The sequence below is a fragment of the Rhizobium sp. BK538 genome, from assembly GCF_014197575.1.
Taxonomy (GTDB): domain Bacteria; phylum Pseudomonadota; class Alphaproteobacteria; order Rhizobiales; family Rhizobiaceae; genus Rhizobium.
In genome coordinates this window covers 56,414-171,756 of record NZ_JACIFT010000015.1, presented here as the reverse complement: position 1 = coordinate 171,756, position 115,343 = coordinate 56,414, and the positions used below count along the sequence as shown (strand labels likewise).

Below are 115,343 nucleotides of genomic sequence, written 5' to 3'. Positions count from 1 at the left end.
CGTCGTCAGCCTCGACAAGTGGCATTGGGTCGTGGGAACCGGCGTTTATCTCGACGACGTCTATGCCCAAACGGCAGCCGCGAATGCAAGCATGCGCGCCAACATCAAGCGGACCTTCGTGATTGTGGCGCTGATCGCCGTGCCCGCTGTGCTGGTCGTCTTCACCACCTGCATGCTGGTGACCTTCCACGAGCGACGCATGGCGGACGGCAAACTCAAGGAACTAACGCAGCGGGTGATTAACACCCAGGAGGAAGAGCGCGCCCGACTTGCCCGCGAGTTGCATGACGGCATTTCGCAAAATCTCGTCGGCGTGCGCTATACGATGGATCTCGCGGGACGTAAGGTCAGGGCAGATGTCGATGACGCCGCACAGATTATCAATCGTGGCATCGAGGCCTTGAATGGCGCGATCAAGGAAGTCAGGCGGCTGTCGCATGATCTCCGGCCACGCGTGCTCGACGATCTCGGCCTGACGGCGGCGATCGAGGCACTCTGCTGCAATTTCGTCGAGCGGACCGGTATTCAAGCCGATATCGAAGCTTCGGGCTTCATCGAGATGCTAAAGCCGGAAGCCAGCACCGCACTTTATCGCGTCGCACAAGAGGCCTTCAACAATGTCGAACGGCATTCCGGCGCAACAAGGCTTTCCGTCAAGCTCTGGAGCGAGAAAGGCCGCGCCCGCATGATGATTTCCGACAACGGTTCGGGCTTCGGCAGCGGCGGAGACGGCCCCCCCAACCGATCCGGTCTCGGCCTGCGCAACATGCAAGAAAGGATGGCACATTTCCGCGGCCTGTTGCTGATCAATAGTGATGCAAGCGGCACAGTGTTGACCGCGATGCTGCCAAAATCGGCCAATCGTCCCGCCAACCAGCAGGCCGAAGCTGCATGACCAAGGGCGACAAAATCAAGGTCCTGTTGATCGACAACCATCCGCTCGTGCTGGATGGGTTGAAGGCCGTCCTTGAGACATTCGACCACATCGAAGTCGTTGGAACAGCCGGCCTCGCCGAGACCGGCCTCGAACTCGCCTACAAGGTCCGGCCGCATGTTTTGCTGATGGATATCAACATGCCGAAGCTCAGCGGCATCGACGCGATCGAGCTTTTCAAGAAACGGATCCCGGAAACGCGAATCGTGATGCTCTCCATGCATGATAGCCGCGAATACATATCCTCCTCGGTGATACGCGGCGCCGCAGGCTATATTCTCAAGGACGTATCGACCGACGAGATCATTTCGGCCGTCGAGACCGTTGCGGATGGCGGAAAGTATTTCTCGTCCGGTGTCTTTGACGTACTGATGGAGGGGGAAGCCAGTAATGTCGCCGATCCCCTCACGCCGCGCGAGCGTGATATCCTCAGCCTGCTCCTTGCCGGAAAGGCCAACAAGGAGATCGCCGAGGCACTCGGGATAACGCAGGCCACCGCCGAAACGCATCGCAAGAATCTCAAGAAGAAGCTCGGTATCGCGACAACGGCCGGCTTGATCCGTTATGCGCTCGATCACGGGATCCAGACCAAAACGACCTGAACTTGCGTCTACCCACTTATGGGTAGTCCCTTGCATTTCACCCCTTCCCTCCTCTTGTCGCATGCAAAGGCTTCGCCATAGGACTTGCGCACGGCTCGCCGAGCGCAGCCGTTGGGAGGACTTTCAAATGCACAACGCTCTCTTCCGCCTTCGCGGAAAACCCGTTGCGAGAAGGCGGTTCGGGCTCATTCTGTCCAGCGACTGACAAACCACATTCACCACCGACACCTGCAACTTGGCGCCGATCGCACGGCGCCCGAGAGGTATCCGTCATGGAAAAACCAAAGAACAGGGCAGCCTGCTGGCTGCTCGTCATTCCGTATATCGGGCTGCTCTGGCCACCTTTCTACAATATCCGCGAACCGGCTCTCTTCGGCTTCCCCTTTTTCTACTGGTATCAGCTTGCCTGGGTGCCGGTTACCGCTTTCCTGACCTGGATCGCTTACCGGAGCATGCGCGATGACGACTGAACTCAACACAACCGCACTTGCCGTCTTCATCTTCTTCTTCGTGCTCGTCACGGTCATGGGTTTCGTTGCATCCCGCTGGCGTAAACCCAAAACGCTTGACCATATCGACGAGTGGGGTCTCGGCGGCCGCAGCTTCGGCACCTGGATCACCTGGTTTCTGGTCGGCGGCGACTTCTATACCGCCTACACAGTCATTGCCGTCCCGGCGCTGGTCTACACCGTCGGCGCTTACGGCTTCTTTGCGCTGCCCTACACCATCGTCGTCTATCCCTTTGTCTTCATGGTCATGCCTGTGCTGTGGAAACGGGCGAGGGATTTCGGTTACGTCACCGCAGGTGATGTGGTTCACGGCCAATATGGTTCGCGCGGGCTGGAGCTTGCGGTTGCCGCAACCGGCGTGATTGCGACAATGCCCTATATCGCGTTGCAGCTCGTTGGCATGACCGCTGCGCTCAAGGCGCTCGGTCTCCACGGCGAAGTACCGCTGGCGATCGCCTTCATCGTACTGGCACTCTATACCTATTCGGCGGGCCTGCGGGCGCCGGCGCTGATCGCCTTCGTCAAGGACATCATGATCTACATCGTGGTGATCGCCGCCGTGGCGCTTATTCCCTCGAAGCTCGGCGGCTATGCCAATGTCTTTGCGGCCGCCGATGCGGCGTTCCAGGCAAAGGGCTCCGGCAGCCTGCTCCTGCAACCCAACCAGTATGTCGCCTACGCGACGTTGGCGCTTGGTTCGGCGCTTGCGGCCTTCATGTATCCGCATACGTTGACCGGCATCTTCGCCTCCAACAGCGGCAACACGATCCGCAAGAACGCTGTGCTATTGCCGGCCTATACATTGCTGCTCGGCCTTCTGGCCCTGCTCGGCTACATGGGCCACGCCGCGGGCTTGAAGCTCGAAAGCGCCAACGATGTCGTTCCGGCGCTCTTCCAGACGCTGTTCCCGAGCTGGTTTGCGGGCTTTGCCTTTGCGGCGATTGCCATCGGCGCGCTGGTGCCGGCGGCAGTGATGAGCATTGGCGCGTCCAACCTCTTCACCCGCAATTTCTGGAAGGCCTACGTCAACCCGGCGTTGACGGATGCTGGTGAGGCCAAGGTCGCGAAGGTCACGTCGCTCGTCGTCAAGGTCGGCGCGCTTCTCGTCATCGTCTTCCTGCCGACGCAGTTTGCACTCGACCTTCAGCTTCTTGGCGGTATCTGGATCCTCCAGACGTTTCCGGCGCTGGTTTTCGGTCTCTACACCAACTGGTTCCGCGCGCCGGCACTGCTCGCCGGCTGGTTCGTCGGCTTCATCGGCGGCACCTATCTCGTCTGGGATGCAGGCTGGAAACCGCTGCACATGATCAGCCTCGGTGGCGAACCGTTCACCATCTACACCGGACTGCTTGCCCTTGCCGCAAACATTCTAGTCGCGGTGGCGGCCAATGCCATCGTTCCAGCAAGAACTCCGGCGCGCGCATAAGCCTGTCAAGAGCGAGGGGCCTCGACCCCTCGCTCTTGACACTGCTGATGACGACAATATCAGCGCCCGGCGTCGCCATTAATGGTCGTTTCGAAATCCAACCCCACACGGCAATTGAAGTCGTCGTCGCGGAGCGATATCGGCACCGTGACACTTGGGCGGGCCGATCAGCCCTTGATGAAAGAACGCACGAGCCGTGCAGACGGTGGCAAAATCGACCTGAAACAGGCTCCTATCAGGCAAATTTGCGCGCCGCAGCCACACAGGCAATGACAGCGGCGGTTGCAGCAAACATCGTCCAGGTCACCGTTTCATGCAGCAGCGTGGCTGCCAGGGTCAGACCGAGGAAGGGTTGCAGCAACTGTAGCTGTCCGACGCTGGCAATGCCGCCCTGGGCAAGGCCGCGATACCAGAAGACAAAACCTATCAGCATGCTAAAGAGCGAGACGTAGGCGAGGCCCGCGAGTGCTGGCGCATCAATGTTCGAGAAGCTTGCGGGCATGAACCAGATCGACGAAAGGATCATCAGCGGGAGCGACAAGACGAGCGCCCAGGATATGACCTGCCAGCCCCCCAGCCTTCGCGAAAGTTTGGCGCCTTCGGCATAGCCGAGCCCACAGACGATGATCGCCGCCATCATCAGCGCGTCTCCGACGGGCGCGGCAGTCAGCCCCTGCGACAAGGCAAAACCGCAGACCAATGCACTTCCCGTCACGGCAAAGAGCCAGAAGACCGGCTTCGGGCGTTCTCCGCCACGGATGACGCCAAAGACAGCCGTCGCAAGGGGCAACAGCCCGACGAAGACGACCGAGTGCGCCGACGTAACGTGCTGCAGCGCAAGCGCGGTCAAGAGCGGGAAGCCCACCACCACGCCCGCGGCGACCACCATCAGCGACAAGATATCGCGTCTTGCCGGTCGCTTTTCTTTGAAAAAGAGCAGCAGCAGAAGCGCCAGCGCGCCCGCGATCCCCGCCCGCGCGACGGTCAAAAACACCGGATCAAACTGCATCACCGCCAAACGCGTGGCGGGCAGCGAGCCGCTGAAGATCACGACGCCGATCATGCCATTAAGCCATCCAGATGCTGTGCGGTCCATTTACACTGCCTTTCTCTGCTGCCGTCCTTATCGGACACAAGCCATGGCCACACCAGCGACGATCTGATACAGTTTTAAAAAACTGTTATGCTTGAGGTAGCAGTACGGATGGACCAAAATACGGAACGTGCCATCACCCGGGTGGCGATGGTCATGGCGACAGTCCGGCAGCGGATTGCCAGCCGTAATTTGACGCCAGGCGCAAAACTGCCATCGGTTCGGGCAATGGCCGCAGCAGCAGGCGTGTCCACCTCGACGGTCGTCGATGCCTATGAGCGCCTGGTTTCCGAAGGTGTGATCCTGTCTCGACCGGGCTCCGGCTTTTACGTCGCAAACCAGGTCGCTCCATTTTCGCTTGCCGACGTTGGCCCGAAACTGGATCGCGCAGTCGATCCCTTCTGGGTATCCCGTCAGTCGCTTGAGGCTGGGGAAAGTGATTTAAAGCCAGGCTGCGGCTGGCTGCCGCCATCCTGGCTTCCGGAAGACGGTATTCGACGGGCGTTGCGAACACTTTCGCGCGCCGACAATTCCGCGCTTGCCGACTACGGCTCGCCGCTTGGGTTACCGCAGCTGCGCCAGCACATCGCGCGGCGTATGGCGGAGCGAGGCGTGGAGGCCTCGCCGGACCAGATCATGCTGACGGAATCCGGCACGCAGGCGATCGATCTCGTTTGCCGCTTCCTCCTCGAACCCGACTCCGTCGTGCTGGTCGACGATCCCTGCTATTTCAATTTCCAAGCGCTGCTGCGAGCGCATCGTGCCAGGATCGTCAGTGTTCCCTATACACCGTCAGGCCCTGACATAGACCTGTTCACCCGGGTCGTTGCAGAGCACCGGCCGCGCCTCTACATCACCAACTCGGCCATCCACAATCCGACCGGTGCCACGCTTTCTCCTGTCGTCGCCCACCGGGTCTTGAAGATCGCCGACCAGTTCGACGTTACGATCGTCGAAGACGATATCTTTGCCGACTTCGAGCACACGCCGGCGCCGCGTCTTGCAGCCTTTGACGGCCTGGACAGGGTCATCCATATCGGAAGCTTTTCGAAAACCCTGTCGGCCGCCGCCCGTTGCGGCTTCATCGCTGCAAGGCGGGAATGGGTCGACGGGCTGATCGATCTCAAGATCGCGACCTCATTCGGCGGCGGGCGGCTTTCTGCCGAGCTTGTCTGCAAAATGCTCAGCGATGGCAGCTACCGCAAGCACATGGAAAGTCTTCGCAACCGGCTCTCAAAGGTAATGTTCGACGTTTCGGCTAAATTGAAAGACCTCGGCATTATCCCCTGGCTGGAACCTTCAGCGGGCATGTTCCTTTGGTGTCGATTGCCCGACGATGCGAACGCAGCTGATGTCGCGCGCGCTGCACTGCAAAGGAAGATTGTCCTGGCGCCGGGGAATGCGTTCAGCCTCTCCCAATCAGCTACGAACTTCATGCGCTTCAATGTGTCCCAGACGCTTGATCTGCGGATCTTCGATGTGCTGCGCGACACGCTGAAGCACTGAATGGCGGGAGGATGGGAACAGACCGCAGGTCAGCGGTCGAACATGATACCTGTCGAGCCGCCCTGGCGCGCCAGACGGGCTCTGCATGAGCGTGCGTCTGTCGATGATAATGACGCCTCCATGGCCGCACAGGAACGGAGCGCGATTTCCTGCGGATTGCCACGTCCATCTGAAGCTACATTGGCTCAGATGCGCGGCCAATCGATCCAGACCGCTCCAACCGCCTAAATTGAGGGTGAAGCCACACGGTAAGTCGCCGCCTAATCGGGCTATCGAAACAGCGGTCCATCATGAAAGCCAGGAGCGACAGAAAGATTATTGAACAGAGGCCAGAGAGGGGGCTTAGTTGTGACAGTTGAACCCCGCCCAGGGCCCTCGGAACGATGCCCCTCAGCCACCAGAGCACAGGGGCATGCAATGTATAAACGGCATAAGACAAGCTCCCGATGAACACGAATGCCTGACGAAGCCCCGCGCCACCTTCTGAAGCTGCTGAAACAAAACTCAAAACTGGAAAGACAACCAATACAACTATCAAGTCAAATATGACGCGATATTTGCCACTCATCGGCGCAGCAAAAATAAGAACCAACGCTACAACGCAGGTGGCGGCGCACAATCCGTTTCCGCGCCACTTCGGCAAAAATCTGACGAGCAACACCCCGGTGAAATAGGAGAAGATCACACGACCAAAGCCGCCAGAAAAATTGCTCCAATTGAAGCCTGAATTGAGGCCATCGAATTGAAAGGCTGATTGCACAACTAAGACCGCGCCAAATCCTATCACGAGAATTAGCACTCGCAACGACAGCACCGGCAACATCACTGCGTATAGCAGGTTTACTAGCAATTCAAAAAACAACGACCATGCTGGGTAAAGGAGCGGAAAAACATCGGTGTTGGCGAGGACCCAACCCGCAGGGGTCGGTAGGAACAATAACCCCAGAGCGAGCGCGGGGGCCAAGCCAACAAGAGAGCCTGTACCGTGTCCCAAATAGTGATTTGCCAAAAAAAAAGCTACACCGGCAAGAGTTCCTGCAACGTAAAGTGGATACAAGCGGATCGCGCGGGCTAGAATAAAAGATTTCAAGGACAGCCCGGCTCGCATTCGCTGCTCGTAACTATGAGAAAGCACGATACCGCTCAGCATAAAAAAAAGATCGACGGCTAGATAACTCGACGAAAGCTCGATCCCGAATAGATCGCTGGAATGGTATTGGACAACCGAAAGCGCAGCTACACCGCGAATCCCGTCCAATGTCGTGAAACGCGTTTGGCGTGCCGTCGCAACGACACACTCATCGCCTTTGAACCAAAGCCCTCGATCTGACATGTGCTTCACCCCCGTAATCAGGGAAGCACTCGGCGGTTTCAATGTATAGTCGGCAATCGGGAGAGACCTTCACCGTCTTTAGTTGCACTTACTCACCCCAGAAAACATGTGATCTCCCTTACTGTCGCCTAGCTCTGGCCCCTGAAGCGCGTTAGCCTTTCCCAATCGGCCACGAACTTTATGCGCTTCAGTATTCCCGGACGCTGGATACGCCCGGTTTCGATGTACTGCGCGACACACCGAAGCACTGAATGGGGCGCGGGGACTGTACTGCAGGTTAGCGGTCAAACATATCCTGCCATTGCCGCTCGCCGATCATGCAGTCGGTTGCCGGTTGATCCGCAATCTTGCCAACCGTGGGCGAAGCGGGAAGCCCGCTGACCTCAAGGACCAGCTTTCGGCGCACCGCCACAGCGAAGTCCTCAATTTTATAGACCGGCAAGACAAATGATCCCGGGCCGCCGATTACGCAATCGGCATAATACTTGTCGAGCCCACCCGGTGCGCCAGAGGGGCGCAACATCAGCGTCAGCCCATTGATGATGATGCCGGCCTCCACCGCCTTGTCACGCGTTGGCGCGACCGGATTGCCGGAATTGTTTGTACCGTCACCCGAGACATCGATCACCTGACGAATGCCTGAATAGGGACTGGAGACGATCATTGCAGCGCCCTGGGCAATCGCGGTGGAGATTGACGTGCGGCGCTGGGTGATGATCGGTCGCTGTTCAAGCTTGCTGGCAAAGGCAATCGCATCCTGCTCCGTCTCAATCAGATGCCAGTCGATGACGGAATCCGGCACGACATAGCCGGCCCATTCAAAATAGCTGATCGCAATGCGCCCAGTGAGCCCGCCGGCCACCGCCTCAATGAATTCCCTGTGCTTGAGCGCCTCGACATAGCCCTCGCGCTGAATGCGGACCTCTTCCTGATCCATGGACCGGGAGGTGTCGACAGCGAGGACCAATTTCACATCAACGTCGCTCGCCCCCAGTTGCGCAGCAACCGGGGTTGCACCAGAGAGGGTCAAGAGCATCGCAATCGTCGCCAACATTGGCGTTCCAAGTCCCGCCTCATTCAAGGAATGAAAAATGTAGCACAGCTTGGTAGGCAGGCGACGTCGCCTTGCACGCTACAGGTCAATTTTCAGTGATGGACATGGCGCGATATCGGCGCGGCGGAGTCAAGCCAATGCGACAGCCGGGAGCTGGACTTGATTTGAGTTGCGCGCAATCTCATCTGAATAGGACTGTTTCAATCTGTCGAACCGACAGCCTCTCGCCTCTGCAGCCGCTGCCGTTTCCAAACACGACGCTTGCGCGTCGGAAGGGTCTTTTCATGGGATTCCTAGATCGTGACATCCAGTCGTCTCAAGACGCCAGCCTGCTGGATGCCTATTCCCATTCCGTCTCGAACGCGGTCGACCTCGTTGGACCCGCCGTCAGCCGCATTGAACGCGTCGGCGGTCGCGCCGGACATGGTTCCGGATTTGCGATTTCGCCGGATGGTCTTGTCGTTACGAACAACCACGTCGTCGACGATGCCAAGGCGGTTCGCATCAAAACGCCTGATGGCACGGTGATCCAAGGCAAGGTGCTGGGCCGCGACCCGGACAGCGACCTCGCGCTCATTCGTGCGAACGACTGGTCGGGCGCCTGGGCCAAGCTTGGAGACTCCAAGACCCTGAAGCGCGGGCATATCGCAATCGCAATCGGTAATCCTCTCGGCTTCGAGTGGACGGTGACGGCCGGCATCGTATCGGCACTCGGCCGATCGATGCGCGCCGCCAGCGGACGCCTGATGGATGATATCATCCAGACCGACGCTGCGCTCAATCCCGGCAATTCCGGTGGTCCGCTCGTCTCGTCGGCAGGTGAAGTCATCGGCGTCAACACGGCCGTGATTGAGGGCGCGCAAAGCATCGCTTTTTCCGTCGCATCCAACACAGCCAAACATGTTGTGTCAGAACTTTTGCGCTTCGGTCATGTCAGGCGCGCCTATATCGGCATTGCAGCCGATACAGTGGAACTGCATCGTCGTGTGGCCCTGGAAGCCGGGCTTGCTCAGACAACAGCCGTGCGGCTGCGCCGGGTGGAAGCCGAAAGCCCGGCAGCGCGAGCCGGACTTCGGGAAGGAGACTATCTGCTGGCGATCGACGGCCATCCTACTTCCGGCATTGATGACGTGGTCAGGCTTATGGACGGGGACAAGATCGATGTGGATGTCGAGGTCTTGATCTTTACGGTTGCCGGTCGGATCGAACGCCACACGGTTCGCCCGACACATCGACCGAAATTGGCGTAGCCGACAACCCATGGCCTCCGCGGAGAGAGGTCTCTGACCGAGCCGCGGATCGTTTTCGCGAGACAGGTCGAGTTGGTGACACCGCGGATATTGCCGATTTCCTGCGCTATGCAGACGGCGCAGTCCAAGACCGCGGTTACCGCTGAGATCGATGCCATCAATGCCAGATCGCGGGTCGAAACCGAACCGCGTTGCGGTCGATGAGCAAGCGCTGGCCGTGAGGACTATCACCTGTCAGCCTTAAGCTTCTGCTTTCCCGTATTGGCCGCCGTGCCGAAGGAGAGCACCGCTACCACGATCTCGGCAACCGCCAATGTCGCAATGACGGCAGGACGTTTGTCCTTGATTGCGGTGCCACCGATCGGGCAGACGAGGCGATCGAAAAGCTCTGGCCTTCCGACTTCGCGCGAGAGCCAACTCTTGAAGGTCGCACGCTTGGTCTTCGAGCCGATCATCCCGACATAGGCAGCATCCTCCCGATGCAGTGCTTCGGTGGCAATCAAAAAGTCGAGCGCGTGGTCGTGGGTGAGGATGACGAACGCGCTTCCTGCCGGTGCATTGCGCACGATCATCTCGGGCATTGCGGTCAGGCACGTTTCGATGCCCGAAGCGCGCGACGCGGCAAGCTCGTCTTCGCGGGTATCGACCAGCACGGTGCGCAACGGCGCCAGCGACAGGGCCGCGGCCAGTGCGTCACCGACATGACCCGCGCCAAAGACGTAGACATGCGGACTCCGGGCAATTTCGGCGTCTGCTCGCGCAATCAGGTCGTCGGCCAGTTCGCGCGTTACCGCGGTGAAGGAAAGCCCAACCCGACCGCCGCAGCATTGGCCGATCTCCGGCCCAAGCGGAATGCTCATCGCTGAGGTCGGCTGGGACTGGCGCAGCGCTCGTCGCGCCTGGTCGATCGCCATATACTCCAGTTGCCCGCCGCCGATGGTTGAAAAGGAGCGGCTTTTGGAAACCAGCATCCAGGCGTCGGTATCGCGCGGCGTCGAGCCGACTGCTCCCGTCACTTCGACGAGAATGCAATCGCGCTCTTCGCGCAGAAAGTCCCGCAAACCGATGCGAGCGGCAGGCATAGCGATCAACCTTTCCTTTCAACAGCACGCATGCGTTCGATGGCCATCAGCATACGCTCCGGCGTGGCGGGCGCATCGACGCAGGGAGGAACATGATAGTCCGCAATGCTCGCCGCCGCCATCGAGATTGGCGAGCAATGCGCCCGAGACGGCTCGGCTTGCCGGATCAGCCAGCTGCGGATGTCCTGTGACGGTAAGGAAGACGAAGATCAGGCCAACCAAGCGCCTGTTGCCAGGTCAAGCCGAGAGAGCTGCAACGACAGTGAAAGCGAAGAAAGCGTTGAGACCCATTCCGGCACCATGTCGATCGGCCAGTTCGCGACAAAGGCCATGATAACCGGAGCCGAGCGCTGCCATAATACAGGTCACGACGAAGATGGCGTGCGGTTCATGCCTGTGGCCGACAGGATGTGTCGGCGTTCACGAAGTTGATGTACGACATCGTTTGTGATTCTGTTCATTGTGGCGCGCAATCGAACCTGCTTTCGAGACACCTCGTCCGTGATCGATGGTCCCCCTCTGCCAAGGGGTCGGAGCCAAACCTGCATAATCTGTACCCAGTATCGATAGTGAGGGATTTGCGTCGCAGACGCGGTAAAGTCGACGCCATGCACGGTCAGCAGGATCGATCGGCAAGGCGCTGAGATTCGCGCGCATGCCTCGCGGCTGCCGCAATGCAAGCCACTCGACTTAATCAGAATTAATCACTATGATTAACGACGATTGAAAAAAGGAGCCGTCCGATGGAAACCAAGGTGCTGACCGCGCACGTGCCGCTGCCGCTTGCGGAGAAGGTTGATCAGCTGGCGACCCGGCTTGAACGCTCGCGCGGCTGGATTGTCAAGCAAGCGCTCGCGGCCTGGATCGACCAGGAGGAGGAGCGCCGGCGCCTGACGCTGGAGGCGCTGGCCGACGTGGACAGCGGCGAGGTCATCGATCATCAATCGGTCCGGGCCTGGGCCGATAGCCTCGACAGCGACAAGCCGCTATCGCTGCCCCGCTGATGGAGCTGAAGTGGACGAGCAAGGCGGTCTCAGGCCTCGGACGCCTCTACGACTTTCTCGCTCCGGTCAATCGGCAAGCCGCGGCCCGGACCGTGCAGGCGCCGACAACCGCCGCAACACGCCTGCTCGAGCAGCCGCGTCTTGGCGAGCGGCTCGAGGAGTTCGAGCCTCGGGAGGTACGCCGTATTCTGGTTGGCCAATACGAGCTGCGCTATGAAATTCAACAGTCGACCCTCTACGCGTTGCGGCTGTGGCATACGCGTGAGGAACGCTAGGCGGATGCATGTCGTTATCGCAAGAACCTGCACATTTTTGCGCGATATGCTTTATGCATGGCCTGCACGTACCGGGATCACGTCTACGTGCGCTTTGCGCTCGCGGAGCGCTGTTTCAGGCGTTTCCAGATGACCCTGAGGAAAGTCGCTTTCACCGGGAACGAGAACGACGCGTGTTCCAAAAAGGGAAACGCTCGGGTGGGGTGCGGACCGTCGTATTGTGCTCACCTAGTTTGAAGAGCCGTTCGTCCCGAAGCCACGGCGCCTCATACTCGGCAGGACAATAGTGCGGAACGCTATCGCCAGCAGTGTATTTTCATGCCGCAGGCGAAAGACTTTTAAATTTTCAGTGAAATTCACGAAGCGAGATCCGAGAGAAATTACGCATATTCCGCAGGTTATGTCCACGCTACCCGGAGGCGACACGGCCTTCACGCCGGAACGCGTCGGGGCTTTTCGACATCCATTTGCGAAAGGCGCGAAAGAAGGCGCTGGGCTCCGAATAGCCAAGCTGGGCGGCAATATCGCCTATCGTCTTCGACGTGTTGAGCAGCATATCGACCGCAAGATCACGCCGTAGGTCGTCCTTGATGCCGGCGTAGCTTTGCCCCTCGTCGCGCAGCCGGTGACGCAAGGTCGAGGGCGGCATGCGCATCTCTGCGGCGAGATCCGAGAAGCTCTTCCATGCGGCCGGAGGCACCTTGTCCAAGCGCCGCCTGACGCTGGAAGCGAGCCCCGCGTCATAACGATAACGCACCAGGATATTGGCCGGCGCTCCCCGTAGGAACTGCTTCAGCGCCTGCTCCGTGCGCGTGACCGGCAGATCCAGCATCGCGCTGTCGAAGCCAAGGCGGCTGATCGGCTGCGCGAATCTGACCGGTGCACCGAAAAAGAGCCGATAGTCGGCCTCCTGCTTTGGTTCGGCGCAGCGGAAATCGACAAGCCGGATCGGAATGCGCCTCCCAACCAGCCAGCAGGTTATCCCATGGATGAGGATCCAGTAGGTGCGGTAGGCAAAGGCTGAGCGTGGTCGGCCGGCATCGGCCAACTCGATCTGGGCAAGCCCATCCCTGACGACAAGTCTACCGCGCGGATCGTCCAACACGACGTCGAGGAAACGCAGGGCCCGGCGCAGCGCGTGGCCGAGTGTCGGCGCATGCAACACACAATGGCAAAGCAGGGTGAAGCTGCCGCTGCGCATCGGCCGCCCGCCCATCGCGAAAAACTCGTCATCGAGCTCTTTGGCAATGGCAAGCCAGAGGGCGCCATAAGTCTCGGCCGACACCGGTTGGTCGACGACGGGCGGCAACCCTAGCGAAGAAAGCAGCGGCGCCGTCGGTCGTCCCATGCGACGTAAACTGTCCAGCGCCTCCTCGACGAATGCCGGCGCGATCATGCGCCTCTCGATGTCAGCCACCAGATCCTCCACCTATGGCAAAACTGTCCGAAACAATGCAGCACTTTAGTCATCGCTTGCAATATGACGACAGAATAGAATCGACATACTTGGGTCGTGCCGGGAGGACGGCGCGCCCAGCAGACGATCGCAAGGTGATGGGAGCAGACCGATGCTGATCCGTGGAGGAACCTTTATCGTCACCGGCGGCGGGTCAGGCCTCGGTGCAGCAACGGCGCGCATGCTGGTTGAAAATGGCGCACGCGTGATCATCGCCGACCTCAACAGTGCAGCCGGAGAGGCGATCGCCGCAGAACTCGGCGCGGATGCCCGCTACCTCAAGGCCGATGTAACAAGCGCAGAGGACGGAGCCGCGGTAGTGGCGACCGCGCTGGAGTCTTTCGGCGGCCTGAGCGGGCTCGTGAACTGCGCCGGCGTGGCGCCGGGCGAGAAGATCATCGGCCGCGACGGCCCACATGGCCTCGACAGTTTCGTGCGGACAATCGGCATCAACCTCGTCGGCACCTTCAACATGATCCGCCTTGCGGCGTCCGCCATCCTGCATCAGCAGGCGGATACCGAGGGTGAGCGTGGCGTCATCATCAATACAGCCTCGATCGCTGCCTTCGACGGACAAGTCGGACAGGCGGCATACGCCGCGTCCAAGGGTGGCATCGCCTCGATGACGCTTCCGATCGCACGCGAGCTGGCGCGTCACGGCATTCGCGTCGTGTCGATCGCCCCTGGCATTTTCGAGACGCCGATGATGGCGGGTATGCCACACGAGGTGCAGGAAGCGCTCGGCAAGAGCGTGCCCTTCCCGCCGCGCCTCGGTAGGCCGGCAGAATTTGCCGCTCTCGTGCGCCATATATGTGAAAACAACATGCTGAACGGCGAGGTCATCCGCCTCGACGGCGCGCTTCGTATGAGCGCGCGCTGAGTGTTCGGCACAGGAGGCTTGAACATGGTTATGCAGGACCCTGTCGTCATTGTCGGAATGGCGCGCACGCCGATCGGCGGCTTCCAAGGTGAGCTCAAGGAGGCAACGGCGCCCGACCTTGGAGCGGCTGCCATCCGCGCAGCGCTTCAGCGCGCGAAGGTGGCCCCTGAAGCCATCGACGAGGTCGTCTTCGGCTGCGTGCTGCCGGCTGGTCAGGGTCAAGCGCCCGCCCGGCAGGCAGCGATCGGTGCAGGTCTGCCCTTCTCCACTGGTGCAACGACCGTCAACAAGATGTGTGGTTCCGGCATGAAGGCAGTCATGTTGACCCATGACCTCCTGGCGGCTGGCAGCGCCACCGTCGGCGTCGCCGGCGGCATGGAAAGCATGACCAACGCGCCCTATCTTCTTGATCGTGCCCGTGGCGGTTACAGGCTCGGCCACGGCCGCGTCATCGATCATATGTTCCTCGACGGGCTGGAGGATGCTTATGACAAGGGACGTTTGATGGGCACCTTTGCGGAGGACTGTGCCGAAGCTTACCAGTTCACGCGCGAAGCACAGGATCGTTACGCAGTGACGTCGCTCACCCGCGCTCAAAAGGCCATCGATGCCGGCTACTTCAACGCCGAGATCACGCCGGTGACAATCACTGTGGGAAAGGCCGAACAAACGGTCAGCCGGGACGAACAGCCAGGCAAGGCGAAGATCGACAAGATCCCCCTCCTCAAGCCAGCCTTTCGTGACGGCGGGACCGTGACGGCCGCCAATTCCAGCTCGATTTCCGACGGTGCCGCCGCTCTCGTGTTGATGCGTCGTTCCGAAGCCGAACGCCGGGGATTGCGACCCCTTGCGACGATCACCGGCCACACCACCCATTCGCAGGCGCCCAGTCTTTTCGCCACCGCTCCGATCGGCGCCTTGCAGACACTCTCCGATCGCACAGGCTGGCCGCTTGATACGGTCGATCTCTTCGAGATCAACGAGGCATTTGCCGTCGTCGCCATGGCTGCGATGCGCGACCTCCAGCTGCCGGACGAAAAGGTCAATGTGCATGGCGGCGCGTGCGCGCTTGGCCACCCGATCGGCGCATCCGGCGCGCGCATTCTCGTCACACTACTTGCCGCGCTCGAACGCTACGACCTGAAACGTGGCATGGCAGCACTATGTATCGGCGGCGGTGAGGCAACCGCTGTCGCCATAGAGCGTCATTAGGAAAGGCAGGGAGGAGACAAGCATGATCCTTTCCGAACTGCAGCAGCAAATCCGCGATCTCGCCAGAGATTTCGCCTGCGAGCGGCTTGCGCCCGGAGCGGCTGCCCGCGACCGCGAGCACAGGTTTCCGCGCGAGGAACTCGCAAAGATGGGTGAACTCGGCCTGCTCGGCATGCTGGTTCCGGAACAGTATGGTGGCTCCGACACCGGCACGCTTGCCTATGCAGCCGCACTGGAAGAGATCGCGGCCGGCGACGGACCATGCTCCACCATCATGAGCGTCCACAGCTCGGTCGCCTGCGTGCCGATCCTGAAGTTCGGTACCGAAGAGCAGAAGCAACGTTTCCTGCCGAAGCTTGCCAGCGGCGAATGGATCGGCGGCTTTGCGCTGACGGAATCCCAAGCGGGTTCGGACGCGTCCAATCTACGCAGTCGCGCAAGCCGCAATGGCGATCACTACGTTCTCGACGGCGCCAAGCAGTTCATCACCTCGGGCAAGAACGGCCAGATGATCATCGTCTTTGCGGTGACAGATCCGGACGCCGGCAAGAAAGGGATCACCGCCTTCATCGTGCCAACCGATACACCTGGCTACGAAGTGATCCGCGTCGAGGAAAAACTCGGGCTGCATTCGACCGACACCTGCCAGATCGCCTTCAACGGCATGCGCATCCCCGCTGATTTGAGGTTGGGCGCGGAGGGCGAGGGATACCGGATAGCACTGGCGAACCTCGAAGGTGGGCGTATCGGCATTGGCGCACAGGCCGTTGGCATGGCGCGTGCAGCTTTTGAGGCGGCGCGCGACTATGCGCGTGAACGCACGGCCTTCGGCAAGGCGATCATGGAGCATCAGGCCGTGGCCTTCCGGCTCGCCGACATGGCGACCCAGATCGAAGCAGCGCGTCAGCTCGTCTTTCACGCAGCCGCGTTGCGCGACAATGGTCTGCCGTGCCTTTCGGAGGCATCGATGGCCAAGCTTTTCGCATCCGAGATGGCAGAGCGGGTCTGTTCGGACGCGATCCAGATTCATGGGGGCTACGGCTACATGGCCGATTATCCCGTCGAGCGGATCTATCGGGATGTCCGCATCTGTCAGATTTATGAAGGAACGAGCGATGTTCAGAGAATGGTGATCGCGCGCAATCTATAAGAACAAGAACTGCGGCATCCCGTTTCTGAGGAGAGAAGCGGACATCGCAGCTGGGAGGGAAAAACGATATGACGGACACAGCTCAACTGAGCCTCCACGTTCCGGAACCTGCCGTCCGACCGGGCGGCCAACCCGATTTCTCCAACGTGAAGATTGCCAAGGCGGGCGTGGTGCCGCGCCCCGAAATCGACGTTGCGCCAGAGGAGATCCGCGACCTCGCCTATTCGATCATCCGTGTGCTCAACCGGGAGGGAGAGGCCGTCGGCCCATGGTCGGGTATGCTTTCCGACGAAGAGCTGTTGACCGGCCTGCGCAACATGATGAAGCTTCGCGCCTTCGATGCGCGGATGCTGATGGCACAGCGTCAGGGAAAGACGTCCTTCTACATGCAGCACCTTGGCGAGGAGGCCGTCAGCTGCGCCTTCCGCAAGGCGCTCCGGAAAGGCGACATGAACTTCCCGACCTATCGGCAAGCGGGCCTCCTGATTGCCGACGACTACCCGATGGTCGAGATGATGAACCAGATCTTCTCGAACGAAAGCGATCCGCTGCACGGCCGCCAGCTGCCGATCATGTATTCGTCGAAGGAGCACGGTTTCTTCACGATCTCCGGCAACCTCGCGACGCAATATGTGCAGGCAGTCGGATGGGCAATGGCGTCGGCCATCAAGAACGACAGGAGGATCGCGGCGGGTTGGATCGGAGATGGCTCCACTGCCGAATCCGACTTCCACTCCGCACTGGTCTTTGCCTCCACGTACAAGGCACCAGTGATCCTCAATATCGTCAACAATCAGTGGGCGATTTCCACTTTCCAGGGCATTGCGCGTGGTGGCTCCGGCACGTTTGCCGCACGTGGGCTTGGCTTCGGTATTCCGGCGCTGCGGGTCGACGGCAACGATTACCTCGCCGTCTACGCCGTCGCCTGCTGGGCGGCCGAGCGTGCCAGGCGAAATCTCGGGCCGACGCTGATTGAATATGTCACCTATCGCGTCGGCGCTCATTCGACGTCGGACGATCCAAGCGCCTATCGACCGAAGACCGAGTCCGAGGCTTGGCCGCTTGGCGACCCGGTACTGCGCCTGAAGAAGCATCTGATCGTCAGGGGTGTCTGGTCGGAAGAGCGCCACGTGCAGGCCGAAGCGGAAATCGTGGACGAGGTGATCGAAGCCCAGAAGCAGGCGGAGCATCATGGCACGCTGCATGCCGGCGGCAAGCCGTCCGTGCGCGACATCTTCGAAGGCGTCTACGCGGAAATGCCGCCGCACATTCGTCGCCAACGGCAGAAGGCAGGTTTCTGACATGGCCAGAATGACGATGATTGAAGCGGTGCGCAGCGCCATGGATGTGTCGATGGCACGCGACGACAACGTGGTGGTCTTCGGCGAGGATGTCGGATACTTCGGCGGCGTGTTTCGCTGTACCCAGGGACTGCAGGCGAAATACGGCAAGACACGCTGTTTCGACACGCCGATCAGTGAATCCGGCATTGTCGGTACTGCCATCGGCATGGCCGCCTACGGGCTCAAACCCTGTGTCGAGATCCAGTTCGCCGATTACATGTATCCGGCCTACGACCAGATCACGCAGGAGGCGGCGCGCATCCGCTATCGCTCGAACGGCGACTTCACTTGCCCGATCGTCCTTCGCATGCCGACCGGTGGCGGCATCTTCGGCGGCCAGACCCACAGCCAGAGTCCGGAGGCACTCTTCACTCACGTCTGCGGCTTGAAGGTCATCGTGCCTTCCAATCCCTATGATGCAAAAGGCCTGCTTATTGCCGCTATAGAGGATCCGGATCCCGTAATGTTCCTGGAGCCGAAGCGGCTCTACAACGGCCCGTTCGACGGGCATCATGAACGACCCGTCACACCCTGGTCGAAGCACGACCTCGGTGAGGTACCGGAGGGGCACTATTCAATTCCGATCGGCAAGGCTGAGGTCCGGCGCTCGGGATCTGCCGTGACGGTAATCGCCTACGGCACGATGGTGCATGTCGCGCTTGCCGCTGCTGAAGACACGGGCATCGATGCCGAAGTGATCGACCTGCGCAGCCTGTTGCCGCTGGATCTCGATACGATCGTGCAATCCGTCAACAAAACCGGACGTTGCGTGGTCGTTCACGAAGCGACGCTGACCTCAGGGTTCGGCGCGGAGATCGTATCCCTCGTGCAGGAACATTGCTTTTACCGTCTGGAAGCCCCCGTAGTGCGCGTCGCCGGTTGGGATACGCCCTATCCGCACGCACAGGAATGGGACTACTTTCCCGGCCCCGGGCGCGTCGGGCGCGCACTTGCAGAAGTCATGGAGGCCTGACGCAATGGGCGAATTTATTATCAAGATGCCCGATGTCGGCGAAGGCGTGGCCGAGGCCGAACTTGTCGAATGGCACGTCAAGGCGGGCGACCCGGTCAAGGAGGATATGGTCATCGCCGCCGTCATGACCGACAAGGCGACGGTCGAGATCCCATCGCCAGTTACCGGAACAGTTGTCTGGCTGGGCGCTGAAATCGGCGACAAGATCGCCGTCAAGGCGCCGCTTGTCCGGATTGAGACGAATGGTGGTAAGGCGACTAACCAGGTCGAAGCGCGCCCTGCCGAAGGACCGGCGGAAGCGCCCGACAGTCGGCCCCCTGCCATTGAGCCGGACACCACGCCTGCGCCGAAGGCCACCAGTGCTCCACGACCCGAGGCTCCGGCAGAAAGGCCGCTGGCGTCACCATCTGTGCGGCTCTTTGCACGGGAAAGCGGCGTCGACCTGCGTCAACTGAAGGGATCTGGTCCGGCCGGCCGCATTCTTCGCGAAGATGTCGAACAATTCATCGCGCGTGGCGAGCTGCCTTCCCTTCAGCCGGCCATGGCGAAAAAGACCTCGGCCGAAGAGATCAAGCTCACCGGTCTCAGGCGCCGCATCGCTGAAAAAATGTCGCTCTCGACCTCCCGCATTCCTCACATCACCTATGTCGAGGAAGTCGACATGACCGCGCTTGAGGAGTTGCGGGCTACCATGAATCGCGACCGCAAGCCCGAGCAACCCAAGCTCACGGTCCTGCCGTTCCTGATGCGGGCGATCGTAAAAGCGGTCGCCGAGCAACCGAACATCAACGCGACCTTTGACGACGAGAAGGGCATCCTCACCCGTCACGGTGCCGTCCATATCGGCATTGCCGCGCAGACGCCTGCCGGGCTTGTCGTCCCGGTGGTCAAGAACGCCGAGGCGCGCGGCATCTGGGATTGCGCCACCGAGATGGGGCGCCTGGCGGAAGCTGCGCGCGCTGGTACCGCGACCCGCGACGAGCTCAGCGGTTCGACCATCACCATCAGTTCGCTTGGTGCGCTCGGCGGCATCGTCTCGACACCTGTCATCAACCATCCGGAAGTCGCGATCGTCGGTGTGAATAAGATTGCCGTGCGACCGGCCTGGGATGGGACCCAGTTCGTACCGCGCAAGATGATGAATCTGTCCTCGAGTTTCGATCATCGCATCATCGACGGATGGGATGCAGCCACCTTCGTCCAACGCGTCCGGGTTCTTCTCGAAACGCCCGCCCTCATCTTCATCGAAGGCTAGGATCCATGAAAGAGATCGTCTGCAAGCTTCTCGTCATCGGCGCCGGACCGGGGGGCTACGTCTGCGCAATCAGGGCCGGACAACTCGGCCTCGACACCGTCATCGTTGAAGCCGATAAGCCAGGCGGCACCTGCCTGAACGTCGGCTGCATTCCGTCAAAGGCCCTCATTCACGCAGCCGAGGAGTTTGGCGCCACAAAACAGATGCTCTCCGGAAACAACACGATGGGCATCCGTGTCGAGGGTGCATCGATCGACCTTGCAAAAACCATCAGCTGGAAGGACGGCATCGTTGGCCGGCTGAATGGAGGCGTCTCCGCCCTGCTGCAGAAGGCCAGGGTCAAGATCGTTCACGGCCGCGCGGCCTTCCGCGATGGCAAAACGGTGGAGGTCGAGACCGAGGTGGGCATACAGGTCATTCGTGCCGAGACAGTGGTGATCGCTACGGGTTCCGAACCTGTGGAACTCGCAGCCCTGCCCTTCCAAGGTCAAGTCATCTCGTCCACGGAGGCGCTTTCCCTGGCCGAATTGCCGAGGCGATTAGTTGTCGTGGGCGGAGGCTATATCGGCCTCGAACTCGGTACGGCATTCGCCAAGCTGGGCTCGGACGTGACAGTCGTTGAAGCCATGCAGCAGATCCTGCCGCAATATGATGGCGATCTCGTGCGGCCGGTTGCACGACGGCTTGGCGAGCTTGGCGTTCGCGTCCTGACAGGTGCAAAAGCGAAGGGCCTGTCGGACGACGGCAATGCGCTGTCCGTCGAGACCTCGGACGGCCAGCAACAGCTGCTTCCTGCCGACCGCATCCTGATTACCGTTGGTCGCCGCCCGAAAATTGCAGGATCGGGGATCGAGGAGCTCGATCTCGATCGTACCGGGCCATACCTGCGCATCGACGATCTCTGCCGCACCTCGATGCGGGGCGTCTACGCGATCGGCGATATCACCGGCGAGCCGATGCTGGCCCATCGCGCCATGGCGCAGGGGGAAATGGTCGCAGAGATTGTTGCCGGCAAGAAGCGCGCTTGGGACAAACGCTGCATCCCAGCGATCTGCTTTACCGATCCGGAAATCGTAACGGCGGGGCTTTCACCGGACGAGGCTCGTGCTCAAGGCTACGCGATCCGTGTCGGGCAATTCCCGTTCAGCGCAAATGGCCGCGCAATGACGATGCTGTCCGAGGACGGCTTCGTGCGCGTCGTCGCGCGCGCCGATACCGGCCTTGTTCTTGGCCTGCAGGCCGTCGGTGCCGGCGTGTCCGAACTCTCGGCTGGCTTTGCGCTGGCAATCGAGATGGGGACGCGGCTGGAAGACCTCGCCGGCACAATCCACGCGCATCCGACGCGCAGCGAGGCTGTCCAGGAAGCAGCGTTGAAGGCCTTGGGGCATGCGTTGCACATCTGAACGCCGTTTTGACGCAAGGTAGGCTCTTTCGCAGAACGATATCTGTTTGGACACGCCGCATTATCTGCTAGCTGGCGCACCAATCACGACCGGAGCAATTGAGAATGGCCGCCGCATTCTACCGAGACTATATCGCTGACTTGAAAGTCAGGATCGACGATCTTCACGCCAACGCGCAGCGCTATCAAACCTACGAGTTGACGATGGAATTGCTGGCACAGAAGAACCTCGTCAGCTACACTGAGAAGAAGGCGAAGGGACAGACAGAAGGGCTGTCTTACCGTCGCGACTTCACGACCGGTCAAGCTGTCCATATGCAACAGCAAAACGCCCATGCCCTGTTTAGCGGATTCTTCAATCTCGGCCAGTTTCTGGCCTTTACCGGACAGGGACGTGAGCTGGACGCGAAGCAGTTTGCAGAGCTTTTGACCGACAACTGGCAGTATCCGACATGCGCCGTGCATTTCGTTTTCCGCCAGAAGGGACAGCCAAAGACTGCGTCGATGAAGATGCATTTTGTCGGACTGAACGGCGAGGCCGATGCAGCAGCCTACGAAGACACGGCTGAGCGGGCAAAGAGGCTGGTGCAACACCGCCCCTTCTCGTCAGATCTGTTCTGGGAATGGAAGTAAGGAACGGCCGCCGACCGGCTATCGACAGGACCGATAGATTTTTGCCGTCAACCACGCATCACGGATTGGCATTCATCGAACCATGATCGTGGTGGGCGGTCGTGTCTTCGTGGTGGTGAACATGGGTTGCTTCGGGTTGGGCGCGCAGGTCCGCGATCTCAGCCGATTTCTTTGCCAGATACGATATCAGATCTGCGGTATCGGTCGCCGACATGCCCAGGTTCGGCATACGCACGCCTTTGAACTTTGCATCGAGGTCCGCCAGCGTTTGATCATTCTCGGCCCTGAGCCGCGCGGGATTCATGATCATTTGCTCCAGCCATTGCCGATTGCGCCTGACAGTAACGTCAAGAAGGTCCGGGCCGATGCGGTCGCCAACTCCAACCGTGTGACAGGGCGCACAGATCTTCTTAAACAGGATTTGTCCCGGTTCCCGCTCCAGCTTCAGGCCATGATAGTCGGTGGCCGGAGCCAATGCCGTGGCCGGGGCGTAGTGGCCCTCGCGCCAGGCCGGATCCATGTCGCGGATCGCCAGTTCGACATTTTCGATGTCGGCAAACGGCGAGTTCCTGGCCCACTCTCCGGTGCTGTCGTTGCCGAGCACGATCTCGTTTCGATGGTCGGTTGCAACGTCGCTCTTGTTTCCAAGCTTCGCGTTGATGGCGCGAATCTCATCGGGCTTGCCGGTGATAAACGTCCACCCAGGCCCCTTGTAGAAGGCGTCGGCGAAAGCTTTCAATTTCTCGGGCGTGTCGTTTTCGGGATCGACCGTGATCGATATCACGAAAATCTTCTTGCCGATCTGATCTTGGATCCTATCAACGACCTGGGCTATGCGCGCGGTCGTCAGCGGACAAAGGTCGGTGCAGCTCGTGAAAATGAAGCTGATCAGGACGATCTTGCCCTTGATCAGGTCGTCATAGAAATGCACCGTCTCGCCGTTCTGGGTGAGAACCTCGCTGTTGGGAAAGTAGTCTTTGCCCCAACGTGAACTGGCGGCTGCAACATCTGCGCACAACGCGGACAGAACGGCAGCGACAGCCAGCAGAAACACAGACCCGCGCTTCATAAATGCCCTCCGGAACGGAATCAGTGTGATTGGGCTGCACATTTTGCGCAGCCCATCATGGCGTGGGGTTGGTATTCAGCTGCGCCTGAACCTGGGATTGGGTATTCGTCCATCCCTTCGGTGCGCCTTCCGGCAGAATTTCAGGCGTGGTGAAGAACACACCGTCCGGGGTCGGATTCGGTGTTGGCGTCACTGCGGCCTGCGGCGTTCCGGCAATACCGGTCAGCAACTGAATCCGCGCCAGCATCGCAAAATCCTCATGGACCGTATTGTGGCAATGGTTGACATAGGATCCACCGAACTCGCCGAACTGGATCTGGAAGGTAACGCTGCCACTTTCTCCAAGCCGCCAGACGTCCTTTCTCACCAAGTTCTCGGTCGGCGGCGGTGCCTGGCCGTTGCGCAGCATCGTTATGCCTTCCTCGAAGTGAAGATGAATGGGATGATCCCATCCGCCACCGCCATTCTTGTAGGTCCAGTGCTCGACTTCACCAGCTTTGGGAATGAGCAGGGAAATCCTGTTGGCGTTCATCGAATGCGAGGATTCGCCGTTGATACGAATGGTCCAGGGGAAGTTGACGGTTTCGCCGCAATCCGGCGTGCATCCGTTCGGCCCGCGCGAATCTCCGGTTCCCGACCTGCCGAATTCAACCATACGCGTGCGCACCGGGGTCACGATCGGGATCTGCTCCGTCAGTGCTGCCGGCACCTGGCTCTTGTCGGGATCGGTGGCGCGGTGAATGACGCCGGGGACATCGACACTTTCGACAGCGCCAACAATACGGAACTCCAGCATCGGCCCGACGACGGGATCTTCCGACGTGCCCTTAAGCGCTTTGGCGAGGCTGAGTTCCTCCTTGGGCCGCCGCCCGTCCTCATGGCGCAAATGATTGACCACCTTGATCCGGTCGCCGATCTTGAAGCCCGAGAAATCAACGATGAAGTCGTAGCGCTCTGCAATCCCCTGGACGGGAAGAGCCGTCATCATTATCGGGGTAACGACAAGGTTACCGTCATTGGCAATGAACTTGATGGGAACAGGATTGCCCTTCGCATCTGCCAGTCCGAGCTTCAGGAAACGCGACATGCAGGCATTCAAGGCGCGGAACCGATATTTGCGCGGCAGCACCTCGAAGAAGGGCGCGAACGCAAAATTCACGAGCGGAACGTCGCCGAGCATCCCGTCGGTGTCGAAGATGTCGAAGTAGAGCTGACCGGCCGCATCGCACGCGCAATCCGAGAAGATCAGATTGACGTCGAAATCCGTGTTTCCCCAGCCGAGCAGCCTGCCGCTGGGCAGCCGAAGGTTCACGCCATCCGACAACTCTTCATTGCCGCGGTCGGGACCGCTGTAGTAGTTGATGGCGCCAATGTTGCCCTTGTAGACGTTTTCCGCCGTGAAGAAGAACCGGTGGTCGTGGGCCCACATCGATCCCTGCAACTCGCGGAAATCACCGGCGACGTTGACAAGGCCCGTGTTGTCGTCGGGACCGGAGGCGCGCCGGTCACCTGCCTGGGTGTTGATCTTGTCGCGCCGCGCCAGCGCCGTGCTCCAGCGATAGTCGTAGAAGGTGCCCGGGAAGTGGTGCACGTTCGCAGCACCGTCGCTCTCCGCACCATTGTGGGCATTGTGGAAATGCAGTTGCGTTTCGTTCCGCCCGAAGCCGTTGTTTGCTGCCCGGTCAACGGGCAGGTCGTTGTATATCCGCGTAATGATCGGTTCACCGTAGCGACCCTTGATCAAAAATGGCGGCAACGCGCACTCGCCGCCCCGTCCCGACGCATAGGTCCAGACACTATTGGGCTGCTGAAGTGGGAAACTGTCATGAAAATAGCCACCTCTGCCCGTTTGGGAAACCTGACCGAGCCGCATGATGTATCCGACCTTCGGGAAGAATTCGTCCCATCGCTGATGGGCAAAGACCTCGCCAGGCGGACGTCCCTCAATCGGTCCTCGATGTGTCAGTGGGTTTATGAATTGTTGATTCGCGGGATCGGCGGAGAAATCCGTATGATAGGAAAGTCGCTTGGCCGGCCGCTCGCCAAGGCTTGTCGGGAAGGCCGCATGCCCCTCGGCTGTCCGCGCAATCGGCAACGGCTTCAAGTGGTTCAGCCGATGCATAGGTTGGGTGAATTTCTGGATGCCGAACAGCGGCGTGCGTGGCGTCCCGGTCGGAACGGCAGCAAAGGCGCTCTTTGCAAACGGACTGAGGCCGTTCTTGCAGGCAAGATAGCCGCTCGCCGTAAAGATGCCCCATCGGAGTAATTCCCGACGGGTAACCTGCCCCTGATTCAGTGCCCTTACAATCTCTGCTCGATTTTCGCGAGCGCGTTGTGCTTCTCTTTGACGGATTCGTGACGCATCGTGAGAGATATACATTCGACCAGCCCCCAATCAAATGTAACTATTTCCATCTATATATGATGGCGATGCCATAATACGCCTTAACACTTCTAATCACAACGCTTATCGTAATAAGTCTGACAATATTCAGAAGTTCTTGAAATTAAATGCCGCAATTGTATTTTATAAATAGTAAGGCCGTTGAGATTTATCGCGGATTTTTGTATAGTTCACCTAATCTTATTTAAGACGCAATCAATCAACCCGATTCGATACTGCATATTTTTTCGACACATCAGGGGCGATTACGGCGATGCCGAACTTCAGGTACCGGGCGATCGATCTCTCGGGGCAGATGCTCGAGGGTGTTTTGCAGGCAAACTCCAGCGCGCTGATGGCCGCGGAGCTCGAGCGCCGGTCCCTGCTTCCAGTCGACATCGAAGAGGTGAAGCGAACCGGCGCTGGATTGAGCCTGTCATTCCAATCCACCCCGTCCTACGACGACGTGACGGCGTTCACCGAGGATCTCGCCGCCCTGCTTTCGGCAAGCGTCGCCCTGGATCGGGCCTTACAGATCATCCATCAATCCACAAAGCGGCATGCCCTCAGCAACATGACGCGTTCGCTTTGGGAAGTCGTTTCGAAGGGACACAGCTTCGCCGAAGCGATCGCGGCCTATCCGGCAGCGTTTCCGCAAACCTACATCAAGATGGTCGAGGTCGCAGAAGTCGCTGGCAATCTTGACGTCACGCTGCAAGTGATTGCGCAGGAGCGCCGCCGCGGACGGGAACTGAGGCAGCGTCTGACGTCAGCACTCGCCTATCCCGCATTTCTGGTACTTGCAGCGGCAGGCGTCATGTTTTTCGTCCTCACGGTTGTCATTCCCGAATTCGACAAGGCACTCGTTGGCATGGGCCAGGCAGCAAACGGACCGACATCCGTCGTCTTTGCCCTGTCGCGTGCGACCGCAGCCAATAGCACCTTGATTTCCGCCATGGGCGCGGCGGCGCTCTGCAGTATCCTCTTCATCAGCCGCAGCAAGATAGCAAAGACGATCATCGTTTCGCTCATCGGGCATCTCCCCGGCTTCGACACGCTGCTGATGCAAGAGCGCGCCGTCGTCTTCTGTTCGACATTCGCCATGCTGAACAAGAGCGGCGTCGACCTTCCGACATCCCTTCGCCTTATCCGTGGCCTGATGCGCGATGGGCACTCGGCGGAGCTCGTCGCTGACGTTCTCGCCAGGGTCAGAGACGGAAGCCAACTCACGGACGCGCTTTCACGCGTCGCTTTCCTTCCTCCCTACGGGCTGCAGATGCTGCGCGTCGGCGAAACCACAGGAGATACCGGCAAAGCCGCATTAAGGGTCGCAACATATTACGAAACGCGACTCGATCGCTCGATCGCGCGTGCCACGGCGATCATCGGCCCGCTGGTTCTATTGACTGTCAGCGCGCTCATCGCCTGGATCATCGTCTCGGTTATCACGGCGTTGCTCAGCCTGAACGAACTACTGTTGTGATCGCCATGCAAAAGCTACTGCCACGCCCCTTGCCGACCAACCGCAAATCCTCCCGCCGCAAGGACAGAGGCGACGGTGGTTTCACGCTTTTGGAGCTGCTGGTCGTGCTGGTGATCCTCAGCCTGGTTGCCAGCATTGCCGCTCCGCGCGTGCTTGGGTACCTCTCTGAGGCGCGTGTCCGGGCAGCACGGCTGCAGATCGAAGCGCTGACCTCAGCATTCGATCTTTTCTATCTCGACACGTCGCGCTACCCGACGGAACGCGAGGGCCTCACGGCCTTGGTCAGCGGCACAGCGATCAAGCGCTGGAAGGGTCCCTACATTCAGCAGGCCTCGGTGCCGTTGGATCCATGGGGCCACGAGTATCAATATCGCATTGGTGACAAGGGGCGACCCCAGATCATTTCCTTTGGTGCCGATGGCGTTGAAGGGGGGGTCGACAATGCCGCAGACATCGCGATCCAGTAGTCATTCTTCGAGCGATGGCGGTTTTGCCCTGCTGGAACTCCTGGCGGCACTTGCAATCGTGGCCTTCGTCGGGGCGATCGCTCTGCCTTACATGATCAACACCGGACAAACGATGGGGCTGAAGGTTCAGGCTGCGCAGATTGCAGCTCTCCTGCGCCAAGACCGGAATATCGCGATTGCCGAAGGCCGGACCGTAGTCTCGACGATCGACGCTCGTCGCGGCACGGTTTTATCGGGTTCTTCCGCAAGAAGGGTCATTTTGCGCGAGGGGTCTGCGATCCGGGGAGAGCGCGCGTTGCACGCCGGCGTGGTGGCCTTTCAGGCCAACGGCCTCTCATCCGGTGGGACATTTGACATCCAGGGACCGCGTGCGACCTTTCGCATATCGGTGAACCCACTGACCTCGGGCATCATGCTGTCAACGATCGAATGAGGCCCCGCATGCGTGCGAATCCCACTCACGGTGCTCCAAGGATACGCGATCGGCGCGATCAGGGTTTTACGCTGCTTGAGGTTCTGGTGGCGGTGGCGATCCTTGCCGCCCTGCTCTACGTCGTTCCGAGAAGCCTGGTCTCGGCACGCACCTTTATCGTCCAGTCCCATGCCTGGCTGGAAGCGCGGCTGGTTGCCGAAGAAGTCCTGGCCGAAGAGTTACACAGCGGAGCCATCCGCCCCGGTACCTTTGGCGGCGTAAGCCATGGGCGCAGATGGCGCGCCATTGTCACACCATCTGCAATCGCTGAAGGGCGTGGGCCAGAGGGACAGATACTGCTCGAGGCAAGGCTTTCCGTCGACGTATCGCCTTCCCGCAGGCTGGCTGTCGATCGGCTGCTGATCGGGGTGGCAGAATGAGGAAGAAGCGCGAGAGAGGAGACGGTGGCTTTGCTATGCTGGAGGCGCTGGTTGTCCTCCTGCTGAGTGCGCTCGTATTCCAGGCGCTCCTGCTGTCGGCCTATCTTGTGACCCGATCTTCTGCCGCCGCTAGCCGGGACGCGGCAAGCGTCGAGCGGCTGGCGACCGGGCTTACCGCCCTGCGACGCGACTTGTCGCAGGTCGCGGCAATCAAGACGAGCGAGAGAGCCGGCGCACCCTTGCTGTTTTACGGCAGCGAACAGGCCGTGGGGCTCGCGACCGGCTCGGGGTCGGATCAACTGGTGTGGATCTCGGTCAGGTCGGGCGACCTCGTTCGGTCGGCAATTGCGCGGCTTCCCTCGGCAACCAGCTTTGAAAAAGTACGTGTCGCGACCCCGACAGCAGTGCTGCAGGGCGGGTGGGACTATCGCTTCTCCTTTGCCCAGAACACTGAAAAGGGTGTCGTATGGAAAAGCTCCTGGGCCGATCGTCCACGGCTTCCCGATATCATTCGCCTACAGATATGGAACAGATCCGATCGCAGGCGCCAACCTTTGACGCTCGTGGTTTCGCCACATGTCGATCCGCCGCGGCTGTGCCCGGATGGAGCGACCTGCGAGGGAGGCCCGGATGCAACGTGACAGCGGATATGTCACGCTGGCGACCCTCGTCGTATGCGGCTTGCTGGCGGGAATTGTATCGACACTGGTGTTGTCAGCGCAGCCGACCCTGGTCCTTACCCGATTGGGGGTTGACGATCTCGTGACGGAGAACCTGCTCGACAGTGGCGCCACTGCGTCCGCCTATCTCCTTTTTGCCGAAGGCAAGGATGCTTCGGTGGTCGATGGTCGCATCATCACTTTGCCGACAGGCAGCGTAACACTACACGTTGCGGCCGAGGCAGGCCGGTTCGATCTCAACGCCTCGCCGCCCGAACTGCTCAAGGGCCTCTTCAAAGCAGTGGATGGCCAGTCCCTTTCACCGGACGCATTTGCGGCGCGGATCGTTGACTGGCGCGACGGAAATGACGAGCGGACGCCCGAAGGCGCCGAGCGCTCCGACTACCGCGGGGCCGGAGCAAGCGGCCTGCCAATGAACGCCAAATTCCAGTCGGTCGGCGAGTTGCGTTTCTTGAAGGGACTGAGCGAGAATGACTACATGAAACTCGAGTCGTTCCTCACGGTGCACAACCGGGGCGGCATGCTTTATCCGAAAGCCGCATCCCGGAAGGCTCTGCTAGCAATCCCTGCCATGAGCGAGGCGGACGCATCGGCCCTTGCCGAACTGCGTGGCGCCGAAGACAACGACGAGCGGCGAGCCCTTTTGAAGAAATACGAAAGCTTCCTGACGCAGGAGACGCCCACGGTTTATCGCATCACGCTTGTCGCACGCAGCAAAAGCGGCCGCACCGGAACTGCCGAGATGATTGCGGGCGATGCCAAAGACAGCCCAAAAGGCTATGTCGTCCACTCGTGGAACCTTGCCGGACCGGCGGCTCATTGATGGCGGGGAGTATCGAATGACCGGCCTTGCTACATCGATCAGACGCGGCGGTTCGGCACTGCTGGGCGAGATGGTTTCCTGGCAGGCAGCAGCCAATATCCCCCGCCGAAATCGTGGGACATTCCTCGTTGTCGAAGAGCCGGCCAAGCTGGTCTGCTACCGCGCCTCCAGGGCGGGACCGATCCACAAAGCCGAGGGACCGCGTGACGATCTCGCCTGGCTCAGCAAGGTCGTCGGAAATCAACCGGTCGAAGTGCGCCTTGGCGCCGATCGTGCGGTCGTTCGATCCCTCACGCTTCCGGCGGCCAGCAGAAATCATATCGATGCAATCATCCGTCACCAGCTCGAACAGCTTGTTCCCTGGCCTGCGGACAGGATGACGTTCGACTACGACCTGCAGGACGACGAGGCGGCAAGCCCTTCTGATCAGCTCCACCTGCGGGTCGTTGCTGTGTCCCTGTCCGCGATGCGGTCGGCAATCGACCCCTTCAGTGCCGCCGGCGTCAAGCCCGTTGTCGTCGGCCTGGCGGCCGATCCGCTCGGAAAAGCCAGTGCAATCAATTTACTACCGGGCGCGAAAGCGGCGCTCACGGAGCGGCGCTCGCGCATCGCGCTCCTTTCCCTTTGCGTCTTGGCAGCCATCGGGACATTCATGATCACGGCAGGCGGCTGGCGGCTCTACCAAGAGACGCAGGAAGCCAAGCGAATCGAAGCCTCGCTCGTCAGTCTTCGCAGCACAATCGATAAAGCTCGCCAGAAGGCCGAGCAGGCGGACAGCTCCAGCGTGAAGCTCGCGCGCAAATGGGATCAGGCCCCCATGGTCGTCCTGATGGATGAGCTGTCGAAAATCATTCCGGAAACCACCTATCTGACCACACTTGATGTTGCCGATCGGGATGTGCGGATTGCAGGGTTTTCAACCGATGCTGCCAGCCTGATCAGGGTCATCGAGGACTCGGATATGCTGGAAGCGGCAAATTTCTCCGCGCCGGTCGTCCGTGATGGCGACAACGGCAAGGAGCGGTTTGAAATCCTGGCCCGTCTTGTGGGAGCGAAAACACCATGAACCGCAAAAGGGGTAGCGCGAAGAACGTTAGGGCGGCCGTCATTGCGGTCCTTGCAGCTCTGCTTTTGGTTCCGGGCGCTATTGCCGCATGGAGCTTGATGGAAGCACGCCACCTGTCACAAGCAAATGCCGAACAGCAACTGTCCCTCGACGCGCTGAAAGCCAAGCTGGCAGCGCTCGAAGACAGCAGCGCAAACGATGCAGATGGAGATGGCGCCGCAATCTACCTGGCGGGCGATACTTCCGCTGTCGCTGGTGCCGAGTTGCAACGGCTGATGACTGAAATGATCAGTCAAACCGGAGCAAAGATTGCTCAGTTTGAATTCGTGGAGCCGGCGGAAGGTGCATCCGACGACGGCACCGTCGAAATGCGCGTTCTTTTTGAGACCACGACAGAGCCGTTGCAGCAAATTCTCTTTGCCACCGAAAGCAACCGGACAGCGCTCGTCTTCAAATCCATCACTATCGAGAGCGCCGAATCGAGCGTAGACAATAAAGAGCCGCCTTCTCTGCGCGTTTCGGCCTCGGTTGAGGGCTATTGGCGAAGGAGCAAGCTGTGAACGGTCGGGCAAGACTTGGTACCGCGACAGGCGTCATCGTGCTGGCAATGGTGCAAGCGGCCTTGTCGCAATCAGAGCCGGACACAGCAGCACCATGGCTGAGCGGTGTTACACTGGACAAGCTTGAGGCGACACGGCTTCATCCGCTTTTTTCACCGCTAAGGCAGCCTCCAGTCATCGACGAGCCGGTCGTCGAAACTGCCCCGGTGGTTGCGAGTATATCGGAAGCATCTGCATCGCCGCCTGAGATGAAGCTCGTTGGAATAATTTCGGCGAGCGGAAAACGCCAGGCGCTCCTTCAGGACCCCGCAAGCGGCCAGATCCATCGCTTGAAGAGCGGCGACAGGCTTCAAAACTGGGTGGTGTCCATCGTCGACAATCGCACCGTCCAGCTCGAGAAGAATGGCCAGCACCAGGACTACCGGATGTTCGCCCCGACCCAGTAGCGTCACTCAAACCGTAACGCGCAGGACCTCCTCGATCGAGGTGATGCCCTTGCGGTATTTCGCAAAGCCATCGTCGAGCATCGTGGTCATGCCGGCGCGCACAGCTGCAGCCTGGATCTTCTGCGGATCGACGTCCTCACGGATCAGCCCGCTCAACTCGGCATCAACAGGCAGAACCTCGAAAATTCCGATGCGTCCGCGATAACCGCTCTCGCCGCAATAAGGACAGCCGACCGCTCGGAAACAAGTGTCTCCGGGGCGCGACACGAAACCGCGGCGTGCAAGGGCGGCATGCTCAACGCCCGCGCCATCGGCCACAGGCGACCTGCAGCGTTCGCAGAGCCTCCGGACAAGCCGCTGGGCAATGACGCACCTAAGGGCGGACGCAAGGAGGAAGGTTTCGACGCCAAGATCCATTAGTCGTATGATCGCATCTGCCGCGCTGTTCGTGTGTAGGGTCGTCAGCACCAGGTGGCCCGTGAGGGCCGCCTGGATGCCGATCGACGCCGTCTCGCTGTCGCGCATCTCGCCAACCATCATGATATCGGGGTCCTGGCGCAGGAAAGAGCGCATCGCATTTGCAAACGTCAGGTTGATCGACGGCTTCACCTGAGTCTGGCTGACACCGGCGATCTGATACTCGATCGGGTCTTCGATCGTCATGATCTTGCGCTCGGGACTGTTGAGGCTCGACAGCGCCGCCGTCAGCGTCGTTGTCTTGCCGCAACCGGTCGGGCCGGCAACGACGATCAGGCCATGCGGTTCGGCAACCTGCGTGCTCAAAATCGAAAAATCGCGCGGCGCCATGCCGAGGCGCGAAAGATCGAGAGCCTCGGCACCCTTGACGAGAATTCTCGCAACAAGCGCCTCCCCATGCAGCGTCGGCATCGTCGCCACACGAAAATCGGCGCGCGTGGTGTTAATCGTGATCCGCGCACGCCCATCCTGCGGCAACCGGTGCTCGGCAATGTTAAGACCCGCAAGGATCTTGATGCGCGAGATGACACCTCGTGCAATGTCGTTCGAAAGCGGCTGCATCGTCCTCAGCATACCATCGACGCGCATTCGCAACCGCACGCCATCCGATTGCGGCTCGATATGGATGTCCGTTGCAGACAGGTTGAGCGCGGTCTCCAGCAACTGGTCGACGGCCCGAACGATCGGCGCGCCGCTGGCGAGATCATGAAGGCGATCAAGATCCTCGTCCGTGCTCTCCGGACGCGCGGCCGCTCGTTCGGTTGCCGCCGAGGCAGGTGTCCGATCCTTGGAAAGCAAGCGTTCGAAGAGCATCGCCATTTCTTCGAATGTCGCGACCCTCATCTCCACGCGTTGCCCGAGGGCTGCCAACGCGGCCTCGATGGCCTCCTCGCGCGTCGGGTCGGCTATGACAAGGATCTGCTGGCCTCTTTCTAGCGCTGGAAGGGCCCAAGCTGCACGAAGAAATCGCGGCGACAGGTCCTCGGTAAATTCGGGACGGAACTCGATCTGGTCAACGGCAGCACGAGCGAGCCCATGAAACTCAGCAATCGCCTTGGCGAGTTGATCCCCTGAAAGAATGCCCGTCTCCCAAAGCCCGCTGTAGCTCGAAGGCGGGTCCTTGAGCATTCGCTCAAGCGACAACCGCTCGGATGGCCCGATGAGGTCATCGTTCATTGTGAGGTATCGGACAAAGTCGATCGAAGTCATTGCGGCAGCCATTTCGAGCTCTCGCCCTGGGTCTCCTGCCCACGTTCCCTGCGGTGAGCGATGAGGACAGCTTCCGCGAAGTTCAACGGCAAGTCCATGCCAACCTTTGCGGTAACGAAGAAGGCCCTTGCACGCCGCGTACCGTAAGATGTGAATAGCCGCCATTAGACGATAGTGCCCCCTCTGAAAAATGCTAGGCTCAACCACTGAAAGCTGGAGAATCAGTCGAGGGGAGATGAAACCTAGCAATACAATTGGTCGGGCAGGATTGCTTTTCGGATGGTGTCTGCTGGCCACTGGATGCGTGCTACCCGATCACGGCTCGATGGATAGTTCCAAGTCCATCCTCGGATCTGTGACCAATGCCGACCTCTCGGCTCGCTCGCCGCGTCCCGACGGGATGGCAGCAGCGAGCAATGGAGGCAGGCCCAGCTCCGTTCAGGGTGTTACCTATGTGACCCCGGGTGATGGCGTCGTTGATCCCATGCACACGGGCCAGACGCCTGCCACCGGAAACGAAGTGAACCTGAACTTTCAGGGCGCCGACCTCAAGGACGTGGTGCAGGTGATCCTTGGAGATACCCTTGGCCAGACCTATACGATCGATCCGAAGGTATCGGGCAGCGTGACGCTCTCGACCGCCCGCCCGGTGGAAAAGGGCGAGCTGCTGTCGATCCTGGAAACCCTTTTGAACATGAACGGCGCCGATCTCGTCCGGCGCAACAACACCTACCAGATCGTCGAGGCCGGTTCGGCGGTGGCAGGTCAGGCAAGCATGAGGGGAAGCGGGCCGGGCTTTGGGCTCACGATCATTCCCGTCCGGTACATTGGCGCACAAACCTTGGCCCGACTGATCGACGGTTTCGGCGCGAGGCCGGGCGCAATTCGCGTGGAAACTACGCGGAACCTCCTCGTTATCGCCGGAAGCGGCGCTGATCGTCAGGCAGCGCTGGAAACGGCAAGCGCGTTCGACGTTGACTGGATGAAGGATCAGGCCGTCGCCATTTTGCCCCTGCAGAATGCCCGCCCGGAGGCCGTCATTCCCGAGCTCGAACGCATTTTTGCAGCCAAGGGCACGGAAACCGGCGCAATTCAGTTCATGCCAATGCCTCGGCTTCGCGCGATCCTGGCCGTGTCGCAAACCCGCACGCTTGCTGAGCGTGCACAGACCTGGGTCCGTCGGCTGGACCGGGAGAACCCTGACTTCGGCCAAAGCGTTCACGTCTACCGCGTGAAATACCGGGACGCGACGAAGATTGCCGAACTCCTGCAAAAGCTGTTTTCGAGTGGCGACGACACGGAAAACGGGGAAAAGCCGGCAGCGGGCGAAGCTTCGCCTGAGACGGCCGATGCGGCTGCTGCCCCAACAGCGGCGGCGAGCACAGCCACCGGCGCTGGAACCGACACGGCCGAGATAGATCCTGCGCGCTTCGGTGCGCCGACATCAAATGAACTGGGTGCTGACGCCGTGCGCATTCGCGCTGACCCTTCGAACAATTCGATCGTGATCTACGGCGATCTCGAAATGCGCCAGCGGGTGCTCGGAGCGCTGACTAGGATAGATGTGCCGCAGCTGCAGGTCGCAATCAGCGTGACGATGGCCGAGGTGCGCTTGACCGACGATATGCGTTTCGGCGTCCAGTACTTCGTCAAGAGTCATCACCTTGGAGCCGGAAACGACAACGGTTCGGTTGGGCTCTTCAACGTCCTGGCCGACAACATCGCGCGCGAAGTGCCCGGTTTCAACTTCGTTTTGGGCAGCGAAAGCAGCCCGGATATCATCATCAGCGCCTTGGATAAGGTCACCGACGTTCAGATTCTCTCGTCGCCATCCCTGGTCGTGCTGGAAAACGAGGTTGCGCGCTTTCAGGTCGGCGACCAGATCCCGATCATCACACGCACCGTCACACCGGTCGATTCGGCCGACGCGCCTGTCAGTAACGAGGTGCAATATCGCGATACCGGCATCATAATGAATGTGCGTCCACGAATTGCTGAGAACGGTGTCGTGGCGATGCGCATTGAACAGGAGATCTCCTCGTCTTCGTCGCCGGACAGCCTGACGCCGACAATTTCCAACCGGAGCATTTCCAGTTCCGTTTCCGTCGTCGACGGCCAGACCGTCCTACTCGGCGGCTTGATCAGCGAACAAGCACAGCGCGCAAAGGACGGTATCCCGGGCCTCAACCGGATGAAGGTCGTCGGCAACCTGTTCGGCAGCAAGAACCGCGCCAATACGCGGACCGAGCTCCTGATCTTGATCAGGCCCATGGTCATTCGCGACGGGCGAGACGCGCAGAGTGTTGCCCAGGAGCTGCAATCAAAGATGTGGGGCATGGGCGGGCGTAAGATCAAATAGTGCTGTGGCGAAGGACCATCATGACCGATCTGGCGGCAGTCGCTTTGGTAACACTGGCGGCACTTGCGATCGGATGGACGACACTGCCACTGCCCCGTGCGCTTCTCGCCGCAGCGCTTGCCGCCATGATGGCATCAGTCACGATCGAGGACTGGCGGAATTTCAGGGTCCGTGACTCTATGAATATCGCGTTGGCGGCAGTGGGAATCGCTGCCTTTCTACTCGGAATCGATCCTTTGGGCCCAGATGCTGTACGGACATTCCTCGCGGTCATCATAGATGCAGCCCTGACCGGCGGCGCGCTACTGCTTGTGCGGGAGGCATATTTCAAGCTTCGCGGCAGGGAGGGGCTGGGGCTCGGCGATGTAAAACTGGCTGCGGCGGCCGGGGTTTGGGTCGGCTGGCAGCAATTTGCCTTGATCGTCTTCCTCGCAACCCTGGCTGCATTCGTCTACGTTGCTGCCGCAACGGTGAGGGGGCCCGGCCAATGGCCAGCGTCCGCACGCATTCCCTTCGGAACATTCCTAGCACCAGCGATCTGGTTGGTATGGTATCTGGCGCAGTGGCACGTGCTGCTCGCTTAAATTTCTATCGTGTCCACCCCCTTGGATAATGGACCTTTACCGTTCTGATAGATCCTCGCGCCACAATGTCGGGTGAAGCTTGGTCATTTTTCCACTCCATTGCCCTGCAAGCATGCGGGAGCCATTCACCACGTTAACGGTCCAAGGCCGTCAAATGCCGGTCCGACCTTGCGGTTGATATTGTCGGGTTCGGATCGAAGTTGCAGGTGAGCGCCTGCTGGCGATGAGACAAAGCCAAGCCATTTTCATATCGCCGTTGGCTTGTCCTATACGAGGCGTCCTCGCGCCAGCGACCGCGTAGTACAATAAAATATCATTCAAAATGATTATACAGAAACACAAATATAAAATGGAAATAATATTACGCACATATTACAACATTACCCTATCCTAAAATCAATATAGAATTATTGAGGGAAGACTGATGGGAATATTATCATTTATACACCGGAAATTCCGTAACTTTGTGAATCCCGTGATACAGACGAGCGTGCTGCAAATGGCGTCTGTGGTGCAGCATATAGGGACGATATTTCCGCATGATGCTCAGAAGTCGACCTATACTCTACCTGCTTACGGCGCCCCCCCACAACAACCCCTCTCCTCTCCGTTTCCTGTTCCCCCCGAGGTCTTCAAAGCCAGCTACTGCACAAGCGACCAATCATATTTGCAGAGTGGTGTTGACGACATCAACATGTTGCGAACTTTATTGCATGAAAGCGGCGTAAAGGTCGGCGATTTAGGGCGTATCCTCGAACTTGGAGTGGCGGGAGGACGGCTAATCCGACATCTAGCAGAGGAGGCACAAACGCAAGAAATCTGGGGAGTAGATTGCTGGGCGAGTGCGGTTCTGTGGTGCAAAGAGCATCTTTCTCCTCCATTTCACTTTGCAACAACCACCGTCACACCACATCTGCCATTTGAGGACCGGTCATTTGGACTGGTATTTGCTGGCTCAGTGTGGACTCATATTGACGATCTAGCGGAAGCTTGGACCTTGGAGGTCCATCGCATCCTTCGCCCCGGGGCACGGTTCTATTTCACGATCAACGACCGTTCAGCGATCGCGTTTTTTGAAGGTGGCGGCACTGAGGAAAAACGCGCTCGCTTTATTGAGCGCATCCGCCCTCAAAACTGGGAAAGCTGGCTTGATCTTTTACGACATCATGAGGGTTATCAGCGTTTCGCCAAAGGAAAGGCACAAATGGTTACGATGGGTCGGTCGACAGCGTCGCACGTCATGTGGGACGCAGAGTATCTTATAAATAGATTAGGGCCGGGATGGAGAGTGTGCTCGATTACACCCGAGGCCTACGGGCATCAGACTGGCGTGTTATTGGAGCGCCTTTGAGCTTCAAGTTAGGTTTTTGGAAGCGCAACCTTTAATTGCTCTCGCCTCATCAATTTTACGTCTTCAGTTTTCCCTCTTCCCGGTCGCTTAGGTGCACCTTGTAGGACAAAACCTCGGCGGACAACAGGCTGCGGGCGGCCAAGGGAGAAAGAGATCGCGATTGAGTTGGTCGGGAATCTGGATGGACGTAACGAGTCGACCCCGCTGGCGGCCTGGAAGGATGACTACTGGCGGCACCTACCTTACTCATTGCCAGCAACACCACACAGTGAACTCGCGATGAAAATGACGCGAAGAACAGCTCCCCCAAGGTTCTCCAAAAATGAGAGAGAAACGAGTGACCTTATCTAACCGCCCCTGATCGAGCCTCGCCAGACCAATTCGGCATGAAGCCGGATCGACTGCTCACCATTTTCCGGCTGAGGATGTGAAAGCCATTCGACCGCCCTGGAAGCAATCGCCGAAATCGGCTGGGCGAAGGTTGTCAGGTCATAAGAAGACCATGCGGCCTGTTCGATATCGTCGAAGCCGGCAATGCACAGCTGGCCCGGCACCGAGATCGAGAATTGATGGCGGGCAGCATCCATGAAGCCACAAGCCAGGAGATCGGTTGCGCAGAAGACGGCATCCGGCCGCTCGGCGCGCGTCAGCATTCGCTGCGCTAGGACTTTTCCCGCCTCGTAGCCCGTCCAACCGTGGCGTTCGACGGAAACCTCCATCCCGAGCGCGGCGGCCGCTGCGACAAACCCGCGCTCTCTGGCCATCAGACTCGGTGTTCCCACTTCCGAATTGGCAAAGGCCAGCGTTCGGCATCCGGCTCTGACGAAGGCCGTAGCCACGCGTCCGCCCGCCTCGTAATCGTCAAGGTTGATCCGCAAAGGCCCGGGCTGCTCGTCGTCGCGATTGATGAGGACAAGCCGCTGTCCGTTGCGTAAGCACAGTTGCACGATGGACTTGTCAGGCATGCCCGAGAGGATGATCGAGGCATCAGCGCGATAGCGGATCGCCTGACGAAGAGCGTGGTCAACGCTGCCGTCCGAGCGGTCCGTATTGATCAGCATCGCGACCTTGCCGCTATTTTGGAGCAGCAACGTCATTTCGCGCAGCAGCGCAGAACGGTACGGCGTCGCGACATCGGAGACGATCAGACAAACGATGCCGCTCTCATTGCGCATGAGACCGCGCGCAAGCTCATTGACATGGTAGCCAAGCGCTTCGGCAGCTTCGAGAACGCGCCGTCGCGTTTGCGCTGAAACGCTGGCACCCGGCGTGAACGTCCGCGATACGGCGGATCGTGAAACCCCTGCCCTGTCTGCGACTTCCTGGGCGCTTACAAACACCTTTTCAGACACGCGGTTCAATCTCCGTTTGCAACGACTCTGCACATTGCTGCAAAAGTGTGCAAGCACCTGGCTCAGTAGGGACGCATGAAACTTTTATGAACAACTGTGTTGAGCCTATCTACGGGGCCAAGCCTGCGCCTGCACGCGATTGCAACGAGAGCCAACGTGGTTCCGTCATGGCGAGAACGAGGGAGCCCTCCGAAAAGGCGGAAGGCCAATCGATGATCCGCGTGAAAATGATGAAGCTATTGAGGACAGTTCGCGGATTGTCAAAAGAGCGATGCAGATCGCGACCATAAGCGGTCTATTTCCGACAATTGGCTGCAGACAGTAACCGGTCGGTTTTCCTCCCACACGCATGAATAAGCCTATCGGGGTATGCCCCGCCATGCAGCATACCGCAGATTACTGTCGTTCTCTCTCGCCATAAACATGACAGGATAATGCCTCTGGACACATGTCGCATTGCGATTGGGGGCGTTCCTAATGCTGAGGATTAACATCAAGAACCGCGATTATTTGAGCGCGTACGGTGGCACCTCGAGTGTTTACAGCGCAGCCGCAACGGGCAGCGCTCTTCTTGTGAACGCAACAGTAGGTTCATCAGTCGGCGGCGACCGGCCAATTGCCGATCTGGACGCTGTTGGCTCGGTGAACGTCTCACTCACGGGATCCCAGACGACGACATCTCCTTTGACGAATGATGCCACAGCGCCGCAGGTGTCGCCGGCAGCAGGTGCCGTCTCTCCTCTCGACTCGCCCAGCGGTGCCGAATTCGCTTTGGGCGACGCCGCAACGTCGACAACAAGTTCTTCCACGACGGATCCACAACCGGCAACAAAGCCACGCACCGTCCTGCCTCCCGACCCCTCCACGCTCATCGCCACGACGTCTGTGGAGCCCGATTTGTCGGATGCTCCCACTGCCACGCTCACTGTCTCAGACGTGAGTGACACATCGAGTATTCCGGTCTTGAGCTTTGCGATTACAAGTATCGGAACGGCAGAGCAGGATAGTTCATCCGCGCCGGCGACCATGGCGACAACGGCCTCGGTGGCCACAGTGACGACAGTTGTTGCTCCAGAGCAGGATAGTTCATCCGCGGTGGCCACAGTGACGACAGTGGCTCCAGTTGCTGCTCCCGTCACGCTGAACAAGACCGCTCTCGAAAACATGAAGCAGGGCAATCCGATCAGCGAATGGGGCATTGACGGTGACGGCGGCGGCACCATCCAAGGCTTTGCAACCGAAATCAGCACCAATGTCGGCCAGACCGTCGATTTCAAGATTGCCACAGATTCGACCCACTACCGCATCGACATCTATCGCTTGGGCTATTATGGCGGCGACGGTGCGCGCAAAGTTGCCTCGATCGACAAATCGCTGTCGACAGCGCAAATCCAGCCTCACCCAATCGTAGACATGTCCCTCGGTTTGATCGACTGCGGCAACTGGTCGGTTTCGGCGAGCTGGCAGATCCCGGCAGACGCTGTATCAGGTGTCTATATCGCCAAGCTGGTGCGTGAGGACGGCACGGAAGACGCAAGCATCATTCCGTTCGTCGTGCGTGACGACGCCTCAACGAGCGACATCGTCTTCCAGACCTCAGACACCACCTGGCAGGCCTATAATGCCTGGGGTGGAGCAAGCCTCTACTACGGAGAGGTTCCGACTGATCCTGCAAATATGATCGGATACCTGCCTCCGAACTGCAGCTGCGGTTTGACGGCGATCGGTCGTGCATCTGCGATCAGCTACAATCGACCGATTATTACCAACACCAGCCCGATTGGCGGCACACACGACTTCATTTTCGGCGTCGAGCATTCCGCTATCCAGTGGCTGGAGCAGAATGGCTACGACGTATCCTATGTCACGGGCGTCGATGCCGCCCGAAATGGCAGCCTGCTGCTCAACCACCAGGCCTACCTGTCGGTCGGGCACGACGAATACTGGTCTGCCGAGCAGCGCGCCAATGTCGAGGCCGCACGCGACAGCGGCGTCAACCTCGCATTCTGGAGCGGCAACGAATGCTACTGGAAGGTCCGCTGGGAAAGCAGCATTGACGGCAACGGCCAAGCTTATCGGACGATGGTCTGTTACAAGGAAACTTGGGGAACCAGCACTGATCCGAGTAACATCGGCACCGGAACCTGGCGCGATCCGCGTTATGCCGACCCAGGACAGGAGCCGGAAAACTCCCTCACCGGCACCATGTTTACCGTCGACGGCTACCGTTCGGACACAATCTCTATCCCTTATGACTATTCGAACCTGCGCTTCTGGCGAAACACCGATGTCGCCAACCTCCAGCCCGGAGAAACGTACAATCTCGTGCAGAACTTGCTGGGATACGAGTGGGATTCCGACGTTCAAAACGGGTTCCGACCGGATGGCCTGATCAATCTTTCGCTCTCCAGCGTGTCGGTCAACAGCTATTTGCGTGACTACGGGACAACAATCGGCGACGCCGTGGTTGAACACAGCCTGACGATGTACCGGGCAGAAAGCGGCGCGTTGGTCTTTGGCGCAGGCACCGTTTTCTGGTCCTGGGGCCTGAACGACCAGCATGAGGGGGTAGCAACGCCGACAGATCCGAACGTCCAGCAGGCCATGGTCAACATGTTCGCAGACATGGGAATCCAGCCGACCACCCTGGATGCCAGCCTGATTTTGGCAACGCAGTCGACTGACACGTTAAAGCCCACGTCGACGATCACCTCGCCGGTCATTGGTGCAAGCTTCGTCGAAGGACAGCGCGTTACCATCACCGGCACGGCCCAGGATTTCGGTGGCGGCATCATTGCCGGCATCGAAGTTTCCACGGACGGCGGGCAACACTGGTTCAAGGCCACCGGCCGCGAGAACTGGAGCTACAGCTGGAATGTGCAGGCAAGCGGCACGTACACCATCATGTCGCGCGCAGTCGATGACAGCGTCAACCTGGAAACCCCTTCCGTCGGCAAGCAGGTCACCGTCGTCCTGCCGGCGACATCAAGTCTGTGGACGCTTGCATCAAAGCCGACCGTGGAAACCGCGATCGATCGCGATCCCGTGGAGCTTGGCGTGCGCTTCCAGGCTACAACGGGCGGCTTTGTACAGGGTGTCCGTTTCTACAAGGGCTTTTATAACACTGGCGAACATGTCGTCAGTCTCTGGACCAGCACCGGAACGCTGATTGCGACCGGCGTCTCCGTCAACGAGTCACTCTCGGGTTGGCAGACCGTCATGTTCTCCAGCCCGATCGCCATTTCGGCTGGCACGACCTATGTCGCATCCTATCATAGCAACGGGTTCTTCTCCCTTACCGAGAACTATTTCGGTTCGACATATAGCAATGGAGCCCTGAAGGCCGTCGATGGTGGTGGTGTGTATGCTTACAGTACCAGTGCCGGCACCTTCCCGGGCAATAGCCCAGGAGGCTCCAACTATTGGGTTGACGTCATTTTTGACGCTGGTCCGAACAGCGTGCCCGTTGCCACCGATGACAGCGGCTTCTCTATTTCTCGCAACGGAACGCTGACGATTTCTATCGCTTCGCTTGTTGCCAACGACGTCGATCCAAACGGTGACGCGCTCACCATCTCGGCGGTCGGGAATGCCACGAACGGCACGGTCTCGCTCGATACACAGACAGGCAATGTCATCTTCACACCGAATGCGAACTACACCGGCCCGGCAAGCTTCAACTACACCCTTTCTGATGGGCGCGGCGGCACCGACGAAGGCAACGTCAGTCTGACCGTCGAAGAAGGACCGGTCGGCCAGACACTGTTCCAGCCCGGCGACGGCCCGAGTGGCGCCGGTATCCATGAAAATGCGCCGCTGGAACTGGGCATGAAGTTTACCGCCTCGACAAGCGGGACCCTCACCGGCATTCGCTTCTACAAGGCTGCCAGTGATACAGGCGCCCACACCGGCTCAATATGGGCTGCGGACGGCACGCTGATCGGCACAGTCACATTCACAAGTGAGTCCCTGAGCGGTTGGCAGACGGCCAAGTTCTCCTCGCCGATCCAGATTACCGCCGGAACGACCTACATTGCTTCCTACCATACGACGGGCAGTTACGTCGCAACCACCAATTACTTTTCGACTGCCCACACCAGCGGCGCGCTGACGGCCTTGGCAAGCTCTGCCAGTAGCGGCAACGGCGTTTTCTCCTATGGGACGAATACGACGTTCCCCACCTCCAGCTACCAGGCAGCGAATTACTGGGTCGACGTCGTATTCAACCAATCAACGGTCAATAGTGCGCCGGTTGCGGCCAACGACAACGGGTTCACCACCTATTCGAACACGGCCCTGTCAATCGCGGCGGCAAGTCTGCTTGCCAATGACACGGACCCTGACGGCGATGGGCTGACGATCACAGGGGCGAATGGTGCAACAAATGGCACTGTGGCATTTGATAGCCAAACCAACTCCGTCGTCTTCACACCAACGACGGATTACGTGGGCGCGGCAAGCTTCAGCTACTCGATTTCCGACGGTCGCGGCGGAACGTCGAGCGCCACCGTTTCTCTGAACGTCGGAGCCCAAGCCAGCGGCGCAGGCCTGTTTGCAACCTCAGACACGCCAAGTATTGCCGCCGAGAACGATTCCTCCTCCGTTGAACTGGGCGTCAAGTTCGTGGCATCTGCGCGCGGCGAAATCACCGGCTTGCGCTACTATAAGAGTGCTCAGGACGTCGGCACCCATATCGGCTCACTCTGGAGCAGCACCGGCCAACTTCTCGCGACGGCAACCTTCACCAACGAAACGGCAAGCGGGTGGCAGACCGTAACCTTCTCGCAGCCGGTGAGCATTTCTGCAGGCGTGACCTATGTCGCAAGCTACCATTCGAACGGCTTTTATGCAGCGACGCCCAATTACTTCACGACGAGCCACAGCAACGGTGTGTTGACAGCACCGTCCAGTTCGGAAAGCGGCGGAAATGGCGTCTACGGATACGGAAGCGGCAGCCTGTTTCCAACCGCGACCTACAATGCGGCCAACTACTGGGTCGACGTCCTCTATCAACAGTCGTCTCAAAACGCTGTGCCGGTTGCCGTCAACGACAGTGGAATTTCCACGGGGGTTGGAACGCCGGTCGTCATCCAGGCATCAAGCCTCATTGCCAATGACAGCGATCCTGACGGGGATCAGATCTCGGTTGCCAGCGTTGCCAACGCGATCAATGGTACGGTGGCTTTCGACAGCCAATCCGGCGCGATCACCTTCACCCCCTTGGCCGGGTACTCCGGTGCAGCCAGCTTTGACTACACGATCAAGGATACTCAAGGCCAGACTTCAACGGCCAATGTCTCGCTCAGCGTGATCAACCAGGGCAGCGAGCAGAACGTCTTTGCCGCCGGTACGACGCCCGCGATCACTTCGGTCAATGACAACAGCCCGGTCAATCTCGGCATGAAGTTCCAATCGGATGCAGCCGGCTGGATCACCGGTATTCGCTTCTACAAGAGCGAGGAAAATACCGGACCCCATACGGGCTATCTGTGGACGGCAAGCGGCACATTGCTTGCAAGCGCGACCTTCACCAACGAGAGCGCAAGCGGTTGGCAGTCCGTCAATCTTTCGCAACAGGTCGCAATCGATGCCGGTACGACATACGTCGTCTCCTACAGCACCAACGGCAACTATTCGGCAACAGGCAACTACTTCGCGGACACGACGACAAACGGCAACCTGCAGGCCATGTCGTCAGCGCTCAGTGGTGGCAACGGCGTCTATGGCTACGGCTCCAGCGGGCTGTTCCCGACAAGTACATTCAACAGCACCAACTACTATGTGGACGTGGCATTCAGGCAGCAGCTCGCAGCGTAACAGCGGGTGGGGGAGTATCAATGACAGGTGGCGACAAGCGCCTCCCAGTAACGGTTTTGGCGGGTTTCCTCGGCGCGGGAAAAACAACCATCCTCAACCATGTATTGCGTAACCGGGAGGGTCGCCGGGTCGCTGTGATCGTCAACGACATGAGCGAGATCAACATCGATGCCGAGCTCGTTCGTGATGGCGGCGCCAACCTCTCGCACACCAATGAAACACTGGTTGAACTCACCAATGGGTGCATCTGTTGCACGCTGCGCGACGATCTCTTGAGCGAGGTGCGTCGGCTTGCTGCCGATGATCGCTTCGACTACCTGCTGATCGAGGGCACCGGGATCGCCGAACCTCTGCCGATCGCCGCCACATTTTCCTTCCGCGACGAAAATGGCAGTGCGCTCTGCGACGTCGCGCGGCTGGATACGATGGTTTCCGTCGTCGACGCGGCAAACCTCCTGGCGGATTACGCGAGCGCAGATTTCCTCAGTGATCGCGGTGAAACTCGTGCCACCGATGACGAACGAACACTCGTCGATCTCCTCGTGGAACAGATCGAGTTTGCCGATGTCGTTGTGATCAACAAGGTCTCGGAGGTCAGTTTAGAAACACGCGCGATGGTGCGCCAGATCGTTGCCGCGCTTAATCCCGATGCCCGTGTCATCGAAACGGACTTCGGCGATCTGCCGCTTTCCACGATTCTGGATACCGGTCTTTTCAGCGAGGCGAAGTCTGCTCGTCACCCGTACTGGCACAAGGAGCTCTACGGTTGGGGCGATCATGTCCCAGAAACCGAAGAGTACGGTATTTCCAGCTTCGTCTATCGCGCACGCCGCCCCTTTGACCCGGCTGCGCTCGATCGCTTTCTCGCGCAGCAGTGGCCGGGCCTCATCCGCGCCAAGGGGCACTTCTGGCTGGCAACACGACCGAATGAAATCGGCCTGCTTTCCATCGCCGGCACACAGCGGCGCACCGACACAAAGGGCTTCTGGTGGGCGAGCGTGTCCAAGGCACATTGGCCACGTTATCCGCAATTCCGCCAGTTGCTCGACCGCCATTGGGACGCAGTCTGGGGCGATCGCCGCCAGGAACTCGTGTTCATTGGCGCGGGCTTCGATCAGCAGGCAATCAGCGCCGCGCTCGACGACTGCCTGATCGGAGAAGAGGCAGGCTTTGACCCCGATCTCGGCAGAGGTCTCTCGGATCCGTTCCCGGCCTGGCAACACGCACAGCATCACCATCCATGATCACTCATCCAAACGAGGAGACGACAATGAGCAATGAACTCTATGCAGACGGAATTGGCGAAATCACCATCACCGGCACCATCGTGCGCATCGATCTGATGTCGCTGTCGGCCACCGAGCGCGATGCGAGCAACAACCCGAAGCCCGTCTTCCGCCAGCGCATCATCATGCCGGTCGACGCTTTTGCGAACGCAGTCGACCTGATGCAGAAGGCACTGGGTGGATTGGTCGAGGCCGGTGCCGTGCGCCGTATCAACGATCAGCCATCAAGCCCGAAGGCTGAAATCATCCAACCGTCGGGTAGCGCGGTAAACGCCTCACCCAATTTCAACTGACCAAAAAGTTCCTCTTCAACGCAGACACTCGGGTGGGCCATGAGTACATTTTTGCACACCAATCTACACTGCCTTGCACTCGTCGCGCGCCATCACGGCGTCGATCTGTCCCCCGAGCGCCTACAGCACGACTATGCTGTCGACGAGCGGCCGGTCGAAGTCCGGCAACTGCTGCGCATGGCCAAGGATGCTGGACTGCGCGCACGGCAGATCAGCCTCTCCTGGACTGCGCTGCTCCAGTTGGGGGAGGCCTTCCCGGTTCTAGCGGAACTCGAAAACGGCAACTGGGTGGTCATTGCCGGCCCCGCCATGGGTGAGGAGGAGGCCAAGATCAGGGTTCTTGACCCCCTGGCCGTGCGCCCTGACTTCATTCTCCTGAACGAGGAGCAGTTCACCAGATCCTGGCGTGGATCCGTGGTGATGCTGAAGCGAAACTTCAGTCTCAATGATGCCGACCAGCCCTTCGGCTTCCGCTGGTTCATTCCCGAGATCATCAAACAGCGCAGCTTCTTCCGCGATGTTGCCCTTGCCGCCATCGTCCTCTACGGCCTTGGCCTGATGACCCCGATCTTCTTCCAGCTCGTCATCGACAAGGTGCTGGTTCATCAAAGCTATGCAACGCTGACGGTCCTGACCATTGGCATCGCCATTGCCCTTGTCTTCGATGCTGCCTTCAGCTTCCTGCGCCGCTACCTGTTGCTCTATGCCACGAACAGGATCGATATCCGTATTGCAACCCGCACCTTCGGGCATCTGCTCAATCTTCCAATCGCTTTGTTCGAGCAGGCATCTGCAGGTGTTCTCGTCAAGCACATGCAACAAACCGGCAGGATTCGCGAGTTTCTGACAGGCCGCCTCTTCCTGACGCTCCTCGACGGCGTTTCCTTGCTGGTCTTCATTCCGATCCTGCTTCTCTACAGCGTGAAGCTGACGCTCGTCGTCATCGGCTTTGCCGCGCTTGTCGGTCTCGTCGTCATGCTTCTTGTCGGCCCATTCCAGCGCCGTCTCCAGGCGCTCTACAAGGCTGAAGGCGACCGGCAGGCCCTGCTCGTTGAAACCGTTCACGGCATGCGGACCGTCAAGTCGCTGGCGCTTGAACCGCGCCAGCGTCGCGCCTGGGATGACTATTCGGCGCAATCGATATCCGTGCGTTTCCGTGTCGAGAAAATCTCCACCGTCGCTCAGTCGATGACCGGGCTTCTCGAGAAACTGATGAGCGTCGCCATTATCGGGCTCGGTGCCCTTGACGTCTTCAGCGGCGCCATGACGATTGGCGCCCTGGTTGCATTCAACATGCTGGCTGGGCGGGTCTCGGGTCCGCTTGTCCAGATCGTCACTATGGTGCATGAGTACCAGGAGGTTGCGCTTTCGGTGCGTATGCTGGGCGAGATCATGAACCAGCGTCCGGAACAAGCCGGTCGCGGTCGCGGCATCCGCCCGCATCTCAGAGGCAACATCGAATTCGACAAGGTAACGTTCCGCTATGGGCCGGATGGGCCCCCTGCGCTCGACGACGTCTCCTTCAGTATTCCCGCCGGCTCCGTATTTGGCGTCGTTGGCAAGAGCGGTTCTGGCAAAACCACGATCACTCGCCTGATCCAGGGTCTTTATCAGAACCAGCAGGGCATCGTTCGAATGGATGGTTATGACAGTCGGGAGATCGACCTCGTGCATCTGAGAACGAGTACTGGCGTCGTGCTCCAGGACAACTTCCTGTTTCGTGGCACCGTTCGCGAGAACATCGCGGCAGCAAAGCCCGATGCAAGCATCGAGGAGATCATGGAGGTCGCGCGTATTGCCGGCGCCGAGGAGTTCATCGAACGGCTTCCGCGTGGTTTCGACACAATGCTGGAGGAAAACGCCTCGAACCTGTCCGGCGGGCAGAGGCAACGCCTGGCCATAGCCCGCGCACTCATCACCGATCCGAAACTCCTGATCCTGGATGAGGCCACCAGCGCGCTTGACCCCGACAGCGAGACGATCATCCGCCAGAACCTCAGCCAGATTGCGGCCGGGCGAACGGTGGTCATCGTTTCGCACCGCCTCTCCACGCTTGTCGATGCCGATGCCATCCTCGTCGTCGAACGGGGCAAGATCGCCGATATCGGCAGGCATGATCAACTCGTGACGCGCTGCATGACATACCGTCACCTGTGGTCTCAGCAGATGAGGCAGGTAGCATGAATACGCGCGCTGAAAAACCAAAGGAGAACCTGCCTGTTCCGACGGCGGCCCAAGTCACGCAACCAGCCCTCAGGCGCTCGTTTCCAGCTGCAATCGCAGAGTTCCAGTCAGATGCTGTGGAACTTGAAGAGCGCGCGCCGCCAAGGGTCGCCCGCATGACGCTCTACGGCATTACTGCGCTGATTACCGCGGCAATCGTCTGGGCGTCGGTATCGTCGATCGATGAGGTCGTCGTCGCACCCGGCAAGCTGATTACGACCCAGCCGACCATCGTGGTGCAGCCGCTGGAGACATCGATCATCCGGACAATCAATGTCACCGCCGGGGAGATCGTCGAAAAAGGTCAGGTGCTTGCTACGCTCGATGCGACGTTCAGCCAGTCTGACGTCGATCAGCAACGAGCCAAATTCGTAGCCCTCGACGCCCAGGTAAAACGCCTGGAAGCCGAGCTTGACGGCACGGACTACACCAAGACTGCCGGCTTGTCGCGCGACGAACTGCTTCAGATGCAGTTGTTTGGGCAGCGCCGCGCCTATCATGCGGCGCAGTTGCAGAACTACGATCAGCAAATTGCGGCCCAGGCGGCGACGATTGCCTCAAGCCGGAACCAGGAGGCAGTCCTTGCCAATCGACGCGAAACGCTGTCGCAGATCGAAGGCGCCAGGGAACGGCTATATGATCGCGAGAGCGGATCTTTAATAACACTCCTGGGATCGCGTGATGCCCGTCTTGACGTTGAGACCAGCCTTACGGCTGTCCGGGGCAAGGCCGATGAAGCCGAGCATACCTTCGCCAAGCTCAAGGCGGATCGACAGGCATTCATTGAAGACTTCCGACGCGCCGCCATGGAGCAGCTTGTAGACCTGCGTAGCCAGCGCGACACTGCGGCCGAGGAACTGAAGAAGATGGAACTCCGGCGCGACATGGTGGCACTGACGGCACCAGCCAATGCCGTCGTGCTCGACTTGGCGGCGCGCTCGGTCGGCTCGGTGGTTCGAGAGGCCGAGCCCATCGTGACGCTGGTTCCTCTCAATGTACCGCTGGAGGCCGAGGTCTCGGTCAATACGCGCGACATTGGCCGCATCACCACGGGCAAGGAAGCGCGGATCAAGTTCGATGCCTATCCGTTCCAAAAATTCGGGACCGCGTCAGGAACGGTTCGAACGGTGAGCCGTGACGCGTTCACGCCATCTCAGCAAGAGGCAGCGACTCAAACAACCGCGCCTTACTTCAAGGCACGTATCCCGTTGGCGGATCCAAGGCTGAAAGGCTCAGACGAGCCCGTGCGACTTTTGCCCGGTATGACCGTTTCAGCCGAGATCATGGTCGGTCATCGCACCGTCATCTCATACTTCCTCTATCCCATCCTGCGAGGACTGGATAGCGCAATTCGGGAGCCGTGATACGAAGGGAGGCACCATCGGTGCCTCTCGAACAACAGCTGCATCGCGATTTCGCCCCCCACGACGTGGTGGGGGTGCGGCGGCCTGCTGAATATGATAGATCGCACCGCCACCATCCAAGGAGGAGCCGGTGACGGCAGCGACCAACCAGGCAGATGTCCAGGCCAGCGACCTGATCCGACGGATTCTTGCCGAAAGCCCGCTGAAGGCAGCGGGCTTTATCGTGACAATCTACGGCGATGTCGTCGAGCCGCGTGGCGGCATCGCATGGATCGGCAACCTGATCGAGACCTGCGCAGAAGTCGGCATCAGCGAAACGCTCGTGCGCACTGCCGTCTCTCGGCTTGTCGCCGCCGGCCAGCTCTCCGGAGAAAGAGAGGGTCGACGCAGCTATTACCGGCTGTCGCGTTCGGCCGGCAGCGAGTTCGCGGCCGCGGCACGCGTGCTTTTCGGCGTTCCCGAAGAGAGCGGATGGCAGTTCGTTCAGGTGATGGGACCGGCCGTCGAAGAGGCCATGCAGTCGCTCAGGCGTGCCGGCCATGCGCGTCTCAACACCCGCCTTGCAGTTGGTCCTGCAAGGCCGATGGCAGCCGCAATTCCTGCCTTGATTTTCCGCGCAGACGTCCCGCAGGACCACAATGCTTTGCAGGCGTTTGCCTCCGAATATTGGGATCTTGCAGGTCATGCGGAGGCATACCAAACATTCCTGACGCAGTTCCGCGCCCTATCCGATTCGCCCAGCGCCCCCGGTTTTTCGCCCTTGATGGCGCTGACGATCCGGCTCCTCCTCGTGCATCGCTTTCGCACAGTTCATCTGCACGATCCAAGGCTGCCAGCCGCTGCACTTCCCGACAACTGGCCAGGCAAAGCGGCGCGGCAGCTGTTTGCACAGCTTTATCGACGGCTTTCACCCGCAGCTGATGCGTTCGTAGCCCACACCTTTGTGACAGCCTCCGGCCCCCTCGCCGCTTCAACGCCTACAACGGACTTTCGCCTCGAGATGCTAGCCCACGAGGCCATTTAGCTCTCCGTTCCTAGGCTTTTCAGGTCGGTTCGCGTCTTTTGTGCTAGAATTTTCCTCGTTAACATTAAACATCACACATCTTCGCAAAAAATCCATTGATCTGTGACATATCGCATGATAAATACATGACCGATCGGTCGGTTAATCAATACAAGATTGATCGGTATCGTGGGAGCAGGAGGAAGTCGCGCATGTCGGAAGCGTTCATCTGTGATGCCGTTCGCACACCTATCGGCCGCTATGGCGGTGCGCTTGCTGCGGTTCGCGCAGACGATCTGGCAGCCCTCCCCCTCACTGCGCTGATGGAACGTAACCCTGAGGTCGACTGGAGCAAGGTCGACGACCTCATCTACGGCTGCGCCAACCAGGCTGGCGAAGACAATCGCAATGTAGCCCGCATGGCCGTGCTGCTTTCGGGCATGCCGATCACCATTCCCGCGACCACCGTCAACCGCCTGTGCGGCTCCGGCATGGACGCCGTCGGCATCGCGGCAAGGGCGATCCGCGCCGGCGACTGTGACCTCGTGATCGCCGGTGGCGTCGAGAGCATGAGCCGGGCACCTTTTGTCATGCCGAAGGCAGACAGCGCTTTTTCGCGTGCCAATGCCGTCTACGACACGACGATCGGTTGGCGCTTCGTCAATTCGAAGATGAAGGCTGAGTTCGGCGTCGATTCGATGCCGCAGACCGCCGACAATGTGGCGGCCGATTTTGGCGTCACCCGCGCCGATCAGGACGCGTTTGCGGCCCGCAGTCAGGCCCGCTGGGCGGCGGCCCAGGAAGCCGGCCTGTTCGTTGACGAATTGGTCAGCGTCAAGGTTCCGCAGAGAAAGGGCGATCCTATTGTCGTCGACCGCGACGAGCATCCGCGCCCCGGTACGACCGTCGATCAGCTTTCCAAGCTCAAGGGCGTCAATGGCCCGGACCTCAGCGTCACCGCTGGCAACGCCTCAGGCGTCAACGATGGTGCTGCGGCCCTTGTCGTCGCAAGCGAGGCGGCCGCGAAGGCGCAAGGTCTGACACCGAAGGCCCGCATCGTCGCAATGGCGGCGGCCGGTGTCGAGCCGCGGATCATGGGCGTTGGTCCAGCACCGGCCGCCCGGCGTGTGCTCGAACGCGCAGGACTGACCATCGGCCAGATGGATGTGATCGAACTGAACGAGGCATTTGCCGCCCAGGCGCTCGCCGTGCTGCGCGATCTGGACCTTCGCGACGATGCACCCCATGTCAATCCGAACGGCGGCGCTATTGCGATGGGCCATCCGCTGGGCATGAGCGGCGCCCGATTGGTCACGACGGCAGCCTACCAATTGCACCGTCAGGGCGGTCGCTATGCGCTTTGCACCATGTGCATCGGTGTCGGCCAGGGCATCGCCATCATTCTCGAGCGCGTCTGACGCGCGAAGGCAGAGGAGACGAACCATGTACGCACAGATGGTCAAAACCGACAGCGCCCGCGTCAAAACGCTTGATGAGATGGATCCGGTCGAACGTGCCTTTCAGGTGCGCATCGATGCTGGCCAGAAGATCGAACCGAAGGAATGGATGCCGGAAGGCTATCGCAAGACGCTGATGCGCCAGATCAGTCAGCATGCGCATTCCGAAATCGTCGGCCAGCTGCCGGAAGGCAACTGGATCACCCGCGCCCCGACGCTGGAGCGCAAGGCGATATTGCTCGCCAAGGTGCAGGACGAGGCCGGCCACGGTCTTTACCTCTACTGTGCCGCCGAAACGCTCGGCATCAGCCGGGACGAGATGTATGAGCAACTGCATAGCGGCAAGGCGAAATACTCCTCGATCTTCAACTACCCGACGCTGAGTTGGGCCGACATCGGCGCAATCGGTTGGCTGGTTGATGGTGCGGCGATCATGAACCAGGTGCCGCTGCAGCGCTGTTCCTACGGGCCTTATGCCCGCGCCATGGTCCGCATCTGCAAGGAGGAAAGCTTCCATCAGCGGCAGGGCTTCGACATCCTGATGAAGATGGTGAAGGGCACGCCCGCCCAGAAGGAAATGGTCCAGGACGCGCTGAATCGCTGGTGGTGGCCGTCGCTGATGATGTTTGGTCCCTCTGACGACGCATCAGTGCATTCGGCCCAGTCGATGTCCTGGAAGATCAAGCAGAACTCCAATGACGAGCTGCGCCAGAAGTTTGTCGACCAGACAGTCCCGCAAGCCGAATATCTCGGCCTGACGGTACCGGATCCGGATTTGAAATGGAACGAGGAAAAGGGCGGCTATGATTTCGGTGAGCCTGACTGGACCGAGTTCTTCGCCGTCATCGCCGGCAATGGCCCATGCAATGCCGAGCGCCTCAGCGCCCGACAGAAGGCATGGAACGACGGCGCGTGGTTCCGCGATGGTCTCGTCGCCCACGCCGAAAAGGCAGCCGCGCGCCGCACCGCCAGCCGTATCGTCGCCGAGTAAACAGGAACACAAGGCGGCCCGGGACGAGGAGCCCGGAGCACCGCGCATCAGGGAGAAATATCCGATGTCCAGCGAATGGCCTCTTTGGGAAGTCTTCATCCGCGGCCAGCACGGCCTCAATCACCGGCATGTTGGCAGCCTGCATGCACCCGATGCCGAGATGGCCGTCAACAACGCCCGCGACGTCTACACCCGTCGAAACGAGGGGGTGAGCATCTGGGTGGTCCGTTCCAGCGATATCACGGCAAGCGCACCGTCGGACAAGGGCCCGCTGTTCGATCCGTCGAACTCCAAGGTCTATCGCCATCCGACGTTCTTCGACATTCCCGATGAAGTGGGGCATATGTGATGAGCGCCATCTCCAATACGACCGTCAGCCCGACGGCACTCTTTGAGTTCCTGACGCGGATCGGCGACAACACCCTGATCCTCGGTCATCGCGTATCCGAGTGGTGCGGGCATGCGCCGGCACTGGAAGAGGACATTGCTCTCTCCAACACCGCGCTTGATCTGATCGGACAGACCCAGCTCTGGCTCGGCCTTGCCGGCGAGATCGAAGGTAGGGGGCGCAGTGCCGACAACCTTGCCTATCTGCGCGATACCCGCGATTTCCGCAACGTCCTGCTCGTCGAGCGCCCAAACGGTGATTTCGCAAAGACGCTGATGCGTCAATTCCTGTTCGACGCCTGGCATTTCCTGACGCTGAAGGCACTGTGCGCCTCCACCGACAAGCGCATCGCCGACATCGCCGAAAAAACCTCGAAGGAAGTTGCCTACCATCTCGATCGCAGCCGCGATCTGATCATCCGTCTTGGCGACGGCACCGCCGAAAGCCACCGGCGAATGCAGGAGGCGCTTGACGATCTGTGGGCTTATACCGGCGAGCTTTTCGTGGGCGACGCCTCAGATGCCGAGCTTGCTGCGGCCGGCATTGCACCGGAACCCGAAAGCCTCAAGGCCGCGTGGGACGAGCTGGTTGATGACGCGCTTTCAGAAGCGACGCTGAAGAAGCCGGCCGACGGCTTTATGCATAAGGGCGGCAAGCGCGGCGTTCATACAGAGCACATGGGCTTCATCCTCGCTGAACTGCAGTTCCTGCAGCGCGCCTATCCGGGCGCGAACTGGTAACCGGAAGGAGGCGGTTATGATAGCCGCGACTTTGCCTTCGATCGCCGATGTCTGGCAATGGCTTGAGGAAGTCCCGGATCCGGAAATCCCGGTGATCTCGCTTGTCGATCTCGGCATCATCCGCGGTGTCGCCTGGAAGGAGGACACACTGGTCGTGACAGTGACGCCGACCTATTCCGGCTGCCCGGCAACTGCGATCATCAACCTCGATATCGAGCAGGCACTCAAGGAAAAGGGGATCGACAAGCTGCGGCTGGAACGCCAGCTTTCGCCTGCCTGGACAACCGACTGGATCAGCCCGGCGGGTCGCGACAAGCTGCGCACCTACGGCATTGCCCCGCCGGTGGACGGCACCGCGATAGATGGCATTTTGCGCCAGCGTATCGACCGGCTGTCCGGCCGCTCCAATCTGACAATCGCCTGTCCGCGCTGCGGATCGACGAACACGGAAAAGATCAGCCAGTTCGGCTCGACGCCCTGCAAGGCGAGCTATCGCTGCACCGACTGTCTTGAACCATTCGACTACTTCAAGTGCATCTGACCCTTTTGCCCAGTGAGGTCCGCAATATGGCGCGTTTCCATTCCCTTCAAGTCACCGACGTCAGGCGCGAGACGCGCGATGCCGTGGTCGTCACGCTCGCTCCGCAAGACGAGGACCGCGGTGCGTTCGATTTCACGCAAGGCCAGTACCTGACGTTCCGCCGCAAGTTCGACGGCGAGGAGCTGCGCCGGTCTTATTCGATCTGTGCTGGACGTGATGAAGGCGTCCTGAGGGTCGGCATCAAGCGGGTCGATGGCGGCTGCTTCTCAACCTGGGCGAATGAAGAATTGCGGATCGGTGATAGGCTGGAAGCGATGCCGCCGATGGGCGCATTCTTCACCGCGATTGAACCTGAGATCTCCAAAAGCTATCTCGGCTTTGCCGGCGGCAGCGGCATCACGCCGGTGCTGTCCATCATCAAGACGACGCTTGCGCGCGAGCCCCGCTCGCGCTTCACGCTCGTCTACGCGAACCGCCAGATCAGCTCGATCATGTTCCGCGAAGAACTGGAGGACCTGAAGAATACTTATCTTGGGCGGCTCTCCATTCTGCATGTGCTGGAAAGCGAAGCCCAGGACATCGATCTCTTCACGGGCCGTATCGACGCTGACAAATGCGCAGCACTGTTCAAGCACTGGATTGACCTCAAATCAGTCGACACCGTCTTCATCTGCGGCCCCGAACCGATGATGCTGACGATCGCAGCCGCCCTTCGCGATCGCGGCATGCGCGAGGAGCAGATCAAGTTCGAGCTCTTTGCGTCCTCGCAGCCCGGCCGCGCACGCCGAAAGAGCGAGAGTGCTGTCGCTGCCGACAGGGGCGCGGCATGCGAGGCGACAGTTACCCTCGACGGCGCGACCCGCGTCTTCAAGATGCCGAAGCAGGGACAAACACTGCTCGAGGCCGCTCTTAAGAACAGCATGGACGCGCCCTATGCCTGCAAGGCAGGTGTCTGTTCCACGTGCAGGGCCAAGGTGATTGAGGGCGAGACCGAGATGGAGGTCAATCATGCGCTGGAGGACTACGAGGTCCGCCAAGGCTACGTGTTGACCTGCCAATGTTATCCGCTGAGCGACCGCGTCGTGGTCAGCTACGACCAGTAAGGTGGCGAGAGCGAGGGAGGAATGCCGATGTCCGATACGATGCCGATCGAGGAATATCTGCTCAAGGGCGGCGTGCTGACGTCGCCTGACAATGTGACCCCGCGCTATCGCGGCGAGCTTCTGCGCCTGATGGCGAGCTTCGTCGACAGCGAGCTTGCGGGTGCGGCCGGCTTTGCAGACACGATCAACGATGCGCCGGGCATCAAGGAACGCATTGCGTCCGCCAAGATCGTGCTTGAAAAGACCGACCACGCCGGCCGCGTGCTGGAGATCATGGGCAGCTTCGGTGCAGACACCGACCGCTATGCCGTGCATCATCCGTGGGGTGCCCGCCTGACGCGTGAGGCCGATATCGGCGCAGCACGCCAGGGCGGCGACATGCGCCTCTCGGTCTTCCACTATCCCTTGCAGGGATGGATCGACGCGGTTGTCATGAATATGCTGATGGGCACTGCAGGCACCATCCAGCTGCGGGAACTGACCCACGTCTCCTACCAGCCGCTCGCCGAAGTGTTCCGCGCGATTCTGCCGCGAGAGGCGCATCACACCGAACTTGGCATCGAGGCGCTGAAGCGGATTGCTGAAAATGAAGACGGAGCGACGGCCGCGCGTGAAGCGATTGCCTACTGGCGCCCGCGCGTTGCGGCAAGCTTCGGACTCTCCGGCTCGACCCGCTACGAAACGCTGGCGCGTTTCGGTCTGCGCCATACCCCCAACGAGGCGCTGCTATCTGAATGGCAGGCAGCCGTCGATGCGCAGCTTGCTGCGCTCAATCTGAACTGACCGGAAGGATAAGACAATGAACGTTCTGGTAAACCCGCCGCGCCGCCTCCAAAGCTATGTCTACGGCCGCTGGGTTCCCGGCACGAAGGATGGCGCCGAACTGCTTGATGCCTCGACAGGCGTGCCGGTGGCGTTGATCGATTCCACCGGCGTCGACTTTGCGGCGTCTTTGGCGTACGGCCGCCAAAAGGCAGGCCCGGCGCTGCGACGCATGTCGTTTCACGAGCGCGCCGCCATGCTGAAGGCGCTTGGCCAGGCGTTGATGGACCGAAAGGAAGAATTCTACGCCCTTTCGTCGGCAACCGGTGCAACGAAGGCAGATAGCTGGATCGATATCGACGGCGGTATCGGCACGTTATTGTCCTACGCCTCAAAAGGCCGACGCGAGCTGCCCAATACCCGCGTTCTCGTTGATGGCGACGTGGAAACCCTGTCGCGCGACGGTACTTTCTCGGCCCGGCACATACTGTCGCCGCTGCAGGGCGTCGCTATTCATATCAATGCCTTCAACTTCCCGGTCTGGGGCATGCTGGAGAAGCTGGCACCGACACTGCTTGCGGGGATGCCGGCGATCGTCAAGCCGGCGAGCCAGACGGCCTATCTCACCGAACTCGTCGTCCGTCGCATGGTCGAAACCGGTCTGTTGCCGGAAGGCGCCGTGCAATTGATCTGCGGCTCCGTCGGCGATCTGCTCGACCACGTCGACGGCCAGGATGCTGTCACCTTCACCGGTTCGGCCTGGACGGGCCGAAAGCTGAAGACGCATCCTCCGATCATTGAGAATTCGGTACGCTTTACCATGGAGGCCGACAGCCTCAATGCCTCGGTTCTCGGTCTCGATGCCGCCCCCGGGACGGAGGAGTTCGATCTTTTCGTCAAGGAGGTCTCCCGCGAAATGACCGCAAAGGCCGGGCAGAAGTGCACGGCCATCCGCCGTGTCATCGTACCCCGCGCCTATTGCGAGGCACTGGTTTCCGTCCTTGGCGAGCGTCTTGGCAAGACTACGCTTGGCAATGCCACCGATGAAACCGTCCGCATGGGCCCGCTTGCAAGCCTTGCCCAGCGTGACGAGGTTCGCCAGCGCATCCGCGATCTCCTCGCCGATGCCGAGATCGTCGTCGGCGATCCAGATAACCCGCGCATTGTGTCGGGTGATGCCGAGACAGGCGCCTTCCTCAATCCGGTCCTGCTTTATTGCGACAAGCCCTGGCAAGCCAAGGCGGTGCACGATGTCGAAGCCTTCGGCCCGGTCAGCACGGTCATGCCTTATGACAGTGCCGAGGAGGCGGTGGATCTTGCCCGTCGTGGCAAGGGAAGCCTGGTATCCTCGGTCTTTACCAACGACCCTGCCTTTGCCGAAGAGGTCGTTCTCGGTATGGCCCCCTTCCACGGCCGCGTGCTGATCGGCAACCGCGTGAGTGCCAAGACGTCGACCGGGCATGGCTCACCGCTGCCGGGCCTGGTGCACGGTGGTCCAGGACGCGCCGGCGGTGGCGAGGAGCTCGGTGGGCTGCGCGGCGTCAAGCACTACATGCAGCGCACCGCCGTGCAAGGTTCGCCCACACTTCTGTCGGCGGTCACGGGCCGTTGGGTTTCGGATGCCGAGGTGCGCAAGGATGGTGAGCATCCCTTCCGCAAGTCGCTGGCCGAATTGCGCATCGGCGACCAGCTGGTCACCGGCACGCGCAAAGTCACGCTTGAGGATATCGAGCATTTTGCCAATTTCACCGGTGATACCTTCTACGCTCACATGGACGAGGAGGCTGCCCGCGCCAATCCGTTCTTCGATGGGCGCGTTGCCCACGGCTATCTGATCGTTTCCTTCGCTGCCGGTCTCTTCGTCGACCCAGCCCCTGGCCCGGTTCTCGCCAATTACGGGGTCGACAACCTGCGCTTCCTCACGCCAGTCAATCCGGGCGATACGCTGCAGGTGCAATTGACCTGCAAGGAGATCAACCCGCGTATCGGCGCCGAGCATGGCGAAGTGCGCTGGGATTGCCGTGTTAGCAACCAGAGTGGCGCGACGGTTGCTCAATACGACGTGCTGACGATGGTGGCCAAGACAAGGGCTTGATTAAGATGGCGCAGGTCTATTCCTATGATGGCGTCGTACCGGTGATCCACCCAACGGCTTTCGTCCATCCGGCCGCCGTGGTGATTGGTGACGTCATCATTGGATCGGCCTGCTATGTTGGCCCCTGCGCCGTATTGCGCGGCGATTTCGGGCGGATCGTCATGGAACGTGGCTCGAACGTCCAGGAGACCTGCGTCGTTCACAGCTTTCCTGATGTGGAGATGGTGATCGGCGAAGACGGTCATATCGGCCACGGCGCCGTGCTGCACGGCTGCCGCATCGGTCGCAATGCCATGGTCGGGATGAATGCAGTCGTCATGGACGAAGTGGTAATTGGCGAAAATTCGATTGTTGCCGCCTTGGCTTTCGTCAAGGCAGGTGCTGAAATCCCGGCAAACAGCCTGGCGGTCGGATCACCTGCCAGGGTCATTCGCGAACTCAGCGAAAAAGAAATCGCCTGGAAGCGCCAGGGAACGGGCGTCTATCAGCGCCTCGCGCTGGAAGCCAAGGACAAACTTCGACCCGTCGAGCCGCTCAGCGAACCAGAGGCGGATCGCCGGCGGATCCAGGCTCCCGCGTATGACCCGCTGATCTTGGAGCGGCTGAAATTCGGTGATTGAGCCAAGGCATGCCCCCGAACGGGAAAGGGGTTCGGGACAAGACATGCAGCCGCGGCCAGCTGGATGCTATCGCCCAGTCAAGAGCGGATAGGGGAACGCGATCTTCTCGGCTGGAAAAAGCTCGCGGCCGTCGTGGACAAGGCAGCGCAATTGCTCAAGGCGCCAAAAAAGCATGTGCATCAATCTGGACCAAAACCGGGATCGCCACGGTTAGCGAGCAGATTCGCGCGTCAGAACATAGAGGTTGCCGTCCAACGCGGAAACGACGATCCGCCGCTCGTCCCAGACAAGCACAGACACCGGGCGGGTCAGGCCCTCGAGAATAACCTTCGGTTCCCGCGTCATCTTATTGAACTTAAGCAATCTCCCACTCGCCTTGCGAAAACCTTCCTTCTGGTCGTAGGTGCCGTGCTCGAGGACAAGCATCTCTCCATCGTTGTCGAAAGCAATGCTGACGGGCGCATTGAGCGCTTCGACGTCAATGTGCGGCATTGACTGATCGCCAGCCTCGGGAATAGAAACGATCTCTCCGGCACCGGTCAGGAAGGGAAAGCCGCCGAACAGCGCTATATAGAGGCGTCCACCGTGAAGGGCGATACCGGTCGGCACCGCATCGGTTTCGTAGCTGTTGCCTTCGGTGAACTCCGTCGGCGAAAGGTTGCGGAGTGCCGTGGCTGCCTGCCCCATGCGGCGGAATGTCAGAATCGTGCTTTTGCTGCCGTCTGGCTGTAGACGTTCGACACTGTTTCGAGCGGAGTCTATCACGTAGTAGCTTGCGCGCGCCGCAATGAAGTCGAACGGATTCCAGAAATCGCTGCTGATGACACGGACCTGACCGGCCGCGTCGAGCGCAACGAGCGCGTGGTCAAACGGCCCTTCTTTCGAGCCGACTGGCGTCCATCCCTGAGCGACGACAAGGCCATCGTGGGCGCGCACGACACGATATGGACCGGTCGGGTCGCCGATCACGTCGAGGCCATGGGGAAATACCGGACCGAATGCGACAAGCTTGCCGTCCGTGCCGCGCCGGTAGAGCCGGCCGCTGGCCAGATCACTGACGAGCAGGCCTTCGCCGTCGCGAGATAGGCCGGCGAAGGCAGCACCAGGCGTGTTGAAGGTCTTAAGCGTGTAGCCCGGCGGCGCCGTCGGTTCCGCACCGGCGCCGGCGGCGAGCAGCAGAAAACCGGTGACGACGATCAAGGTGTAGAACGGACGCATCTGAAGCCACCGTTGGCTGAGAACCGGAATTCCGGATCATAGGCGAGCCGATAGGTCGTTGTCAGGTGGTTTGGATCGCTGTTCCAAGAGCCACCACGAAGCACGCGGTACAGCCCGGCACTCCTCACCGCGCTCCCGCCTTCATACGGCGCGTAGACGTCACGGGTCCACTCCCAGACATTGCCGACAAGATTGAGGATGCCCTCTTTGCTTGCGCCATCAGCGAAGGACACCGCTGGTGCGGTCATCGGATACCCATCGCGCGCGTCGCCGGAACAACAGACATCCGCTCCCGAATTTGCCCGCGCATTGCCCGGTGGCACCTCGCCCCATGGAAACGCGCTGCCCTGAGTTCCTCGCGCCGCCCGCTCGTATTGTTGTTCCGATGGAAGAACCAACCCATAGTGACGGCAAAATGCATCGGCGTCTCCCCAACTCACCCCGACGACCGGCCGGTCGTCCAATCCCAGGATTGGATGATTGGCGTAAAAGGCTGCACGATGGCCGGTCTCCTTGACGAAGAGCCCATACTGCTGGTTTGTAATCTCGGTGCGATTGATTGCAAACGCCTGCCCCTCCAGTTCGCGTCGCGGGCGTTCGTTTTCAGGGCCGTCGTCGCGGCCGAAGATGAACGTCCCGGGAGGAATCTCAATCAGCGGATTTCCAGCGATGAGGCCGCCATCGTCAGCGGTCGCAGCAAATGCAAGGATGATCACCATCACTGCCGCCCAAAGGCTAGAAGTCCACACGATCTTTGGTCTCGCCATTGAACAGAAATACGCGATCCGCCGCGACCTTGACGCCGATCTGCTGGTCGATCTGACCCGTGAAATTCTTGTCGGCACGCAAGGTCATGAGTTGACCTCCCAACCGTAGGCTCACAAGCGTGTTCTCGCCGGTGAGTTCAGCCGAATAGATCGGCGCGACCAGATTGACGTCTGCGTCACCGGCATCAGTCGGGTGGACGTCCTCCGGCCGGACGCCGAGGACAGCGCCAGAGAGGGTCACCCGGCCGATACCGCCGACCCTGAGACCGCCGCTAACGAACACACCGTCTCTCACTTCTCCTGGAATTAGGTTCATCGGCGGCGAGCCAATAAAGCCGGCAACGAAGAGCGTGCGCGGATCGTTATAGATCTCCCGCGGGCTCCCAAGCTGCTCGATAACGCCCTTGTTCATCACGGCCACGCGATGGGCAAGCGTCATCGCTTCGATCTGGTCATGGGTGACGTATATCGTCGTGACCTGCAGCTCATGTTGCAGGTGCTTCAGCTCGGCGCGCATCTGTGTGCGCAGCTTGGCATCGAGATTGGACAGCGGTTCGTCCATCAGAAAGACGCGTGGCGTGCGCACGATAGCGCGGGCAAGTGCCACGCGCTGGCGCTGACCGCCGGAAAGTTCCTTCGGCAGCCGCGACAACATAGAGTCGAGTTCCACACGCCGTGCGACCTCGGCTATTCGTCGCTTGCATTCAGCGGGCGGCACTTTGCGGATCTTCAGCGGGTAGCCGATGTTGTCTTCGACGGTAAGGTGCGGATACAAAGCATATGACTGGAATACCATTGCAACGTCGCGATACTTGGGAAGGACACCGTTGACGCGGTCCTCGTTGATGTAGATGTCGCCGAACGTCGCTTCCTCGAGACCCGCGACCATCCGCATGGTCGTTGTCTTGCCGCAACCGGAAGGTCCGAGCAAAACGAGAAACTCCTTGTCCCTGATGTCGAGGTTGAAATCATTTACGGCAACGAATTCGCCGAATTTCTTGCAGACGTTTTTGAATGTGACGGACGCCATAGGTCTCAACCTTTGATGGCACCCAGGGACAATCCCCGGACGAGATGCTTCTGGACGATGAAGGCGAAGATGACGATTGGCACGCAGGCCATGAAGCCCGCCGCACTGATTTCACCCCAATAGGTGTTGTACTGCGTTACGCGCCCGGCAATGCCGATCGGCAGCGTCTGCGACTGCTCGGTGAGCGTGATGATGAGGGAAAGTAGAAACTCGTTCCACGAGATGATCAGACAGAAGATGGCGGTGGCCGCAAGCCCAGGCCGGGCAAGAGGTAACGCCACATGCAGGAATGCGCCCCACCGTGTGTCGCCGTCGACGATCGCCGCCTCCTCCAGTTCGACCGGAAGATCCTGGAAATAGCTCTTCATCATCCACGTTGCGAACGGCAGATTGAAGGCAGTGTAGGCGACGATGAGAGCCGACTTGGTGTTGAGCATGTCGAAATAATTGAAGAACAGGTAGAGCGGAATGATGCTGACGATAGGCGGCATCATGCGCGTCGACAGGATCCAGAACGAAATCTGCTTCCGCCACTGCCAGGGATAGCTGAACCGTGCCAAGGCATAGCCGGCCATTGTGCCGAAGGTCACGGAAATGATCGTCGTTCCTACAGCGACGAGAAAGCTATTCAACGCGTAGCGTAGGAACGGACGCTGAATAAACGCTTCGCTATAGTGTTTTAGGGTGGGGTTGCGCGGCAGCCACTCCGGCGGCACCGCGAAAATGTCGATATCATATTTGAACGAGTTGGTCGCGATCCAATAGATCGGAAAAAGTGTGACGACCAGCGCGACAACGATCGTCAGATAGGCCAGCAGGCGGATGAGCACCTCTGTGGTCCGACTGCGCGCGTGTATGGTTTTGGGCAGTGTCATGGTCATTCCGCCAACCGCATGCGTTTCATGAACCAGGTGCTTAAGACGATCGTCACAAACAGCACGAAAAGCGACATCGCCGCCGCGTAGCCTGGATCGGCGAAGCGGTAGGCGACCTGATAGATATAAAGGCTCAAGACCTTGGTCCGGTCAGCCGGCCCTCCTCCCGTCAGTATGAAGACCAGATCGAAAAGACGCAGTGCATCCATGACACGCAGAAGGAGCGCAATGGCGATAACCGGCTTGAGGAACGGCAGCGTCAGGTCCCGGAACTGCTGCCAGGACGAGGCTCCGTCGAGCGCGGCGGCCTCGTATGGCTCGACCGGCAAGCTGGCCAACCCCGCCAACATGAGAAGGAATATGAAGGGTGTCCATTGCCAGACATCAGCGACGATGATCGAGAACATCGCAAGATTCACGTCGCCCGCCCATGCCTGCAATGGCAGACCGAGGCGGAACATGATTTCGTTCAGGACGCCGAACTGAGGTTCATAGATGAGCTTCCATGTGATCGCGACCGCGATCGGCGGCAGCATCATCGGGATCATCAGGACTGTCTTCAGAAAGGTCAACTTGCGAATGAACTTATCGAGGAGCAGCGCCAGGCCGAGACCGAGGATGAATTCCGCCGTCACCGCCGCGACCGTAAATACGGTGGTGTTCCAGACAGCGACGTGAAATTGCGTGTCGGAAAAAAGCCGCGCGAAATTACCGGCACCGACGAACGTCCAGGGCAGATCGGGATTCGGGCTGATTTTGTGAACCGCCGCATAGAACATGTAGACGCTGGGAAAGATCGTCAGGCCGAGGAGTATGAGTACCGTCGGCGCAGGCATGAGGAAGCGCAAATGCCGCTCTACCCATCGCTCCAAACCGCCACCCGTTCGAAGCGGCGCGGCCACAGTTCCGCTCTCCGACGTCAACATTGACCACTCCCGTAAAGCCCTGCCCCGACGCGCCTGAATTCTCGGGTTTCAAGCTCATCGGACGCGATTGCCGGCGCAGCAAGGGAGCGGCGTCCGAAAACCCCGCTCCGAATAGCTGTTGCCTAGTAAAGGTTGGTAATCCGTGAGACCGCCTCCTGCGAGTTCTTCAGAGCCTCTTGCGGCGTGATCGTACCTGCGACCGCCTTGGAAAGCTCGATGCCGAAGGCGTTCTCGATCTCTGGCCACTTCGGGTGACGCGGACGGGGAGTCGAGGCCTGGATCGCCTCCATCAACACCGGATAGTGCCGGAACTTCTCCTGCGAGGTCAGTTCCGGGTCAGTGAAGACCGAGGTCCGGACAGGCGGATTGCCCCGTAGGGCCGAAATCTTGATCTGTTCAGGCGAGGTCGCCCACATCATGAAGTCGAAAGCTTCCTGCTTATTCTTGGAGGCCGACATGATGCCCATGGTCCAGTGGCCGATTTCCGAGCTGCCCGGTTTCGTTCCAGCAGGAATGGGACTGTAGGAGATTTTGCCGACCATCTTCGATTGGGTCGGATCTTCAAAGGTCGCAACCCAGTTCGGCCAGTTGATCGATGAAGCAGCAGTACCGGCGGCTAGCGCCGTGCCAACCTCGTTGGCGTTGTAGCTCTCCACTCCCTTCGGCGAGACATCGCGTAGCGCCATGAATGTCTTCATGGCAGCGGCCCCTTCAGACGTGTCGATCGTTACCTTGGTTCGGTCGGCGTTGAACATATCCGCACCATAGGACCAGAAGATCGGCATGAAATCGGCAACCACCGGATTTCCCTGGCCGCCTCGGAAGACGTAACCGAAATAACGGCCACCTCCGCTTTCTGTCAGCTTCGTACTCGCCTTCAACACGTCATCCCAAGTCTTTGGAGCATCTACGCCAGCTTCCTTGTACTTGGCAGCGTCATAGAAAAACATCTGCGCATTTCCCACATAGGGCAGACATACATAGGGCCCCGTATTGTAGGGATTGCGGCAGACCGCCAGCGACTTCGAAAGGAAATCACTGTCAGGCCCCTCCATTCCGGCCTTCTTGAAGTAGGCGGTCAGATCTTCCAGATGTCCATTCTCGGCGAAAAACGGAATCCACGGATCGTCCATCAGGATAATGTCGAAGACACCGGACTTGGTGGCGCCGGCATTGGCGCCCTGCTCGAACACGTTGGCATAGGGCGCCTGGACGGCCTCCACCTTCGTGCCCTTCAACTTTCCATAGTCTTCGGCAGCGGCCCTGAGACCGTCGCCCTCGCTGCCCGATGGCACGAGGATCGTGATGTCAGCCCATGCGGCTCCGTTGATCGCCAGCGCGGACGTCGCTATAGCCAAGGTGAGAAACAATCTGCGAAGCATTGTACACCTCCCATTCCGAGATGTTATCCCGAGGCCTCTTTATCGGGGGATTCAGTCTTTCCAGCATGGCGGAAACGCTACCTCGACACACAGGCGAACCACTCTGCGAAAAGTCGAAACGTCGCCGGGCATCTCATCCTCGAGCGAGTTGCAAATTTTATCACATCGGGAGCTATATTTAGAGTGTCTGTATTGGCATTTTCTGTATTTTTGCCCTGGTGGTCATCGCAGTTCTGGGGTCAGTTTTCCGACCTCCGAAGCTTTCTGAGGAAGGGGTTGCGGCAACAATCGCCATTGCGCTTTGCAGCCCGTCCGAGGATCGAGACGTCGCATCCTCGCAAGCTCAAGCGTTCGAGCGAAAGCTTGAGCTTTGCGTTCGTCTCTGGACGTCCCTGCGATGCTTTCCTTTCTCTTTGTGATTTCTGACATATATTAGAAATCATGCGCGTTCCGCAGGTCGTAGCGCTGAACTTAAAGCGTTGGCGGTGGCTGCCGCCAATCCTGATCTTGTTGTTCTCGCTGCTACCAACTCTGGGCATCTTCGCGCTATCGGCGTCGTCGCAATCCAATCGCGCTGCGGTCGTCCTGAAGGTGAACGGCGCCATCGGGCCCGCAACAGCAGATTATGTGATACGAGGCCTTCAGCGTGCTGGCGAACATGGAGCGGGCTTGATCATCGTGCAGATGGACACGCCCGGCGGCCTTGACACCTCGATGCGGAAAATCATTCGCGCCATCCTTGCCTCGCCCGTGCCTGTCGCGGGCTTCGTCGCACCGAGCGGGGCACGGGCTGCCAGCGCCGGCACCTATATTCTCTACGCAAGCCACATTGCGGCGATGGCGCCAGGCACCAACCTAGGAGCAGCGACACCGATCGCGCTCGGCGCAAACCCTTTTGGCGGCGATACGAAACCCGGACAAGAACCGAGCAAGCAAAATGACAAGCAGGCCGAGGCTCCAGGCAGCGCCAGCGACAAAAAACTCGTTAACGACGCGGTGGCGTACATTCGCGGGCTTGCGGAATTGCGCAATCGCAACGCCGAATGGGCAGAGCGGGCTGTGCGGGAAGCCGCAAGCCTTTCATCGACGGCTGCCGTGCGCGAACATGTCATTGATTTCACGGCAGTTGATGTCAACGATCTCCTTGCGCAGACACAGGCGCGCATGGTGCGGGTCGGTCAAACGGATGTCCGCCTCGATACCGCCGGTTTAGCCGTGCAGGAATTCGAGCCGGACTGGCGCACACGCCTGCTTTCCGTGATTACCGATCCGAACATCGCGATCATCCTGATGATGGTCGGTATCTATGGCCTGATCTTTGAATTTCTTGCCCCCGGGACAATGCTTCCGGGCACGATCGGCGGCATCTGCCTCCTTCTTGGTCTCTATGCCTTGGCATTACTCCCGGTGAGTTTTGCCGGCATTGGGCTCATTTTCCTCGGCGTCGGATTGACAGTGGCTGAGATACATTCGCCAAGCTTCGGCGCCTTGGGCGTCGGTGGCGGGGTAGCCGTGATCCTGGGCGCAACCATTCTGTTTGATACGGATATGCCAGGCCTGGAGGTTTCGCGCCCGGTACTGGGCGCAATCGCTCTTGCATGCCTCGCTTTCAGCCTTCTCGTTGCTCGCCTCGCATTTACCTCGCGGTGGCGCGTAGTCGCTACTGGTGCGGAGCAGATGATCGGGATTTCGGGCCAGGTTGAGAGCTGGGGTGGGGCCACGGGTTACGTCATCGCGCATGGCGAGCGCTGGAAAGCGATTTCCACCGAGACGCTTACCGCTGGCGACGCCGTCAGCGTGATCGCCCGCAACGGGCTGACGCTTAAGGTCGAGAGGCGCCCCAACGAGACTTAGCCGCCTTCAGAAAGCAGGAGAAGACGTCATGGGTATGTTCGTAAATCTCGCCTTTTATCTCGTGGCGATCCTTATCTTGCTCATCATCGTCGCATCCGCGGTCAAGATCCTGCGGGAATACGAACGCGGCGTCGTTTTCACGCTTGGCCGCTTTACCGGCGTTAAGGGACCCGGCTTGATATTCCTCATCCCCTACGTCCAGCAGATGATACGGGTCGACTTGCGCACGCGAGTACTCGATGTCCCCAGTCAGGACGTTATTTCTCATGACAATGTCTCGGTCCGCGTCAGCGCAGTGATCTACTTCCGGGTCATCGATCCCGAGAAGTCGACGATACAGGTCGAGGACTTCATGATGGCGACAAGCCAGCTTGCCCAGACGACATTGCGCTCGGTACTCGGCAAGCACGACCTCGATGAAATGCTGGCGGAACGTGACAGGCTCAACTCCGACATTCAGGAAATCCTTGACGCTCAGACGGATGCCTGGGGCATCAAAGTCGCCACTGTCGAGATCAAACATGTCGACATCAACGAATCGATGATCCGCGCGATTGCTCGCCAAGCGGAAGCCGAGCGCGAGCGCCGCGCAAAGGTCATCAATGCCGAGGGTGAACAGCAGGCAGCCGCAAAGCTCCTCGAAGCGGCCGAAATACTCGCCAGGCAGCCGGAGGCCATGCAACTACGCTATTTAAGCACTTTGAACATCATCGCCAGCGAAAAGAGCTCAACGATCTTGTTTCCCTTTCCGATGGAGCTCGGTAATCTAATGCCGGCCAAACCGAAATAATCAACCGTCTGGGTTCAGCCCCGTTTGCAAAGCGCAACAAGTGAATCTGAACGATCGCCATGCGCTTCAGCGCTCAGCGCACCGCCTTGACGCCCTCGAGGATCAAGGTGGTGGCGATGTCGGCATATTCGTCACGACTGACGGGACCGCCCGGGCGGAACCACATATAGACCCAGTTCATCATCCCGAAGAGCGACATTGTCACCGGCATCAGCAGCGGCTTGTTTGCATTGAGATCCGGATTGATCTCGATGATTGTGTTGGAAAAGCGCTTGACGATCCGGCGCTCGATTGCCCGCAGTTCGTCAAGCTGCTCAGTTGAGAGCGCGCTCGTGCCGTTCAGCTGCACTTTATGCTCGTTGTCCGCGTCGCGATAATTTTCCAGCACCTGCCGCACCAGCAGCCGAAGTCGCTCCTGAGGCGTCGCCTCAGGTTCGTCTGCGGCGGCGACGGCGGCTTCCAGTTCCTCGAGATGGTTGCGAATGATGTCGAAAATCAACGCGTCCTTGCTCGGGTAGTAATGGTAAAGCAGGGCTTTGGAAACGTTGCTGCGCGAGGCAATGTGAGCCATGGAGGCTTTCTCCATCCCCATCTCGGCAAAGACGGCGGCGGCGCTGGCCAAGAGGCTGCGTTGTTTCTCTTCAAAGTCGATCGCGCGCGTTCGTGCCATGTTGTCCTGCGTTCCTGTTCTTCCTCCGCGCCCTCCACGCGACGAGCTCGTGACAGCTCTTGTTGGGTGCTACCGGAATGGTCATCACGCCGGGAAGCCGTCATCCTTATTCCTTCGGTCTGTTGTCGACGACCCGTTTCGCCTTGCCCTCGGAGCGTGCGACTCCACCGGGGTCGCGAATCTCGATCTTTGTGGTAACACCAACGACGCTCTTGATGTAGTGGGCAAGGGATTTTGCCGAGGAAGCACGTGCAATTTCGTCGGCAGCCTCCGGCGTACACTCGACATGAACCGTCATCTCGTCCATGCGGCCGGTGCGGCTGAGCTCGATCTGGAAATGCGGGGCAAGCCCCCGACACTTCAGGATCTGCTCTTCGATCTGCGTCGGGAAGACGTTGACGCCGCGAAGGATCATCATGTCGTCCGATCGACCGGTGATCTTTTCGATGCGCCGCATGGAGCGCGCCGTGCCAGGCAGGAGCCGCGTCAGGTCGCGGGTGCGATAACGAATGATCGGCAAGCCTTCCTTGGTCAGCGTCGTGAAGACGAGTTCGCCCATTTCGCCATCGGGCAGAACGTCGCCCGTCGCTGGGTCAACGATCTCCGGATAGAAGTGATCTTCCCAGATGTGCAGACCATCCTTGGTCTCGACGCACTCACTGGCAACGCCGGGCCCCATGACTTCCGAAAGACCGTAAATATCGACCGCATGCATGTCGAACGACTGCTCGATCTCCTGGCGCATGGCGTTTGTCCAAGGCTCGGCGCCAAAGATGCCAACGGCCAGCGAGCTTTCGCGCGGATCGATCCCTTGGCGGCGGAATTCGTCGAGGATGGAGAGCATATAGGAGGGCGTCACCATGATGATGCGTGGCTTGAAGTCCTGCATCAGCGTGACCTGCCGCTCGGTCATGCCACCCGACATCGGCACGACAGTACAGCCAAGCCGCTCGGCGCCGTAGTGGGCACCCAGGCCGCCGGTGAAGAGCCCATAGCCGTAAGCGACATGAACCATATCGCCGCGGCGGCCGCCGGCGGCGCGAATGGAGCGTGCCACCACATCCGCCCAGATATCGATATCCTTCTGCGTATAGCCGACGACGGTCGGCTTGCCGGTGGTGCCGGATGAACCATGAATGCGGGTCAGCTTTTCGCGTGGGACGGCAAACATTCCGAACGGATAGGTATCGCGGAGGTCCTTCTTGGTCGTGAAGGGGAACTTTGCCAGATCGGCCAGCGATTTCAGATCCGAGGGATGGACGCCTGCCTCGTCAAATCGCGCACGGTAGAAGGGTGAGTTCTCGTAGGCGTGGCAAAGCGACCATTTCATCCGGTCAAGCTGAAGTGCAGCAATCTCGTCACGCGATGCTGTTTCGATCGCGTCGAGATCCCCGCAGCGGGGTGATAGGTCTTCCATGTCTGTCTCCTCCGAGATGAATGACCGGCGGCTTTACGCCTCTTCCGGCAAAAGCGTGCCCTTGACGGTGCGCGAGTGGCCGCGGAACTCGGCAATGTGCTCGCCGTTCTGATTGGTCACGTTGATATCGTAAATGCCGCCACGACCGCGCCGCGAGACCTCCCGCGCGATTGCCGTCAGGCAGTCGCCGGCAAAGGCCGGTGCGATATAGGTGACCGAACAGTGCTGGGCGACGGCCCGGTGATTGTAGGTGTTGCAAGCAAAGGCGAATGCGGAATCGGCCAGCGTGAAGATGTATCCGCCGTGGCAGGTCCCGTGGCCGTTGGTCATCTCAGGCTTGATGACCATCGATATCACCGCCATCCCGGGCGCCACGCGTTCCATCGCCATGCCGAGGTGACGCGTCGCATTATCCTCGCGCCACATTGCGTCGGCGCAGGCATCGGCAAGCGCCTGCGCTGTCAGAACGAGCCTATCCGTCATTGTCCCTTGAACTCCGGCTTGCGCTTTTCCAGGAAGGCTAAGACGCCTTCGGCGTAGTCCGCGCTGCGTCCAGCCTCGCGCTGCAGATCGCGTTCAAGCTCCAGTTGCTCATCCAGCGAATTGGTCGCCGCAGCCTGGATGGCGCGCTTGGTCATGCCGAGGCCCTTTGTCGGTCCGGCCGCGAGTCTGGTGGCAAGAGCATTGGCTTCATCAAGAAGCTCAGCATCGTCGACCGCCTTCCAGATCAGGCCCCAGCTTGCCGCTGTTTCCGCATCGAGCGGCTCGGCGGTCAATGCCAGCGCCTTGGCGCGCGCCTCGCCAAGCAGGCGTGGCAGACTCCAGGTGCCCCCGGAATCGGGTACCAGACCGATCTTGGCGAAGGCTTGAATGAAACGCGCCGAGCGCGCAGCCAATGTGATGTCGCACGCAAGCGCGATATTGGCGCCGGCACCTGCGGCAACGCCGTTCACGGCGCAGATGACCGGCTTTTCGAGTGTCCTGATCAGACGGATCAGGGGGTTGTAGAAAAGCTCGATCGTGCGTCCAAGGTCGGGGGCCGCCCCACCATTGCGCGGATCGCGATCGCCGAGATCCTGCCCGGCACAAAAAGCCCGACCGGCGCCAGTCAGAAGCACAGCCCGCACGGATGCATCCTGATGCGCGCGTTCGAAGCCGGCGCGCAGCGCCAGATGCATCTCTTCGTTGAAGGCATTGAGCTTGTCGGGGCGGTTGAGGGCCAAAGTAAGGACGCCACCTGCAAACGCCGATAGGACGGTGTCGGATTCGGACATGTTTCCTCCAGTTCCGCCAGGATCGGGCGGTGCATGAAAAAACTCTTGCATAAACCGACCGGCCGGTCAATTATAAATCCACGGCATGAAAGGAACATGTGATGGATGCGCTTTTTGACCGCCACCAGCCGACACTTACCGCAGCCCTAAAGGCTGCGCAGGAACGCGGCTATTGGTCGTCCTACCCGGAAACCCCGAGTGGCAAGATCTATGGCGAAACCGCCAAGGACGATGGTCTCGCATCCTACAACGCCCGGCTTGGCAAGCCCTTCGACATGTCCGGTCATCCTGCGACGGCACAGGTCGGTGCGGAAGTTTCGCCGTTCGGCCCAACGCTCGATATCACCTATCCGGCTGCCGATGCCGGCACCCTGATTGCCGCCTCGCAGTCTGCAGCACCGGGATGGGCCACTGCCTCTGTGAAGACACGTGTCGGCATCTGCCTTGAAATTCTCGCCCGCCTCAATCGGCGCAGCTTCGAAATGGCCAATGCCGTCATGCATACGACGGGACAGGCCTTTGCCATGGCGTTTCAGGCTGGTGGACCGCATGCGCAAGATCGCGGCCTTGAGGCTGTTGCCTATGCCTACGCGGAGATGACCCGCACCCCGACACAGGCCCTGTGGACCAAGCCGCAAGGCAAAGGCGAGCCGATTGTACTGGAAAAGCATTGGCGGATCGCACCGCGCGGCGTCTCACTGGTGATCGGCTGCCAGACCTTTCCGACCTGGAATAGCTATCCGGGCCTGTTTGCCAGCCTTGCGACCGGCAACACTGTCATCGTCAAACCGCATCCGGGCGCAATCCTGCCCTTGGCGATCACGGTTGCAGTCATTCGCGAGGTGCTTGTTGAGGAGGGATTTGACGCCAATATCGCGCTCCTTGCGGCCGATGCGCCAGGAGCCGAAATCACCGGCGATCTCGTAAAGAGCGATGCGGTGTCGATCATCGACTACACTGGCTCGAACAGTTTTGGCGAATGGGTGCGCAAGCATGCTGGCGAGGCGCAGGTCTATACCGAAGAGGCCGGCGTCAATTCGATCGTCATCGCCGCCACCGGCGACTTTGTCGGCATGTGCGCCAACATCGCCTTTTCCCTGTCCCTTTACAGCGGCCAGATGTGTACCGCTCCACAGAACATCTACGTCGCCAGGACCGGCATCCAGACGAATGAGGGTCACAAGAGTTTTGACGAGGTGGCAGCCGGCATTGCCGCGGCGATCGACGATCTGCTTGCCGAGCCCGTGCGTGCCGCCGGCGTCTGTGGAGCGATCGCCAACCCCGCGACCGTTCAGCGTGTCGAAGCCGCACGCAGCCTTGGAAAAATCATTCGCGACTCTGCCCGGATCGGGTCAGGTGATGCGCGCACCGCGACCCCCCTCATCCTTGCCGTCGATGGCAACGAAACGAATGCGCATGCCCAAGAGCTCTTCGGTCCGATCGTCTTCATCGTCGCCGTCACCGATGCGACCGACGGTATTGCGCAGGCGACCTCGCTTGCTCGTCGCAAGGGTGCAATTACCGCAGGGCTTTACGACACCGACGACAGCCGTATCCACATGGCTGTCGATGCCTTTGCCGCCGCTGGCGTCAACCTCTCGGTCAACCTCACCGGCAGCATTTACGTGAACCAGAGCGCCGCCTTCAGCGATTTCCACGTCACCGGCGCCAACCCGGCCGGCAATGCCAGCCTGACCGATGCGGCCTTCGTGGCCAACCGATTTTGCACCGTCATGTGGCGCCGCCCGAAGACGGCGTGACGGGCTTTGATTTAACCTTTGTTCTCTTGGGAGGAGACTGACATGAAATTTGCGATAACGACCGCGCTGGCGGGCACGCTGGCGTTTGCCCTCGGTCTGGCCGGCCCCGCCCTTGCCGATATCCGTATCGGCGCAAGCGTCTCGGAAACCGGTCCCGCCTCGTTCCTCGGCGATCCGGAAGCAAAGACGCTGAAGCTTCTGATCGACGAGATCAATGCCGCCGGCGGCGTTCTTGGCGAGAAACTCGAACTCGTCATCTACGACGATGGTGGCGACCCGAACAAGGCACGCACCTTCGCAACGCGACTGGTCGAGGACGACGAAGTAACTGCCGTGATCGGCGGCACCACCACCGGCACCTCGATGGCGATCATTCCGGTCGTCGAAGATGCCGAGATCCCCTTCATCTCGCTTGCCGGCGCAATCGAAATTGTCGACCCGGTGAAGCCCTATACCTTCAAGACACCGCATACCGATCGCATGGCATGCGCAAAGATCTTCGATGACATGAAGAAGCAGGGCTTCACGAAGATCGGCATGATTTCCGGTTCCGACGGCTTTGGCGCCTCGATGCGCAAGCAGTGCATGGCAATCATCGGCGAGTACGGCATTGAGGTGGTCGCTGACGAAACCTATGGACCGAGCGATGCGGACATGACCCCGCAGCTTACCAACATCAAGAACACGGCTGGCGTCCAGGCGATCCTCAACCCGGGCTTTGGCCAGGGGCCGGCGATCGTCACGCGAAACTACGCACAGCTCGCCGTCGGCCTGCCGCTCTATCAGTCGCACGGCGTTGCCTCGAACGGCTTCATCGATCTTGCTGGTGCAAGTGCTGCCGAAGGTATTCGGCTGCCTGGCACGGCTCTTTTAGTGGCCGACCTGTTGCCCGAAAATGATCCGCAGCGCGCCGTCGTTGCTGCCTACAAGAAGAGCTACGAAGCAGCGACCGGCAAGCCGGTATCGACCTTCGGGGGCTATGCCCATGATGCACTGCGGATTCTGGTCGACGCGATCAACCGCGCCGGCAAGGCCGATCCGGCCGCTATCCGCGAAGCCATCGAAGGGACGAAGGGCGTCGTCGGAACGACCGGCACCGTCACCATGGCAAAGGACGACCACCTCGGCCTCGATCTCACCGCCTTCCGTATGCTCGAGATCCGAGACGGTGGTTGGAAGATCGTCGACTGAGCGCAAAGCCGCTTCCGTCGGGAGGGACCAGCTCTCCCGACCTCGTGCAGCGCAAACGGAGGGACCCATGGCCGAGTTCATGCAATTTTTGCTGTCCGGGGTGACGGTCGGCGCGGTCTACGCGCTGGTCGCGCTCGGCTTCACCATCATCTACAACGCATCCGATGTCGTGAATTTCGCTCAGGGAGAGTTCGTCATGCTTGGCGGCATGATCACCGTCTTTTCCTATCAGGCGGGCATTCCTCTGCCCCTGGCGGCGATCCTCGCAATCCTCGTCACAGCGGCAATCGGAGTCGCGCTCAACAAGCTCGCCATCGAGCCTGCGCGAGGGGCTCCCGTCGTGTCCCTGATCATCATCACGATCGGCGCCTCGATCTTCATCCGCGGGCTGACGCAGATCACCTTCGACAAGCAACTGCATCGCTTTCCCGCCTTTTCAGGTGATACGCCGATCGCGATCGCCGGAGCGACCATTTTGCCGCAAAGCCTGTGGGTCGTTGCTGGCGCGTTGGCAGTCTTCATTGGCCTTTGGCTGTTTTTTACCAAGACGCTGACCGGGCGCGCGGTGCTGGCGAGCGCCAACAATCGCATCGCCGCGCAGCTGGTCGGCATCAACACCCGCTACATTATGACGTTGAGCTTCGCGCTTTCGGCGGCGATCGGCGCGCTGGCGGGGGTTCTCGTGACGCCGATCACGCTGACCAGCTATGACGTCGGCATCTCGCTCGCGTTGAAGGGATTTGCCGCCGCCATGCTGGGCGGCATGGGCAATCCCAAGGGAGCGCTGGTGGGCGGCCTTCTGCTCGGCATGCTCGAAGCAATGACGGCCGGCTACATCAGCTCACAGTACAAGGACGCTGCCGCCTTCATCGTCATCCTCGCCGTCCTCTTCGCCATGCCGCAGGGCATTTTTGGCCGCAAAGTCACGGATCGGGTATGACGATGAAACTCTCCTCGAAAGCCACCACCTTACTGGTGCTTGCGCTCCTCATCATTGCGCTGCCCTTCCTGTTTCCCTCGTCCTACTATTTCCGCGTCGGCTCGCTGATCTTTGTCAACGGACTTGCGGTCACGGGCCTCGTCATCCTCACCGGATATGCCGGCCAGATCAGCCTCGGCCATGCCGGCTTCGTCGGCATCGGCGGCTATAGCTGCGCGCTTGCGCCGCTCCATCTCGGCCTGCATCCCGCTCTGGCCGCTATCCTTGGCGCCGTGCTCTGCGCCCTCGTCGCCTGGCTGGTCGGCCGACCGATCCTGAGGCTCAAGGGATATTATCTCGCTGTCGCAAGCCTGGGGCTTGGAGCGCTGGTCGCCATGGTCCTTGCCAACGAGGCCGCCTGGACCGGCGGGCCCGACGGCATCGCTGTCGCAGATCTCGGACTTCGGGCGCTGCTGAAATCGCTCGGCCTCGACATGTCGAACCCCGTCTTCTGGTACGCATTTACCGGGCTCATCATGCTGATCGGCGCCTGGCTTGCGCTCAACCTCTTTCACAGCCCCACCGGGCGGGCGCTACGCGCGCTGCACGGCTCGGAGATCGCGGCTCGGACCGTGGGCGTCGATGTCGCCAACTACAAGCTGCGGGCATTCGTGATCTCCGCCGTCTACGCGTCGGTCGCAGGATCGCTACTGGCTCTGCAGAACAAGTTCATCACGCCCGACGTGGCCGGCTACATGCACTCGATCGAGCTGGTGACCATGGCGGTTCTGGGCGGTGCGGGTTCGGTCGCCGGCGCGATCCTCGGCGCCGCGATCCTGACGACGTTGCCGCAGGTTCTGACCGTGTTCCAGGAATACGAACAGCTGGTACTCGGCCTCATCATGATGCTTGTCATGATCTTCATGCGCGACGGCTTGCTGCCGAGCCTTGCGCGCCTGATCAGAGGGAGGGGAGAATGAGCCTGCTTCAAGTCGAGAGCCTAGGGATCGACTTTGGCGGTCTGCGTGCCGTCAACGATGTGAGCTTTTCCCTGAAGGCGGGCGAAATCGTTTCGGTGATCGGGCCGAATGGCGCGGGTAAGACGACGCTCTTTAACATGATCTCAGGCGTCTACCTGCCCGGGCGCGGGCGAATATTGCTCGCCGGGGAAGAGGTCACCGGCCTCGGCCCGCATCTTTTGGCCGAGCGCGGCCTGTCGCGCACCTTTCAGAACCTGCAGATATTCCAGACGATGACCGTCCTCGAAAATGTCACCGTGGGCCATCACCTGCATGAGCGGGGATCCGTCCTGGCCGATCTTTTGGCGCTACCGGCGTCGCGCCGCCGAAGCCGTACTTCGGAGGCTGGCGCCTACACATTACTGGAACGGGTGGGCCTTGCCCCGGCGGCGGAAAGAACGGCCGGATCGCTGTCTTATGGTGCGCTGAAGCGCCTGGAAATCGCCCGCGCGCTCGCCTTGCAGCCGCGTGTCCTGCTTCTCGATGAACCTGCCGCAGGCTGCAATGCCGTTGAGACAGAGGAGATCGATCACCTGATCGCCGAGATCGCCGCTGCGGGCGTTTCCATTCTGCTGGTCGAGCACGACATGAAGATGGTCATGCGAATATCGAACCATATCGTGGTCCTCGATCACGGCGAAAAGATCGCCGAGGGAGAACCGTCGACCGTGGCGCGCAATCCGCGGGTCGTCGAAGCCTATCTCGGTGCACAGGGTGTGGAGGCGGCCAATGTTGACTGTTGAGGGACTACGCTCTCGTTACGGCCGCATCGAGGTGCTGCACGGCATCGACCTTGAGGTGGGCTCCGGTGAAATCGTCACGGTGGTGGGCGCGAACGGGGCGGGCAAGACGACGCTCCTGCGATGCCTATCCGGCATACAGCCGGTTTCAGCTGGCACCATCGTGTTTCGTGGCGAGGCCCTGAACGCCGTTCCGGCTTACCGTCGCGCAGCACGCGGTCTCTCGCAATCGCCGGAGGGCAGGCAGATCTTCACAAATCTTTCTGTCGAGGAAAACCTGCGTCTGGGCGCTTTCCTCTATTCGGATGACAAGGTCGAACGGGACATGGAGGACGCATTCGCCATGTTCCCGATCCTGCGCGAGAAGCGCAATCTGGCGGCCGGCGGCCTCTCTGGCGGTCAGCAGCAGATGCTTGCCATCACCCGCGCCCTTATGGCCCGTCCCTCCTGCCTGCTGCTTGACGAGCCGAGCATGGGGCTGGCTCCGATCCTCGTCGCGCAGATCTTCGAGGTGGTGAGGGGCTTACGCGCGCTCAATGTCACCGTGCTGCTGGTCGAACAGAACGCCTTCGGCGCACTCTCCATCGCCGACCGTGGCTACGTGATGGAGACCGGCCGCATTACAATGTCGGGACCAGCGCCGGAGCTGATTGCCGACGAACGTATTCGCGAAGCCTACCTGGGACTATGACATCATGACCGTGACCATCGAACGCACCGGCGACGTCGCCGTCGTCACCATTGACAACCCGCCCGTCAACGCGCTCTCGCAGGGCTTGCGCCAGGAGCTGTGGAATGCGGCGGAAACGCTGGACGCCGACCCCTCGGTGCGCGCCGTGGTCCTGATCTGCCAAGGGCGGACATTCATCGCCGGTGCCGATGTCAACGAACTCGGCAAGCCGCCGATGCCCCCTCACCTTCCGGATCTCGTCGCTCGTATCGAGACGGCGACCAAACCATGGATAGCGGCAATTCATGGCAGTGCGCTCGGAGGGGGTTGCGAAGTGGCGCTCGGCTGCCGTTTCCGCATTGCCGTACGCTCGGCGAGCGTCGGCTTGCCCGAGGTCCGGCTAGGCATCGTTCCAGGGGCCGGAGGGACCGTGCGCCTGCCACGACTGATCGGACCGGCGCTCGCTGCGGACATGGTTACATCTGGTGCCCCGCTGGCGGCGCCGAAGGCTCGATCGCAAGGGCTGATCGACGCTATCGTCGAGGGTGATCTGGAACGGGGAGCGATCGACTTTGCACGGGCGGCCGTAGATCAATCTCTTCCGCTTCCACTCAGCGAAAGAAGCGTGCCCGCAGTGGACGCGACTTTCTGGGAAACAACGTCTAGGGCCGTTGCCGATCGCGCCAAGCGCGAAGACGCGCCGCTCCGCGCACTTGCCTGCGTGCGCAAGGCGGTCGAAGCAGATTTCGACACTGCAATGGCCTTCGAGCGCCAGACATTTCTCGAATTGCGCGGCTCGTCCCAGGCTGCCGCCTTGCGCCACGTTTTCTTCGCAGAGCGTAGCGCGCCGCGGCCCCCTGAGCTTGCCGGCGTCGAGACCCGCTCGATCCGTTCTGCCGCCGTCATCGGCGGCGGCACCATGGGAGCAGGGATTGTGGCAGCCCTTCGCGATGCAGGCCTTCCGGTCACTCTCGTGGAACGCGACGAGGCGGCAGTCGAGCGGGGACTATCGAACCTGCGTTCGATTTTTGAAAACTCGGTCAAGCGCGGCAGGATCACCTCTGAAACGGCGGCCGAGCGACTGTCCGGTGTAATCGGCACGACCAACTACGAGCTTCTTGCTCGGGTCGACGTCGTCATTGAGGCGGTGTTTGAAGATCTCGACGTGAAGCGCGAGGTCTTCGGCAAGCTTTCCACCGTCTGCCGTCCCAATGCCGTGCTTGCCACGAACACCTCCTACCTTGACCCCGAGCAGATAGCGGCCGGCATCAAACACCCGGAGCGCTTTTTCGGGTTGCACTTCTTCAGCCCGGCCCATGTCATGAAACTGCTTGAGATCGTGCCGACCGCTCATACGACGCCGGCGACACTCGCGACGGGTTTCGTGCTCGCCCGCATGCTGAAGAAGATTCCCGTGCGCGCCGGCATTTGCGATGGCTTCATCGGCAACCGGATCCTGAAAATCACCCGCGCCCAAGCCGAACGCCTGCTGCTATCAGGTGCGACACCAAAGGCGGTCGATGCGGCGATGCGCAACTTCGGCCTGTCCATGGGTCCCTTCGAGGCTCAGGACCTCGGCGGTCTCGACATCGCCGCTTTCCAGCGCCGGGCGGCGCGCGCCCGTGGCGAAACGCCCTTTGCGCCGATCGCCGAACGGCTTTGTGCGTTGGAGCGCTTTGGGCAGAAAAGTGGTGGTGGATGGTACGACTACGCCAAGGGCGACCGTACTCCGCAACCCTCTGATATCGTCGCTGATATCATTGCGGGGGAAGCCAAAGGAATATCGCAACGGCAGTGGGATGAAGCCGACATCATTGATTGCATTGTCCTTCCAATGGTCAACGAGGCCGCGAAGATCCTGCATGAAAAGGTCGCGCTCAGGGCCTCCGACATCGACCTCGTGGAAATCCATGGATATGGATTCCCGCGCTGGCGCGGTGGCCTGATGCACTATGCTGAAGAGCGTGGACTGACTGAAATTGCGGCAAAGCTCAAAGAACTCGCAGCAAATGATCTAACCGAGCCGCCTTGCAATCAGTTCGAGAGTGCCGGAGGAAAGCGCGAGGCCTCGAGCCAGGGTTGAATGCCAAGAAGGACTGTCCGGGGCGGCCTCTTTTCCTAATAGCCATATTGTTCCTGACTGTACTGGCTCTTGTTGAGGACAACACCTAGCACGTTCGTTTTCTCGCGCAGGCTCTGCTCGCAAATATCCACTTCGCTGACTGTGCTCTGGTCGGAAGCGGCAACGAGGACGACGCCGTCCACATTCGGCAGGAAGGCGAGCACATCGTCGGTCGATAGCATTGGCGGCAAGTCATAGAGGATGACGTCCGGCTTTATCTCCTGACGCATCTCTCGTAGCGATTGAGCTGCCGCGGCACTTTGAAGGAGTTCCGCCGAATACTGTACCGCCTGCCGGTTTGGCCCAATCGCGAGGTTGTCGCCGTATCGGAAAAAGGTTTCGCGTAAGCCAGCGTCGCCCTTCAGGAAACTCTCGATAGAGCCTGGATTCTTAATGGCAAGGGTCTTGCCGATCTGCGGGCGCCGTAAATCGAGATCGACAAGGACAGTTCGACAATCCCTCTGATTGGCCAGACTGAATGCGAGATTGAGCGCAATGCACGTCTTCCCGCATGCCGGGGTAGGCGACGTGATGGCGACCGAGGTCCAGTTATTCTCCCTGAGGAGACGGAGCAGTTTCGTCCGCATCATGTCAAAGGCGCCGTGGGCCGGGGACAACCGGTCCAACGTGATAACGCGATTGTTGGCGGCTGCATCGTGGTCGATGACAAGTGGGGGCAGTCCCTCCCACGCCCCTCTCACAATTTCAAGCGGTTCCGGCAACGCCGGACTCCGATCGTCCATCTCGGCAACCCCTCTATTACGCGACGATCTGCCAACAAATTCCATTACATGTCCTCAATCACTGCGTCGAAGCCTGACGCTATTTAGGTTCACCACTTTGGCCAGCAGTCTGGGAATGCGGAACCTCTTCCCAAATTCAACGTCAATGGTAGCTGAACATCCGCGTGACGCTATTGAGCTTCCTCTTCAATGGCGGCGTTCGCGTTTCGTAGGGGGTGTTGATGAACGGGATCACCGCCAGTGGTTGTGCCTGGAGCATCTGGACCAATTCGACCGGCCGGCGGATCGTCCTGTTCAGCATTTCAAGCAATGCGATGATCGCAAAACTGAGCGCAATGCCGGCCAATAAGCCAGCAAGGACGATAAGACGCCGGCGCGATCGCAACGGTGATTGCGGCTCGGTGGCCGCTTCCAATAGCGAGAATCGGCCACCATCCGAGCGCGCCTCTATCTGCTGGCCCAATGAGGCTTCCGCGCGTTTGGCAATCGCCGTATTGTATTGCGTTTGCGTGTTTGAGAGCGTGCGTTCAAGCGCGTTCAGGCGGATGTCGGTGGCTGGCGTGGCGCTTATGGATTGCGTGAGAGAAGCGATCTTCTCGGTTATCTGCACCCGCTCCTTCTCGATTGCATCTATCCGCCTGTCCACGTCGGAGAGCTGAAGGTCAAGACCGGACTGCGCTTTGGTATCGGCGCCCTCTTGCTTTTTGGGAACGACCTTTGCGCGTAGGGCGGCAATGCGCGCTCTCAGCGCGATAATGTTGGGGCTCGTTTCGGCAAAGACCGAGAGTTGATCGGCAAGCGCCTTGTTGAGATCCAAAAGCATCTGCTGTTCAGCACTCAGCGGCTCGCCTGTCGGATATTTGCCGGTCACCATATAGGTCTCGACCAAAAGACTGCGTCTCGTGCGAAGATCCGATTCCTCACGCTCAAGCGATATCAGGCGCTCTTGCAAGGTGCTCTGCTGGGTGCGGCGAAACGCCAGGCTCTCAGGCAGCGTATCCCTGTTTTCGTTCTTGAATTTCAATAGGTCAGCTTCAATGCGACTGAGGTCGTCGTCAAGCCTCTTCACCTCGTCGTTGAAGAACTCCAGCGTGTCCCCCGCTCTATCGGTTCTTTGCTTCTGATTGCTGCGCAGGATCGATGTCGCAAGTTCGTTAGCGACACGTGCCGCCAACGCGGGCGTGCCAGCCTCGAATCCAATTGTGAATACCGATGCGCCATCGCCGCTGCTGAGCTCGGTTTCCTCAAAGATGAGCCGGGACCGCAAGTCCTTCACCAAATACTCCACAGAAGGTTTCTCCTGCTCGCCCGCATAGATGTCGAGTTTGGCCGCGAGTCTAACCAGATTGTCCCGTGTCGTTAGATGCTGCTGGATTATTTGCAGCTGGCCAAGCGAACTTGTCGGCACTGTCGAGCGCACCAGATTGACGGGAATCTGTGGCGCCTCGACCAGGATCTTGGCTGTAGACTGATAGCTACGCGGCAAAAGGAGGGCAGCAGTGAGAGCGAGAACTGTCGTCACGGTCACGCACAACAGAATTAACGGCAATCTCCGTAGCAGAATAGAAAGATAAAAACGGACATCGATGTCACCCATTACGAATTCATCCGAACTAAAGAAACGAGAGCGGCGTACTGTAGGGGTGACATCTTCGATCAGTTTTTGGATCCATGATAGTTGATCGATAGTGGGTGTGCCGCCAACGGTTTGTTAGTCCATTTGGCTAGTTTTTGTTCCAGGCGAGCCACGTTTCAAAGCTAACCCCAATGCCCCGAGAGATTTCCTTTCCGTCATCATTGTCAGACGCTCATCATTTTTGGTTATTTGGCGCCCCTTGTCGGATGGTCGCATGTAAATGTATTCTTCAAGCAACAGAGAATAGATCTAAAATAAAACTCTCGCGACATCTCTAAATTAGACTTGCAACGACGCGGAACCAACTCTGGAAGTTTGCTGATGCACTATTTGATATTGAGGATGGGCTTCGGCAACCTTTTACGGCCACTAGCGCGGCTTCCCGCCGCAGCGATTGCTGCGCTCGTTTTCCTGAATGTCGGCGCGGCTTGCGGCAGCCCACTTCTTCCGAACACGAAGGTCCGGTTGACACTCGTCCAGTGGATGCCGACCAAGGGGAGCTACGAGCAATGGGCCACGGTCGGAGGGGAATACACGGTCTCGGACGCAGGAACGATATCGATCCCCCTGCTTGGACCTGTTTCCGTTGGAAACATGGATGAGACAACGCTGGCATCGACCATTGCAAAGCAGTTGAAGGAAAAGATCGGGCTGGTCGACGAGCCAGCCGCCACAATCGAGATCCTCAAATATCCACCAATCTATGTCGTTGGCGATGTTACAAATCCCGGTGAGTATGCGTTTCACGCCGACATCACTGTCCTGCAGGCTTTCGCAATGGGAGGAGGCCAAATGCGCGCCTCAGCTGGTTTGCAAAGCTCGCTGGACATTACCAAACTGGTGGGTGACCTAAAGGAAATCGACGACTCCATCATCCGCAGCACGGCCAGAGTCGAGCGTCTGGAAGCGGAAATGGCCGGGGAAAAGAGTTTGCAACCCCGACAAGAGAGCGCGGATGCGAACCCGTTGACTGCTGCCATTTATAGGCAGGAAGAGGCAATATTCTCCGCCAGGGCAAATGAACTGACCAGACAGTCGAAATCACTGTCGGGACTACGTGACCTCCTGTCGGAGGAAATCAACGTACTGGAGGAGAAGGTAAAGAGCACGGACGCGAACATAGGCTCGGTGCAACAGCAGCTCGACAGCACGATTGCCCTCATTGAGAAGGGCGCTATCGTTGCAACGCGACAGGCCGAGGTCGAGCGTGTCATGAGAGGCTATCAAAACGACCGCCTTGATCTCACGGTTGCAATAATGCGGGCCCGCCAAAGCATAAGTCAGGCAACGCGAGATCTCGAGGGTCTATACGATAGAAGACAGACGGAAGTTGCTTCGGAATTGCAGGCCGAGCGGGCGACCATAGGACAGTTGCTGCTGAAGAGAGATACCAGTCAGAAGCTGCTGATGGACAGCCTGTCGTCCAGCAGCGCCGCGCGGCCCAATGAGGATCCAAAGCTCACATTCAGCATCGTTCGCAATCTTGCTGGAAAAAGCAACGAAATCGACGCCTCCGAAACAACCACGATGATGCCTGGCGATGTCCTGAAAGTTACCCTGCGGCCAGGCTCCCAAACGTCCACGACAAACTCTCTAAAGGCGGCCGAAACGACTGCGCGCAACATCAGCCAATGATCAGCGACCTCGACAACGACGATCGTGTTGAAAAGCCGACGCTAGGCCCGTCAAAGATGACCCCTCCCATCGGCACCGGGAGCAAGAGTTACTTACAGATCGTCAAGTCGACGATGCTTATCGGCGGGTCGTCGCTTATCAATGTGATGTTTTCCATCATCCGAAACAAAGCCATGGCGCTGCTTCTCGGGCCCGAGGGCATCGGAGTGATGGCTCTTTACAGTTCGATCGCGGACATTTCACAGACCGTGGCGGGGCTTGGCATCAATGCGAGCGGTGTTCGCCAGATTGCCGCCATCAATTCAAAAGACACTGTGCAGATAGCCGAGGTCGTAGCGGTGCTGCGCCGCGTTTCCTTGCTTTTGGGCTTCGTCGGAACAGCCCTTTTGCTGCTCTTTTCGGCACCTGTTGCGCAATTTACCTTCGGCACCCCCCAGCATACAGTTGGAGTGATGCTCTTATCGCTAGCAGTATTCTTCCAGGTAGCAGCGGGAGGAAGAGCCGCGCTGATACAGGGTATGCGTGATATCTCCAGCCTTGCCTGGATGAGCGTTCTTGGGGGCCTTTTCAGCGTAGCGGTCGGGGTGCCGATCATTTACTTCTTCGGAGAGCCTGGAATTGCGATATCGCTGGTGGCAGCTGCCTTCGCAAGCTTTGTTGCCTCGTGGTGGTTCAGCCGGAGGATAGATATACCTCGCGCGCCTCTTTCGGCGCAACGCGCCTTGCAGGAAACTAGCGCTCTGTTCAAGCTTGGCATTGTGTTCATGGCGAGCAGTTTCCTTGCCATGGGCAGTGCCTATGCCATTCGTCTCCTCATTTCCTCACAAAGTGGATTACATGCAGCAGGCCTTTATCAGGCCGCTTGGTCACTGGGAGGGCTCTATGCGGCCTTCATTTTGCAGGCCATGGGCACCGACTTCTATCCGCGCCTCACGGCCGTCTCCCAGGACAATACGGAATGCAATCGGCTGGTCAACGAACAGACTGAAGTCAGCATCCTGTTGGCCGGTCCGGGCCTGATCGCAACGCTAACGCTTGCCCCGGCCGTCATGGCGTTGTTCTACTCCTCTGCATTTCAGGGAGCGGTCGATATTCTCCGCTGGATTTGCCTTGGAATGATGCTGCGCATTGTGGCCTGGCCGGTTGGGTTCATTGTTCTTGCCAAGGGTGCAAAGGCGATTTTCTTCTGGTCGGAAGTCGCTGCCGCCATCGTTCATGTTGGACTTGCCTGGCTGTGTGTGCCGAAATTGGGGGCGGCAGGCGCTGGCCTTGCCTTCTTCGGCCTCTATGTTTGGCACAGCATCCTGATGTATTGTGTGGCGCGACGCTTCACGAACTTCCGTTGGTCACCGGCCAATCGCAAGCTAATCGCGGCCTATCTCCCGATATCGGCACTCGTCTTCGGCGCATTCCAGTTTTTGCCGCTATGGCAAGCGACAAGCCTTGGACTGCTTGTCGCAATTCTGGTTGGTCTATTCTCGCTGAGGATGCTGGCTGGTCTGCTTCCACAACACATGTTCCCGAAAGCAATTCGGCCACTGCTTGAAAGTATGCGGAGTGCATAAATATCCACGGCCCCGCGTTGTTTTCCATGGCCATCGCGTTGGTTGGCGGATTCGGGTTCCGCTTATCGAGGCGGGTGGTTTTTCGCTCCTCCACACATAGTGATGTCACGCACGAAGCTGCGACAGTCTCTGGTGCTGCGCGCCGACCGACTGGCAACCTACAGTGCGATCAGGAAACTGTTGTCTTTCAAACAATGGCGGGTGGTCTGAATCCAGACGCTTCGACATTTTCCGAACAGCATGTCGGCCGTTTGGCTCGACGAGGTCCGCATCTGCACGGGAGTGGCCGCATTTGCTATTTCCGAGTCCGGGAGCGATGCCAAGCTCGGCAACCGCTTCTCCGCGGGCGCCTTGACGTAGCGGCTAAGGTCGCGATCCAATCGATGTGGGGGGGTAGCGATGGTTCGAAGACTGGCATCCGGATGCGGACCAGGGGAAGACCAGTGACAAGAAACGCGTGAAAGATCAGCCCACCTGTTCGATTGCCAATTCAGGCGCGCAAACGGACGCTTTCACTGCCTCGGCAACCGACGTCAATTCGCTCGCCGTCATCTGCACAAACAGAGGAAGAATGATCGAATGCTGCTGTGCCAGGACACTTTCTTGCAAGCTCGTTGCGACGCGATGTGAACCCGGTTCGGCATAGGCGGCCTCAAGATGGATGTTCATGATCCCCCGTCTCGTCGAGACGCCCTGATCAAGCAACTCCTGCATGATTTCATGCTGGTCGAGATCTCGTGACAATCCCAAGCAGAAGCTCTGCCAATTGCTGCGCGCCCACGAGGGCTCGATGGGCGGCGCAACCCCCGCTGCTGCATAAAGCTGTTCGGCATACTGGCTCGCAAGTTCGCGCCGACGCACAATGATCGCCGGCAAACGCTTGAGTTGCTCGCGGCCAACGGCTGCCTGCATATCCGTCATCCGATAATTGTATCCAAGCTCGGGATAGGACTCGAAAATAACCTGCTTCGAACCGTGCCGCACAGCATCGGTGACGCTCATTCCATGTTGCCGCCACAGGCGGAACTTTCGATCATACTCGGGATTGGCCGTCGTCAGCATGCCGCCATCACCCGTTGTCACCACCTTGCGAGGATGAAACGAAAAACAAGCTATATCGCCGTGGGGCTTGCCGATCTTTTCCCAGCGGCCCTTCCAGAGAATTTCGCTGCCGGTGGCGCAAGCGGCATCCTCGATCACGGGGATGGAATGACGGGCCGCGATCGCAACGACGCGATGCAGATCGCAAGGCATTCCGAGCTGATGGACGCAAATGATGGCCTTGGTACGGGGCGTGATGGCCGCCTCGATGAGGTCGGGATCGATGTTGTAGCCGTCTTTTTCGATATCGACGAAGACGGGCACGGCACCGCAATAGCGGATCGCATTTGCGGTTGCGATGAAGGTGTGGCTAACGGTGATGACTTCATCGCCAGCCTCGACGCCGACCGCCTTCAGGGCGAGGTGAAGCGCGGTCGTGCAATTGGAAACGGCACATGCATGCCGGGCACCGACAAAATCGGCGAACTCTTCTTCGAAGGCAGCGACCTCTGGCCCTTGTGTAACCCAACCGGACAGAATGACGCGGCGAACCGCCTCGACCTCCTGCTCATCGAGGACGGGCTTGGCAACCGGGATCTGGTTCATGCTGCCTCTCCTGCGTTCAGGCTCTTTTCCTGGCGCCACCACTCTACGAGATCGCGCAGGCCCTCTTCCATTGTCACCTTTGAGCTGAAGCCAAGAAGCTTCTCGGCCTTGGCGGTCGAGGCAAGGCGCCGCGGCACGGCGTTGACTTTACGCGCCGGTCCGAATTGCGGCTCCAACGACGAGCCCATGACCTTGGTCAACAGGGTTGCAAGCTCACGCAAGCTCGTCTCGGTGCCGCTTGCGACGTTGAAGACTTCGTCAGTCACATCGGATTTCGCGGCAAGCAGATTGGCCCGCGCGATGTCGTGCACATGAACGAAATCCATCGTCTGCGTACCATCCCCGAGGATGATCGGCGGCAAGCCGCCCGCAATGCGTTCCATCCAGCGGATCAGAACTTCCGTGTAGGCGCCGTAGACATCCATGCGCGGACCGTAGACGTTGAAGTAGCGAAGCGCCACATAGCGCAGGCCATACATCTCCGCAAAGCTGCGCAGCACACCCTCGTTGAAGGCTTTGGCGGCGCCATAGATGGTACGATTGTTGTAGGGGTGATGTTCCTCGGTGGTCGGGAAGGTGTCGGCCAGTCCAAGGACCGACGCTGAGGACGCGGCCACAACTTTCGACACCCCGGCCTGCACCGCCGCTTCAAGCACGTCGAATGTCCCGCCTGCCAGGACATCAAAAGCAAGCCGCGGTTCCTCGGCGCACTGCGTGATGCGAATGGCGGCCTGGTGGAAGACAACATCGATGCCTTGGCTCACTTCCTTGATAAGCGCGCGATCCCTGATGTCGCCCTCGACTATCGTCACGGGAGCCCGTTTGATGGCGTCGGCCAGGTTCTCACGCCTGCCGCGGACGAAATTGTCCAGGATCACTATTTCCTTGGGTTCCTCGCGGGCGACGAGATCGGCAATGTGCGAGCCGATGAGACCGGCACCGCCGGTGATCAAAATCCGCTTATCCTTCATACTCTAACACTCCGAATTTGGTCCGCTCGAATCCTGATCCGTTCGCCAGCGGAGGAATTTTGCAGGAACGCCGGCCACGACAGAGAAGGGGGCAACATCGTCAACAACAACGGCACCCGCGCCGACAATTGCGCCTTTGCCGACAGTCACGCCCGGAAGGATCGTGGCACTGGTGCCGATGTCTGCCCATGCGCCAATGCGGACGGGTTTGATTTCGAGGTCGGTGCGGATAATCGGCATATCGACTGGCATTGCAGTATGGCTTGAGCCCAGGACCTTCGCGCCTGGCCCCCACCCAACATGATCCTCAAGCACCAGGTCACGCGCATCAAAATAGGCCTGGGGGCCGATCCAGACGTTGTTTCCGATGCGGCACGTGCCGTCGAATCTGCCCTGAATGTAGGCTTGTGCGCCGATAAAAACCCCGTCGCCGATTTCGAAGGTTTCCGGATGTTTGAAACCGGCGCCGCTGCCGACCTGCAAGCCGTTGCCACAGGCGCGCGCCAGGCTTTTCCAGATCGCCTTGCGCATGAAACTGTCAACAAAACCGTCGCCGGTCGCGAAGCGTGCGTAGAGTTCTACGAGGCCCACGGTACCATAGGAGCGCGTCAACTCTTCGGCCAGATGAAGGACATAGTCGGGGTCCACGGAGGTTTGCTGGCGCCCATGGACAGCCAGGACAAGACGCACGCCGGTGACGGGGTCAGCTGACATAGGCGTCCTGCTCCACAGCAGCTGCAATCTGATCGACTTGCTCCAATGTCAGCTCCGGATAGATCGGCAGCGAGAGCACCTCACGCGCTGCGGCCTCCGATACCGGGAGATCTCCGGCACGATACCCAAGATCAACATGCGCTTTCTGCAGGTGGATCGGGATCGGATAGTGGAGCCCGGTATGGATGCCCTCTGACCGCAACGAGTGCTGCAGGTGCTCACGGTCGCGGCTGCGCACGGCGTAGACGTGGTAGACGTGGCGGCGATCCGTCATCGCAACGGGGACGCGCACCGAGCGCGAATCGGCCAAAAGCGTTGAGTAGCGATCGGCACGAACCCGTCGTGCTTCGGTCCAGGCTTCGAGATGTCGAAGCTTGATCCGCAGGATCGCGCCCTGGATCTCATCCATGCGGTAGTTGAAGCCCTTCAGCGTGTGGTGATAGCGCTGCTCCTGGCCCCAGTCCCGCAACATTCTGATTTTCTTGGCGTGTTCGTCATCGTTGGTGACGACGATACCACCTTCGCCACAGGCGCCGAGGTTTTTGCCGGGGTAAAAGCTGAAGCAGCTCGACACACCGATGCTTCCCGCACGCCGTCCCTTATATTCGGCGCCATGGGCCTGGCAGGCGTCTTCGATCACCGCAATTCCATGCTTGTCAGCGATAGCCTTGATTGCGTCCATGTCGGCCATCTGCCCATAAAGATGGACGGGCATGATGGCCCTGGTCCGCGGTGTTATCGCGGCTTCCAGCTTAGCCGGATCCATTGTCAGCGTCGCTGGCTCGACATCAACGAAGACCGGACGAGCGCCCGTGTAGCAGACTGCGGATGCGGTCGCGACAAAGGTGAAGGAAACGGTAATAACCTCGTCACCTGGACCTAGGCCGGCAGCAAGCAGGGCAAGATGCAAAGCGCTTGTCCCGGTGTTGACCGCGATCGCATGCTTGGCATCGCAATAGACCGCAAATTCGTCCTCAAAGCGAGCGACTTCCTCGCCGAGGACATAATGGCCCGAGGCGAGCACGCGCATCACGGCGGGCTCAACCTCGCTCTTGATAGAGGCATATTGAGCCTTGAGGTCGAGAAGGGGGATCATGCGATCAGTCTCGCCGGCTCGAGTTCGATGACACGCCCGCGCTGTGCGAGCGACTGGGTGGCGGCTTCAAGAATGCGCACGACGCGCAGTCCCGCATGGCCATCGGCAATCGGCTGGCTGTTTGTCATGACACAATCGACAAACTGCTTGAGCTCCCGGCCAAGTGCTTCCGTCATATCGAGTTGTGGGGCGTACATGTCGCCGGTGCGGTAGCCGACGCGCATGTCGTAGACCTTCTCGCCGTCCGACTGCGGATTGCCGTTGAGCGTGATACCCTTGTCGTAGACCTTGATCTTCTCACTTGGCTCCAGATCGTCATAAACGATCATCTTGCTGCTGCCGCCGATCAGCGTACGGCGCACCTTGACGGGTGCGAGCCAGTTGACGTGGATATGGGCGATCAGCTTGCTCTCGAAGAAAAGTGTCAGATAGGCGATGTTCTCGGGCTCGCCGGCAACGTGACCCATGCCCGTCGCCGAGACCGCCACCGGCTTTTCCGGCAGGACGTAGTCCATGATCGACAGATCGTGGACGGCGAGATCCCAGATGACGCTGACATCATGCTGGAACAGGCCGAGATTGACGCGCACGGAATCGTAGTAGTAGATGTCTCCGAGACCATTCTCGATGATTTCCCGCATCTTGCGGACGGCGCCGGTATGAATGAAGGTGTGGTCGACAGCGAGAACAAGGCGACGGCGCGCCGCCTCTTCCACCATCCGGCGAGCCTCTTCGGAGGTTGACGCCATCGGCTTTTCAACAAACACATGTTTTCCGGCCATCAGGGCTTTCATCGCCAGCATGTAATGAGCCGATACCGGCGTCGCGATAGCGACCGCATCAACGCGGGGATCACGCAACACCTCGTCGAAATCGTCGGTGATCTGGACTGTCGGATAGCGCAGCTGGACGCCGGCAAGGCGATCCTTCTTGAGATCGCATACCCAGACAAGCTTTGCTCCCGGCGTTTCTGCAAGATTGCGGACCAGATTCGGCCCCCAATACCCGTAACCGACGACAGCAACCCCAATCATCTTGCTCTCCCGGATGAAATGACTTCGAGCGGCGCATCCTTTGCGCGGCCGATAACTCTTGCCGGTACGCCGGCAACAATTGCGTAGGCAGGCACGTCCTTGGTGACGACCGCACCCGCGCCAATCTGCGCGCCTTCGCCAATCGTTATGCCGGCGACGATGGTCGCGTTGCTGCCAATCGAGGTGTAACGCTTGACGAGCGTCGGCACGACCGACCAGTCCGCGTCGGACTGAAGGGTGCCATCGAGATTGACGGCACGTGGATGCAGATCGTTGGTGAACATCACGCCGTGGCCTACAAAGACGCCGTCTTCGATGGTGACGCCTTCGCAGATGAAAGAGTGGCTGGAGATCTTGCAGTTTTCTGCGATTGAGGCGTTCTTCTGGATCTCGACAAAGGTTCCGATGCGCGAGCCTCGGCCGATCGAGCAGCCGTAAAGATTTACGAGATCTGGATGATGGATCACGACGTCATCGCCCAGCCTTACGCTTTGTGCGATCATGGCATCCGCCTCGCGTAGCAACCGCTTGATCCCAGCGGATCGTCATTTACCTCGAGCATAAAACGCGCCCCCAGCTGAACAATGTACTGAAGACAAAGAAGTCTTTTTTTATCCTTCGAGTAAAGAAAACAAAAATCGGTATTCAATAGATCGAAAGGAGTACACGTGAAATCAATTTGCCAGTTTTACATTGTCTAGCGAAAGTAATTTATAGAATAAGATAGAAATTGGTCATGCAGACGCAATCGACCAGGCGGAAAGACACCGTCGCGGCAGGCGAGCGTAAAGACCGCATTGGGCATGGAGACGGCGCGATTGCCACTTAAATCAAAGAAGTTTTCGGGCGTCAGTCTCCTCACGTCGGCAATTGCGATCGTGGCGACAGCACACACACAGCTGAACCGCCGTACGCGTCAGATCAAGCGCCTTGTGTTCGATGAGGGGCCGGGCGCGCTCACTGACAAAATCAGGACCAAGCTGTCGGACGCAATTCGACCCAAAACATTTATGTGGCACGTTTTTCCATCGGATGTCCTGCAGGCCGACCTGTCGAAGCCGCAACACCAAACCATCCCTGTCAGAAACGACGGCCAACCGATCGAGCTAAACTGGATCGTGGGCCCTGCTGGACCCGGATCGGGGGGCCACACGACGATATTTCGTACACTTAAGTATCTTCAGGCAGCCGGCTACCGAAACCGCGTGTACTTTTATGACCCCTATGGCGGTGACGGAAAATACTATCAGGACCTGGCACGGTCTCACTATGGACTGACCTGCGAGATCCAGGACATTCGCCATGGCATGAAGGATGCCCACGGCGTCATAGCAACATGCTGGCCCACTGCCTATGCCGCGTTCAACGCGTCGTGCTCCGGCAAAAGGTTCTATTTCATCCAGGATTATGAACCGTACTTCTACCCCGTGGGCACCAACAGCGCTCTGGCAGAGACCACCTACAGGATGGGATTCCACGGGATCACCGCGGGACGTTGGCTCTCGGAAAAGCTCACGCGCGAGTTCGGAATGGACACGGACTGGTTTCCATTCGGGTGCGATACCACACGCTATCGCTTTGATGCCAATTCGCAACGCTCCGGCATTGCCTTCTATGCGAGGGCAGGCACCCCGCGCCGTGCGGTCGAGATTGGGCTGCTTGCTCTCGAGCTGTTTTCCAAGCGGCAGCCTGAAATCGAGTTGCACCTGTTTGGCCAGCCAATGGGAAGCCTTCCCTTCAAGTTCACCAACCACGGCCTGGTCTCTCCGGACAAGCTCAACCAGATCTACAACCGCAGTTTCGCAGGGTTAAGCCTCTCGTTGACGAACGTCTCGCTCGTGCCTCATGAAATGCTTGCCTGCGGCTGCATACCAGTCGTCAACGAAGCGGATCACAATCGCATCGTACTGGACAATGCTTATGTCCGATACGCCGCGCTGCTGCCGCATGCGCTTGCCGAAACACTGGAAGCGATAGTCACAATGCCAAACTTTGGCAGTGCGGCCCAAAGAGCTGCCGACAGTGTCAAGTCGACGTCCTGGGATACCGCCGGGGCAGCTGTTGATACCGCAATTCGCAACGCGATCGCCGCGGATGCCGCCAGATCACGATCTCGACGGACCTTTCCGATCTCAATCTCGTTATAAAGAGGCGAACATGACCACTGTCGATGTTGTGATCCCCTGCTACCGCTACGGCAAATTTCTCAAACAGTGCGTCGACAGCGTCACCACCCAACAAGATGTCGAGGTAAGGTTGCTCATCATCGATGACGCCTCGCCTGACGACTCACCTGAGGTCGCAGAGGAACTCGCTCGTCAGGACAACCGGATTGAGTTTGTTCGTCACACAAGAAACAAAGGACACATAACGACCTACAACGAAGGGATCGAGTGGGCCAAGGCCGACCTTTTCCTCCTTCTATCCGCGGACGACTATCTGCTTGCCGGTGCGCTCTCGCGTGCCGCCGAATTGCATAGAGCGCATCCAGACATGAGCTTTGCCTTTGGGGATGCGATTCTGGCCTACGACGATGGGACGCAGGTCGCGCGCAAACCGTTTGGAACCGCGTTCAGCGACACCACGAAAGTGTTCGCCTGCGCGGACTTCATCAAGGCTATGGAAGGCAGGAACATTGTTCCAACGCCGACTGCGGTCGTGAAGACCGCGGTACAAAAGAAGGTCGGCGGTTATTCTCATCATCTCCCACACGCCGGTGACATGGCGATGTGGCTGAATCTGTCGGCCGAAGGACCTGTGGGGTTCGTTGGCGCCCCTCAGGCGGCTTACCGCATGCATTCGCATAATATGTCACGTTCCTACTCATCGGCCCGCCTTCCGGATCTCCAACAAAGGAGGGCGGCGATTGAACACTTTCTAGAACGTGTCGGCTCGACGCGGTCAGACGTCGAGCAATTTCGAACGATTTTGATGCGAGATCTTGCCGTTAACGCGTCCATCCAGGCCGCAGCCGCCCTTGATGAGCGTGAATCCGATATCTCCCGCGAACTGGCAGATTTTGCACTTGCTCTAGACCCGACCATTCGATTCAGCCTGCCGTGGCTGCGACTGCATCTGCATAAGGCTATCGGACCCCGGGGATGGCAGATCCTGCGTTCTTCACTTGGAGTGTCCGCCCGCGTTCCCGACTGATCGATATATCGCTTAGAAAAATCGGCTCATGGGCGCGTTGCAAGGCGGTTGACACGCATTGGTGCTCCGCCGGCAGCGCGGTCATTGACTGTTCGGCCTGACGGGTTTTCATGACCACGCGAATCCAGGATCCATGCACCGGCTCCTCCCAGAAAGAAAAACCACGCATATGTCGCATTCCAAAAATGGACAGTTGCGCCGACGAATACGAACGTTGCCATGCAAATGAGGTAGGCGGTGCGATAGGAAGCGACGACGGGCTCCAGGGCCTTTTTCCGTGCAATCGAAAACCACAAGCCTAGCCAAGATAGCGCCATAAGAGTAACGCCGGGGATGCCGTGGCGCATCGCCAAAATTAGCCAGAAGTTGTCTACGCTATCGCTCACCATCCAGGCCGGGCGCGCCCAGTCTCCGAGACCAATTCCGAAGAGCGGATGATTTTCGACCGAAGCCGTGCCGTACTGCCAGATCCACATCCGGTACCAGCCGGTCTGCTGCTCGAAGGTGAAGTGCGACACATAAAACTGCGCAGGCGTTTGATTTGAGCCAAATTCTATAGCCAGAAAGCCAAGGATTGCGGCCGCCCACAGGAGCTTCCAACGTCCCCGGAAGATACGTAGCATCCTGTCCCAGATCAACAGGGCAATCTGAAACGTCAGTCCAGCAATCGGGGCCGACGACATCGAAAGCACGGCACTGCCGCCGACCACAAATGTGAGGAACACCGCCGTGAAACCGTTGGAACGAAATGACGAGACGCGGCATGTTACGGCAAACAGGCTAGCGCAGAATACGCCATACAGGATCGAATGACTAAATGTGCCCTGTACGCGCCATAAGCCCATACGTGGGTACATTCGGGTGATCTCGACCGTGGGGAAAATTGTGCCAAGGATCGTCAGAAGCGGGTTCTGCCCGGTAAGCCATTCATAGAGACAAAACGGAAACAAGCAGACGAGCAGCTTGGCTGCGAACATCACCATGCTACGAAAATCATCAGGCGTTCGGATGAAGCAGCGAGCCATCAAGTAAGAGCCCATGCCCTCAATGAACAGCATGCCACCCGGTTGAATTGCTGGACCTACGCCGTGGACGACGGCAAGTCCGACCGCGGCCCAGAGGTTGAACAGCATCAGTCCCAGATCGGGGAGACGAATGCGTCCGGCCCTGCCCTGCATCCAGAGCACAGAACATGGCACGAATGCCACCAGCAACACGATCCGATAGGCCGATAGATTGAGGGAACCAAGCGGAATGATCCATGGCAGGATCAAACCGACCAGAAAGAGCTTCACCGGCAGGGCAAGCCCGTGGTTGGATTGCGCCACCCTCGCTGGCGTCACTTGCCTTGATATCTCGGGCTTTCGAAATGGTCGATCGACGGGTTTATAGCGGTGCACTATCGTCATGAATGCCCAACGGCCTGATATACGTCCAAATTGCAAGCACAACTGGCTTGTTTACTTCAAGCGATACTAGTCTGAACCGTTAAATCTTTCGCTTATTCTTTCTGGTGCTCTCACATCGCCCAAAAGAGGATGCCGTGGCGCTTACCGTCTTGCAGGCGATCGCTTATACTCTGTGAAGGCGGGCCTGCGTAATCGCGCCCGATCGGGGACAAAAAGGGCGAGCCAGTGTTGCCGGCATCAGACCAATTCGACGGACAATTCATCATTTCGGAGCAAGCAAAACCGCTTTTCGCGGGTTGGCGGCAACTCCATGTTGGACCTGTATTCGTCAACCTGTCGCCGACCACGAAAAGCATTCAGGTCCAGGACGCCGCCGGCAAACAAATCGGGATCTTGATCGGCACGCCGATCGACCTGGAACAACGCCGTCTTGTTTTCCAGCGCCATGTGGTGGACACCGTCGTCGATGAGACCACGGATATTGATGCCTTCGTAGAAAGCACGATTTACCGGCTAACCGGCAGCTTCCTGTTCATTCTGTGTACGGAGAAATTTCACCGCATCTATCTCGACGCGAACGGCACGCTCTCGGTGGTATATGACCCCGAGGCACACGTGGCTGGTGCTACGGCAGCCGTGCTCCTTGACCCCGCTGAATACCGGCGTCGCTTTCGCACTCGGCTCTATAAGGCAGTCGATGTCCCGAACGCCGGCTGGTTTACAGGGAGCCTCACCGCGCATGTCGGCATCCACCGCCTCATTTGCAATCACTATCTCGACCTCGATCGTTGGATCGCGAAGCGTCACTGGCCTGCAGCTGCGATCGAACCGGCGCTCGATCCGACGGCCACCTGCGCACGGCTGTTTTCGCGCGTCACAGATACGATCGAAATCTTGAGCCGCACCGGACAGGTGAGTGTCGGATTGACCGCCGGGCATGACTCGCGCCTGTTGCTCGCGTGCTGCCGAAACCTGCTCGGCAACGTGTCCTTCGTGACTGTCAATGCGCCAGGTGCCGACGTTGACGTCGGTTGCGCAAGGCGGCTTGCGCGGCGTCTCGGGCTCGCTCACACTTTGCTGCCTTATCGTGAGGCGACGGCGCAGGAGGCCAACCTTTGGCAGGTCCGAACCGGACATTGTGTGGGAGGTAACAATGTCAAAATGCATCCAAGCGTCCGGCCTCTGGAAGGCAAATACTTCATCGGTGGCCTCGGCGGTGAGGTTGGGCGCGGTTTCCTATGGCTCAACGTGGAGGACAGCACCGGCCTTGACGCGCGTAGTATCGTGAGCCGTTTAAAACTGCCGCCTGAGAGCGAGATCATCGAGGCCGTCGAAACCTGGCTCGGCGCGCTTCCACCGTTCGGTACACTGCTAAAGCTGGACCTTGCCTATATGGAACTCAGGATGAGCTCCTGGGGGTTCTGCGATTCCTATGTGAAGCCGCGTCAGGCCGAGATCCACCCGATGATATCGCGGGCAAACTACACCGACATGCTGTCGCTGCCGCCGCAGATGCGACGCAACGGCGATATCTATTTTGCACAGATTGCCGAGAGTTGGACGGAGATCTCGCAGATACCGATAAACCGTTATGGCGATTTCCGGGATCTGCTGCGACCGGCAGTCACGGCTATCAAGAATCCTGCGCGTGCGTATCGAAAGGCCAAGCAACTGGCTGGTTATTGATTTTTGAGCGCTGGTGGTCTTCATGGCGATGGCTGGGAATATACGATGTCCTACGACCAGGCGCTGATAGTCATACGCGCGGCTCTGCGAAGCCGCCTCATGGCGGGCAGGTGACCATCCAAAACATAGTCGATCATCGCATCTGTCATGCTGCTGCGTATCGAGGTTCGGGCCCGCAGGAATCGGCCGGTCGTGGTGTCACCGCCGTCGCTCGAATAGACGGTTTGGTAGCCGCAGGCGCGCAGCTTCGCCAGTGTCGCACGATTATAGCGACCGAACGGGATAGAGGCCGAATGCAAATGATGGCCGCAGATCTCCTCGAGCAGACGTTTCGACTGGCCCAGTTCCCATTCGAGTTCGCCATCCGAAAGACCGGACCAATCGCGGTGATCGATCCCATGACTGCCGACACGCATGCCCATCTTCAAAAGGCATCGAACGTCGTCTGGATCGAGCGAGCCTGTCTTGCCCAGCCTCCCGGCTAGCACGAAGAATTCCGCGTCCAGCCCCCGCCGGCATAATTCGGGCGCCGCGAGGCGAAGATCTGACAGGTTGCCGTCATCGAAGGTGATCAGAACTTTGTCTCGATCGACATGATGCCAGACGCGATCCAGAATATCGCAGAACCGGTCAAGGCCAATCCAGTAATCAGCTTCTCCCGGATCGAGAAGTCGCTCAGGCTCACCTATTCCGTGAAACGTCAAAATCCGGCGCTTCATGACTTTCTCCAACTCAGGCTCGGGCCGTCGCCCGGAATTGCGATAGCGCCCCGGAAGGCCGCAATGCGCCACCTAGTCCGGCGCGGTGTGTTGACCCGCGCCAGCATCGAAGCATCTGCCCGAAGGCGATTCCCGAAGCAAACAACGCCGCTTTCAGCCGTCCGTGATGTCGGCGATAGTAGCGAATTCGATTCGCAGTCATCAGCGCGAACAACCGCGGGCTGCTGCCGCTACCACCACCGGCATGCATGACCTTTGCCTGCGGTTCAAAGATAATCGAAAGGCCAGCCTCTCGCACCCGTCGCTGATAGTCGACTTCCTCGCTATAGAGGAAGAAGGACTCGTCCCACTCACCGACGATCCTGCGTGCTTGCGCGGAGATGAGAAGCGCCGACCCGGTTGCCCATTCGGCGGCACCGCAGCTGTCGTAGCGTGCGGACAAATCGACAATTTCTCCCCACCCTACCCTCGCTGCCAGGCTTCCGCCCAGAACCGCCTCTGCCCAGGCGCTCAGAACCGAGGGCTCGCGACGCAGCGTTGGGTCGACGCTCCCATCCTGCTTGTAATTGATAGGCACAACCACGCCGACACCCGGGTTTGCCAGATGCTCGACGAGCGGTTTTGCCGCGTCTGGATAAAGTCGCAGATCCGGATTGAGAACGAGCAGGCTGACGCCTTGGCGAACGGTTGCAGCAGCCGCGTTGATCGCCGCGGCATAGCCGGCATTCCACCCCATGCAGATCACCCGTGCTCCAATGGGATGGGCCGCGGCAAGGTCCGAGGAGCCATCGTGCGAATTGTTGTCGGCGACGACTACCTCGAACCGCTCGATGCCGCGAAGTCCGTCTGCAAGCGAGTCAAGCAGAGCCGGCAAAGCCTCGGCACTGTTATAGGTGACGATGATGACCGCAAGCCCACCTTTGCCGTCCGGCGATGTTTCGACAATATCCATGGTTGCCCCATGCTCCTGCCCAAGTCCCTCGACCTCCGTACCTAGCAACGGTGCCCGGATGGCCAAGCGTCAATGCGTTCGATGCCGATCGACAAACGCCGCGAGTGAGCCGACTGTCTCGAAAATCTCGCCGGTGAAATCGTCGTCGTCGATCTGGAATCCGAACCTGGACTCCAGCGCCGATGCCAGACTTAGCACCGCGAAGGAATCGAGTTCGGGGATGTTGCCGAACAACGGCGTGGAGGCTTCCGCGATGCGGGCGCGGTCGGCGATACCAAGCGTATCTGCGATCACGTCCTTGACCGATTCGAATATTGACGAATTCATGGCACCTCACCGTTTCTAATGAATAGCGTGGATCTGAAGCTTACTAGACAAGGATCTCCGGCGGCATCGGATGCCCGAGAAATGCGGTTGGGCTGGCCGTCAATCCGTAGGCGCCAGCCTGGAAAATGACCACCAGATCGCCGACCTGGGCCGGCGGCAGGCATACGTTCTCCCCGAGCAGGTCGAGCGGCGTGCAAAGGCAGCCGACCACCGACACCGTCTCGCGGTCCTCCACGCCCATCCTGTTGCCGATGACAAGCGGATAGTTGCGACGAATGACCTGACCAAAGTTACCGGAGGCGGCCAGTTGATGGTGAAGCCCACCATCGACAACCAGATAGGTCCGGCCGCGCGACACCTTTCGGTCGATGACGCGCGTCACATAGACTCCGGATTCACCGACGAGGTAACGGCCGAGTTCTATCACCACACGTGCGTCCGGCAGAGCCGGGCGAATTGCGCTTTCTACCAGATCGCTCAGTCTGCGCCCAACCGGCACGAGGTCAAGTGGTTGATCCTTCTCGAAATAAGGAATTCCAAAGCCACCGCCAAGGTTGAGATAGCGAACAGGATATCCGCACGTTTCGGCAAGCTTGAGTAGCAGCTCGACATTGTGGGACAAGGCATCGCAAAGAATGTCGGCGTGCAAGTTCTGAGAGCCGGCAAACACATGGAAACCGACGAAGTCGAGATCAGCGCTTGCGAGATGGCGAAGCAGCGCCGGCACCTCTTCGGCATCGATGCCGAACTGCTGCGAGCCGCCGCCCATCTTCATGCCGGAACCCTTGACCTGATAGTCCGGGTTGACCCTGAGCGCAACGCGCGGTCGGATTCCAAGGCGGTTGCCGGCTTCAACGATGCGCATGGCTTCGCCCGCTGACTCCATCTCAATGGTCACGCCGGCGGCCACGGCTTGGGAAAGTTCCTGCGATGTTTTGCCGGGGCCAGCAAAACTGATGTTGGATGGCGGCACGACCGTGTCCAGCGCCGTCTTCATCTCATATGCCGAGGCAACGTCGAAGGAATCGACAAGTCCAGCCATATGCTGGACCAGTGCTGGCATCGGATTGGCTTTGACCGCGTAACTGAGCTTCACATCCTTCGGCAGAACAGAGCGAAGATAGGAAATGCGCGAGTTGATCAGCCGACGGTCGTACGCGAAAAACGGCGTTGTCCCGACGCGCTCGGTCAAACGGTCAAGGGGTATGCCGCCGACCGCCAGACAGTCTTCGGCAACATCGAACATGCCAATGGAAGGATGTACGCTCACGAACCCAGTTGCTCCCTCAACAGTACACGGTCGAACTTGCCGTTTGGATTTGTCGGAATAGACGTCATCTCTATGACCTTGGACGGCACCATGTATTGCGGCAGCTGGCGCCTGAACGCGCTCAGCAGGGCAGCAACGTCCAGCGTTTCTGATACCGGGCTGGCGACGAGGACAATACGCTGCCCGAGCGCTTGGTCATCAACGCCCATGGCAACCACGTCACGTGTGAGGCCTGTCGCGTAGGCAACCTCCTCGATTTCTGTCGGACTGACACGATAGCCAGACGTCTTGATCATCTCATCGCGCCGACCGACAAAATAGAGAAAGCCTTCATCATCCCGCACGACCGTGTCGCCAGAAAAGACCGCCATTTCAGGCTGCTTCCAACTGGCGACAGTGCCCGGCCATGGCTTGAAGCGTTCACCAGTGCGGACTGGATCGTTCCAGTATCCGAGGGCCACAAGCGGCCCCCTGTGCACCAGCTCCCCTGGCTCTCCCGGGTCGCAAAGCGATCCGTCTGGCCGCACGACGAGGATCTCTGCGTTCGGAATCGCCTTGCCGATTGAATCCGGCCGGCGGTCTATTTCAGCCGGATCGAGATAGGTCGATCGGAATGCCTCTGTCAGTCCATACATCAGGTAGGGCAGTGCGTTCGGGAAGGCCGATCGCAGCCGTTCGAGCGTCGCCTTGGGCATGCGACCACCGGTATTGGCGAAGTAGCGCAGTCGAGCAGCCACCTCAGGCGGCCACGCCAGATCGCAGACTTGGATCCAAAACGGCGGAACACCAGTAATTCCTGTTATCTTATGCCTCTCGCACAGCCGCACCACATCGGAAGGGAGGAGATAGTTCATCAACACTAGGTGGGCACCGGAATGAAAGGCCGTCGTCAATTGGCTCAGGCCCGCGTCGAAACTCAAAGGCAGAACTGACAAAATGGTATCGTGCTCTCCATTGCCGAGATAGTGACTGACGCTCTCGGCGCCCACGATCATGTTGCGGTGGCTGAGAACCACGCCCTTTGGCTTCCCGGTGCTCCCGGACGTGTAAAGAATTGCGGCAACGTCGCTGTCTACGCCCGCAGGTCTTGATGCCTCGCCTTGCGAGGCCGCGACCTGTTCAGTCCAGGAATGGAGGCGCCATGGCTCACTCGGGGTGGTGCTCTCGTTGCCAGCTGGCGCATCGACAAGGATAACATGCTGAAGGGCGCTGTCGCTGTCGACGAACTCTCGCAGTTGCGCCAGCCGGTCTGGCGAGGTCACAAGTGCCCGAACATCGCAATCGGCAAGGATATAGGCGACCTGTTGCGGTCGCAGTAGCGGATTGATTGGCACGCTAACGCAATTCGCAGCCGCCGTCCCAAATATCGTTACGACTGTTTCAACGCGCTTGTCGAGCAGCACCGCCACCCGATCGCCGCGAGCGACCCCGAGCCTATTGAGCGCGGATGTGAAGCCGAGGACATATTGCCACATCTCTTCATAGCTGAGGGTGGTCGCCTTGAAGGTGACAGCCGGGGCGGATCCATGGCGGGCTGCTCCGTTGCGAAGGAGATCAGAAAGATTGATGTTGACCGGTGATCGCATGTTCGCCCCAACGTCTACCAAGGCACGCACGTGAGTTCGCTATAAAGGTAATCGACCTGACTTGGCGTCACACGGCTGCTCAAGATCATCTTCGGACGCGGCGATTTGAGCGGTAGTGACAAGAACAGCGGGGCGCTCGCGAACCGTTCCTCAATCAGCGTGGCCGGCAGACCGAAGCGCGTCAGCAAGTAGCTGCGCAAATGCCAGGCGGTCTCTGAAAACAGAGATCTATCCCCAACGTGCAGGATCGAAGCGAACAGGCGCAGGCCCTTGCGCGTATCCTTGCGGAAGATCACGTAGCAGCTTCGATGCCCTTTGACGATGACCAGATGATGCGCAGCCGGCGCACTGACATGGTCCCTGTAGATCTCGAGGTCCCGACCAGACAGGTAGGTCTGCATCAAGGCGGGATGATCGACGATGCGCACGCCGCTTCCCCATCTCGGCCACGGCAGATTGACCGCCAGCGCGGCAGCCGTGTTAAGTGCCTGGAACTTCAGGCGACGATTGAGCGGAACGACATTGCCACTTGGCGACAGATCAGTGAAGCTGTAGCCAGGCTGATCGAGTAGCGCCTTTAAGAGGCGCAGGCTGTGGGCGCGATAAGTATCAAGCACACACCACGCAGCAAGGTTGCAGAATTTCTCGTTCTGTCCGTCGACGATGCGCTGCGAGTAGAAGGCGACGTGTGCGCCAACAATGTGCCCCCCCGAGAGCAGCATGAAGCCGTGGTTTGGAGCCTCGCTTTGCCAGCCCGGACGAATGGCCTGCGCCCAAGAGGCCGGCGTTAAGCGGGGATTTAGCTCCTCATGAAGGAAAGATGCGACCCGATCCACGTCATCGGCGGTGATGGGGCGCACCGTTGCTCTTTGATCGTCAACTTGGAGAACGGACCGCGCCACTTTCTAAAAATTCCCCTAGTACACGTTACAAACACCATCAAATCCGGACCACTGTTTTACAAGTATAACTGACCTACTTGGTAGATACCCTTATGGCTGAAGCGGATATACACAAAAGATCCGCTCGACTATCCCGTTTGCTAACTGGAGAATTTCCTCTGAAGAGGTTTGAATTGAGGCACAAACCCGCTCAATAAACACACGGGAGGCCGCCATTTCTAGGAACAACCACATTCTAATCTTGGTCGAGAACTTGCCGGTCCCCTTCGATCGCCGAGTCTGGCAGGAAGCACAGGCGCTCGTTGAAGCCGGGTTCGACGTTTCCGTCATCTGCCCGCAAGGGAAGGGACACAACAAGAGCTACGAAGTGTTGAACGGCGTGCACATCTACCGGCATCCACTTCGCGAGGCGAAGTCCGCCGCCGGCTACCTTCGGGAATATTGGATGGCTCTCTTCCATCAGATGCGTCTGTCTTTTCGCGTCCGGCGCCGACAGTCGATCGATGCCATTCAGGCCTGCAACCCTCCCGACCTGATGTTTCTCGTCGCGCTCGTACACAAACTTCTATTTGGCACGCGCTTTGTGTTCGACCATCACGATCTCAGCCCCGAACTCTACGTGACGAAGTTCGGGCGGAAGGACATCCTTTATCGCCTCCTGTGTTTCTTCGAGAAGCAGACCTTCAAAATGGCAGATGCCAGCATCGCCACGAACGAAACCTTCAGGGATATCGCAATCTCGCGTGGCGGCATGGCGCCTGATCGCGTGATTGTCGTCAAGAGCTATCCCGAAGCGTCGCGCTTCCGCCGCACCATTGCCGACCCGTCGCTGGTCATACCCGGCAAACATCTGATCGGCTATATTGGCATCATGGGTGAGCAGGACGGGGTGGAATCGCTCGTTCGCGCCCTGGCAGAGATCGTCCATGTCCGCAAGCGCAACGATGTTCACGGGCTGATCATCGGCGACGGCCCTGAACTGCCGCGCCTGCGGGCGATGGCCACCGAGTTGGGCCTCAATCACGTGCTACGTTTCAGCGGTTATCTGACCGGTCAACCTCTGATGGCGCACCTTTCGGCGCTGGATGTGGGCGTCATTCCCGACCCCCCGAATGACTTCAATGACAAGCTTTCGATGAACAAGGTCTTTGAATACATGATGCTCGGTTTGCCGATCGTTCAATTCGACCTCAGACAAGCCACGCGCGACGCCGGAAACGCGGCTGTGGTGGTGCGAGAGCATACGCCGATGGCCTTGGCTGAGGGCATTCTCTCCCTCGTCGACGACCCGCGACGCTGCAGCGAGATGGCTTCCGTGGGCCGGGCCGTGGCCGAACGCGAGTTCAGATGGACGACGGAATCACGTCGCTACCTAGGGGCTTACCGAAGCCTGCTTCGCAGGAGCCTGGATATCAATGATCAGCGTCATTATCCCGCATCTTGACCAACCGGAACTGCTGGGCACCTGCCTGGCGTCTCTCGCAGCCCAGACCGGCGTCCGGCAACCCTACGAGATCCTTGTCGTCGACAACGGCTCGAAGCAACTGCCCACTGGGGTTTGCGCAGCTTATCCCGGAACAGTTCTGCTGTCGGAGACGGTGCCGGGCCCGGGGCCGGCGCGCAACCGTGGCGTATCGAAAGCGACGGGCGACATCCTCGCATTTATCGATGCGGACTGTCGGGCAAGCAGCGTTTGGCTCAGTGAAATCGAGCGCCAGTTTGCTGACTCGAGTGTGACCATTATCGGGGGCGATGTGCGCATCGGCTTTGAAGATCCCGCATGCCCGACGCTTCTGGAAGCTTATGAGAGTGTCTATGCCTATCGAATGAAGGAATACATCGCCAAACAGGGCTTCACCGGCACCGGAAACCTGGCAGCGCGAGCGAATGTTTTTGCCGCGGTGGGCAAATTTGGCGGCATCGACATTGCTGAAGACCGCGACTGGGGCCAGCGGGCCTTGGGTCGCGGATATCAGACGCGGTACTGCCCCGACATGATCGTCTTTCACCCTGCCCGCAAAACGTTTGCAGAGTTGGCACGCAAGTGGCAGCGACACACGGCTCACGATTTTGCGCGTGTTCGCGCGCGACGCGCCTGGTGGCCGCGATGGATGCTTCGCACGGCAGCCGTCGCTCTGTCGCCGGCTGCCGAGTGGTTCCGCATCGGCCGCTCGGACCGCTTGCATGGAATAAGAGCGCGGCTCCTGGCCTTCACCGGTCTGACCCTCATTCGCTGCTACAGGGCAGCGATCATGCTGTCGCTTGCGTTTGGTGCCAGCGCGACACGCATGAGCGCCCAATGGAACCCGGCATCCATGCCGGCCCTGCCCCGCGATAGCTAGGCGACCAGAAGGCCTGCATGCCGCACGACGCCGATCTCTTGAAACAGGAGCTCCAATGCCTATCGACAACCGCAACACGCATGCTGCGCTTTCACTCATTCTTGCTGCCGCGGTTGGTGCGTGGGGAACGCAGGCGGCAGGAGGGATCGACCTGGCGGCGTTTCCAGGCCCGGACAATACCGGGATCCCATCCGGAATTACCTTGACGCCCTACGATGGCCCTTGCGAGATCACGCAGCCCAACACCATCATCGATGCGAAGACGGTCAGCTGTCCGCTGGTGATCCGGACAACCGGCGTCGTTATCTCGCGAAGCAAGACCTCGCGCATCGATGTTGACGGACGGGGCGTATCATTGACGATCGAGGACAGTGAGGTCGACGGCGGGAAATGGCAGGGGCCGGCCATCGGATTCTCCAATGTCACGGTGCGACGCTCGGAGGTCAGGGGCGGACAGACAAGCATTCAGTGCACGCCGGAGTGCCTTGTTGAGGACTCTTGGTTGCACGGCCAGTATATGCAACCAGGGAAACCCCAACACCTCGGCGGCTTTCTGTCAAATGGCGGGCATGACGTAACCTTGCGGCATAACACGATCGTGTGCGACGTACCGGACAATGATATGGGTGGCGGTTGCTCGGGAAGCGCACAGATCTACGCCGATTTTTCCGCACTGACCAGGTTCCGCTTCGAACGCAATTTCTTCCGCGCAACTCCAGGCGGCTTTTGCACGTCATTCGGGTTGAATCCTGGGAAACCGTTCGGGGACAACCCGACCTACGTTGTCGTTGCCGACAATGTTTGGGAACGAGGACCAAATGGCAACTGCGCCGGCTATGGACCGACCACGTCCTTTCATGCGGGGGGCGAAGGGAATGTATGGCGCGGCAATGTCTGGGACGACGGAACCCCGCTGCAGGCGCGCTAGCCGCTCCCAGCGGGACTACGGTCAGCCTCCGAAGCCGCCGGCTGTCGGCGTTGTGACGATGATCGCCTCACCCGCTTCCAATACCGTCTGATCGCTTGCCTTCAGCACCTCCACGCTACCATCCAGCCGTCGCACGCTCGTTGCCCCCACACGGCCGTTGCCGCCCCCGTTTATTCCCCGAGGCGGGTGGTCGCGGTGGGAGGACAGAATGGCGCTTTCCATCCGCTCCAAAAACCGAATGGTTCGCTCGGTTCCGTCGCCTGCGTTCCATTTGCCGCTTCCGCCCGAGCCCGGTATGATGTGGAAGTCCTCCAACAGGACCGGGAATCGAAGTTCCAGCACCTCGGGGTCGGTAAGCCGCGAATTTGTCATGTGGGTATGAACGCCAGCCGTCCCGGCAAAGCCGCGCCCGTCGTTCATCTGTCCCGCAGGCGAGCCCGAGCAAATCGTTTCGTAGTACTGGTACTTGGCATTTCCGAAGGTCAGATTATTCATCGTACCCTGCGAATTGGCCATCGCTCCCATGGCGCCGAAGAGCGCGTTGGTTACATGCTGCGATGTCTCAACATTTCCCGCGACAACCGCTGCAGGATAGGCAGGCCTTAGCATACAACCGTCCGGGATGATGATGTTTATCGGTCTCAGGCAGCCGGCGTTCATCGGGATGTTCGCTTCAACCATCACGCGGAATGCATAAAGAACCGCAGCACGGGTGACCGGTTCGGGCGCATTGAAGTTGTTCATCTCCACCTGGGACGTGCCGGTAAAATCGACGGTGGCCTCGCGTTTCTCGCGATCAACTGTGATCTTGACCTTGATGACTTGCCCCGTGTCGGTCGGGTAATGGTATTGGGCCGTGTCCGGCAAGCGATCGATGACACGACGCACACTTTCGGCCGCGTTGTCCTGGACATGCCCCATATAGGCTTCGACCACCGATAGGCCAAAATGGGCAACCATTTTGCGCAACTCCGCCACGCCCTTTTCGTTCGAGGCAATCTGAGCCTTTAAGTCGGCGATGTTCTGGTGCGGATTGCGCGCCGGATAACGATGATTTGTGAGGAGCTCGAACAGTTCGGCTTCGCGAAAACGGCCGCCTTCGACCAGTTGGAAATTATCGAAAAGGACACCTTCCTCTTCAACGGTCGTCGCAAGCGGTGTCATCGAGCCCGGTGCGGTTCCTCCTATGTCGGCGTGATGTCCGCGCGAGGCGACATAAAACAGGATCTCGGTTCCCGCGTCGTCAAAGACAGGCGTGACGACTGTTATATCGGGGAGATGGGTGCCACCGTTGTAAGGGGCGTTGAGCGCGAACACATCACCCGGGTGGATGTTCCCTGTGTTCAACTTGATGATCGTTTCGACTGACCGGTCCATGGAGCCGAGATGAACCGGCATATGCGGTGCATTGGCCACCAGCGCGCCGGTTCGATCGAAGACGGCGCAAGAAAAATCCAACCGTTCTTTGATATTGACGGAATAGGCGGTGTTTTGCAGCGTGACGCCCATCTGTTCGGCGATCGACATGAAGAGATTGTTGAATATCTCCAGCATAATCGGATCGGCCTCAGTCCCCAGCGCGGCTGCGGTCTTCTTCTTTTCAATACGGCGCAGCAACACGTGGTTTCTTGAGGTGATTTCTGCCTGCCATCCAGGCTCAACGACAATTGTCTGATTGGCTTCGATGACAAGTGCTGGGCCGAGCGCTTGGCAACCCGGGGAGAGATCCTTACGCTTGAAAACGCTGGCATCACACCAGACGCCCTCGAAGAATACGCGACGGCTTTCAGGAGCATGAGCGACCCTTGCCGCCGTCTCGTGACTTGCCTCCTGATAGCGGTCCGCGGTTTGATCGGTTCCCTCGACGCCCACGGATTCAACGACAATTGGTTTCCCGTCGTAGATGAAGCCAAACTGCGCCTTATGCGCCCGCTCAAAGTCGGCCCTGGCATCTGATATCGAGCCAAGGCTGAAGTCGACCGGCAGCGCGGTATCCGTACCGTCATAGCGCAAGTCCAGGACGGGCCTGAATTCCATTGAAGACGGGGAAATGCCTTGTGCCTCCAATTCTTCGCGAACGTCCACGCTCAAGGCTTCGATCAAATGACCGAGCTCCGGGAGCACCTCTGCGGATAAGGGTTTGATGAACGCCTGCTGTCGCGATGCGAAGATCGATGACAAGCCCATGCCGTAAGCTGAGAGCAGGCCTGAGAACGGGTGGATGAGCACCGTGGACATGCCGAGAGCATCGGCGACAAGGCAGGCATGCTGGCCGCCGGCACCGCCGAAGCAGTTCAGCAGGTAGCCGGTCACGTCGTAACCACGCTGCACCGAAATCTTCTTGATGGCGTTGGCCATATTTTCAACTGCGATCTTGATGAAGCCTTCCGCAACACTCGCCGCGCTATGCCCGGTGGCTGCTTGCACCGATAGGTCCTCGAATCTTTGGCGCACGGCGTCAATGTCCAGCGGCTCGTTCTGGCCGGGCCCGAAGATTGCGGGAAACAGGTCTGGCTGCAGCTTGCCAAGCATGACGTTGGCGTCGGTTACCGCCAGCCGACCGCCGCGACGATAGCAGGCCGGGCCCGGGTTGGCACCGGCCGAATCGGGGCCAACCCGAAAACGACCAGCTTCAAAATGAAGGATGGAGCCGCCGCCGGCGGCGACCGTGTGAATGCGCATCATCGGCGCCCTTACACGAACCCCTGCAACTTCGGTCTCGAAGGCACGTTCATACTCGCCGGCATAGTGGGCGACATCGGTTGAGGTTCCCCCCATGTCGAACCCGATGACCTTGTCGAAACCGGCAAGCTTTGCAGTCTCCACCATTCCGACCACGCCCCCGGCCGGTCCGGAGAGGAGTGCGTCCTTACCCCGGAACATATCTGCAGCAGTCAGGCCACCCGATGACATCATGAAACTGAGACGCGGCGAGGCATTCCCGGCGCGTGCCACGCCCAAATCGCCAGCCACCTCCTGGACGTAACGCGACAGGATCGGTGAAAGGTAAGCGTCCACGACAGTCGTATCGCCGCGGCCGACCAGCTTGAGCAGCGGAGAGACTTCGTGGCTCACTGAAATCTGCTTGAAGCCCGCCGCCCGGCACAGCTGTGCGACCACTGTTTCATGCTTGGGAAACTTGTAGGCGTGCATGAACACGATGGCGACGGCATCGAAACCATCGGCCCTCGCTGTTGCGATCGCCGCCTCGACACTGGAGGTCTCAAGCGGCACCTCGATCGAACCGTCCACGCGCACACGCTCGTCGACTTCGACGACGCGCTCATAAAGTTGTTCTGGTAGAATGATTTCCTTGGCGAAAATATCGGGGCGCGCCTGGTAGGCGATGCGGAGCGCGTCACGGAATCCCTTCGTGATCAGCAATAGCACCCTGTCGCCCTTGCGTTCCAGTAGCGCATTTGTGGCAACCGTCGTTCCCATGCGAATGTCGCCAATGCGATCGGCCGGAATGGGATCCTCTTCCTTGAGGCCCAGGAGCCCTCGGATTCCGTGAACCGCTGCGTCCCGATAGGCTTCCGGGTTTTCGGAAAGAAGCTTTCGCGGATGCAAACTGCCATCGGGTGCGCGGCCCACAATGTCGGTGAACGTGCCTCCACGATCAATCCAGAAGTCCCACACCCCGTTAGACATATCCTCACTCCGTACCGAAGACTAGCTATCGGTGTTAGTGCCGCGCCTGCTCGAGCAAAACAATCCATAAAATTGACCTGATCATTCAGCGTATCGAAGTCGGCATGATCCGGAGCGGTGATGCTAACGCTCGCTTTCTCGACAAGCCCCTGCAGTGAGCCTCTTTCAAATTGCTGCAATCGGACTTATTGGTGTCATCCGCACAGACAGTCCCGTCGTCGGGAGGCGGCAGTTGAAACCGAAGCAATCGATATTCATGCAGTGGATGGTGCGCATATCTTGCGCCATCGCACTTCTGTTTGTCGGATTCGCTCACCAGGCCCCGGCCTTCGTCAAAGACAGCTTCGTTCCCGCAGAGTTCGCCGAGTACGTTCTGCCGGACGGCACATTGCCTGTCATCTGCACTGACGGCAGCAAGCATGCCGTCGATCAACATGGAAACGCGCATAGCCATGGATGTGAGGCATGCCGTATTGCTGCCTCGACTCTCCTGCCGTTGCCCAATTTAGCTGACGTCGTAAGTCTTCGGATCAACACCAGCATCACCCTACCGGTGATGCGTGAAGCAAGGAACGAGGAACCGTTTCCGCCCAACAAAGGCCCGAGAGCGCCGCCCCAGATTCCGGTTTTTGGGTAGTCCTGAGCCGCGGTCGACACCGTGACATCAGTACAGTGTCGGTCGTCATTCGCCGGTGCGCCGGTCGAGCACTCGTGGATCCCATCGTCTCATTTCATTCACACAGGCACGTCAACGAGGCCGGCATGATCCGCTGACCCACGTGACGGCCAAACCGAGAATAGCCATCATGAAAAAGCTTACAACCTTCATCGCCGGCCTCCTGTTTACCGGTCTAATTACTGCCGTTGCCGCGGCCAATGACATCAAGGTCGGCGACATCGACATCGCCCACCCGCATGCGCGCGCCATGGTGCCGGGCGCCAAGGTCGGTGGCGGCTACCTGAAGCTGACCAACACCGGTTCGACTGACGACAAGCTGGTCAGCATCACGTCTGATCGGGCCGCGACAACCGAAGTCCATCAGATGAGCGTCAACAACGGTGTAATGACCATGCGCTCCGTTGCGGGTGGGCTCGTCATTCCGGCCGGCCAGACCGTCGAGCTGAAACCCGGCGGCTTCCATGTCATGTTCATGGACGTGGAAAAGCCCTTCAAAGAGGGCGAGATGATCAAGGCAACCTTAACATTTGAGAAGGCGGGCTCCGTTGACGTTGAATTTGATGTTGGAAGCGCTGCGGGAGCCGGTGGCAAAGACCACCACTCCGACATGGGCGGCATGGATATGTCCAAACCGCAATAGGCTTACTACCCCCTAGCGAAACCGTCGTCTGAATTTAGGAAGTAAGAACATGTCGACACTTTCCCGCCTTGTCGCATTGTCCGCCGTTGCAATCCTCGGCATTGCCGGGCAAGCCCTCGCGCATGCACACCTGACAAAAACTGTTCCTGCCGACAATGCAACGGTCGCTGCCTCCCCTGCCGAACTCGACCTTCACTTCTCAGAAGAGCTCAACATCAAGTTCTCCGGTGTGAAAATCACCGGCCCAGACAAGGCTGTAGTGAAAATCGGCGACGCTATGTTGATGGATGAAGGCAAGACGCTGATGGTCCCTCTTGCGCAAACGCTGAGCCCGGGCGCTTACGCGGTGGAATTCCACGTCCTGTCGACGGATGGGCATAAGACCAATGGTACTTACCGCTTCACGGTCAAGCCGTGACGCCAGACGCTGCGCTCATCCTGTGCCGCTTCCTGTTTGATGGCGCCGCCGTATTTCTATGGGGCGCGTCAGCTTACATCTGCTGGATCATGCCTGCAGACTTGGCAGCACAGGTGGGCCGACGGCTCCGGCATTGGTATGCGCTTGCAACCTTCTTGATCATCGGCACGACCGCGTCGCATCTCCCGCTGCAAGCGGCAACGATCGGAGACGGCTGGGCCGATGCGCTTGCGCCGCAGATGCTGAGCTCCATCCTTTCGGGAACCAGTGTCGGGCAGGCCTGGATTGCCCAGGCTGGTGCCGTCATTCTGCTGGTCGCCTCTTGCCTAGCACCAGTCCGGTTCAGATACCGCGTCCGCGCGCTCAGCGCCGGGCTGTTGCTCATCAGCCTCACGATCAGCGGTCATGCCGCGATGAATAGCGACTGGTTACGCACGATGCATCGCCTCAACGATGGCCTTCATCTCCTGTCAGGTGGCGCCTGGCTCGGGGCGCTAATACCTGTCGTCGTTATCTTGCCGATGCTCCACGACGCGCGACGGCAGCAGGATGCACGGACGGCACTGATGCGGTTTTCGACCGCGGGCCATGTTGCGGTCGCTCTCGTCATCATGACCGGCATGATCAATACGATCCTGATCGTCGGATCTGCTCCGCTGGATTGGCAGCTCGACTATCAGTTCCTGCTCAGCATCAAGATCCTGATCGTGTTCGTCTTGGTCGCGCTTGCGGTAACCAATCGCTACCTTCTTGTCCCGAGGCTCTCTCGCAACCCATCACTGCAGCCGCTCAAGTGGGCGACTGGCGCCGAAATAGCCTTGGGCTTCGCCGTGCTTGGCCTTGTCTCCGTGTTTGGCACATTGCAGCCAACTTGAGGGGTTCGGCGTCGACCTACGTCAAATGACGGTGTCGCTCATTTTTTCGCTTTATCCCCCTGATCCCGCGTGCCATTTTCGGCGCGACATGCACAAAGTAGGGGCCACTTATGTTTTCAAAGATTTCCAGATTTAGCGCCGCGATCGCGGCTTGCGTCCTTGCTCCATCACTCGCCTTCGCGCACACCGGTCTTGGACAAACGGTTGGTTTCGCTCACGGTTTCACCCACCCCGTCTTAGGGGTCGATCACGTCCTCGCGATGGTTCTTGTCGGCGTTCTCGCCTGGCAGCTCGGCGGCCGTGCGCTCTGGCTCGTTCCGACAACCTTCGTCTCGGTGATGGCCGTCGGCGGCGCACTCGGCATGCTGGGAATTTCGCTCCCCTTTGTCGAAGCCGGAATCGCGTTCTCCGTCATCATCCTTGGAGCCGTCGTCGCGCTTGGTATCCGCGCTCCCGTCGCCATCGCCGCAGGGGTCGTCGGCCTCTTTGCGATCTTTCACGGATACGCACACGGCTCGGAAATGCCGGCGGCGGCCGGCGCCATCGCCTATGCGGTGGGCTTCATGCTGGCGACGGCAGCGCTGCACATTGCCGGCATTGCCCTCGGTTATCTGGTCGGCAAGCAGGGCGCAATTGTCATGCGCTCGGCTGGCGGCATTGCTGCAGCGGCCGGCGTCGGCCTGCTCACGGGCCTGATTTAGCAGTCGACTGCCCGGCCGAAGGGCCGGGCACCGCCCTCAGCGCACGCCGATACCAGCCGTCAGCCCCCCATCGATGCGGTGATCCGATCCGGTAATGAACGCAGCCTTGTCCGACGCGAGGAAGGCCGCAAGTGCGGCCACCTCTTCGGGCTCACCAATGCGGCCAAGTGGGTGGGCTTCGCCGAAACGTCGAAACACGGCATCGACGTCAGCTCCCTCTCCTTCGAATGTGCGCGCGGCGAGTTCCAGGATCGGCGTACGCACCGAACCGGGGCTGATCGACACGACGCGAATATTGTCTGCCGCAAAGTCGATCGCCATCGCCCGCGTCAATGCGTGGATCGCCCCCTTCGATGCGACGTAGGCCGAGACGCCGGACTGGCATGCAAAGCCTTGTACGCTCGAGATATTGATGATCGCGCCGCCGCCGCGCTTGCGCATTTCCGATATGCCATATTCCGCCGTCAGATGGATCGAGCCGACGTTCACCGCCATGCAGCGCATGAACGTCTCAAAGGGCGTGTCCGTGGCATTGCCGTAAGGATGCACCGCCGCCGAATTGACGATGATATCGACGCCCCCAAACGCGGCGACCGCTTCGGCAACGGCGTCGGCCACATTGGTGGGGATGGAAACATCCGCATGGATGACACGAAGGGCCAGACCCGCTGCGGCACCGATCTCCGCAAGCTCGTTGTTCGCCTTTTCATCGATGCCAAGGGACGCGACCGCCGCGCCCTCGCGCGCCAGATGCAATGCGATCGCGCGTCCGATGCCGGTGGTCCCTGTGACGATTGCGATCTTGCCGGTGAATTCTCCCATCAGCCTCCCCCACTCTTCTCGGTAGAAATGAATTCAAGACCGGCGCTGAGATGTCGATCCATATGGTAGACAAAGCCAATCCGGTCGCGATCACTAAGGGCCTGAAGAATGTCGCAGTGCTCGGCCACGACCGCCTGCAATGTCGGTCGTTGCGATTTGCCCGCAAGCATCAATCGCTGAATGACCGGCTTCAACATGCCATAGGTTTCCGACAATGTACGATTGCCGGCCGCGTCCACCAGCAGGCGGTGAAACTGGAAGTCAAGCTCGGAGGCACGCTCGGCGTTTTGCGCCGTCAGGATGGCTGCATTGACCGCTTCCATCTCGGCAAGAGCCTGGCCGGTCAGGCGTTCAGCAAGCAGATCAAACAGGTTCATTTCTGTGAGCCGCCGATATCCCTGT

103 protein-coding genes and 1 pseudogene (2 of these 104 running past the window's edge) are annotated in these 115,343 nt (G+C 59.5%); 65 read left to right on the top strand and 39 right to left on the bottom strand.

Annotation, left to right across the window (positions count from 1 at the left end):
- The 4 genes from FHX09_RS19960 to FHX09_RS19945 all read left to right on the top strand — a co-directional run.
- Positions 1–895 carry the 3' portion of a cache domain-containing protein gene (locus FHX09_RS19960; RefSeq protein ID WP_132590126.1) on the top strand. It extends 491 nt beyond the left edge of the window, so only the last 895 of its 1,386 coding nucleotides appear in the window; its start codon lies beyond the left edge, outside the window; it ends in the stop codon at positions 893–895.
- The gene (locus FHX09_RS19955) at positions 892–1,536 is read left to right on the top strand and encodes a response regulator transcription factor (RefSeq protein WP_132590128.1); all 645 of its coding nucleotides are present in this window, start codon (positions 892–894) and stop codon (positions 1,534–1,536) included. Before FHX09_RS19960 ends, FHX09_RS19955 begins: the two co-directional genes overlap by 4 nt.
- A 272-nt stretch (positions 1,537–1,808) precedes the next feature.
- Positions 1,809–2,006 carry a DUF3311 domain-containing protein gene (locus FHX09_RS19950; RefSeq protein WP_007800082.1) on the top strand — a complete coding sequence of 66 codons (198 nt, stop codon included), beginning with the start codon at positions 1,809–1,811 and terminating at the stop codon, positions 2,004–2,006.
- Complete coding sequence (locus FHX09_RS19945; RefSeq protein WP_132590130.1) at positions 1,996–3,471, top strand: sodium:solute symporter family protein; 1,476 nt, start codon at positions 1,996–1,998, stop codon at positions 3,469–3,471. The genes FHX09_RS19950 and FHX09_RS19945 overlap by 11 nt, the downstream gene beginning before the upstream one ends.
- Before the next feature lie 235 nt (positions 3,472–3,706).
- On the opposite strand, the gene FHX09_RS19940 is transcribed toward FHX09_RS19945, so the two are convergent.
- The gene (locus FHX09_RS19940; RefSeq protein WP_007800078.1) at positions 3,707–4,567 is read right to left on the bottom strand and encodes a DMT family transporter; all 861 of its coding nucleotides are present in this window, start codon (positions 4,565–4,567) and stop codon (positions 3,707–3,709) included.
- A gap of 87 nt (positions 4,568–4,654) precedes the next feature.
- On the opposite strand from FHX09_RS19940, the gene FHX09_RS19935 reads away from it, so the two are divergent.
- A complete protein-coding gene (locus tag FHX09_RS19935; protein ID WP_132590132.1) occupies positions 4,655–6,070 on the top strand; it encodes a PLP-dependent aminotransferase family protein in 1,416 nt (471 codons plus the stop codon).
- 175 nt (positions 6,071–6,245) lie between these two features.
- Here FHX09_RS19935 and FHX09_RS19930 read toward each other — a convergent pair whose 3' ends face one another.
- Complete coding sequence (locus FHX09_RS19930; RefSeq protein WP_132590134.1) at positions 6,246–7,403, bottom strand: acyltransferase; 1,158 nt, start codon at positions 7,401–7,403, stop codon at positions 6,246–6,248.
- Positions 7,404–7,680: 277 nt separating this feature from the next.
- On the bottom strand, positions 7,681–8,457 hold the full coding sequence (locus FHX09_RS19925; protein WP_183720746.1) for a DUF1194 domain-containing protein: 777 nt from the start codon (positions 8,455–8,457) through the stop codon (positions 7,681–7,683).
- A gap of 284 nt (positions 8,458–8,741) precedes the next feature.
- Between FHX09_RS19925 and FHX09_RS19920 the strand changes: the two genes are divergently transcribed.
- Positions 8,742–9,707, top strand: a complete 966-nt coding sequence (locus FHX09_RS19920; protein WP_132590138.1) for a trypsin-like peptidase domain-containing protein — start codon at positions 8,742–8,744, stop codon at positions 9,705–9,707.
- Between the two features lie 227 nt (positions 9,708–9,934).
- On the opposite strand, the gene xdhC is transcribed toward FHX09_RS19920, so the two are convergent.
- Complete coding sequence (gene xdhC / locus FHX09_RS19915; protein ID WP_132590140.1) at positions 9,935–10,789, bottom strand: xanthine dehydrogenase accessory protein XdhC; 855 nt, start codon at positions 10,787–10,789, stop codon at positions 9,935–9,937.
- A gap of 164 nt (positions 10,790–10,953) precedes the next feature.
- Positions 10,954–11,234 (bottom strand): annotated as a pseudogene (locus FHX09_RS30000) (NCS2 family permease); the annotation flags it as partial.
- 298 nt (positions 11,235–11,532) lie between these two features.
- On the opposite strand from FHX09_RS30000, the gene FHX09_RS19905 reads away from it, so the two are divergent.
- Positions 11,533–11,793 (top strand): ribbon-helix-helix domain-containing protein, encoded by a 261-nt coding sequence (locus tag FHX09_RS19905; RefSeq protein WP_132590142.1) that lies wholly within the window; start codon positions 11,533–11,535, stop codon positions 11,791–11,793.
- Positions 11,793–12,068: a type II toxin-antitoxin system RelE/ParE family toxin gene (locus FHX09_RS19900; protein ID WP_184450536.1), complete on the top strand. Its 276-nt coding sequence runs from the start codon at positions 11,793–11,795 to the stop codon at positions 12,066–12,068. Before FHX09_RS19905 ends, FHX09_RS19900 begins: the two co-directional genes overlap by 1 nt.
- A gap of 409 nt (positions 12,069–12,477) precedes the next feature.
- On the opposite strand, the gene FHX09_RS19895 is transcribed toward FHX09_RS19900, so the two are convergent.
- Positions 12,478–13,485, bottom strand: coding sequence for an AraC family transcriptional regulator (locus FHX09_RS19895; protein WP_132590146.1), 1,008 nt, complete (start codon positions 13,483–13,485; stop codon positions 12,478–12,480).
- Positions 13,486–13,636: 151 nt separating this feature from the next.
- On the opposite strand from FHX09_RS19895, the gene FHX09_RS19890 reads away from it, so the two are divergent.
- The 8 genes from FHX09_RS19890 to FHX09_RS19855 all read left to right on the top strand — a co-directional run bounded on the left by FHX09_RS19890 (position 13,637) and on the right by FHX09_RS19855 (position 22,372).
- The gene (locus tag FHX09_RS19890) at positions 13,637–14,404 is read left to right on the top strand and encodes a 3-hydroxyacyl-CoA dehydrogenase (protein ID WP_132590148.1); all 768 of its coding nucleotides are present in this window, start codon (positions 13,637–13,639) and stop codon (positions 14,402–14,404) included.
- A 24-nt stretch (positions 14,405–14,428) separates the two neighbouring features.
- Positions 14,429–15,616: an acetyl-CoA C-acyltransferase gene (locus FHX09_RS19885; RefSeq protein ID WP_132590150.1), complete on the top strand. Its 1,188-nt coding sequence runs from the start codon at positions 14,429–14,431 to the stop codon at positions 15,614–15,616.
- Positions 15,617–15,638: 22 nt separating this feature from the next.
- Positions 15,639–16,766 (top strand): acyl-CoA dehydrogenase family protein, encoded by a 1,128-nt coding sequence (locus FHX09_RS19880; RefSeq protein ID WP_132590152.1) that lies wholly within the window; start codon positions 15,639–15,641, stop codon positions 16,764–16,766.
- A 68-nt stretch (positions 16,767–16,834) separates the two neighbouring features.
- Complete coding sequence (locus FHX09_RS19875; protein WP_132590154.1) at positions 16,835–18,067, top strand: 3-methyl-2-oxobutanoate dehydrogenase (2-methylpropanoyl-transferring) subunit alpha; 1,233 nt, start codon at positions 16,835–16,837, stop codon at positions 18,065–18,067.
- A 1-nt stretch (position 18,068) separates the two neighbouring features.
- Positions 18,069–19,082 carry an alpha-ketoacid dehydrogenase subunit beta gene (locus FHX09_RS19870; protein ID WP_007800058.1) on the top strand — a complete coding sequence of 338 codons (1,014 nt, stop codon included), beginning with the start codon at positions 18,069–18,071 and terminating at the stop codon, positions 19,080–19,082.
- A 4-nt stretch (positions 19,083–19,086) separates the two neighbouring features.
- Positions 19,087–20,337 carry a dihydrolipoamide acetyltransferase family protein gene (locus FHX09_RS19865; protein WP_132590156.1) on the top strand — a complete coding sequence of 417 codons (1,251 nt, stop codon included), beginning with the start codon at positions 19,087–19,089 and terminating at the stop codon, positions 20,335–20,337.
- A 5-nt stretch (positions 20,338–20,342) separates the two neighbouring features.
- Positions 20,343–21,740, top strand: a complete 1,398-nt coding sequence (gene lpdA / locus FHX09_RS19860; protein ID WP_132590158.1) for a dihydrolipoyl dehydrogenase — start codon at positions 20,343–20,345, stop codon at positions 21,738–21,740.
- Positions 21,741–21,844: 104 nt separating this feature from the next.
- Positions 21,845–22,372 carry a hypothetical protein gene (locus FHX09_RS19855; protein WP_007800053.1) on the top strand — a complete coding sequence of 176 codons (528 nt, stop codon included), beginning with the start codon at positions 21,845–21,847 and terminating at the stop codon, positions 22,370–22,372.
- A 58-nt stretch (positions 22,373–22,430) separates the two neighbouring features.
- Here the strand turns inward: FHX09_RS19855 and FHX09_RS19850 are convergent, their stop codons facing one another.
- Entirely contained in the window at positions 22,431–23,441 is a 1,011-nt protein-coding gene (locus tag FHX09_RS19850; RefSeq protein ID WP_132590160.1) for an SCO family protein, read from the bottom strand.
- Positions 23,442–23,496: 55 nt separating this feature from the next.
- Positions 23,497–25,821: a multicopper oxidase domain-containing protein gene (locus tag FHX09_RS19845; protein ID WP_132590162.1), complete on the bottom strand. Its 2,325-nt coding sequence runs from the start codon at positions 25,819–25,821 to the stop codon at positions 23,497–23,499.
- Positions 25,822–26,098: 277 nt separating this feature from the next.
- On the opposite strand from FHX09_RS19845, the gene FHX09_RS19840 reads away from it, so the two are divergent.
- Genes FHX09_RS19840 through FHX09_RS19800 form a run of 9 tightly spaced genes read left to right on the top strand, consistent with a single transcriptional unit; the run spans position 26,099 to position 32,201 of the window.
- Positions 26,099–27,307, top strand: coding sequence for a type II secretion system F family protein (locus tag FHX09_RS19840; protein WP_132590164.1), 1,209 nt, complete (start codon positions 26,099–26,101; stop codon positions 27,305–27,307).
- A 5-nt stretch (positions 27,308–27,312) separates the two neighbouring features.
- Positions 27,313–27,774, top strand: a complete 462-nt coding sequence (gspG, locus tag FHX09_RS19835; protein WP_132590166.1) for a type II secretion system major pseudopilin GspG — start codon at positions 27,313–27,315, stop codon at positions 27,772–27,774.
- The gene (locus FHX09_RS19830) at positions 27,749–28,207 is read left to right on the top strand and encodes a prepilin-type N-terminal cleavage/methylation domain-containing protein (protein WP_132590168.1); all 459 of its coding nucleotides are present in this window, start codon (positions 27,749–27,751) and stop codon (positions 28,205–28,207) included. The genes gspG and FHX09_RS19830 overlap by 26 nt, the downstream gene beginning before the upstream one ends.
- An 8-nt stretch (positions 28,208–28,215) precedes the next feature.
- Positions 28,216–28,626: a type II secretion system protein gene (locus FHX09_RS19825; protein WP_007800041.1), complete on the top strand. Its 411-nt coding sequence runs from the start codon at positions 28,216–28,218 to the stop codon at positions 28,624–28,626.
- Positions 28,623–29,267 (top strand): hypothetical protein, encoded by a 645-nt coding sequence (locus FHX09_RS19820; protein WP_184450535.1) that lies wholly within the window; start codon positions 28,623–28,625, stop codon positions 29,265–29,267. Before FHX09_RS19825 ends, FHX09_RS19820 begins: the two co-directional genes overlap by 4 nt.
- Positions 29,257–30,129, top strand: a complete 873-nt coding sequence (locus tag FHX09_RS19815; RefSeq protein WP_184450534.1) for a type II secretion system protein GspK — start codon at positions 29,257–29,259, stop codon at positions 30,127–30,129. Before FHX09_RS19820 ends, FHX09_RS19815 begins: the two co-directional genes overlap by 11 nt.
- A 16-nt stretch (positions 30,130–30,145) precedes the next feature.
- Positions 30,146–31,195 (top strand): PilN domain-containing protein, encoded by a 1,050-nt coding sequence (locus tag FHX09_RS19810; protein WP_184450533.1) that lies wholly within the window; start codon positions 30,146–30,148, stop codon positions 31,193–31,195.
- The gene (gene gspM, locus FHX09_RS19805) at positions 31,192–31,755 is read left to right on the top strand and encodes a type II secretion system protein GspM (RefSeq protein WP_132590176.1); all 564 of its coding nucleotides are present in this window, start codon (positions 31,192–31,194) and stop codon (positions 31,753–31,755) included. Before FHX09_RS19810 ends, gspM begins: the two co-directional genes overlap by 4 nt.
- Positions 31,752–32,201 carry a hypothetical protein gene (locus FHX09_RS19800; RefSeq protein ID WP_132590178.1) on the top strand — a complete coding sequence of 150 codons (450 nt, stop codon included), beginning with the start codon at positions 31,752–31,754 and terminating at the stop codon, positions 32,199–32,201. The genes gspM and FHX09_RS19800 overlap by 4 nt, the downstream gene beginning before the upstream one ends.
- 6 nt (positions 32,202–32,207) lie before the next feature.
- Here the strand turns inward: FHX09_RS19800 and FHX09_RS19795 are convergent, their stop codons facing one another.
- A complete protein-coding gene (locus FHX09_RS19795; protein WP_246699471.1) occupies positions 32,208–33,854 on the bottom strand; it encodes a GspE/PulE family protein in 1,647 nt (548 codons plus the stop codon).
- Positions 33,855–34,212: 358 nt separating this feature from the next.
- On the opposite strand from FHX09_RS19795, the gene gspD reads away from it, so the two are divergent.
- From gspD to FHX09_RS19780, 3 genes are all read left to right on the top strand, one after another.
- Positions 34,213–36,246: a type II secretion system secretin GspD gene (gene gspD, locus FHX09_RS19790; protein WP_245505463.1), complete on the top strand. Its 2,034-nt coding sequence runs from the start codon at positions 34,213–34,215 to the stop codon at positions 36,244–36,246.
- A gap of 20 nt (positions 36,247–36,266) precedes the next feature.
- Positions 36,267–36,830 carry an A24 family peptidase gene (locus FHX09_RS19785; protein WP_184450532.1) on the top strand — a complete coding sequence of 188 codons (564 nt, stop codon included), beginning with the start codon at positions 36,267–36,269 and terminating at the stop codon, positions 36,828–36,830.
- Between the two features lie 424 nt (positions 36,831–37,254).
- Complete coding sequence (locus FHX09_RS19780) at positions 37,255–38,181, top strand: class I SAM-dependent methyltransferase (RefSeq protein ID WP_132590186.1); 927 nt, start codon at positions 37,255–37,257, stop codon at positions 38,179–38,181.
- A gap of 347 nt (positions 38,182–38,528) precedes the next feature.
- Here the strand turns inward: FHX09_RS19780 and FHX09_RS19775 are convergent, their stop codons facing one another.
- Both FHX09_RS19775 and FHX09_RS29995 read right to left on the bottom strand, forming a co-directional pair.
- Positions 38,529–39,533, bottom strand: coding sequence for a LacI family DNA-binding transcriptional regulator (locus tag FHX09_RS19775; RefSeq protein WP_132590188.1), 1,005 nt, complete (start codon positions 39,531–39,533; stop codon positions 38,529–38,531).
- 539 nt (positions 39,534–40,072) lie between these two features.
- Positions 40,073–40,681 carry a hypothetical protein gene (locus tag FHX09_RS29995; protein WP_245505464.1) on the bottom strand — a complete coding sequence of 203 codons (609 nt, stop codon included), beginning with the start codon at positions 40,679–40,681 and terminating at the stop codon, positions 40,073–40,075.
- Here FHX09_RS29995 and FHX09_RS19770 point away from each other — a divergent pair.
- The 15 genes from FHX09_RS19770 to FHX09_RS19700 all read left to right on the top strand — a co-directional run bounded on the left by FHX09_RS19770 (position 40,638) and on the right by FHX09_RS19700 (position 60,216).
- Positions 40,638–45,350: a DUF4082 domain-containing protein gene (locus tag FHX09_RS19770; protein ID WP_348649182.1), complete on the top strand. Its 4,713-nt coding sequence runs from the start codon at positions 40,638–40,640 to the stop codon at positions 45,348–45,350. The genes FHX09_RS29995 and FHX09_RS19770 overlap by 44 nt on opposite strands.
- 20 nt (positions 45,351–45,370) lie before the next feature.
- Positions 45,371–46,594, top strand: coding sequence for a GTP-binding protein (locus FHX09_RS19765; protein WP_132590192.1), 1,224 nt, complete (start codon positions 45,371–45,373; stop codon positions 46,592–46,594).
- 26 nt (positions 46,595–46,620) lie between these two features.
- A complete protein-coding gene (locus tag FHX09_RS19760; RefSeq protein ID WP_007800008.1) occupies positions 46,621–46,929 on the top strand; it encodes a hypothetical protein in 309 nt (102 codons plus the stop codon).
- A gap of 39 nt (positions 46,930–46,968) precedes the next feature.
- Positions 46,969–49,113, top strand: a complete 2,145-nt coding sequence (locus FHX09_RS19755) for a peptidase domain-containing ABC transporter (protein ID WP_132590194.1) — start codon at positions 46,969–46,971, stop codon at positions 49,111–49,113.
- Entirely contained in the window at positions 49,110–50,516 is a 1,407-nt protein-coding gene (locus FHX09_RS19750) for an HlyD family type I secretion periplasmic adaptor subunit (protein ID WP_132590196.1), read from the top strand. Before FHX09_RS19755 ends, FHX09_RS19750 begins: the two co-directional genes overlap by 4 nt.
- 130 nt (positions 50,517–50,646) lie before the next feature.
- The gene (locus FHX09_RS19745) at positions 50,647–51,540 is read left to right on the top strand and encodes a PaaX family transcriptional regulator C-terminal domain-containing protein (RefSeq protein WP_132590198.1); all 894 of its coding nucleotides are present in this window, start codon (positions 50,647–50,649) and stop codon (positions 51,538–51,540) included.
- Between the two features lie 191 nt (positions 51,541–51,731).
- Positions 51,732–52,937 carry a 3-oxoadipyl-CoA thiolase gene (gene pcaF, locus FHX09_RS19740; RefSeq protein WP_132590200.1) on the top strand — a complete coding sequence of 402 codons (1,206 nt, stop codon included), beginning with the start codon at positions 51,732–51,734 and terminating at the stop codon, positions 52,935–52,937.
- 25 nt (positions 52,938–52,962) lie between these two features.
- Positions 52,963–53,967: a 1,2-phenylacetyl-CoA epoxidase subunit PaaA gene (gene paaA / locus FHX09_RS19735; RefSeq protein WP_132590202.1), complete on the top strand. Its 1,005-nt coding sequence runs from the start codon at positions 52,963–52,965 to the stop codon at positions 53,965–53,967.
- Between the two features lie 64 nt (positions 53,968–54,031).
- Complete coding sequence (gene paaB / locus FHX09_RS19730; protein WP_016557520.1) at positions 54,032–54,316, top strand: 1,2-phenylacetyl-CoA epoxidase subunit PaaB; 285 nt, start codon at positions 54,032–54,034, stop codon at positions 54,314–54,316.
- A complete protein-coding gene (gene paaC, locus FHX09_RS19725) occupies positions 54,316–55,095 on the top strand; it encodes a 1,2-phenylacetyl-CoA epoxidase subunit PaaC (protein ID WP_007799993.1) in 780 nt (259 codons plus the stop codon). The genes paaB and paaC overlap by 1 nt, the downstream gene beginning before the upstream one ends.
- 16 nt (positions 55,096–55,111) lie before the next feature.
- Positions 55,112–55,636, top strand: coding sequence for a 1,2-phenylacetyl-CoA epoxidase subunit PaaD (paaD, locus tag FHX09_RS19720; protein WP_132590204.1), 525 nt, complete (start codon positions 55,112–55,114; stop codon positions 55,634–55,636).
- A gap of 26 nt (positions 55,637–55,662) precedes the next feature.
- Positions 55,663–56,739, top strand: a complete 1,077-nt coding sequence (paaE, locus tag FHX09_RS19715; RefSeq protein ID WP_007799988.1) for a 1,2-phenylacetyl-CoA epoxidase subunit PaaE — start codon at positions 55,663–55,665, stop codon at positions 56,737–56,739.
- 27 nt (positions 56,740–56,766) lie between these two features.
- Positions 56,767–57,522: a Phenylacetic acid catabolic protein gene (locus FHX09_RS19710; RefSeq protein ID WP_132590208.1), complete on the top strand. Its 756-nt coding sequence runs from the start codon at positions 56,767–56,769 to the stop codon at positions 57,520–57,522.
- Between the two features lie 16 nt (positions 57,523–57,538).
- The gene (gene paaZ / locus FHX09_RS19705) at positions 57,539–59,596 is read left to right on the top strand and encodes a phenylacetic acid degradation bifunctional protein PaaZ (protein ID WP_132590210.1); all 2,058 of its coding nucleotides are present in this window, start codon (positions 57,539–57,541) and stop codon (positions 59,594–59,596) included.
- Positions 59,597–59,601: 5 nt separating this feature from the next.
- Positions 59,602–60,216, top strand: a complete 615-nt coding sequence (locus tag FHX09_RS19700; RefSeq protein WP_184450539.1) for a transferase hexapeptide repeat family protein — start codon at positions 59,602–59,604, stop codon at positions 60,214–60,216.
- Positions 60,217–60,426: 210 nt separating this feature from the next.
- Here the strand turns inward: FHX09_RS19700 and FHX09_RS19695 are convergent, their stop codons facing one another.
- The 6 genes from FHX09_RS19695 to FHX09_RS19670 form a co-directional block, all read right to left on the bottom strand.
- Positions 60,427–61,434: a ScyD/ScyE family protein gene (locus tag FHX09_RS19695; protein WP_132590212.1), complete on the bottom strand. Its 1,008-nt coding sequence runs from the start codon at positions 61,432–61,434 to the stop codon at positions 60,427–60,429.
- Positions 61,413–62,153 carry an SUMF1/EgtB/PvdO family nonheme iron enzyme gene (locus FHX09_RS19690; protein WP_132590214.1) on the bottom strand — a complete coding sequence of 247 codons (741 nt, stop codon included), beginning with the start codon at positions 62,151–62,153 and terminating at the stop codon, positions 61,413–61,415. Before FHX09_RS19690 ends, FHX09_RS19695 begins: the two co-directional genes overlap by 22 nt.
- Before the next feature lie 16 nt (positions 62,154–62,169).
- Positions 62,170–63,231 (bottom strand): ABC transporter ATP-binding protein, encoded by a 1,062-nt coding sequence (locus tag FHX09_RS19685; RefSeq protein ID WP_132590216.1) that lies wholly within the window; start codon positions 63,229–63,231, stop codon positions 62,170–62,172.
- 5 nt (positions 63,232–63,236) lie between these two features.
- Positions 63,237–64,112 (bottom strand): carbohydrate ABC transporter permease, encoded by an 876-nt coding sequence (locus tag FHX09_RS19680; protein WP_037083828.1) that lies wholly within the window; start codon positions 64,110–64,112, stop codon positions 63,237–63,239.
- Complete coding sequence (locus tag FHX09_RS19675) at positions 64,109–65,032, bottom strand: sugar ABC transporter permease (RefSeq protein WP_132590218.1); 924 nt, start codon at positions 65,030–65,032, stop codon at positions 64,109–64,111. Before FHX09_RS19675 ends, FHX09_RS19680 begins: the two co-directional genes overlap by 4 nt.
- Positions 65,033–65,154: 122 nt before the next feature.
- Positions 65,155–66,414, bottom strand: a complete 1,260-nt coding sequence (locus FHX09_RS19670; protein WP_132590220.1) for an ABC transporter substrate-binding protein — start codon at positions 66,412–66,414, stop codon at positions 65,155–65,157.
- A 441-nt stretch (positions 66,415–66,855) separates the two neighbouring features.
- Here FHX09_RS19670 and FHX09_RS19665 point away from each other — a divergent pair, with 441 nt between their 5' ends.
- Together FHX09_RS19665 and FHX09_RS19660 are read left to right on the top strand one after the other, a co-directional pair.
- On the top strand, positions 66,856–68,268 hold the full coding sequence (locus FHX09_RS19665) for a nodulation protein NfeD (protein ID WP_184450530.1): 1,413 nt from the start codon (positions 66,856–66,858) through the stop codon (positions 68,266–68,268).
- Positions 68,269–68,296: 28 nt separating this feature from the next.
- Positions 68,297–69,058 (top strand): slipin family protein, encoded by a 762-nt coding sequence (locus tag FHX09_RS19660; RefSeq protein WP_132590224.1) that lies wholly within the window; start codon positions 68,297–68,299, stop codon positions 69,056–69,058.
- 73 nt (positions 69,059–69,131) lie between these two features.
- Here the strand turns inward: FHX09_RS19660 and FHX09_RS19655 are convergent, their stop codons facing one another.
- The 4 genes from FHX09_RS19655 to paaG form a co-directional block, all read right to left on the bottom strand.
- Positions 69,132–69,728 (bottom strand): TetR/AcrR family transcriptional regulator, encoded by a 597-nt coding sequence (locus tag FHX09_RS19655; protein ID WP_184450529.1) that lies wholly within the window; start codon positions 69,726–69,728, stop codon positions 69,132–69,134.
- 106 nt (positions 69,729–69,834) lie between these two features.
- Positions 69,835–71,145 (bottom strand): phenylacetate--CoA ligase PaaK, encoded by a 1,311-nt coding sequence (gene paaK, locus FHX09_RS19650; RefSeq protein ID WP_132590228.1) that lies wholly within the window; start codon positions 71,143–71,145, stop codon positions 69,835–69,837.
- Between the two features lie 33 nt (positions 71,146–71,178).
- Positions 71,179–71,628: a hydroxyphenylacetyl-CoA thioesterase PaaI gene (gene paaI / locus FHX09_RS19645; RefSeq protein WP_132590230.1), complete on the bottom strand. Its 450-nt coding sequence runs from the start codon at positions 71,626–71,628 to the stop codon at positions 71,179–71,181.
- The gene (paaG, locus tag FHX09_RS19640) at positions 71,625–72,419 is read right to left on the bottom strand and encodes a 2-(1,2-epoxy-1,2-dihydrophenyl)acetyl-CoA isomerase PaaG (protein ID WP_132590232.1); all 795 of its coding nucleotides are present in this window, start codon (positions 72,417–72,419) and stop codon (positions 71,625–71,627) included. The genes paaI and paaG overlap by 4 nt, the downstream gene beginning before the upstream one ends.
- 101 nt (positions 72,420–72,520) lie before the next feature.
- On the opposite strand from paaG, the gene paaN reads away from it, so the two are divergent.
- From paaN to FHX09_RS19605, 7 genes are all read left to right on the top strand, one after another.
- Positions 72,521–74,179: a phenylacetic acid degradation protein PaaN gene (paaN, locus tag FHX09_RS19635; protein ID WP_132590234.1), complete on the top strand. Its 1,659-nt coding sequence runs from the start codon at positions 72,521–72,523 to the stop codon at positions 74,177–74,179.
- Between the two features lie 42 nt (positions 74,180–74,221).
- On the top strand, positions 74,222–75,370 hold the full coding sequence (locus FHX09_RS19630; RefSeq protein WP_183720663.1) for an ABC transporter substrate-binding protein: 1,149 nt from the start codon (positions 74,222–74,224) through the stop codon (positions 75,368–75,370).
- Between the two features lie 67 nt (positions 75,371–75,437).
- Entirely contained in the window at positions 75,438–76,310 is an 873-nt protein-coding gene (locus tag FHX09_RS19625) for a branched-chain amino acid ABC transporter permease (RefSeq protein ID WP_132590237.1), read from the top strand.
- Positions 76,307–77,269, top strand: coding sequence for a branched-chain amino acid ABC transporter permease (locus tag FHX09_RS19620; protein ID WP_132590239.1), 963 nt, complete (start codon positions 76,307–76,309; stop codon positions 77,267–77,269). The genes FHX09_RS19625 and FHX09_RS19620 overlap by 4 nt, the downstream gene beginning before the upstream one ends.
- Entirely contained in the window at positions 77,266–78,051 is a 786-nt protein-coding gene (locus FHX09_RS19615) for an ABC transporter ATP-binding protein (protein WP_184450528.1), read from the top strand. Before FHX09_RS19620 ends, FHX09_RS19615 begins: the two co-directional genes overlap by 4 nt.
- Positions 78,038–78,739 (top strand): ABC transporter ATP-binding protein, encoded by a 702-nt coding sequence (locus tag FHX09_RS19610; protein ID WP_184450527.1) that lies wholly within the window; start codon positions 78,038–78,040, stop codon positions 78,737–78,739. Before FHX09_RS19615 ends, FHX09_RS19610 begins: the two co-directional genes overlap by 14 nt.
- A gap of 4 nt (positions 78,740–78,743) precedes the next feature.
- Positions 78,744–80,801, top strand: a complete 2,058-nt coding sequence (locus tag FHX09_RS19605) for a 3-hydroxyacyl-CoA dehydrogenase NAD-binding domain-containing protein (RefSeq protein WP_132590383.1) — start codon at positions 78,744–78,746, stop codon at positions 80,799–80,801.
- Positions 80,802–80,836: 35 nt separating this feature from the next.
- Here the strand turns inward: FHX09_RS19605 and FHX09_RS19600 are convergent, their stop codons facing one another.
- Together FHX09_RS19600 and FHX09_RS19595 are read right to left on the bottom strand one after the other, a co-directional pair.
- The gene (locus FHX09_RS19600; RefSeq protein ID WP_007799935.1) at positions 80,837–81,583 is read right to left on the bottom strand and encodes a CpsD/CapB family tyrosine-protein kinase; all 747 of its coding nucleotides are present in this window, start codon (positions 81,581–81,583) and stop codon (positions 80,837–80,839) included.
- A gap of 142 nt (positions 81,584–81,725) precedes the next feature.
- Positions 81,726–83,180: a Wzz/FepE/Etk N-terminal domain-containing protein gene (locus FHX09_RS19595; protein ID WP_132590243.1), complete on the bottom strand. Its 1,455-nt coding sequence runs from the start codon at positions 83,178–83,180 to the stop codon at positions 81,726–81,728.
- Between the two features lie 360 nt (positions 83,181–83,540).
- Between FHX09_RS19595 and FHX09_RS19590 the strand changes: the two genes are divergently transcribed.
- Positions 83,541–84,854 (top strand): polysaccharide biosynthesis/export family protein, encoded by a 1,314-nt coding sequence (locus FHX09_RS19590; protein ID WP_132590244.1) that lies wholly within the window; start codon positions 83,541–83,543, stop codon positions 84,852–84,854.
- Between the two features lie 56 nt (positions 84,855–84,910).
- On the top strand, positions 84,911–86,419 hold the full coding sequence (locus FHX09_RS19585; RefSeq protein WP_132590385.1) for an O-antigen translocase: 1,509 nt from the start codon (positions 84,911–84,913) through the stop codon (positions 86,417–86,419).
- A 465-nt stretch (positions 86,420–86,884) separates the two neighbouring features.
- On the opposite strand, the gene FHX09_RS19580 is transcribed toward FHX09_RS19585, so the two are convergent.
- Genes FHX09_RS19580 through FHX09_RS19555 form a run of 6 tightly spaced genes read right to left on the bottom strand, consistent with a single transcriptional unit; the run spans position 86,885 to position 92,384 of the window.
- The gene (locus FHX09_RS19580) at positions 86,885–88,066 is read right to left on the bottom strand and encodes a DegT/DnrJ/EryC1/StrS family aminotransferase (protein ID WP_184450526.1); all 1,182 of its coding nucleotides are present in this window, start codon (positions 88,064–88,066) and stop codon (positions 86,885–86,887) included.
- Positions 88,063–89,037 carry an NAD-dependent epimerase/dehydratase family protein gene (locus tag FHX09_RS19575; protein WP_132590248.1) on the bottom strand — a complete coding sequence of 325 codons (975 nt, stop codon included), beginning with the start codon at positions 89,035–89,037 and terminating at the stop codon, positions 88,063–88,065. Before FHX09_RS19575 ends, FHX09_RS19580 begins: the two co-directional genes overlap by 4 nt.
- A gap of 3 nt (positions 89,038–89,040) precedes the next feature.
- Positions 89,041–89,751 carry an acyltransferase gene (locus tag FHX09_RS19570; protein ID WP_132590250.1) on the bottom strand — a complete coding sequence of 237 codons (711 nt, stop codon included), beginning with the start codon at positions 89,749–89,751 and terminating at the stop codon, positions 89,041–89,043.
- Positions 89,741–90,847, bottom strand: a complete 1,107-nt coding sequence (locus FHX09_RS19565; RefSeq protein ID WP_132590252.1) for a DegT/DnrJ/EryC1/StrS family aminotransferase — start codon at positions 90,845–90,847, stop codon at positions 89,741–89,743. The genes FHX09_RS19570 and FHX09_RS19565 overlap by 11 nt, the downstream gene beginning before the upstream one ends.
- A complete protein-coding gene (locus FHX09_RS19560; RefSeq protein WP_132590254.1) occupies positions 90,844–91,881 on the bottom strand; it encodes a Gfo/Idh/MocA family oxidoreductase in 1,038 nt (345 codons plus the stop codon). Before FHX09_RS19560 ends, FHX09_RS19565 begins: the two co-directional genes overlap by 4 nt.
- Positions 91,878–92,384, bottom strand: coding sequence for an acyltransferase (locus FHX09_RS19555; protein WP_132590256.1), 507 nt, complete (start codon positions 92,382–92,384; stop codon positions 91,878–91,880). Before FHX09_RS19555 ends, FHX09_RS19560 begins: the two co-directional genes overlap by 4 nt.
- A 315-nt stretch (positions 92,385–92,699) precedes the next feature.
- Between FHX09_RS19555 and FHX09_RS19550 the strand changes: the two genes are divergently transcribed.
- Positions 92,700–94,028: a glycosyltransferase family 1 protein gene (locus FHX09_RS19550; protein WP_132590258.1), complete on the top strand. Its 1,329-nt coding sequence runs from the start codon at positions 92,700–92,702 to the stop codon at positions 94,026–94,028.
- Between the two features lie 10 nt (positions 94,029–94,038).
- Positions 94,039–95,034: a glycosyltransferase family A protein gene (locus FHX09_RS19545; RefSeq protein WP_132590260.1), complete on the top strand. Its 996-nt coding sequence runs from the start codon at positions 94,039–94,041 to the stop codon at positions 95,032–95,034.
- Between the two features lie 26 nt (positions 95,035–95,060).
- Here FHX09_RS19545 and FHX09_RS19540 read toward each other — a convergent pair whose 3' ends face one another.
- Entirely contained in the window at positions 95,061–96,362 is a 1,302-nt protein-coding gene (locus FHX09_RS19540; protein WP_245505465.1) for an O-antigen ligase family protein, read from the bottom strand.
- A 306-nt stretch (positions 96,363–96,668) separates the two neighbouring features.
- Between FHX09_RS19540 and FHX09_RS19535 the strand changes: the two genes are divergently transcribed.
- Complete coding sequence (locus tag FHX09_RS19535) at positions 96,669–98,129, top strand: hypothetical protein (RefSeq protein ID WP_184450525.1); 1,461 nt, start codon at positions 96,669–96,671, stop codon at positions 98,127–98,129.
- 50 nt (positions 98,130–98,179) lie between these two features.
- Here the strand turns inward: FHX09_RS19535 and FHX09_RS19530 are convergent, their stop codons facing one another.
- The 6 genes from FHX09_RS19530 to FHX09_RS19505 form a co-directional block, all read right to left on the bottom strand.
- A complete protein-coding gene (locus tag FHX09_RS19530) occupies positions 98,180–98,848 on the bottom strand; it encodes a polysaccharide deacetylase family protein (RefSeq protein WP_132590266.1) in 669 nt (222 codons plus the stop codon).
- Between the two features lie 13 nt (positions 98,849–98,861).
- Entirely contained in the window at positions 98,862–99,800 is a 939-nt protein-coding gene (locus tag FHX09_RS19525; RefSeq protein WP_184450524.1) for a glycosyltransferase family 2 protein, read from the bottom strand.
- Between the two features lie 69 nt (positions 99,801–99,869).
- On the bottom strand, positions 99,870–100,127 hold the full coding sequence (locus tag FHX09_RS19520; protein WP_132590270.1) for an acyl carrier protein: 258 nt from the start codon (positions 100,125–100,127) through the stop codon (positions 99,870–99,872).
- Positions 100,128–100,170: 43 nt separating this feature from the next.
- Positions 100,171–101,397: a pyridoxal-dependent decarboxylase, exosortase A system-associated gene (locus tag FHX09_RS19515; RefSeq protein WP_132590272.1), complete on the bottom strand. Its 1,227-nt coding sequence runs from the start codon at positions 101,395–101,397 to the stop codon at positions 100,171–100,173.
- The gene (locus FHX09_RS19510; RefSeq protein ID WP_132590274.1) at positions 101,394–102,983 is read right to left on the bottom strand and encodes an acyl-CoA ligase (AMP-forming), exosortase A system-associated; all 1,590 of its coding nucleotides are present in this window, start codon (positions 102,981–102,983) and stop codon (positions 101,394–101,396) included. The genes FHX09_RS19515 and FHX09_RS19510 overlap by 4 nt, the downstream gene beginning before the upstream one ends.
- 14 nt (positions 102,984–102,997) lie before the next feature.
- Entirely contained in the window at positions 102,998–103,843 is an 846-nt protein-coding gene (locus FHX09_RS19505) for a hypothetical protein (protein ID WP_132590276.1), read from the bottom strand.
- Positions 103,844–104,138: 295 nt separating this feature from the next.
- Here FHX09_RS19505 and FHX09_RS19500 point away from each other — a divergent pair, with 295 nt between their 5' ends.
- From FHX09_RS19500 to FHX09_RS19490, 3 genes are read left to right on the top strand one after another with little or no spacing between them, the layout of a single operon-like run.
- Positions 104,139–105,329, top strand: coding sequence for a glycosyltransferase family 4 protein (locus FHX09_RS19500; protein ID WP_245505466.1), 1,191 nt, complete (start codon positions 104,139–104,141; stop codon positions 105,327–105,329).
- Entirely contained in the window at positions 105,301–106,227 is a 927-nt protein-coding gene (locus FHX09_RS19495; RefSeq protein WP_132590280.1) for a glycosyltransferase, read from the top strand. The genes FHX09_RS19500 and FHX09_RS19495 overlap by 29 nt, the downstream gene beginning before the upstream one ends.
- A gap of 55 nt (positions 106,228–106,282) precedes the next feature.
- Positions 106,283–107,155, top strand: a complete 873-nt coding sequence (locus FHX09_RS19490) for a hypothetical protein (RefSeq protein ID WP_132590282.1) — start codon at positions 106,283–106,285, stop codon at positions 107,153–107,155.
- Positions 107,156–107,176: 21 nt separating this feature from the next.
- Here the strand turns inward: FHX09_RS19490 and FHX09_RS19485 are convergent, their stop codons facing one another.
- Positions 107,177–110,806, bottom strand: a complete 3,630-nt coding sequence (locus FHX09_RS19485; RefSeq protein WP_184450523.1) for a hydantoinase B/oxoprolinase family protein — start codon at positions 110,804–110,806, stop codon at positions 107,177–107,179.
- Between the two features lie 232 nt (positions 110,807–111,038).
- Here FHX09_RS19485 and FHX09_RS19480 point away from each other — a divergent pair, with 232 nt between their 5' ends.
- The 5 genes from FHX09_RS19480 (at position 111,039) to FHX09_RS19460 (ending at position 114,119) form a co-directional block, all read left to right on the top strand.
- Positions 111,039–111,443, top strand: coding sequence for a hypothetical protein (locus FHX09_RS19480; RefSeq protein WP_007799885.1), 405 nt, complete (start codon positions 111,039–111,041; stop codon positions 111,441–111,443).
- A 169-nt stretch (positions 111,444–111,612) separates the two neighbouring features.
- Positions 111,613–112,125 (top strand): copper chaperone PCu(A)C, encoded by a 513-nt coding sequence (locus tag FHX09_RS19475; protein ID WP_132590286.1) that lies wholly within the window; start codon positions 111,613–111,615, stop codon positions 112,123–112,125.
- A gap of 49 nt (positions 112,126–112,174) precedes the next feature.
- Entirely contained in the window at positions 112,175–112,543 is a 369-nt protein-coding gene (gene copC / locus FHX09_RS19470) for a copper homeostasis periplasmic binding protein CopC (RefSeq protein WP_132590288.1), read from the top strand.
- Entirely contained in the window at positions 112,540–113,418 is an 879-nt protein-coding gene (gene copD / locus FHX09_RS19465; protein WP_184450522.1) for a copper homeostasis membrane protein CopD, read from the top strand. Before copC ends, copD begins: the two co-directional genes overlap by 4 nt.
- 110 nt (positions 113,419–113,528) lie before the next feature.
- Positions 113,529–114,119 carry a HupE/UreJ family protein gene (locus FHX09_RS19460; protein ID WP_132590292.1) on the top strand — a complete coding sequence of 197 codons (591 nt, stop codon included), beginning with the start codon at positions 113,529–113,531 and terminating at the stop codon, positions 114,117–114,119.
- Positions 114,120–114,155: 36 nt separating this feature from the next.
- On the opposite strand, the gene FHX09_RS19455 is transcribed toward FHX09_RS19460, so the two are convergent.
- Both FHX09_RS19455 and FHX09_RS19450 read right to left on the bottom strand, forming a co-directional pair.
- Positions 114,156–114,941 carry an SDR family oxidoreductase gene (locus FHX09_RS19455; protein WP_132590294.1) on the bottom strand — a complete coding sequence of 262 codons (786 nt, stop codon included), beginning with the start codon at positions 114,939–114,941 and terminating at the stop codon, positions 114,156–114,158.
- Positions 114,941–115,343, bottom strand: partial view of an FCD domain-containing protein gene (locus tag FHX09_RS19450; RefSeq protein WP_184450521.1) — the 3' portion only. Its footprint extends 293 nt past the window's final position; the window shows 403 of its 696 coding nt (coding positions 294–696); the start codon falls outside the window, past its right edge — the gene reads right to left on this strand; it ends in the stop codon at positions 114,941–114,943. The genes FHX09_RS19455 and FHX09_RS19450 overlap by 1 nt, the downstream gene beginning before the upstream one ends.

Bases quoted from the DNA above. Each gene is read 5' to 3' on its own strand.
- FHX09_RS19955 (WP_132590128.1), top strand. From the start codon at position 892: ATGACCAAGGGCGACAAAATCAAGGTCCTGTTGATCGACAACCATCCG.
- FHX09_RS19950 (WP_007800082.1), top strand. From the start codon at position 1,809: ATGGAAAAACCAAAGAACAGGGCAGCCTGCTGGCTGCTCGTCATTCCG.
- FHX09_RS19945 (WP_132590130.1), top strand. From the start codon at position 1,996: ATGACGACTGAACTCAACACAACCGCACTTGCCGTCTTCATCTTCTTC.
- FHX09_RS19940 (WP_007800078.1), bottom strand. From the start codon at position 4,567: ATGGACCGCACAGCATCTGGATGGCTTAATGGCATGATCGGCGTCGTG.
- FHX09_RS19935 (WP_132590132.1), top strand. From the start codon at position 4,655: ATGCTTGAGGTAGCAGTACGGATGGACCAAAATACGGAACGTGCCATC.
- FHX09_RS19930 (WP_132590134.1), bottom strand. From the start codon at position 7,403: ATGTCAGATCGAGGGCTTTGGTTCAAAGGCGATGAGTGTGTCGTTGCG.
- FHX09_RS19925 (WP_183720746.1), bottom strand. From the start codon at position 8,457: ATGTTGGCGACGATTGCGATGCTCTTGACCCTCTCTGGTGCAACCCCG.
- FHX09_RS19920 (WP_132590138.1), top strand. From the start codon at position 8,742: ATGGGATTCCTAGATCGTGACATCCAGTCGTCTCAAGACGCCAGCCTG.
- xdhC (WP_132590140.1), bottom strand. From the start codon at position 10,789: ATGCCTGCCGCTCGCATCGGTTTGCGGGACTTTCTGCGCGAAGAGCGC.
- FHX09_RS19905 (WP_132590142.1), top strand. From the start codon at position 11,533: ATGGAAACCAAGGTGCTGACCGCGCACGTGCCGCTGCCGCTTGCGGAG.
- FHX09_RS19900 (WP_184450536.1), top strand. From the start codon at position 11,793: ATGGAGCTGAAGTGGACGAGCAAGGCGGTCTCAGGCCTCGGACGCCTC.
- FHX09_RS19890 (WP_132590148.1), top strand. From the start codon at position 13,637: ATGCTGATCCGTGGAGGAACCTTTATCGTCACCGGCGGCGGGTCAGGC.
- FHX09_RS19885 (WP_132590150.1), top strand. From the start codon at position 14,429: ATGGTTATGCAGGACCCTGTCGTCATTGTCGGAATGGCGCGCACGCCG.
- FHX09_RS19880 (WP_132590152.1), top strand. From the start codon at position 15,639: ATGATCCTTTCCGAACTGCAGCAGCAAATCCGCGATCTCGCCAGAGAT.
- FHX09_RS19875 (WP_132590154.1), top strand. From the start codon at position 16,835: ATGACGGACACAGCTCAACTGAGCCTCCACGTTCCGGAACCTGCCGTC.
- FHX09_RS19870 (WP_007800058.1), top strand. From the start codon at position 18,069: ATGGCCAGAATGACGATGATTGAAGCGGTGCGCAGCGCCATGGATGTG.
- FHX09_RS19865 (WP_132590156.1), top strand. From the start codon at position 19,087: ATGGGCGAATTTATTATCAAGATGCCCGATGTCGGCGAAGGCGTGGCC.
- lpdA (WP_132590158.1), top strand. From the start codon at position 20,343: ATGAAAGAGATCGTCTGCAAGCTTCTCGTCATCGGCGCCGGACCGGGG.
- FHX09_RS19855 (WP_007800053.1), top strand. From the start codon at position 21,845: ATGGCCGCCGCATTCTACCGAGACTATATCGCTGACTTGAAAGTCAGG.
- FHX09_RS19850 (WP_132590160.1), bottom strand. From the start codon at position 23,441: ATGAAGCGCGGGTCTGTGTTTCTGCTGGCTGTCGCTGCCGTTCTGTCC.
- FHX09_RS19845 (WP_132590162.1), bottom strand. From the start codon at position 25,821: ATGTATATCTCTCACGATGCGTCACGAATCCGTCAAAGAGAAGCACAA.
- FHX09_RS19840 (WP_132590164.1), top strand. From the start codon at position 26,099: ATGCCGAACTTCAGGTACCGGGCGATCGATCTCTCGGGGCAGATGCTC.
- gspG (WP_132590166.1), top strand. From the start codon at position 27,313: ATGCAAAAGCTACTGCCACGCCCCTTGCCGACCAACCGCAAATCCTCC.
- FHX09_RS19830 (WP_132590168.1), top strand. From the start codon at position 27,749: ATGCCGCAGACATCGCGATCCAGTAGTCATTCTTCGAGCGATGGCGGT.
- FHX09_RS19825 (WP_007800041.1), top strand. From the start codon at position 28,216: ATGCGTGCGAATCCCACTCACGGTGCTCCAAGGATACGCGATCGGCGC.
- FHX09_RS19820 (WP_184450535.1), top strand. From the start codon at position 28,623: ATGAGGAAGAAGCGCGAGAGAGGAGACGGTGGCTTTGCTATGCTGGAG.
- FHX09_RS19815 (WP_184450534.1), top strand. From the start codon at position 29,257: ATGCAACGTGACAGCGGATATGTCACGCTGGCGACCCTCGTCGTATGC.
- FHX09_RS19810 (WP_184450533.1), top strand. From the start codon at position 30,146: ATGACCGGCCTTGCTACATCGATCAGACGCGGCGGTTCGGCACTGCTG.
- gspM (WP_132590176.1), top strand. From the start codon at position 31,192: ATGAACCGCAAAAGGGGTAGCGCGAAGAACGTTAGGGCGGCCGTCATT.
- FHX09_RS19795 (WP_246699471.1), bottom strand. From the start codon at position 33,854: ATGAACGATGACCTCATCGGGCCATCCGAGCGGTTGTCGCTTGAGCGA.
- gspD (WP_245505463.1), top strand. From the start codon at position 34,213: ATGGATAGTTCCAAGTCCATCCTCGGATCTGTGACCAATGCCGACCTC.
- FHX09_RS19785 (WP_184450532.1), top strand. From the start codon at position 36,267: ATGACCGATCTGGCGGCAGTCGCTTTGGTAACACTGGCGGCACTTGCG.
- FHX09_RS19780 (WP_132590186.1), top strand. From the start codon at position 37,255: ATGGGAATATTATCATTTATACACCGGAAATTCCGTAACTTTGTGAAT.
- FHX09_RS19765 (WP_132590192.1), top strand. From the start codon at position 45,371: ATGACAGGTGGCGACAAGCGCCTCCCAGTAACGGTTTTGGCGGGTTTC.
- FHX09_RS19760 (WP_007800008.1), top strand. From the start codon at position 46,621: ATGAGCAATGAACTCTATGCAGACGGAATTGGCGAAATCACCATCACC.
- FHX09_RS19755 (WP_132590194.1), top strand. From the start codon at position 46,969: ATGAGTACATTTTTGCACACCAATCTACACTGCCTTGCACTCGTCGCG.
- FHX09_RS19750 (WP_132590196.1), top strand. From the start codon at position 49,110: ATGAATACGCGCGCTGAAAAACCAAAGGAGAACCTGCCTGTTCCGACG.
- pcaF (WP_132590200.1), top strand. From the start codon at position 51,732: ATGTCGGAAGCGTTCATCTGTGATGCCGTTCGCACACCTATCGGCCGC.
- paaA (WP_132590202.1), top strand. From the start codon at position 52,963: ATGTACGCACAGATGGTCAAAACCGACAGCGCCCGCGTCAAAACGCTT.
- paaB (WP_016557520.1), top strand. From the start codon at position 54,032: ATGTCCAGCGAATGGCCTCTTTGGGAAGTCTTCATCCGCGGCCAGCAC.
- paaC (WP_007799993.1), top strand. From the start codon at position 54,316: ATGAGCGCCATCTCCAATACGACCGTCAGCCCGACGGCACTCTTTGAG.
- paaD (WP_132590204.1), top strand. From the start codon at position 55,112: ATGATAGCCGCGACTTTGCCTTCGATCGCCGATGTCTGGCAATGGCTT.
- paaE (WP_007799988.1), top strand. From the start codon at position 55,663: ATGGCGCGTTTCCATTCCCTTCAAGTCACCGACGTCAGGCGCGAGACG.
- FHX09_RS19710 (WP_132590208.1), top strand. From the start codon at position 56,767: ATGTCCGATACGATGCCGATCGAGGAATATCTGCTCAAGGGCGGCGTG.
- paaZ (WP_132590210.1), top strand. From the start codon at position 57,539: ATGAACGTTCTGGTAAACCCGCCGCGCCGCCTCCAAAGCTATGTCTAC.
- FHX09_RS19700 (WP_184450539.1), top strand. From the start codon at position 59,602: ATGGCGCAGGTCTATTCCTATGATGGCGTCGTACCGGTGATCCACCCA.
- FHX09_RS19695 (WP_132590212.1), bottom strand. From the start codon at position 61,434: ATGCGTCCGTTCTACACCTTGATCGTCGTCACCGGTTTTCTGCTGCTC.
- FHX09_RS19690 (WP_132590214.1), bottom strand. From the start codon at position 62,153: ATGGTGATCATCCTTGCATTTGCTGCGACCGCTGACGATGGCGGCCTC.
- FHX09_RS19685 (WP_132590216.1), bottom strand. From the start codon at position 63,231: ATGGCGTCCGTCACATTCAAAAACGTCTGCAAGAAATTCGGCGAATTC.
- FHX09_RS19680 (WP_037083828.1), bottom strand. From the start codon at position 64,112: ATGACCATGACACTGCCCAAAACCATACACGCGCGCAGTCGGACCACA.
- FHX09_RS19675 (WP_132590218.1), bottom strand. From the start codon at position 65,032: ATGTTGACGTCGGAGAGCGGAACTGTGGCCGCGCCGCTTCGAACGGGT.
- FHX09_RS19670 (WP_132590220.1), bottom strand. From the start codon at position 66,414: ATGCTTCGCAGATTGTTTCTCACCTTGGCTATAGCGACGTCCGCGCTG.
- FHX09_RS19665 (WP_184450530.1), top strand. From the start codon at position 66,856: ATGCGCGTTCCGCAGGTCGTAGCGCTGAACTTAAAGCGTTGGCGGTGG.
- FHX09_RS19660 (WP_132590224.1), top strand. From the start codon at position 68,297: ATGGGTATGTTCGTAAATCTCGCCTTTTATCTCGTGGCGATCCTTATC.
- FHX09_RS19655 (WP_184450529.1), bottom strand. From the start codon at position 69,728: ATGGCACGAACGCGCGCGATCGACTTTGAAGAGAAACAACGCAGCCTC.
- paaK (WP_132590228.1), bottom strand. From the start codon at position 71,145: ATGGAAGACCTATCACCCCGCTGCGGGGATCTCGACGCGATCGAAACA.
- paaI (WP_132590230.1), bottom strand. From the start codon at position 71,628: ATGACGGATAGGCTCGTTCTGACAGCGCAGGCGCTTGCCGATGCCTGC.
- paaG (WP_132590232.1), bottom strand. From the start codon at position 72,419: ATGTCCGAATCCGACACCGTCCTATCGGCGTTTGCAGGTGGCGTCCTT.
- paaN (WP_132590234.1), top strand. From the start codon at position 72,521: ATGGATGCGCTTTTTGACCGCCACCAGCCGACACTTACCGCAGCCCTA.
- FHX09_RS19630 (WP_183720663.1), top strand. From the start codon at position 74,222: ATGAAATTTGCGATAACGACCGCGCTGGCGGGCACGCTGGCGTTTGCC.
- FHX09_RS19625 (WP_132590237.1), top strand. From the start codon at position 75,438: ATGGCCGAGTTCATGCAATTTTTGCTGTCCGGGGTGACGGTCGGCGCG.
- FHX09_RS19620 (WP_132590239.1), top strand. From the start codon at position 76,307: ATGACGATGAAACTCTCCTCGAAAGCCACCACCTTACTGGTGCTTGCG.
- FHX09_RS19615 (WP_184450528.1), top strand. From the start codon at position 77,266: ATGAGCCTGCTTCAAGTCGAGAGCCTAGGGATCGACTTTGGCGGTCTG.
- FHX09_RS19610 (WP_184450527.1), top strand. From the start codon at position 78,038: ATGTTGACTGTTGAGGGACTACGCTCTCGTTACGGCCGCATCGAGGTG.
- FHX09_RS19605 (WP_132590383.1), top strand. From the start codon at position 78,744: ATGACCGTGACCATCGAACGCACCGGCGACGTCGCCGTCGTCACCATT.
- FHX09_RS19600 (WP_007799935.1), bottom strand. From the start codon at position 81,583: ATGGACGATCGGAGTCCGGCGTTGCCGGAACCGCTTGAAATTGTGAGA.
- FHX09_RS19595 (WP_132590243.1), bottom strand. From the start codon at position 83,180: ATGGGTGACATCGATGTCCGTTTTTATCTTTCTATTCTGCTACGGAGA.
- FHX09_RS19590 (WP_132590244.1), top strand. From the start codon at position 83,541: ATGCACTATTTGATATTGAGGATGGGCTTCGGCAACCTTTTACGGCCA.
- FHX09_RS19585 (WP_132590385.1), top strand. From the start codon at position 84,911: ATGACCCCTCCCATCGGCACCGGGAGCAAGAGTTACTTACAGATCGTC.
- FHX09_RS19580 (WP_184450526.1), bottom strand. From the start codon at position 88,066: ATGAACCAGATCCCGGTTGCCAAGCCCGTCCTCGATGAGCAGGAGGTC.
- FHX09_RS19575 (WP_132590248.1), bottom strand. From the start codon at position 89,037: ATGAAGGATAAGCGGATTTTGATCACCGGCGGTGCCGGTCTCATCGGC.
- FHX09_RS19570 (WP_132590250.1), bottom strand. From the start codon at position 89,751: ATGTCAGCTGACCCCGTCACCGGCGTGCGTCTTGTCCTGGCTGTCCAT.
- FHX09_RS19565 (WP_132590252.1), bottom strand. From the start codon at position 90,847: ATGATCCCCCTTCTCGACCTCAAGGCTCAATATGCCTCTATCAAGAGC.
- FHX09_RS19560 (WP_132590254.1), bottom strand. From the start codon at position 91,881: ATGATTGGGGTTGCTGTCGTCGGTTACGGGTATTGGGGGCCGAATCTG.
- FHX09_RS19555 (WP_132590256.1), bottom strand. From the start codon at position 92,384: ATGATCGCACAAAGCGTAAGGCTGGGCGATGACGTCGTGATCCATCAT.
- FHX09_RS19545 (WP_132590260.1), top strand. From the start codon at position 94,039: ATGACCACTGTCGATGTTGTGATCCCCTGCTACCGCTACGGCAAATTT.
- FHX09_RS19530 (WP_132590266.1), bottom strand. From the start codon at position 98,848: ATGAAGCGCCGGATTTTGACGTTTCACGGAATAGGTGAGCCTGAGCGA.
- FHX09_RS19525 (WP_184450524.1), bottom strand. From the start codon at position 99,800: ATGGATATTGTCGAAACATCGCCGGACGGCAAAGGTGGGCTTGCGGTC.
- FHX09_RS19520 (WP_132590270.1), bottom strand. From the start codon at position 100,127: ATGAATTCGTCAATATTCGAATCGGTCAAGGACGTGATCGCAGATACG.
- FHX09_RS19510 (WP_132590274.1), bottom strand. From the start codon at position 102,983: ATGCGATCACCGGTCAACATCAATCTTTCTGATCTCCTTCGCAACGGA.
- FHX09_RS19495 (WP_132590280.1), top strand. From the start codon at position 105,301: ATGATCAGCGTCATTATCCCGCATCTTGACCAACCGGAACTGCTGGGC.
- FHX09_RS19490 (WP_132590282.1), top strand. From the start codon at position 106,283: ATGCCTATCGACAACCGCAACACGCATGCTGCGCTTTCACTCATTCTT.
- FHX09_RS19485 (WP_184450523.1), bottom strand. From the start codon at position 110,806: ATGTCTAACGGGGTGTGGGACTTCTGGATTGATCGTGGAGGCACGTTC.
- FHX09_RS19475 (WP_132590286.1), top strand. From the start codon at position 111,613: ATGAAAAAGCTTACAACCTTCATCGCCGGCCTCCTGTTTACCGGTCTA.
- copC (WP_132590288.1), top strand. From the start codon at position 112,175: ATGTCGACACTTTCCCGCCTTGTCGCATTGTCCGCCGTTGCAATCCTC.
- FHX09_RS19460 (WP_132590292.1), top strand. From the start codon at position 113,529: ATGTTTTCAAAGATTTCCAGATTTAGCGCCGCGATCGCGGCTTGCGTC.
- FHX09_RS19455 (WP_132590294.1), bottom strand. From the start codon at position 114,941: ATGGGAGAATTCACCGGCAAGATCGCAATCGTCACAGGGACCACCGGC.